This is a genomic window from Vibrio sp. D420a (assembly GCF_030248625.1).
In the GTDB taxonomy this organism is placed as follows: domain Bacteria; phylum Pseudomonadota; class Gammaproteobacteria; order Enterobacterales; family Vibrionaceae; genus Vibrio; species Vibrio fortis_A.
Genome location: NZ_JAHGAN010000014.1, coordinates 1 through 110,391, shown reverse-complemented (window position 1 = coordinate 110,391; position 110,391 = coordinate 1). Strand labels below are relative to the sequence as shown.

The following is a 110,391-nucleotide window of genomic DNA, read 5'->3' as shown; positions in this document are numbered from 1 at the left end:
TCGTATCTCGTATCTCGTACTATGATTCCCATAAAACAAAAGCCCCGCAAGCTTTCACTTGCGGGGCTTTAAAACTAATTAGATTCTAAAAACAATTACTTGTTTTCTTTCTCTTCTTTAGCTTTTGCGATTACTTCTTCAGCAACGTTTGCTGGACATGGTGCGTAGTGTGCGAATTCCATAGAGAATTGACCACGACCAGAAGTAATTGTACGTAGGTGACCGATGTAACCAAACATTTCTGATAGAGGTACGTCAGCTTTAATACGTACGCCAGTAGCACCAGCTTGTTGGTCTTTGATCATACCACGACGACGGTTAAGGTCACCGATTACGTCACCAACGTGATCTTCTGGAGTGAACACGTCAACGTTCATGATTGGCTCAAGAAGTTGCGCGCCAGCTTTTGGCATAGATTGACGGAATGCGCCTTTCGCTGCGATTTCGAATGCGATTGCAGACGAGTCAACTGCGTGGAAGCCACCGTCGAATAGTTCAACTTCAACGTCTAGAGTTGGGAAGCCAGCAAGAACACCGTTATCCATCATAGACTCGAAGCCTTTCTCTACTGCAGGCCAGAATTCTTTAGGTACGTTACCACCAACAACTGTTGAAGAGAACGTGAAGCCAGAGTTTGGCTCACCTGGTTTGATGCGGTAGTCGATCTTACCGAACTGACCTGAACCACCAGATTGCTTCTTGTGCGTGTAGCTATCTTCAATCGCTTGAGTGATAGTTTCACGGTAAGCTACTTGTGGAGCACCTACAGTTAGCTCAACGCCGTATGTACGCTTAAGGATGTCTACCTTGATGTCTAGGTGAAGTTCACCCATACCTTTCAGGATAGTTTCACCTGAATCTTCGTCAGTCTCAACTTGGAAAGATGGATCTTCTGCAACCATCTTACCGATAGCGATACCCATCTTCTCAGTAGAACCTTTATCTTTAGGCGCTACAGCGATAGAGATTACTGGTTCTGGGAAGATCATTGGCTCTAGAGTACATTCGTGCTTAGGATCACATAGAGTGTGACCAGTTTGAACGTTCTTCATACCAACAACTGCGATGATGTCACCAGCTTGAGCTTCAGTTAGCTCGTTACGGTCATCAGCTTGCATCTCAACCATACGGCCGATACGCTCAGTCTTACCAGTTGCAGCGTTAAGGATAGTATCACCCTTCTTCATGCGACCAGAGTAGATACGGATGAACGTTAGTGCACCGAAACGGTCGTCCATGATCTTAAATGCTAGAGCACGTAGTGGCTCATCTGCAGATACAGTTGCAACTTCACCAGTTGGTTCGCCAGTCTCTTTATCAGTTAGAGGCTGTGGATCAACTTCAGTTGGAGATGGTAGGTAATCTACAACAGCGTCTAGTACTAGCTGAACACCCTTGTTCTTAAATGCAGAACCACAGAATGTTGGGAAGAATGCTAGGTCACGAGTACCTTTACGGATACAACGCTTGATGTCTTCGATAGAAGGCTCTTCACCTTCCATGTAAGCTTCCATTAGATCATCGTCTTGCTCAACAGCAGTTTCGATTAGCTCTTCACGGTATTGCTCAACATCATCAACCATGTCAGCTGGGATGTCTTGGATTTCGTAGTTTTCTGGAAGACCAGAGTCGTCCCATACGTAAGCTTTACGGCTTAGTAGGTCTACAACACCAACGAAGTCGTCTTCACGACCGATTGGTAGAACCATAACTAGTGGGTTTGCACCTAGAACGTTTTTAACTTGGTCAACAACGTTGTAGAAGTCTGCGCCCATACGGTCTAGTTTGTTAACGAAGATCAGACGAGATACTTCTGATTCGTTAGCGTAACGCCAGTTAGTTTCTGATTGTGGTTCAACACCACCAGAACCACAGAATACACCAACACCGCCATCAAGAACTTTAAGAGAACGGTATACTTCAACTGTGAAGTCAACGTGTCCAGGAGTATCGATAACGTTTAGACGGTGACCGTTCCAGAAACAGCTTACAGCTGCTGATTGGATAGTAATACCGCGCTCAGCTTCCTGTTCCATGAAGTCAGTCGTTGATTCGCCGTCATGTACTTCACCAGTCTTGTGGATTTGACCAGTTAGCTTAAGGATACGCTCAGTGGTAGTTGTTTTACCCGCATCAACGTGCGCGAAAATACCAATGTTTCTGTATTTCGATAAATCTGCCATTGTCTTACTCTGTTAATAGGATATAAAATGCGCGCAGAGTATATCACAATCTGTGAAGACTGATAGCTTTGCATGCATTTGAGACTAAAAAACTTTTGCCTTTCCACAATAAGAAAGGAAAAGTGCTCTGTAGAAACAACCTAAGCGGTTGTTAATTTTAATATTGGGCTCGCAGAAAGACGATTAGCAAACCCAATTTGATTTGCTGCTGTATAGATTAGCCTAACTTAGCTTTATTACAACTCATCAAAAGCACTAATTGCTTCTGACAGCTTTTTCACTCCGTGGATTTGCATCCCTGGAATACCGCCCTTAGGCATATTGGCCGCCGGCACGATCGCTTTTTTAAAGCCATGTTTGAAGGCTTCGTTTAGACGCTCTTGTCCACTTGGAACCGGTCTAATCTCCCCAGCCAAGCCAACTTCACCAAACACGACCACATCTTTAGGCAGTGCTCTGTCTCTAAAACTAGACAGCAGTGCCATCACTAATGCTAGGTCAGCACTGGTTTCGGTTACTTTAACACCACCAACGACATTCACAAACACATCTTGGTCGGCCATTTGCAGTCCGCCATGTTTATGCAGCACGGCGAGTAACAAAGAGAGGCGGTTTTGCTCTAAGCCTACGGCTACGCGACGAGGGTTCGCCAGCTGTGAATAATCCACCAGCGCTTGAATCTCGACGAGAAGTGGACGCGTACCTTCCCAGACCACCATAACTGAACTGCCTGACGTTTCTTCTTCACCACGAGAAAGGAAAATAGCCGAAGGGTTAGAGACTTCTTTAAGCCCCTGCCCTGTCATCGCAAATACACCAAGCTCGTTCACTGCACCAAAACGGTTCTTGTGGCTACGCAGCGTTCTAAAGCGGCTATCAGTGCCACCATCAAGCAGTACCGAACAGTCAATGATGTGCTCTAAAACTTTCGGGCCCGCCAGCGTGCCATCTTTTGTTACGTGGCCAACAAGGAAAATAGCCACATTATTCTGCTTAGCAAAACGAGTCAGTGCCGTTGCTGACTCACGAACCTGAGCTACACTGCCCGGCGATGACTGAACATCGGCGACGTGCATAACCTGAATCGAGTCGATAACCATGATCTTCGGTTGCTCTTTCTCCGCAACCTGACAGATCTTATCAACATTAGTTTCCGACAACATTTTCAGATGCTCTTTCGGTAGCCCCAAACGCGAAGCGCGCATCGCCACCTGCTGCAACGATTCCTCACCTGTGACATATAAGGTCGGAAGCTGTGAAGAGAGCAGACACATCGTCTGTAATAATAGAGTCGACTTACCCGCACCTGGGTTACCACCGATAAGAATCGCCGCCCCCGGCACCACACCACCACCAAGAACTCGGTCGAGCTCTTTAAAGCCACTGCTAAATCTTGGTACTTCTTGCAGATCGATCTCTGAAAGGGTTTGAACACTCGACTCTGTTGCGCTACCTGCGTAACCGGTGAGTCTCTCATTACGTGCAACCTGAGGTGATGCAGCGAGCCTTACCTCTGTGATTGTGTTCCAAGCTCCGCATGCATTACATTGCCCCTGCCAGCGCGGGAAGTCTGCGCCACAGTCATTACATACATAAGCTCGTTTTGCCTTAGCCATAAAACCTCAATAATTTACTTCGTTACACGATGATGTTGTCAAATTGTGATGTCGTTGACCGTACGGATTAAAATAATCGTTGCAGTCGTACCAGTTATACTTAAAGATCGATTTAAACTAGTCGATAACATAAGTGCACTATCCATTCTAACAATAAAAGTATGCAGCAATCTGAAATTCTATCTGTAGCAGAGCGACTCATCCCAGCCTATCACGCTGAGGATTTCGATTTCCTTCTATCACAAATGACAGAGGGCGAATCCCCGTCTCTGAAATTGCTCGTTAAAATGGAACTGAATCGTATCATGGCGCCGTGTACCAAGAGTATCGATTTACGCGGCCGTATCGACGACGAATGTCACCAGTTTACCCTAGATGGGCGTAAACATTGGCTCGATGATATCGCACTTAATGCCTATCAGCGCGGCACAAAGAAGTTTCGCGGCTACACTGAAGGCGTTTGGGAGATGGTTATGTCTCCACGAACTCAGCCAATCAACAATCAAATCAATACCGCTCAACAAGAAGACAACGGCATCACCAGTGCCAATAGCCCTTATGAAGCGGAAGCCATTAACCTTGGTTATGATTTAAAGCGTCAAGAGAACCGCCTAAAAGTTGCGTCACAAGTCGAGATAACAACCTCAAAAGGCCAAGTGCTACATGGCGTAACTGTGGATATATCGCCATCAGGCGGGAAATTCAAGGTGCCAAGTGCATTCAAATACAACCTTGGCGAAGTGGTTGGCGTCAAATTTACTGAGTTGGTCGAAAAGTCGAAAGAACCGGGAGTCGATAAAACCACCGAGTTTCGAATTCTGGGTATCGACGATTCTTACGATAACAACGCCGTTAAGTTTCTAAGAACGGTACGCGTATGCGACAGTAATATCGTGGGTCGTTTAATCGAAGAATCACTTAATAGTAACAGCAAGAAGACTCAGCACGAGAACCAAGACCGCATCATTCGCACACGTACTCGCGGAATCGAGCATACATACCTCAAGCACACCTGTAACTTGCCTCTCTTTTTTAGCGGTAGTGAGCTCAAGCTAGCTTTACTGACCGATAACAACCACCCTCTTTGGCAGTACTGGCATGATGAGCGTAACCAACAAGCGTTAGGCACGTTGTTTAATGAGCAACGTATGAACCAATTAGCGAAGCCCGGCGTGAAAGGCACGAGTAATGTTATCTACTCGTTCACTCACGAGCATCAAAATAAGACGCTGTTCTACTCAATGATGTTGCCAGAAGCAACTCGCGAGCAACGCCAACTGTTCTGGCATATTGGTGCTAAGAGATCGAGTTGGAAAACCTTTAAGTTCTCTGTTTTTGAACTATCTGAAGAAGAGCAACAAGCATTAGCTCAGCACTCGAAAGATCTCGCCAGAAGCTCAGAGCAATTGACCCACTGTGGTATCTTGCAAGAAATCGGCGCCGACGACAGTGCGGACGACTACCTACTTACAGAGAAACCACGTATTGCCAGCAGTGAGCTGAATAAATTCCGCCACGCACGCACCGTTGTCGGCAATATTCAGAGCATTTACTTTGACTCTCAGTCTCGCCGCAAAGAACCACGCTATCAGTTTAAGTCACCACTGCAGATCACAGCAGGCGATGGTGCAGCAGCGAACGGGCACACTCAGGATCTTTCCAAGCGTGGCTTGAGCATCACATTAGAGCATCCACTAGTACTTAAGATCGACGATCCTGTAACCATCAACTTCAGTGAGCTTCAACTCTATGATAAGAAGCTACCTCTGAGTGCCGTACCTTACCGAGTGATCCGTGTTAGTCCGAACGGTAAGAATGTTCAGTTGGCGATCGATGAAACGGGCAAAACCATGCGTACCGTGGCCTTCCTTAACGGCCTTATCGATCATAACCAAAACAAACTGATCAAAAAGAAAGAGATACTACCGACTCACTCACTGTTGGAATCCCTCCACAATGTACTATTGAGTAAAATGGTTAGTAACCCAATCTTCATTGATAAGCCAAGTTCAAAGCTGCGCTGTAAGATCATTGGGGTTAACTTCCCACTCAATAACTACTTGAGCTTGTTGGCGAAGCTTGGACACAACCATAAGTTGTCACTAGAGCCGATATTTAAAGGGCACAGTAATACTCTATTAGCGGATCCGCTAAAAAAAATAGAGGGAGCTGGCCCTAAGCACCATGATGTTTACGTGGCAGCGGTTAAATTTGGTGACAAGATTCAATCAGTACATACCAAACTAAGCCGAGAGTTTAAATCGGTGAAAGAGCGGATCATGTTCATCAAAAAAGCTCAGCATATGGGGGAGCTCTACGTTTTACGAGTATCAACAGCACCAGTCTTCGACCCACTGACCAGTCTGTTCCAATCTGATTTAGAGGCGATTGCTCGGATTAGTATGTACCAAGCGAAGAAACTCGAAAATGAAGTGACGGCCTTTATTGGTTATGGCGAAATGTGTGATATCACAGATGAAGTGCTGATCAGACTCGAGCTGACCAAGTAGCCGAACTACACATCATTCAGCTATTATCAAAATCCATTAAAAAAGCAGGCTCTAAGGCCTGCTTTTTCGATCTATAGACAAGATGCTATGGCTTCACTTGCCAGCTGATTTTTTGATGCTTAGCCAATACACCAGAAAGAATACATAGTACGCCGCCCAGCCCTGAGTAACGAACTGCAGACTGTGCCTGCTGCTCTACTTTCGGTTTCGCATGATACGCAATACCCAAACCAGCCGCTTTCATCATCACCAAGTCGTTAGCACCATCACCGACAGCCACCGTATTATGCAGCTCTATCTCATGCTCGTCAGCCAGCTCAATCAGAATGTCGGCTTTGGTTTGTGCTGATACAACATCGCCCAACACTTGCCCAGTCAACTTACCATTGACGATTTCCAAGGTGTTAGATTGCGCGTAATCGAGATTAAGAGTGTCTTTAAGGTAGTCAGAGAAATAAGTAAAGCCGCCCGATGCAATGGCCGTTTTCCAACCTAGCTTATTCAGTGTGTTCACCAGCTCTACCAAATCTGGCATGAATGGGAGTGTGCTGCGCACTTGCTCTAAGATAGCTTCATCAGCCCCTTTCAGTGCACCAACACGCTGACGAAGGCTCTGTTCAAAGTCGAGTTCGCCCTGCATTGCGCGCTCGGTAATATCGGATACCAGCTCACCCACACCCGCCAGTTTTGCAATCTCATCGATGCATTCAATTTGAATCGCTGTGGAGTCCATATCCATCACAATCAAACCCGGCTTCGATAAATCTGGGACTTCGCTCAGGCAAGCGTAATCCAGCTTTAGTCCCTGTAAGATCTCTTCATGTGCAGGAGTAAGCTGTCCAGACATCAGAGCAACTTCGTATTTGCCCACTTTCCAAGTGTCTAGAATGGTGTTGTAGAAGCCTGTGAAAAAGTCGATGTCATCGAAGGCTTGAGGAGAAAGATACTCACCAAACACGATCCAATTTGCCTTTGATTTGGCCAGTTGAGAAGCGAATCGCGTCTCCGGGAGTCGAGTTAACAGTGTAGTATGCCTTTTGATAGGCAAGAGTTTCTGTGCGTCCATGTGTATGATTCCTAATTAACTTAGCTAGACGTTAACCTATTGCAATTTACATGTGCAAGTCTCAATATACCTTAATCATAACATTTGTTTATTTCAGGCGAGATGAATCATGAATGAATCGCTGTTCTCATTACGCAATGCACTGCGTATCTTAGCGCTGATTTTATTAGCCGCTATGTTGGTGGTCACCATCAAAAATACCGTAGTGATCAGTAAAGGTAATGAGAAAATTCAAGCCAAACAGCTCGAAACTCTAACCAAGGTTCTGATCTCACAAGCGTCGCTGTCTGCGAGCAAAATGATCATTCAGCAAGACCAAGAGCGCCTGTTAGAGCTTACCAATCAGCTATCTCAAGACCGACTGGTTTTTGATACCACAATCTACAACGCTGAAGGTATTCGTTTAGCATCGAGTGAAAAAGCGCTAACAGTTCGTGAAGTACTAGGGTTAGACACTCCGCTTTCTACGGCCAGTATCGGTAAACAACAGTTGGTTGAGCCTATCTACTCTCCGGAAAACACCATCATAGGTTTTATCCGAGTGACTTTTGAGACAGGCCGAGTCACGGCTATCTCAGATCACCATTACCGCAAGAGTGACCGCTATATGATTGGTATGGTAGTGATGGGATTTGTGAGTGGCGTGCTGTTTATTCTATTAATCCTCAGACGTGGCAAGTCTAAGTCAGGCGAAAACCTGCTACTCAAGAACGTTAACTCTTAGTAGGCAAGCCCAATCCAACCAAACAATAAAAAGCCCCTACAGTCGAGACTGCAGGGGCTTTTTTCATTCAGCTCAAAGCATACTGAGACTTTCGATTACTCGTCGTCACCCAGCAGAACAGAGTCTAGTGCAATTACCATCATGTCATTGAAAGTCGTTTGACGCTCATCAGATGTGGTTTGCTCGCCTGTTTTAATGTGGTCTGAAACAGTACAGATAGTCAGTGCTTTCGCGCCGTATTCAGCACATACACCGTAGATACCAGCCGCTTCCATCTCAACGCCAACGATGCCGTACTTGTCCATAACTTCGAACATTTCTGGATCTGGAGTGTAAAACAGCTCAGCTGAGAATAGGTTACCGACTTTTACGTCAACACCGCGCGCTTTTGCCGCGTCTTCAGCTGCACGAACCATTTTGTAGTCAGCAATTGCAGCAAAGTCATGACCTTTAAAGCGAATACGGTTCACTTTTGAATCTGTACAAGCACCCATGCCGATAACAACGTCGCGCACTTTAATATCTTCGCTAACCGCACCACAGCTGCCAACACGGATGATTTTCTTCACGCCAAAGTCTTTAATCAGCTCTGTCGCGTAGATAGAGCACGATGGGATACCCATACCGTGGCCCATCACAGAGATCTTACGACCTTTGTAAGTACCTGTGTAACCAAACATGTTGCGAACATCACACACCTGAACAACATCATCTAGGAATGTTTCTGCGATGTATTTAGCACGTAGCGGGTCACCCGGCATAAGAACAACGTCTGCGAATGCGCCCATTTCAGCATTAATATGTGGAGTTGCCATTGAAAATATCCTTTATCTCAAAACAAAAAAGAAGAGAGAGGCTACCCTCTCTCTTCAGTATACTTAAAAATTACAAAAAGCTTGTGCCGTAGCCCATTGGCGACGTGCCGAAGTACGCTGCTAGCGTTTGGCCGATATCAGCAAATGTGTCACGACGACCTAGTGAACCAGCAGGTACATTCTTACCGTAAACAATCACTGGGATGTGCTCACGAGTGTGGTCAGAACCAGGCCATGTTGGATCACAACCGTGGTCAGCAGTTAGAATCAAGATGTCATCTTCTTGCATCATATCCATAACTTCGTGAATACGACCATCGAAGTACTCAAGTGCCGCTGCGTAACCCGCTACGTCACGACGGTGACCGTAAGCAGAGTCGAAATCTACAAAGTTAGTGAACACAATCGTGTTGTCACCCGCTTCTTTGATCGCGTCTTTAGTTGCTTCAAATAGGTCAGGAATACCTGTCGCTTTCGTCTTCTTAGTGATACCACAGCCAGCGTAGATATCAGAGATCTTACCGATTGAGTGAACCTCACCGTTTTTCTCGTCAACCAGTTTTTGCAGGATCGTTGCTGATGGCGGCTCAACAGATAGATCGCGACGGTTACCGGTACGCTCAAACTGACCTTTACCCGCACCAACGAAAGGACGCGCGATAACACGACCGATGTTGTAATCTTCTAGCTCTTCACGAGCGATCTGACAAAGATCTAGCAGGTTTTGTAGACCAAATGTCTCTTCATGACATGCGATCTGGAATACTGAATCTGCTGATGTGTAGAAGATTGGTAGGCCCGTCTTCATGTGCTCTTCACCTAGATCATCCAGGACTTGAGTACCCGATGCGTGACAGTTACCTAGGAAACCAGATAGACCAGCACGCTCTAGAATGCGGTCAGTCAGCTCTTTAGGGAAGCTATTCTCTTTATCAGTGAAGTAGCCCCAATCAAAAAGAACAGGAACACCCGCGATTTCCCAGTGACCAGAGGGAGTATCTTTACCAGAAGACAGCTCAGCTGCGTGGCCGTAAGCACCGATGATTTCAGCGTCTGCATCCATACCAGGAGCAAAACGACCTGTTGACTCTTTATGAGCCATCGCAAGACCCAGTTTAGATAGGTTTGGCAGCGTCAATGGACCTTGACGGTCAGCGTTATCCGCTAAGCCCTTATCACACTGATCAGCGATGTGACCCATAGTATCTGAACCTACATCACCAAATTTCTCAGCATCAGCCGTTGCGCCAATACCAAATGAGTCTAAGACTAAAATAAATGCTCTTTTCATTGCTATTTCCTTTAGCCCGCTCATTATCGAATAATTTTGGTGTGAGCAGGCTTTGTGTAATTTTTTAATTAAACGTCTTCTGAACGAATTTGACGGTAAACGTCCGGCGTTGCTGTGTATTCACCACCAACAGTAATCGCACTTTGAAGGGCTGTTGCCGCTTCTTGCCATTGCTCTTCGTTGCGTGCGTGAATAACCGCAAGAGGCTTGTCTTCGCTTGCTACTTCACCTAGACGGATGAAGTTATCGAAACCGACTGCGTAATCGATGCTGTCAGTTGCAACGCGGCGACCGCCACCCATGCCTACTACAGCCATACCGATTGCGCGCGTATCCATTGCTGATACAACGCCACTTTCAAGTGCGTATACTGGCTTGATGATTTCCGCTTTCTCTAGGTAGTTGTCGTAGTTTTCTACGAAGTCAGCTGGACCACCTAGACCTGCAACCATCTTGCCGAAGCACTCTGCTGCTTTACCGTTATCCAGTACCGCCATTAGCTTCTCACGAGCCTCTTCAGAGTCTTTCGCAAGGTTGCCAAGCACGAGCATTTCAGCACATGAAGCTAGCGTGATCTCTAGAAGACGAGGGTTACGGTATTCACCCGTCAGGAATTGAACCGCTTCACGTACCTCTACTGCATTACCTGCAGAAGAAGCCAGAACTTGGTTCATGTCAGTTAGAATCGCTGTTGTCTTAGTACCTGCACCGTTTGCTACAGCAACGATAGATTTTGCCAACTCTTCAGACGCTTCGTAAGTTGGCATGAATGCCCCAGAACCTACTTTTACATCCATTACTAGAGAATCTAGGCCTGCAGCCAGTTTCTTAGAAAGGATTGAAGCTGTGATTAGCGAGATGTTATCTACAGTCGCAGTGATATCACGCGTCGCGTATACACGCTTGTCCGCTGGAGCTAGATCACCTGTTTGACCGATGATTGCAACACCTGCGTCTTTGGTTACTTCACCAAACACTTCATTTGTCGGTGTGATGTTGTAGCCAGGGATAGATTCAAGCTTATCTAGCGTACCACCTGTGTGGCCAAGACCACGACCAGAGATCATAGGAACGAAACCACCACATGCTGCCACCATTGGGCCAAGCATTAGTGAAGTTACGTCACCTACACCACCTGTAGAGTGTTTATCAACGATAGGGCCATCAAAGTTCATGTGGCTCCAATCGATAACCATACCTGAATCACGCATTGCACACGTTAGCGCAATACGCTCTGGCATTGTCATTTCGTTGAAGAAGATCGCCATTGCAAATGCAGCGATTTGGCCTTCAGAAACCGTGTTCTTAGCAACGCCCTGAATGAAGAAGTTGATCTCTTCAGCAGTCAGCACTTCGCCGTCACGTTTTCTGCGAATAATTTCTTGAGGTAGAAAAGTTGGAGTTTTGGTATTAGATACTTCAGACATTAGATTCCTCCCAACACTCATGATGAGTATGGTATGTAAGGTAAAGAGGTAATATGGAGCGGTAAAATCACCGCTCCATCAAACAGACAATTTAAGAATTAGTAAGCTGTTGGATCAGCTGTCTCGTCTGTTACTTCTAATGTGTTTAGTAGGTTAGTCAGTAGGCTTGACGCACCAAAACGGTAGTGCATGTTGTCAGCCCAATCTGCGCCTAGGATGTCATCAGCCATTGCTAGGTATTGTGCTGCATCTTCAGCAGTACGAACACCACCTGCTGGTTTGAAACCAACAGTCTTAGCTACGCCCATGTCACGGATCACTTCAAGCATCATGCGCGCGTACTCTGGAGTCGCGTTTACTGGCACTTTACCTGTTGAAGTTTTAATGAAGTCAGCACCTGCTTTGATACAAATTTCAGATGCTTTCTTGATTAGTGCTTCTTCTTTAAGCTCACCAGTTTCGATGATTACTTTCAGTGTGATTTCGCCACATGCTTCTTTACACTGTTTAACTAGCTCGAAACCTACTTCTTCGTTACCAGCGATTAGAGCGCGGTATGGGAATACTACGTCTACTTCGTCTGCACCGTAAGCTACTGCTGCTTTAGTTTCTGCAACTGCGATTTCGATGTCATCGTTACCATGAGGGAAGTTAGTTACAGTCGCAATACGTACTTCTGGAGTACCTTGCTCACGCAGTGCCTTCTTAGCTGCTGGGATAAAGCGAGGGTAAATACAGATTGCAGCTGTGTTGCCCACTGCAGTCTTCGCGTCGTGACAAAGCGCTACAACTTTTTCAGTTGTGTCGTCGTCATTTAGCGTAGTTAGGTCCATAAGTTTAAGTGCACGTAGAGCTGCTGCTTTTAAATCGCTCATTTCTATCTCCGATCAATATATTCAAATAGTTAACTACTTCGCCCTCCATCCAGTATAGATGGATATTTTAGTAATGCTCTGTAGTCACCAATGAACGGACTTGGTTCCCTGAAGACTTGTTGGCCTTACGCCATCAATTGCTATCCTTGTCACCGCACAGTACCAGTTTGGTCTATGGCACAACAAATCTACCTTGTTGTGTCTAACATCTATAGCGTATCGCTATGTTTGGCCTAATCCCAGAAGAATCACGATTGCGATTAAACAAGCGGTCATTTTCTTGCCAAAAAGAGAAATCCTATCCCTATAGCTTATACATTATAGGTATCCTTCGATAATTTGTAGTGCTCCTTAGAACGCAAACGGTTTGTATCTCAAAATAATTCAGTTTCCGAGTTATTGATGGCAGCAATCGTTGTGAATAACACATCCTATGTATCAACGTTTCCTGCACTTATTGCTCAATAATCCGGTCCCTAAAACAAAAAAGCCCCGCAGCAATCTCTTGCTACGGGGCGATATTAAAGTGGCGTCTATATAATCTAATCTACTTAATTAGAAAGATAGGAAGAAGCCAGCAATTGTCGCTGCCATCAGGTTAGATAGAGTACCAGCAACAACCGCTTTAACACCCATACGAGCGATGTCGTGACGACGGTTTGGAGCTAGACCACCTAGACCACCTAGTAGAATCGCGATAGAAGAAAGGTTTGCGAAACCACATAGAGCGAACGAGATAATTGCTTGAGTCTTAGTAGACATTACTTGACCAGTCGCTTCAACGATTTGAGCGTTTTCACCAACGAAAGGTACGAAGTTTAGGTATGCAACGAATTCGTTAACTACGATCTTCTGACCGATGAATGAACCAGCGATATCTGCTTCAGCCCATGGCACACCAATAATGAATGCTAGTGGAGAGAATACTTTACCAAGGATCCACTCAAGAGTTAGGCCTTCGAAACCAACCCAACCACCGATGCCACCTAGGATACCGTTGATTAGAGCGATTAGACCGATAAACGCTAGTAGCATTGCACCAACGTTTAGAGCAAGTTGTAGACCAACAGATGCACCACCAGCAGCTGCGTCGATAACGTTAGCTGGTTTGTCGTCGCCACCGTCCATTTCATCAGCGATGTCGTCAGCAGGAGTATCAGTCTCTGGCTTGATGATCTTAGCGAATAGTAGACCACCTGGTGCCGCCATGAATGATGCAGCAACTAGGTACTCTAGAGGTACACCCATAGAAGCGTAACCCGCTAGTACACCACCAGCAACAGAAGCTAGACCACCACACATTACAGCGAATAGTTCAGACTGAGTCATTTTTGGTACGAAAGGACGTACAACTAGAGGAGCTTCAGTTTGACCAACGAAGATGTTTGCTGCAGCAGACATAGACTCCGCACGAGATGTGCCAAGAGCTTTCTGTAGGCCACCACCAAGAATCTTGATAACCCATTGCATTACACCAATGTAGTAAAGTACAGAGATAAGTGCAGAGAAGAAGATTAGAGTTGGTAGTACTTGGAATGCAAAGATGAAACCGATACCGTCAACTGAGAAGTTAACTAGGCTGCCGAATAGGAAACCAGTACCGTCTTTACCGTAGTCGATTACGTTTGCTACACCAGCAGAGAAACCTGCAAGCAAATCACGACCCCAAGGGATGTAAAGTACGAATGCACCAAGTGCGAATTGGATAGCGAATGCGCCACCCACCGTTCTTAAGTTAATAGCTTTGCGGTTGTCAGATAGTAGTACTGCGATTGCAATCAGTACAACCATACCGACTAGGCTCATAAACAGGCTCATAGTTTATGACTTCCTTATTAGTTATTTATTGGCGTGTTACAAAATGGGGCTATAAAGCGGAGGCAATTATACTCATGCGACCACTAATAAAGTAATGCCGTCCTCACACTTTGGTATAAGATTCATGTATCATTCATTTACATCTGTGAGCCAAGTCACGATACAACTGTAAAACACGCAAACGATAAACAAAAACTTTAGATTTTATTCACATATACCGAATAGCTGATGGCTATTTTGCCACATTTGAGTTGCAATCGATTGCTTTGACTCTTTCCTGAGCGAAACAAGTTCATTTAATATCGTAACTAAATATTTGGAATGATTAATGTTTCCTTGCTTACCGCTGATCGGCATATCCGGAGCATCCGTCTCTAAAACGACCCATTCAAGGGGTAAACGAGCGACAGTGGTGCGCGTTTTCTGCGCTCGAGGGTAAGTTATCGTTCCACCGACACCGATATAGAATCCCAAGCGAATCCACTCTAAAGCTTGCTGCTCGCTTCCCGAAAAACCATGGATCACTCCACCATTGGTGAATTTTTGTTGCTTGATAAGCTGGATAAGACGGTTATGTGATTTCCGTTCATGGATAATCAGAGGCAGTTTAAAAGCAGTCGCGAGCTGTATCTGATGGATAAAAAAACGCTCTTGCTTATCGATATCCACATCCACAAAGAAGTCCAAACCGCACTCTCCTATCGCAACACACTGCTCAGAAGCGCCACTTAAATTCAGTTCAAGTTGAGCAAATTCGCTCTCACTCGCCGTCGCTAGAAAGTAAGGATGAAAACCCAGCGCATAGTAAAGGTTGGAATGTTCCGAGCTCAGTTGCTCGAGCTTTTCCCAGTTGGTTTGACCAATCGAGGGGACGACGACCTTCTCAACTCCTTGCAGCTTAGCAGTTATGAGATAGTCTTGAGCGGCCGCAGAACTGTCTTGATCACCCAACGAAAAGACGTCGAAGTCTAGATGACAGTGGGTATCGAATAGCGGTATCGACATTACGGCTTATCTTTCGGTTCAGGTTGAGGATCGCTACGATAAGGAGTGCAACTACGCTTATTTTCTGGCGTTAACCCTAACTCTTTACACCATTTATCATACTGCTTAATCCATCTTTTAATGACTTGAAACATCCACTCTCCTTAAGGCAAACATAAAAAAACGCCTATTGCAGAACAATAGACGTTTTTAATCACTTCGACTAGCACCACCTCAGTGAGTTGGCACCGTCATCAATAGATTAGTGCTCGCGAGTTGCACGGAACTCAACATCAGGGAAACGCTCTGATGCTAGGTTCAAGTTAACCATAGTTGGTGCGATGTAAGTTAGGTTATCGCCACCATCCAACGCTAGGTTAGTCTGGTTCTTACGCTTGAACTCTTCGAACTTCTTCGCATCACCACACTCAACCCAACGTGCTGTCGCAACGTTCACGCTCTCATAGATCGCTTCAACGTTATATTCCGCTTTCAGACGAGCTACAACCACATCAAACTGAAGCACACCAACCGCACCTACAATCAGATCGTTGTTCTGTAGTGGACGGAATACCTGAACCGCACCCTCTTCAGAAAGCTGAACTAGACCTTTAAGTAGCTGCTTCTGTTTTAGTGGATCGCGCAGACGAATACGACGGAACAGTTCTGGTGCAAAGTTAGGAATACCAGAGAACTTCAGTGACTCACCTTGAGTGAAGGTATCACCAATCTGAATTGTACCGTGGTTATGCAGACCAATGATGTCACCCGCGTATGCTTTCTCAGCACGTGCACGGTCGCCCGCCATAAAGGTTACCGCATCAGAGATACTTACATTCTTGCCTGTACGAACATGGTTCATCTTCATACCTTGAGAGTAAGTACCCGATACGATACGCATGAATGCGATACGGTCACGGTGTTTTGGATCCATGTTTGCTTGGATCTTAAATACGAAGCCAGAGAACTTCTCTTCTGTCGCTTCAACATCACGCTCAACTGCTTGACGAGTTTTCGGCATTGGCGCCCACTCAGTCAGGCCATCAAGCATGTGGTCAACACCAAAGTTACCCAATGCGGTACCGAAGAAAACTGGTGTTAGTTCGCCCGCTAGAAATAGGTCATGGTCGAACTCAGGGCACGCGCCCATGACAAGTTCAAGTTCTTCACGAACGCTTTCAGCTAGGTCTGCACCAACTTCTGCATCCAGTTCCGGGTTATCTAGACCTTTGATGATACGAACTTCTTGGATCTCATGGCCGTGGCCAGATTCATATAAGATCGTCTCATCGCGGTGAATGTGGTACACACCTTTAAACTCTTTACCACAACCGATTGGCCAAGAGATTGGTGCACACGCCATGCTCAGCTCGCTTTCAACTTCATCTAGAACTTCCATTGGATCACGCACATCACGGTCCAATTTGTTCATGAAGGTTACGATTGGAGTATCACGTAGACGTGTTACTTCCATTAGCTTACGTGTACGGTCTTCGACACCTTTCGCAGCATCGATAACCATTAGACATGAGTCAACAGCCGTTAGTGTACGGTAGGTATCTTCCGAGAAGTCTTCGTGTCCCGGAGTATCTAGTAGGTTTACTAGGCAATCATTGTACGGGAACTGCATCACAGACGTGGTTACCGAGATACCACGTTCTTTTTCCATCTCCATCCAGTCAGATTTAGCATGCTGGTTAGAGCCACGGCCTTTTACGGTACCCGCTTTTTGAATCGCGTTTCCGAATAAAAGAACCTTTTCAGTAATCGTGGTTTTACCCGCATCCGGGTGAGAGATAATCGCAAACGTTCTACGTTTGCTCACTTCTTGTTGGAAAGACATAGTCGCCCTTTGCTGATCTAAAGCGTAAAAAGGGCAAGTTGTTGAGACTTGCCCTTGAATTTTGTGTGCGGATTATACAGAAGTCGCCCAGCTTTCTAAAGCCTGAGCTAGAAAAAGTCAGAGAGTTAGAGTGACTGCGGCATACACTAGCCTAAAGTGCCGGACATGGGCACAACATTAGAGGCAGAGTTCAACTTAAGATTCTCTATCAATCTATCTGCGGTTTGAGGAGAAGTAAGATAGAATCCTTGGCCTATCTCACATCCCATAGACATCAAGTCTCGTTGCTGCTGCAATGTTTCCACGCCCTCTGCAATGACTGCTACTCCAAGCTCGTTGCCTATCTGGATCATGCTCTTGAGTAGAACGAGTGAGGTCGAATTGGTGACATAGTCCATCACAAAGCTACGATCGATCTTCAGAGTATCGAACTCAAAGTCTTTAAGATAAGAGAGCGATGAAAAGCCAGTACCAAAATCATCAAGTGCGATACGAACGCCGAGCTGATGCAGCTCTTTAAAGATGATTTGTGCGAATTGGTCATTCTCGATCATCACGGTCTCAGTGATCTCTACTTCTATTCTATGCGTGGCCACACCACTAGAAATAATCACGCGCTTTAAAGCATCAAAGAATTGAGGATGCTTTAAGCTTCGAGCTGAGATGTTAAGACTCATTACGCCGATATCAATACCGCGGGTAAGCCAGTTTTTGTGTTGCGCTAACGCCAGCTCTGCCACTAGAAGATCTATCTGACGGATTTGCCCCGTCGCTTCCGCGACAGGAATAAAATCATTTGGGTACATCAAGCCTTTAATAGGATGCTGCCAACGCACCAGTGCCTCAACACCCTCCACATCACCTGATTTCAACGCCCATTTGGGTAAGTAGTGAATCTCAAACTGCTGTTTGTCAATCGCCTGCCTTAAATCGCGTTCCAACTCTTTTTGCGACATCGCAATGTAGTTAAGCTCTTTGGAATAGAACTGGAAATTGTTTTTCCCTAGTGACTTGGCGTGATACATCGCATCATCAGCGTAACGGATCAGAGAGTGTTGAGAAGTGCTATCGTCTGGGTAAATCGAAATACCAATACTCGCTGTGATTTCTGCAGTTCCGTGTTTCAGTTCAAAAGGCTCTCTCAAACGCTTAATCAGTTTCGAGGCAATTTTATTGGCGACACTCACCGCCATATCGACATCGCGCAGGTGTTCCAAAACAATGACGAACTCATCACCGCTGAATCTCGCTGAGAGATCCGTCACTCGAATCGATTGTGTTATGCGCTGTGCGACCTGCTTTAACAGTTCATCACCTGCGGCATGACCATAGAGATCGTTGACCTCTTTAAAATGATCAAGATCGAGAAACAACAGCGCGAACGGACGCTGAGTCTGTTGAGCATTGAGTATCGACTGCCCGAGTCTATCGAGAAACAGAGTACGGTTGGGCAGCTCGGTTAAAGGATCGAAGTAAGCTTGATTATGAAGCTGTTTGTTCTTGAGCTCGATAGAAGACTTGGCGTCAGTGAGCGATTTCAATAGTAAGTCTCGGCTCTGTTCATGCTTAAACTGAACACGAAGCGAGTACACACCGATAAAGACAGCAGCAATGATCAGGGTAATACTGGTTTTGGTATAACTGGCAATGCCTGACTCATAGCTGGTTTTAATCACACGCTGAATCTCATCGGCTTGGCTGGCGAAATCGAGATAATACTCATCAGTCTTTAATCCCAGTGACGGCGTTTCTAAAACCGATTGTTGATAATGCGAACCTGCATATTGGCGAAACTCAGCCAGTGTTTGGCGTAGCATCATCAATCGCTCTCGAAGTTCAGGATCGCTGATCGGTTGATAGCTGCCCATGATGCTCTCTCCCCCATCGAGCAACGCCCCTACATGCCAATCTGCAATCTCTAAGTAGTACCAAACCTCTTGGATCGATTGGGTTGTATCGCCAGAAACAATTTCATCAAACCATAAATAAGCCAGAGAGCCGTTAATCTTTATCTCAGCAGCGGCTTCTGCAAGGGGGGACTTTTTGATCAAGAGATCGGTCGATTGCATGACGAGGACTGTGGTCGACGCTACCACCAGCAACGCTAATAAAGAGGTGAATAGGAACTTTCGTTTATTTAGCATTTTGGGGAATAACATAATCAGGACAAAAAGATTGGGAATAAATCGACCTTAATTCATCAATGTTTCAAATTAATGAACAACTAAACATTTCAGTCACTTATGAAGTTTTGATGAATATTGATAGGTGCGCATTGTATAACCAAGTCCAACACCGTATATTTCGGTGGCTTGATTAAATCTGACAATGCTGGCCGATAGAAGCGTAACGTACACTATGATGGAAAGGTTCTTACACAAAGCAATCACCACTGTTATCTGTTTGTCTCTATGGCCAACGATGGGCATGGCAAAAGATCTGATCAAGATCGAAGGCTCAAGTACGGTTTATCCGATCACTCGTCAATTTGCTCAACAATTTATGACGCAGCAGAAAGATGTCGCACAGATAGTGGTTGGTGTCACCGGAACTGGTGGCGGATTCCGCAAATTTTGCCGTGGTAAGACGGATATCTCTAACGCTTCCCGTCCTATTAAAACGCAAGAAAAAGCCCTGTGTCGAGAAAACGGTATTGAGTTTTTAGAACTGCCCATAGCGCTCGATGCGATCACACTCGTGGTCAGTAAAGACAACGAGTGGTTACAACACCTATCCCTTGAGGAGCTGGCAACCTTATGGCACCCCTCTTCTGAGAAAACCATTACGCATTGGCATCAGCTCAATCCAAGCTTCCCCGCAGAGCCGATCAAGCTTTATGCTCCAGGGAGCGACTCTGGAACTTACGACTACTTTACCAACGTTGTTCTTAATGGCGACGAGCTGCGCGGTGACCACATCGCCAATGAAGACGATTATCTATTGGCCTCAAAGGTCGCTACCGACCCAAATGCGTTGGCATTTTTAGGCTTTGCTTATTACCAAAACAATCAAACCCAACTCAAGGCTGTTTCAATTTCCAATGACAAGCAGCAAGCCATCGCTCCAAGTATCAATAGTGTCACCAGTGGCCAATACAGCTCGCTTTCCCGACCTTTGTTTATCTACGTTAACAAAGCAGCCGTCAATCGTTATTCCGTCAATCAGTTCGTCGAGCACTACTTGAATCAAAAGCATTTGTCGTATGTCGTGAGTACTGCTGGCTATATCCCACTGTCTCCGAAAATGCAGAGCGCTGCCCAATCAATCTTTGAAACACAGACCATGGGTTCGGTATTTAACAGTAAAGAGCTAAGCACTAACTTCGAACGCTTTATGGAACGTAACTAAACAGTAGCCTTGTTCTCAACGGGCTGAGGGCAATAAAAAAGCCCAACTTAAGTTGAGCTTTGCCAATATCGATGTGAGCGAGTGACAGGTTAAAAGAAGATGTAACTCATGATAATTGCATCTTCTTTGCCAGTGGCCGTTGGGTAGTAGTTACGGCGACGGTCCACCTCGTTGAAGCCAACCCACTCATACAGACCAAACGCGTTGACGTTACTTTCACGGACTTCAAGCCATGCACTTTCTGCTTTTGCCTGTTCGCACACAACTAGAAAATGTTCAATCAACGCCTTGCCGTATCCCTTGCCTTGATGATGAGGGGCAACAGCGATATTGAGAAGTGTTACTTCACCAACAATGTTTTGCGCATAGAAGTAACCAACCACCTCGTCATCGACTAGCATCACATGATGGCAACCACCTCGGCTGTCGAGATCGCGAATCATGTTTTGTGACCAAGGGTGAGTATGAGCTTGCTGCTCAATGTGCCAGATCGCATCAAGGTGCGCGTCTGACATGCTAATAAATTGACTATTCATAAGAACAAATTTGCTGCCACAGAGCGCGGCGTTGCTGATTGTTACCATCAATCTGAGATAATAAAGGGGATTGCAGCGTTTTCGCGGTGATATCAGTATCGGATTCACACCCTGCAAACCATACCCACTGCGGAGAACTTAAATCAAAATGGCTCAGCTCACTTGGATGAACATATTGCGCTTGTGACAGTTCCAGTTTGATGCTTTTTAGCACTCGCTCAAACATCTCCGCTAGCGCGCCTTGAGGCTTTTCTGGTGAGACTAATAGCAACTGGCATGTTTCAGGCAGTTTAACGAGCTCGGTCTGATAACCAGCCAGACGTTCAGGGTGGCTCAGTTCCCACTGAGTAATTCCCATTTCCTGTAAATACTGCGCATGAATCTGTGACATGTCTGTGCCTATATGACTGAGCTCAAGGTTGAATCGAGCTGATACTAACAAAAAATAAAGGAGCATCAAGCTCCTTTATCTCTATTGGTCACGTTTCTTCTCTCCGCATCTTATGTGCTGGCAAAGTCGATGAGGGTTACGCTCGCCTAGAGCTCATTAAACTCAGGGCTGTACTCAATAGTACCACTGTGTCCAGAGAACACGCCCTCCACCAGCTCAATCGCTTGAAAGGCGCCTTCAGGAACATCCCAACGGCACTGAAAACCAAACTCACTCGCAGCCTTAAAACCGACTTTACTGTAAAAGCTTGGGTCGCCCAGAACCACACAGGCTGGATAACCAAAGTCGCGCAGTGACGAAAAGGCCTCTTCCATCAAAGATCGAGCAATGCCTTGACCTCGAAAGTCTTCACGTACGGCTAATGGCGCTAAACCCTGCCAATTATGATCTTCGCCTTGTAGTGTCAGTGGGCTAAACATCACGTGGCCAACCACTTCACCTTCATCAGAGCACGCCACCAAAGACAGCGTCAGATGACTGTTTTCACGCAGGCTCATCACTAGGTTCGCTTCTGCGTCCGTTTCAAAAACAGATTTAAGCAAGCGGTCAATTGCAAGTATGTCTGCAGGTGCCTCAGTTCGAATAAGCATTCATTACCTCATTTTGTGTCTGAGGCGATTGTACCCCCTTCTGCACAAAATCAGCTAATTGATTCAATAACATTTTCATTGGAGCCGGAAGTAGGTCTAAATCTACACTGTCCATCAGGTTCTTCACCTCTAGACCAAGCTCGGTATCCCCTTCAATAGAAAGGCGGCGTTGAAAGAACAAAGTATCTGGGTCTTCTTTGCGTCCAGCGATCAAAACAAGGTCGTTCAGGTTGCCACTAAAGCTCACGTCTTCTGTCACTTCTTTATCTGCAACAACCAGTTGCTCATCTTGATAGCTGATACACCAACTCAAGCCCATATCTTTAATCGACACTTTTAACCACTTGTCTTCAAGAAACTCAAAGTCGCCATCTTCCAACGCTTCCTTGAAAACATTCTTAAGTGCTTCTAATAAGGCTTTTTTTTGTACTGTTTTTGGCAATAACTGGACTGGAGATCGCAAAATTGATGCGGCGTTTTGAACTAGTTGAGTGCGAATCTTGTTTATCACGTGACTTATCCGTAACTTTATCAATAATATGGCACTCATCTTAAGTGATGTTAAAGGCTCAAATCCTGTTATGTATCAAATTAATTTCGGTTTGATGCTTGTACTTTAATATCCTCAAAATCATAGTTATAGTAACTCTGGTAATAAGAACAGTCGCAGAATTGCTGCTATGCTAGGTAAATAGCTAAAATTACATCATTTAGCAATAAACATTCATCTATAATGAATACTCAAGCTTTTGGAGAATTGGTAGTACTTTGATGCCTCCCCAGCAACTACAACATTGGTTTTCACAGCTCACAGCAAATAGTCCTTTCTTTTTTGCTGTTCTTGATGCTCAGCATAACTATTTTATGGTTAATGAGCGCTACTGTGATATTGCGGGGTTAAACCAATCAGAGTTAACAGGAATGAACGACTGCCAAACCCTTGGTGAACAGTTCTACCAACACCTGAAGCCATACTACGAGCGCGCCTTCAAGGGTGAATCCATTGAGGCGGAAATTACGCTCAACGAAACCGACCTCGATACCAGCCTTCATTTTAGCCTAGCGCCACTGTCTAACGGAAAAGACACCGACTACATTGTCTTTCACGCCTTTGACACCTCTGAAAATCAAGTTCTTGTCCGCTCACTGGAGGAGTCTGAAGCCAAATTCCATAAGCTGACTCACTTACTACCAGACGGACTTCTTCTCGTTGAAGATGATTTCATTCTCTCTTCTAACCCAGCTGCAGCTCGCTTGCTCGGCTTTAACTCTCCATCAGAGTTACTTGGCGAAGAGCTAGGACGCCTATTCATTGATGAGCAAACCAAAACAGTCTTCAGCAATAAGCTCAGCTCTATTGTTTCTGAGTCTGGTTTGGTTTGCTTAACTGGCGCGCGCTGCGGTTTTGAGCGTAAGGTTCAATTGCATATTGATTCAACGGCCCTGTTGGGAAGCACTACCCAATTAGTCCTGATTCAAGACGCGCAAGAAGCACCCAAAACCCTCACCACCAACGTTAATGAAGATGCCTACATTGACGACCTGACTAAGCTGTATAACCGTGTTGGGTTCACCAAACGTTTAGAGCAGTTTATTCATAATGAGACGCCAGCGGTGATGTTGTACCTAGATATTGATAACTTCAAAAATATCAATGACTCACTGGGTCATCACATCGGTGACAAGGTGATTAAAGAGGTCGCATCTCGCCTTAAGCGTCTATTACCAAGACGCGCGGTAGTAGGTCATTTGGGTGGCGATGAATTTGGTATCATCTTGCCAGAGCCAGAACACAAAAAAACCGTTGAAGCCCTAGCTGAAAAGATCATTGCTCTGATCAATCAGCCGTTCGATCTTCACCATTTTAGCAAACGCTTGGCTTGCTCCATTGGTAGTGTCAGCTTTCCTCAAGATGGTACCGATGCACGTATCTTGCTGCAAAATGCCGATACTGCGATGTATGAAGCCAAAGACCGAGGCCGTAACCGCTTAATTAAGTTCAATGAGCAGATGAACAAAGAGGCTCGTATGCGTCTTTGGCTTGAAATCGAACTTCAGAAAGCACTGCAGCAAAATGGTCTAGAGGTTTGGTATCAACCTAAGGTCAACGCCCGTGACTTCACCATCAATGGTGCTGAAGCCTTGGTACGCTGGAAACACCCAGTCGAAGGTTACATTAGCCCTGCTGCCTTTATCCCAGTTGCCGAGCGCGCGGGTTTGATTGAACAGCTAGGCCGAGTGGTGATGCGTGAGGTGTTTGCAACAGTTAAACGTTGGAAGATTCAAGGAATCCTTCCTGGGCGCGTAGCGATCAACCTTTCCCCTGAGCAATTTGGTAACCCTAAACTGATCGACTACATGGAAAAGCTGCTACGAACTACAGAGCTAGACCCAAGCGCTATCACCTTCGAGTTAACCGAAAGTGCGGTGATGAGTGACAGCGAACACACGCTTCAGATGCTTAACGCCATCAAGAAACTTGGCTTTGCCCTTTCGATCGATGACTTCGGTACCGGTTATTCATCGCTTTCTTACTTGGCTCGTTTCCCAATCGACGAGTTGAAGATAGACCGCGCCTTCATCACCGACATTGATACCCTGCCAAAGCAAGTCACGGTGATTGAGAACATCATCAACCTCGGTAAATCTCTCAACCTGACTGTTGTTGCTGAAGGTGTTGAAACTAGCGAACAAGCGACACTGCTCTCGAATCTCAACTGTAGCTCAATTCAGGGCTTCCATTTCTATCGACCTCAACCAAAACAGGAAGTTGAGGAGCTCTTTGCCCAGAACCGTCGCCATAAAAACTAGCCCACCATTTTTTATGGTTTTGCTCTACCACAAACGGAGTAAAAGCGGATTTATCCGACTAAACCTGCCTTACATCAATTCTGACGTTCACATTTCTTCATAAAATGCTCGCTTCAAATTTATCTACTGGTAGTGAGCAAATGGAACTCTTATGCCCAGCAGGAAACTTACCTGCTTTGAAAACAGCCATTGACTGTGGTGCGGATGCTGTCTACATCGGATTCAAAGACGACACTAATGCACGCCACTTTGCTGGCTTGAACTTCTCTGGCAAGAAGCTAGATCGTGCCGTTGAATACGTCCACGACCGCAAGAAAAAAATTCATATCGCACTCAACACATTCGCTCACCCTAATGGTTTTGAACGTTGGACCAATGCTGTTGACCAAGCCGCTGCATTAGGTGTGGATGCGCTGATCGTGGCGGACATTGCTGTTCTTGAGTACGCAGCGAATAAGTACCCGCATATGGAGTTACACCTATCGGTACAAGCTTCAGCGACCAACGCTGCAGCCATTGATTTCTACCACAAAAACTTCAACGTGAAGCGTGTGGTACTGCCACGCGTACTCTCTATTCACCAAGTAAAACAGCTGTCTCGCAATATCTCTTCAGATGTAGACCTTGAGGTATTTGCCTTCGGTAGCCTGTGCATCATGGCAGAGGGTCGCTGTTACCTCTCATCTTACATGACGGGTGAATCTCCAAATACAGTAGGCGCCTGTTCTCCAGCGAAATACGTACGCTGGCAAGAGACCGAAACCGGGCTTGAGTCTCGCCTCAATGAAATCTTGATCGACAAGTACGCACAAGGTGAAAACGCTGGCTACCCTACCCTGTGTAAGGGCCGCTTCGAAGCTGAAATCGAAGGCGAACGTAAGCGTTATCACGCCCTAGAAGAACCAACCAGCCTAAACACCTTATCGATGCTGCCAGAGCTGTTCGCAGCTAACGTAGCGTCAGTAAAAATCGAAGGCCGTCAACGTAGCCCAGCTTACGTAGAACAAGTGACTCGCACTTGGCGCGCTGCCATTGATCGTTACCAAGCAAACCCAGAGGCTTACCAAGTTGAAGCTGCTTGGAATGCTGCTCTAGCGAACGTATCTGAAGGTACACAAACCACGCTTGGTGCTTACCACCGTAAATGGCAATAGGATTGATGGAGAACACAATGAAATACGCATTAGGCCCACTACTCTATTTTTGGCCAAAACAAGACGTAGAGAGCTTCTACGAGCAAGCTAAGACAAGCTCGGCTGACATCATCTACCTTGGTGAAGCGGTCTGTTCAAAACGCCGCGAGATGAAAGCAAAGCACTGGTTGGATATCGCCAAAGAACTTTCAGCTTCAGGCAAGCAAGTCGTACTATCGACTATGGCGCTTTTGGAGGCACCAAGCGAAGTAAACATCATGAAAAAGTACGTCGACAATGGCGACTTTGCAATTGAAGCCAATGATGTATCGGCCATTCAGCTTGCGAGTGAAAGTAAGGTTCCATTCGTAGTTGGCCCAGCGGTCAACACCTACAACGCGCACACGCTGAACCTGTTTCTTAAGCAGGGCATGACTCGTTGGTGTATGCCTGTTGAGTTGTCTCGTGAGTGGTTATCAAACGTGATGACTCAGTGTGAAGAGCTCAACATTCGTAATAAGTTTGAAGTGGAGGTCTTCAGCCACGGCTACCTGCCTTTGGCTTATTCTGCACGTTGCTTTACGGCTCGCGCTGAGAACAAAGCGAAGGACGATTGCGAGACCTGCTGTATCAAGTACCCAACCGGTCTTCAAGTAGAGAGCCAAGAGGGGCAATCCGTCTTCAACCTAAACGGCATTCAAACCCAGTCAGGTTACTGCTACAACCTGATCAATGATCTGCCGAATATGCATGATTTGGTTGATGTGGTTCGTTTAAGCCCATTGGGCATTGATACCTTCTCTGAGCTCAATAACTTTAGAGCCAATGAAAAAGGTGAGAACCCAATTCAGATTGCTGACCGCCAATGTAACGGTTACTGGCACCAGCTCGCTGGCTTGGAAGTAAAAAACATCTAAGCTAAGCCCCAAATACAAAAAAGGTCTAGCAGTTGCTAGACCTTTTCTTTATCAATTGACTCTTAATTCATTACGCTGTTGCTGTCTGCAGCGGCTGTGCATTGAGCTTCTTTACATCTTTCACCAACATCAGAATCACCACCACACTCAGCGCGATGTTCGACAGTGGATAAGCAATCCAGATCCCCGGCACACCGAATAGCTTCGGCATAATGTACAAGAAAGGCAGTTGAATCAGCATATTACCTACCGTTACGAACATCGCTTTGCTGCCTTTGTTTACTGCTTGATAGTAAGCACCAGCGACGACCAAGAAGCCATCAAGCGCAAGAGCGAACATATGCAGTCTAATCCCTAGTACCGTATACTCGACAAGTTGTGGGTCTTCTGAGTTAAACACCGATACAAACTCTCTCGGGAAGATGTTCAACAGAACAATAAAGAGCATACCCACAGAGACTGAACTCACCATCGCAATCTTAAGCAGCTGACGAATGTTGTCGTGACGCTTAGCACCATGGTTATAACTCACTAGAGGTTGCATGCCATTGGCGATCCCCTCTGCTGTGAGGTAGTAAACCGTCACGATGTAGCCGAGAATCGCATACGCACCAATCATCAATTGGTTACCATATTGTGCAAACAACGCGTTATGTAGCGCCACCATCATCGAGCCATAAGCGTACATAAAGAAGCTCGACGTACCGATAGCGAAGATCTGTGGAATCACATCAAGCTTAAGTCTCAGCTCACTCCAACGTAGACGCAGATTCGCTCTGCGTGAGAAGAAATAAGCTAAACCTAGACCTGTTACTACTAGTTGTGCGATTGCCGTTGCTAAAGCAGCACCTGTCAGTTCCCAGTTCAGCCATGCGATAAACAGATAGTCGAGCACAATATTAATCACCGCACCAACTACCATCAAAATAGTGGCTAAATTTGGACTATCGTCATTGCGGAGCAAGAACGGCATCGCAATAGAACCCAAGGTAAAGACACTGCCCACAATCAGAATCTGTAGGTACTGTAAGCCAAGATCAAACACTCTCCCTTCTGCCCCCTGCCAACGCAAAAAATCGTCTGCAAAGAAGAAAAGAACGCTAGCAACTAACGGCGTCAATGCCAATAATAGAGTAAGACCAGTGGCGAGGATCTGTTTAGCCCCCTGGGTATCTTTTTCCCCCTGGCGAATCGAGACTAAAGCGCCTGTACCTACACCAACAAGCATGCCTAGACCGAGGATCGAACCGATCACCGGCCAAGCCACGTTGATACCGGCAAGGCCATCGGCACCAACAAAACGACCAATGAAAATACCATCAACCACTTGGTATAAACCATTGACCAACATTGCAGCCACGGTTGGGATTGTATAGCGCCAAAATTGACGACTGATTGACTGACTCATCTTCTACTCTTACTTTCTACTGTTATCTCACTATAACCAGTGAGTGATGACGTTTCTGTTGTCCTTGAAACCTGCGCTCATCCTTTCGACCACTTAGTTAACCAGGCTAACTAAATTATCAAATTTTTACTTTAAGGCCTTATTCAACAATAAGTTCAGCTGCTCTATTTCTTGCTCGCTTAACTGGCTCTCTAATGTGTTTGCCATAACCTGATAGATCTTACTCTCTTCCTCTAAGCCCGTTTCAGCTTTTGCTGTGAGTACAACTAGCTTCGAACGTGCATCTTCAGAGCTCGGGCGTCGCTCTACTAGTCCTTTTCGCTCTAAGCGCTGTACCATAGTGGTCGCAGAAGGTTTAGTCACTTGCATTTCTTCTGCAAGGTCCGTTAATCGAATGGGCTCTTTAGCCGCCTCAATGACCTTGAGGTAATCATACTCATTAAAGCTAAGCTGACCAATTGGATCCTCTTTCGACTGCGTTCGCCATATTTTCGACGCAAATCGCTCGATCTTTTCTAGGTTCTCATTCAACACAGTTCTTCGAACAACCCATATTTAATTAGCAATACTAACTATTTTAATCTTCATTGGTTGAATTGCAACCAGAAAAGATGTGCCACACAAAAAAGCCGCTCATAAGAGCGGCTTGATTGTTATTTAGAGGGTCACTTAGTTCTCTTCAGCTTTCGCTTGGTCTAACTTAGCTTGTGCTAGACGCTCTTCCTTAAGGTCCATGAAGATTCGACCAAGCTCAAGAAAAGCGTATCGATGCTCCACATACTCATAGACATTAAACGAGACTGCTAGCTTATAGAGTGAGATCGCATTCGCGTAGTCTTCACGCCCACCACGCAAGTGATATCGCTTGCCCAAATAGAAGTAGGTTTCAGTGAGGCGTTGAGCCAGTAAAGTATTATCACGCGTACCACTTAAGATCGCTTTAAAAGCCTGCTCTTCTGAAATCTCATCGAGCATAATCGCAACCAGCACCCAGCCCCATTGCTCATCACGCCCTTGGTAGCGTGATTGCAAATCTTTTAGTGCTTGTTCTGGCGTCAGTTCACTCTGGATGATGTAAAGCCATAGCGCACGGAATGGGTCACTTGGATCATCATTATAGTGCTTAAGCATCTCTTCATTTGACAGTTCGTAGCGCTCGCCATAATAAAGAGCAATAGCACGGTTACGTTCTGCGTATGAGTTGCTTGGGTCAAGCTCTAATGTTGAATCGAAAGATTCATAAGCCGCATCAAACTCACCCACTTGGGTAAAGTAAACACCCAATAGATTAAAGATGTCAGGTTGTGCCGGATTCAAAGACAAAGACTGATTAAAATCGAGTCGAGCGAGATCACGCAATCCGACGCTGTCGTAATAGTTGCCGCGTTCAAATAGCATCTTAGCTCGAACGTCATCACCAAGGTCAGGTCTTTGTAACAATTGAGATAAACGAGCTATCTGAACTTCTTGCTGCACACTCGGCTGCAGTGGCACTGCCATAGGTGGGTAGACCCAGCGCTGAGCTGAACTGTCCATTGTCGATGCACAACCTGTTAAAACAAGCAGCAGAGACAGACTCGCGGTTTGAAACCATTTCACAAATACTTACTCCTGTTATGACCGCAATAAAAAAGGGAGCGATGTGCTCCCTTTATAACATGCTTTGTTAATGATGGGTTAGAAATCACTAAAAAGCGATAGTTCCATCATTTTACTGAGAATTACTCAGCAGCAGGAGCTTCGCCTTCAGCTGGCGTTTCAACTGCTTCTTTCATGCTTAGACGTACACGGCCTTGACGGTCGATTTCAAGAACCTTAACAGGAACTTCTTGACCTTCAGTTAGGTAGTCAGACACTTTCTCAACGCGCTTGTCAGCGATTTGAGAGATGTGTACTAGACCATCTTTACCTGGAAGGATAGTAACGAATGCACCGAAGTCTGCTAGACGCGCAACCTTACCTTGGTAGATGCGGCCAACTTCAACTTCTGCTGTGATCTCTTCGATACGACGGATTGCTTCTTTCGCAGCTGTACCTTCAGTTGCAGCAATCTTGATTGTACCGTCGTCATCGATTTCGATAGTTGTACCCGTCTCTTCAGTTAGAGCACGGATAACTGCACCACCTTTACCGATAACGTCTTTGATCTTCTCAGCGCTGATCTTCATTGTGTGAATACGCGGAGCGAACTCAGAGATATCTTCACGAGCACCAGAGATAGCTTCATCCATTACAGATAGGATGTGCTTACGTGCACCTTGAGCTTGGTTAAGCGCAATTTGCATGATCTCTTTAGTGATACCTTCGATCTTGATGTCCATTTGAAGTGCTGTGATACCAGTGTTAGTACCCGCTACTTTAAAGTCCATGTCACCTAGGTGGTCTTCGTCACCAAGGATGTCAGAAAGAACAACGAAGTCGTCGCCTTCTTTAACAAGACCCATTGCGATACCCGCAACAGAAGACTTGATTGGCACACCTGCATCCATAAGAGCAAGAGAAGTACCACATACAGAAGCCATTGAAGAAGAACCGTTAGATTCAGTGATTTCCGATACAACACGTACTGTGTATGGGAATTCATCAACAGAAGGCATTACTGCTGCGATACCGCGTTTAGCCAGTTTACCGTGACCGATTTCACGACGCTTAGGAGAACCTACAAAACCAGTTTCACCAACACAGTATGGAGGGAAGTTGTAGTGTAGTAGGAAGTGATCTTTACGCTCACCTGTTAGCTCGTCGATGATTTGAGCATCACGCTGCGTACCTAGAGTCGCAGTTACTAGAGCCTGAGTTTCGCCACGTGTAAATAGTGATGAACCGTGTGTACGAGGAAGAACACCAGTACGTACGTCTAGAGCACGAACCATGTCTTTTTCGCGACCATCGATACGTGGGTTACCCGCGATGATGCTACGACGTACAACTGTCTTCTCTAGATCGTGGAAGATAGTGTGGATTTCTTTTGTGTTCGCTTCTGGATCTTCAGCAAGTAGCACTTCGTTTACTTCACCAGCGATCTCGTGGATGCGGTCGTAACGAGCCATCTTCTCAGTGATTTGGTAAGCTTCAACAAGCTTAGTTTCAGCCAGTTCAGCGATCTTGTTTACAAGTGCTGTGTTCTCTTCTGGAGCAACCCAATCCCAAGCAGGAGTCGCAACTTCAGCAGCAAACTCGTTGATTGCGTTGATCACTGTTTGTTGTTGGTCGTGGCCGTAAACAACCGCTGATAGCATTTCTTCTTCAGTTAGGTTGTCAGCTTCTGACTCAACCATTAGTACTGCAGATTCAGTACCCGCAACAACTAGGTCTAGCTTAGAAACTTCTAGCTCTGTGTTGCTTGGGTTAAGTACTAGTTGACCGTCGATGTGACCAACACGTGCAGCACCGATAGGACCGTTGAACGGAATACCAGAGATAGCTAGCGCCGCAGAAGTACCGATCATAGTTACGATATCAGGTTGAACATCTGGGTTAACAGATACTACCGTTGCGATAACTTGTACTTCGTTTTTGAATGCATCTGGGAAAAGTGGACGGATTGGACGGTCGATTAGACGAGCCGTTAGCGTTTCACCTTCAGATGGACGACCTTCACGCTTGAAGAAGCCACCAGGGATCTTACCTGCAGCGTATGTACGCTCTTGGTAGTTAACTGTTAGTGGGAAGAAGTCTTGACCTTCAACCGCTTCTTTTTTACCAACAACAGATACGAATACAGACGTATCGTCCATTGTTACCATTACTGCAGCAGTAGCTTGACGTGCAATAACACCTGTTTCTAGAGTTACGGTGTGGTTACCGTACTGAAACGTTTTTACAACTGGTTTTTCAAACATTGTATTTCCTTCATCTAAAGATTGCTCTTTAGAATAAGTGAATGGGTACTCCGCAATGACTAATCGCGACTAGTAAAAAAAGACGAAAAAGAACGACGTATTACGCTCATCTGTTTTTAATAGTCGCGACCTATTGGCCGACATCTGTGACTGTCATTGTTGAGTAAAGTGAAGTGCCAGAGTTTCATAGAATTACTGGCGTGCAAGAGTATAAACTATTTTTCTGACAAGAGACATTTTCAGAGCCAAAAAACGAGTTTACAGCACACATAACGGGTACTTTTCTCTGAGTTGTGACGATATTTCAGACATAAAAAAAGCCTCAGCAATTGCTGAGGCTCTTTCATCAAATTCGAGATTTGATTAGCGACGTAGACCTAGACGCTTGATAAGCTCTTGGTAACGACCAAGATCTTTACCTTTTAGGTAGTCTAGAAGCTTACGACGGCTAGAAACCATACGTAGAAGACCACGACGGCTGTGGTGATCACCTTTGTGAGCTTTGAAGTGACCTTGTAGGTGGTTGATAGAAGCAGTAAGTAGAGCTACTTGTACTTCTGGTGAACCTGTGTCGCCTTCAGAGCGCGCGTATTCTGCAACGATTGCTGCTTTAGTTTCTGCATTCAGAGACATAATTCTCTCCTGATAAGAGTAGTTTGATATTTGTAGCAGCCAATCTCTGATTCAGCCGCTACGCGAGCCGTGGATTATAGGGAAGTTTGCCTAGTGGTGCAATAACAATCTATCGCGATCTCACTGAACGAAAACAAAAAAGCAGAAGGCCTAAATTGGACTTCTGCTTTTCACGACTTATAAGCAAAGATTGCGTTTAATCTTGATTACGCTTGCGGCTCTTCTTCACGGAAAACCACCAAGCGTTTTGGTGCTACGCGACCATCATTATCGATCTGAGCTACACCAACAAACAGCTTCTCTTCACCACTTGTCATACGCACTGTGCCTTCTGCTGGTGCACCGGCAACTTGTACTGGCATACCGTGCTGAACTAAATCAGTCAGCTCCGCATTCAGATTCACTTCTGGTAGATCTTCTACTGCAGTGTCCATTGGCATCAACAGTGGATCAAGCAGCTCTTTTGGTGCAATGTCTTGCTGTTGAGCTTGCTCTAGGATCTCATTCAGTTGCTCTAGCGTTACCATGCGCTCGTATGGGTATTTTGCAACACCGGTACGACGCAGCATGGTTACGTGCGCCCCACAGCCTAGCATTTCGCCCAGATCGTCAGTGATGGTACGGATGTAAGTGCCTTTTGAACAGTGCACTTCCATCTCCACTTCATCACCTTCAAAGCGAAGTAGATCGATAGAGTAAACCGTGATCTTACGAGATTCACGTGGTACCTCGATGCCTGCACGCGCGTATTCATACAAAGGCTTACCTTGATACTTTAACGCAGAGAACATTGATGGAACTTGGTCAGTTTCACCCTTGAAGCTCTCAATGCAACGCTCAAGCTGTTCGCGAGTGACATTCACTTCACGAGTTTCAACCACTTCACCATCAGAGTCAGAAGTGTTGGTACGCTCACCTAGCTTAGCGATCACAACGTAGCGCTTATCAGAATCTAATAGAAACTGAGAAAACTTGGTTGCCTCACCTAAACAGATTGGCAGCATGCCTGTCGCAAGAGGATCCAGAGCACCGGTGTGCCCTGCTTTCTCTGCAAAGTAAATACGCTTTACTTTCTGCAGTGCGTCATTCGATGAGATGCCTGTCGGCTTATCTAATAAAATAACCCCGTTAATTGGGCGACCTTTACGACGGCGAGCCATTACTCTTCACCTTCCGAAGTAGACTCATCACGGCCAGCAGCTTGCTGCTTACGCTTGTCCTCGCTTACCACTTCAGACACTAGGTTAGACATACGCATACCTTCAACCAAAGTGTTGTCGTAAGTGAAACGAATTTCTGGTGTTAGGCGTAGGCGGATACGCTTACCTAGCATCATACGCAGTTGAGGCTCGTGCTCTTTCAGTGCAGCTAGGCTCGACTCTGGTGTTTGCTCGCCCACACATAGGAAAGTAACGAATACTTTTGCGTAAGCAAGGTCACGAGAAACCTCTACATCAGAGATAGTTACCATACCGATACGTGAGTCACGAACTTCACGTTGTAGCATGATTGCTAGCTCTTTCTGTAGTTGCTGAGACACGCGCTGCGTGCGGCTAAATTCTTTTGACATTTTCTTTTCTCACTTAGAAAGATGGGGGGCTTGGTAATAACCAGCCCCCCATGGTGTATTCAACAACCGATTACCACTTACCTATACCAGTAATGTTAGTAACCTTAGTCAATATGTCGAGTCAGCGGACTGATTAGTCTAGAGTACGCTTAACTTCAACGATTTCGAATACTTCGATTTGGTCACCAACGCGAACGTCATTGTAGTTCTTAACGCCGATACCACACTCGTAGCCATTCTTAACTTCTTGTACGTCATCTTTAAAGCGACGTAGTGACTCTAGTTCACCTTCGTAGATAACAACGTTGTCGCGTAGTACGCGGATTGGGTTGTTACGCTTGATCGTACCTTCAGTAACCATACAACCTGCGATTGCACCAAGCTTAGGCGACTTAAACACGTCACGTACTTGAGCAAGACCGATGATCTCTTGTTTGAACTCAGGAGCAAGCATACCGCCCATCGCCTGTTTCACTTCGTCGATCAGTTGGTAGATGATTGAGTAGTAACGTAGGTCTAGGTTTTCGTTCTCAACAGTACGACGAGCCGTCGCGTCTGCACGAACGTTGAAGCCTAGGATGATAGCGTTAGATGCTGCTGCAAGTACTGCATCAGTTTCTGTAATACCACCAACACCAGAACCTACGATGTTCACTTTAACTTCGTCAGTAGACAGTTTCAGTAGAGAGTCTGCGATAGCCTCTACAGAACCTTGTACGTCCGCCTTAAGAACAACGTTAAGCTCAGCAACTTCACCAGCAGCCATGTTAGAGAACATGTTCTCAAGTTTCGCTTTCTGTTGACGTGCTAGTTTCACATCACGGAATTTACCTTGACGGTAGTTCGCTACTTCACGTGCTTTACGCTCATCACGTACAACTGTTGCTTCGTCACCAGATGCAGGTACACCAGAAAGACCTAGGATCTCTACTGGGATAGATGGACCTGCAGATGTTACTTCTTGACCGTTCTCATCGCGCATTGCACGAACACGGCCGTACTCTTGACCACAAAGAACGATGTCGCCCTTGTTTAGAGTACCAGACTGTACAAGTACAGTAGCAACTGGACCACGGCCTTTATCTAGACGAGATTCTACAACCACACCAGATGCCATGCCTTCTTCTACTGCTGTAAGCTCAAGAACTTCAGATTGTAGAAGGATAGTCTCTAGAAGACCTTCGATGTTAGTACCTTGTTTCGCAGAGATGTGAACGAACATGTTCTCACCGCCCCACTCTTCAGGGATAACGTCGTACTGTGCCAGCTCGTTCTTAACGTTGTCTGGGTTAGCGTCTTCTTTATCGATCTTGTTTACAGCAACGATTAGCGGTACTTCAGCTGCTTTCGCGTGCTGGATCGCTTCGATCGTTTGTGGCATTACGCCATCGTCTGCTGCTACTACTAGAACAACGATATCTGTCGCTTGAGCACCACGAGCACGCATTGCTGTAAATGCCGCGTGTCCAGGAGTATCAAGGAAAGTGATCATGCCGTTTTCAGTTTCAACGTGGTATGCACCGATGTGCTGCGTGATACCGCCCGCTTCGCCTGAAGCAACGTGAGCTTTACGGATGTAGTCAAGTGTAGACGTTTTACCGTGGTCAACGTGGCCCATGATAGTTACAACAGGAGCACGTGGAACCGCTTCAGCGTTGTTGTCACGGTCGTTTAGTACCGCTTCTTCCAGCTCGTTTTCTTTACGAAGGATAACCTTGTGACCCATCTCTTCAGCAACAAGTTGTGCTGTCTCTTGGTCGATCACTTGGTTGATAGTCGCCATAGCGCCCATCTTCATCATTACTTTGATAACTTCAGTTGCTTTAACAGCCATTTTGCTAGCTAGTTCAGAAACAACGATAGTTTCACCGATAACAACGTCAGCTTTCGCTACAGATGCTGTCTTATCGAAGCCCTGTTGCATTGAAGTTGGTTTAGCCAGTTTACCTTTACCGCCACGACCACGTTGGTTACGACCACCACGGTTGTTAGCAGCTTGCTTGTCAGCTGGCTTCTTCTTGCGACGACGAGGCGCCTTCTCTTCTTTCTGGTCAGCTGCATCTTCCGCTTCACGAGCGTACGTAGAAGTTGTCACATGGTAGTCCGCAGACTTCTCTTGCTCTTGCTTCTTCTGCTCTTCTTCAGACCAGCGCGCTTCGTTCTCTTCTGCTAGTTTACGTGCTTCTTCAACTAGCTTCGCCGCTTCAGCTTCAGCTTTACGCTGTGCTTCTTGCTCTTGACGAGCTTTTAGTTCATCCGCTTCTTTTTTCGCTTGTGCGTTAGCGTCTGCATTTTTTGCATTCATGTCTTTTTTAGCCTTATCAGCTTGTGCGCGTTTTGCTTTTTCTTCAGCTTCACGTTTTGCGTCCGCTTCACGTTTTGCCTTCTCTTCAGCTTCGCGCTGTGCTTTCTCTGCAGCTTCACGTTTCGCTTGCTCTTCAGCTTCACGACGTGCTTTCTCTTCAGCTTCACGCTTCGCTGCTTCCTCAGCTTCACGTTTCGCTTCATCTTCAATAGCGCTGCGCTTCACGTAAGTACGCTTCTTGCGTACCTCTACTTGAACATCCTTACTCTTACCGCCTCCAGCGGCAACACTTAGCGTGCTGCGGGTCTTGCGTTGAAGAGTTAAACGAGTCGGTTCTGCCTCACCAGATGTATCACCATGCTCTTTCTTAAGATGCGTTAGTAATGCTTGCTTCTCTGAATCAGTAACTTGATCCGACCCTGTTTTCTTCATGCCTGCATCAGCAAGTTGTTCAATTAAGCGGTCAACTGGCGTACCAATCTCTTCACTCAGTGCTTTAACTGTTAATTGTGTCATACCGCTTTCTCTCCTTGCTGAATTATTCTTCGTCGCCGAACCAACAGATGTTACGTGCAGCCATGATTAGCTCGCCCGCACGCTCTGCAGTTAGGTCTTCAATGCCTTCTAGTTCATCAACGCCTTGGTCAGCTAGGTCTTCTAATGTTGCTACACCTTTCGCTGCCAGTTTGTACGCCATTTCGCGTTCCAGGCCTTCAAGTGCTAGAAGGTCTTCTGCTGGCTCAACACCGTCAAATGTCTCTTCTTTCGCTAGTGCTAGCGTTGTTAGAGCATCTTTAGCGCGGCTACGTAGCTCTTCTACGATGTCTTCGTCTAGACCATCAATCTCTAGAAGCTCGTTTACTGGTACGTAAGCGACTTCTTCTAGCGTAGAGAAACCTTCTTCAACAAGCATTTGAGCGAAGTCTTCTTCGATGTCTAGGTGCTTCATGAAGTTTTCAATAGAAGCAACAGCTTCTTCTTGGTGTTTCTTCTGAAGGTCTTCAACTGTCATTACGTTCAGTTCCCAACCAGTCAGTTGAGATGCTAGACGAACGTTTTGACCGCTACGGCCGATAGCTTGCGCTAGGTTGTCTGCTTCAACAGCGATGTCCATTGAGTGTGCATCTTCATCAACGATGATAGAAGCAACATCAGCTGGAGCCATTGCGTTGATAACAAATTGTGCTGGGTTATCGTCCCAAAGCACGATATCGATACGCTCACCGCCAAGTTCGCTTGATACCGCTTGTACACGTGCACCACGCATACCAACACACGCACCTACTGGGTCAATGCGCTTGTCGTTTGTTTTCACAGCGATTTTAGCACGAGAACCTGCATCACGTGCAGCACCTTTTAGTTCAATCAGCTCTTCACCGATCTCTGGTACTTCTACTCGGAATAGCTCAGCAAGCATTTCTGGCTTAGAACGAGTGATGAACAGTTGGAAACCACGCGCTTCAGGTGCAACTTTGTAAAGAAGACCACGTACACGGTCGCCTGGACGGAAGTTTTCACGAGGAAGTTGGTCATCACGTAGGATTACGGCTTCAGCGTTGTTACCTAGGTCTAGGATGATAGTATCGCGGTTAACTTTCTTAACTACGCCTGTTACTAGCTCGCCTTCGTTGTCGATGAACTGCTCAACGATTTGTGCACGCTCAGCTTCACGTACTTTCTGTACGATAACTTGCTTAGCAGTTTGAGTCGTAATACGGTCAAATGTTACAGACTCAATCTCGTCTTCGATGAAACCACCAAGTTCGATTGTTTCGTCTTCGAACTGTGCTGCTTCTAGAGAGATCTCTTTTGTTGGATTCTCAACTTCTTCTACAGCTTCCCAACGACGGAAAGTTTGGAAATCACCGGTCTTACGGTCGATCTCTACGCGAACTTCGATTTCGAATTCGCTTTTCTTTTTCGTTGCTGTAGCAAGCGCGATTTCAAGCGCTTCAAAAATACGCTCACGAGGAACTGCTTTCTCGTTAGAAACAGCTTCTACTACCGCCAAAATTTCTTTGTTCATTAATCTAGCCTCTTAAGCTCTTCTCTCAGGGAGAACTAAAATTTAGGGATCAGGTTCGCTTTTGAAATATTGCTGAGGGCGAATTCTTCTTGTTGCCCTTCAACCAATACTGTTACGGTTTCGCCTTCAATAGATTGGATATCACCTTTCCATTTACGACGGTTGCCGACAGCCATTTTCAAAACGATGCTTACCTCGTGACCAATAAATTGTTGGTAATGCTCTGCTTTGAACAGTGGTCTTTCTAAACCTGGTGAAGACACTTCAAGGTTATAAGCCACTGAAATTGGATCTTCAACGTCCATTACGGCACTTACTTGGTGACTTACTTCTGCACAGTCATCCACATTGATACCGTTTGGTGAATCGATGTAAATACGTAGCGTTGAGTGCTCACCCGCACGAATAAATTCTAATCCAACTAACTCATAACCTGATGCTGCTACTGGAGCTTCAAGCATTTCAGTAAGTTGTCTTTCTAAACCAGTCATTTAACCACTCCAGAAACAAAAAAAGGGCTCAAAGCCCAATTTAAATTCCAAGCAAACATTATCTAATAGCATTTACAAATGCTTAGATAACAAAAAACCCCGTATAAGCCGGGGTTTTTGTTGCTGGACCCTTATATACTAAGCGCCTTCATAAAATGAGTTACTGCACTTAGTTCACAGTGAGGTTCACACTGTGCAAACTTGCTACCAATCAAGACTAAATATAGCACTTAAAATTGGTTGCGGGAGCCGGATTTGAACCGACGACCTTCGGGTTATGAGCCCGACGAGCTACCAAGCTGCTCCATCCCGCGTCCGACTTGCGAGCATTATACGCCCAACAAGATGTTTTACAAGTTTGTAAACAATGGTGCCGAGAGAGGGACTCGAACCCTCACACCAAAGGCACCAGCACCTCATGCTGGCGTGTCTACCAATTTCACCATCTCGGCATCAAATCTTTCAGATTATTGTGGAATTTCGTCGCCTTGCGCCGGAACTTCACTCACTGCATCTTCAGCTTGTTGGATAACTTGACCTTGTGTAGGGTCTACCCATTGTGACTCAGTTTTATGTGTAGACATATTACCAAGCACTAAGCTAAGGATAAAAAATGTAGTTGCAAAAATTGCAGTCATTCGGGTTAGGAAATTTCCTGAGCCACTAGCACCAAACACAGTGTTTGAAGCGCCAGCACCGAAAGAGGCTCCCATATCTGCGCCTTTACCTTGTTGAATTAACACTAGGCCAATTACACCAAGCGCTGCCAACAGGTAAATCACAAGTAGAACTGTAAACATTTTTCCACCTATGTTCCAAATTGTTGAGCCAGCGCCGTTAAGTATTGACATAAATTCATGTTATACAGAACAAGGCTAGCGACCTCCTTACTGAAGGCCGAGCAATACTAGCGAATGCGACGTACGCTGACAAGCGGAATTTACCAAAAAATAAGCCTTTGACTAACGAACGCTCAAAAAAAGGGCAAAACGTAATAAAACCTTCTCTAAAGAGAGGTAAAGCGTCGCCCTTTTTACAGTTTCCGTTATTTAGCTACTTTCGTTAATTAGATAAAGGTAACTTAGCAGCTTGCTTTCACTGCTTCGGCAATTTTAAGTGCTGAGTTTTGTACAAGTTCAGCGTCTTCGCCTTCCACCATTACACGTAATAGAGGCTCAGTACCTGATTTACGTAGTAATACTCGACCTTTCTCGCCAAGCTCAGCTTCTACTTCAGCAACAGACTGTTTTACTGCATCTGCTTCTAGTGGGTTTGAATCACCACTAAAGCGTACGTTCTCAAGTACTTGCGGGTAAAGCGTCATACCTTGAGACAACTCATTTAATGACATTTCGCTACCAACAACCGATGCCAGTACTTGCAATGCCGCAACAATAGCATCACCCGTTGTTACTTTATCTAGCAGGATCACGTGACCAGAGTTTTCAGCACCGATCTTCCAACCTTTAGCAAGAAGCTGCTCCATTACGTAACGGTCACCAACAGCCGCACGAACAAATGGAATACCTAGCTGTTTCAGGCCATTTTCCATGCCAAGGTTTGTCATTAGCGTACCAACAACACCGCCTTTTAACTCGCCACGACGCAATGCGTCACGAGCAATGATGTAAGCGATTTGGTCGCCATCAACTTTATTACCCAGTTCATCAACCATGATGATACGGTCACCGTCACCATCAAACGCTAGGCCGAGGTCTGCTTTCTCTTCAACAACACGAGCTTGCAGAGCACGAACATCTGTCGCACCAACTTCGTGGTTGATGTTAGTACCGTTAGGTTCAACACCCATGGCAATAACGTCAGCACCTAACTCGCTGAATACTGCAGGAGCAATGTGGTAAGTCGCACCGTGTGCACAATCGACAACGATTTTCTTACCTGCAAGGCTCAGCTCTGACGGGAAAGTGCTCTTACAAAACTCAATGTAACGACCCGCAGCATCGTTCAGGCGAGTTGCTTTACCAAGTTCTGCTGATTCAACACACTCGATTTCTTTGTCCAGCTCAGCTTCAATCGCCAGCTCGATATCGTCAGGCAGTTTTGTACCTTCAGAAGAGAAGAACTTGATACCGTTGTCATAGTAAGGGTTGTGAGAAGCAGAGATAACAATACCTGCTTCAGCACGGAAAGTTTGCGTTAAGTAAGCAACTGCCGGGGTTGGCATAGGACCAGTAAAAGTCGCTTTCAAACCCGCTGCAGCCAAGCCTGCTTCTAGTGCTGATTCCAGCATGTAACCTGAGATACGCGTATCTTTACCGATGATTACTTTCTTTGTGCCTTGTTTTGCAAGTACACGGCCCGCAGCCCAGCCAAGCTTTAGAACAAAATCAGGTGTGATTGGGTATTGACCAACCTTACCGCGTACACCATCTGTACCAAAGTAACGTCTTTTATTAGACATGTTGTTTTCCTTAATTATATTTCTATCTTTTTTAATGATTGTTATTCATCATTTTAATAATTTGCATTGCTTCCAATGTATCTTCTACATCGTGAACTCGAATGACCTGAGCCCCTTTCATGGCGGCAATCGTAGCACAAGTTACGCTACCAACCATACAATCGGCTGGTTTCTTGCCCAACAACTTAAAGATCATTGACTTGCGAGACATCCCTGCGAGTAACGGCAAACCGAGTGTATGGAACTTATCAAGATGTGCCAGCAGCTGATAGTTATGCTCAAGCGTCTTACCAAAACCAAAACCAGGGTCCAGAATCAGCTTGTCTTTTGATATTCCTGCGGCTTCACACGCTGCGATACGCTCCTGAAGAAAATCAGAAACATCTTGCAATAAGTCATCATAGGTTGGATTGCTTTGCATGGTGCGTGGTTGCCCCTGCATATGCATTAAACATATCGGCACACCCGCTTCGGCAGCAACTTCAAGGGCACCCGGTTCTTGCAGTGCACGAACATCATTTATCAAATCAGCGCCAGCAGCGACGGCTTGTCGCATCACCTCGGCTTTACTCGTATCAATAGAGATCCAAACATCGTGACGTGCGCGAATGGCTTTAATGGCCGGGATCACTCGCTCAAGCTCTTCTTCAAGCGTTACATCTGGCGCTCCTGGACGAGTCGACTCACCACCGATATCAATAATTGATACACCAGCATCTATCATCTTTTGTGCTTGAGCCAGTGCGTTATCAAGCGAGTTGTATTTACCACCATCCGAAAAAGAGTCAGGTGTTACATTTAGAATGCCCATCACATGTGGGCGGTCGAGAATAAGCGTCTTATTGTTTGCTGTTAAGTACATGAATTCCATTCTTCGCAGGTCATTAGCCTAAAAACAGAAAAACCCTGAGCGAGTACTCAGGGTTTTTATTTACGATTTCCAGATTAAGAATCTTTATTCGCGCTATCTTCAGAGTCCGTTTTCGCTTCTTCAGCTTTCACTTCTTCTTTAGCTTCTGGTTTTGCTTCCGCTTTTGGCTCTTCCTTTGCAGGCTCAGCTTTTACTTGGTCGCCCCAACCAGCAGGCTCACGAATTGTATCTTTACGGTCCATTAGGTCATCGATTTGACCTGCATCGATCGTTTCGTATTTCATAAGCGCATCTTTCATTGCGTGCATGATATCCATGTTCTCTTCAAGGATCTTCTGCGCACGAGCGTAGTTGCGGTCAATCAGAATACGAATCTCTTCATCGATAAGCTTAGTGGTGTCGTCAGAAACATGTTTAGTCTGACTTACACTGCGACCTAAGAATACTTCGCCTTCTTCTTCAGCATAAAGAAGAGGACCTAGCTTCTCGGAGAAGCCCCACTGAGTCACCATCTTACGCGCAATATCAGTTGCACGTTCGATATCGTTAGAAGCCCCAGTCGATACTTTGTCTTTACCGTAGATAAGTTCTTCAGCAAGACGACCACCGTACAAACTAGAAATCATAGACTCTAGATGTTGACGAGACATACTTACGCGATCTTGCTCTGGTAGGTACATAGTCACACCAAGTGCACGACCACGTGGAATGATAGACACTTTGTACACTGGATCATGTTCAGGTACCAAGCGACCAACAATCGCGTGACCAGCTTCGTGGTATGCCGTTGACTCTTTCGTCTCTTCCGACATAACCATAGAGCGACGTTCTGCACCCATCATGATTTTGTCTTTCGCTAGTTCAAACTCAACCATAGATACGTTGCGTTTGTTACCGCGAGCAGCGAATAGTGCCGCTTCGTTAACTAGGTTAGCGAGGTCAGCACCAGAGAAACCTGGAGTACCACGAGCAATCAATGATGGCTCTACGTCACCTGCTAGAGGAACTTTGCGCATGTGAACTTTAAGGATCTGTTCACGACCACGTACGTCTGGCAGACCAACCACAACTTGACGGTCGAAACGACCAGGACGAAGTAGTGCTGGGTCAAGTACATCCGGACGGTTAGTCGCAGCGATAACAATAATACCTTCGTTACCTTCGAAACCATCCATCTCTACAAGCATTTGGTTCAATGTTTGTTCACGTTCATCGTGACCGCCACCAACACCTGCACCACGCTGACGACCTACCGCATCGATCTCATCGATGAAGATGATACAAGGTGCCGCTTTCTTCGCTTGTTCAAACATGTCACGCACACGAGATGCACCAACACCAACAAACATTTCTACGAAGTCAGAACCAGAGATAGTGAAGAATGGTACTTTCGCTTCACCTGCAATCGCTTTCGCAAGTAGCGTTTTACCTGTACCTGGAGGACCAACAAGTAGGATACCAGTTGGGATCTTACCGCCCAGTTTCTGGAATCGGCTTGGATCACGTAGGTAATCAACTAGCTCTTTCACGTCTTCTTTTGCTTCATCACAACCCGCAACATCAGCAAACAACGTTTTGATCTGCTCTTCGCTCATCATACGAGCTTTGCTCTTACCGAAAGACATAGCGCCTTTACCGCCGCCACCGCCTTGCATTTGACGCATGAAGAAAATCCACACACCAATCAGTAAGATCATTGGGAACCAAGAGATGAAGATAGTGCCAAGCAGGCTCTGCTCTTCAGGTGGTGTACCTTGAACTTTTACATTTTGATTAATTAAGTCATCAAGCAGCTTCTGGTCATAAACAGGCATGTACGTAACGTACTTAGCACCACCGCCACGACGTGTGAAAGTGATTTCGCTGTTATTGAACTGCGCCTCTTGAATCTGGCCTTGGCCAACTTCCTGTACAAACGTGGTGTAATCTACTGCTCTGCCGTTACTTTCACCAGGGCCAAAGCTCTGGAATACCGACATCAACACTACAGCAATAACAAGCCACAGAATTAAATTTTTTGCCATGTCACTCAAGGTGTCAGCCTCGCGATAACTAATTGTAATTAAAGGTAGGGTACTACAGTTTGTAACCTGTAGCTATATTGTTAACGCACACTATTTAAGAGAATCGTTAACCTTTGTAACCAGTGGCTACAATAAACACTTCACGGGAACGAGCTCGCGAAGAATCGGGTTTTCTCACTTTAACCGTTTTGAACATCTCACGAACGTCCTTAACGTATTGGTCGAACCCTTCGCCTTGGAATACTTTAACAACAAAACTACCATTGGTAGCTAGAACTTGTCGACACATATCCAATGCTAATTCAACTAAATACATAGCTCTTGGTTGATCTACAGAGTTGTTGCCTGCAATATTCGGAGCCATATCAGACATTACTACGTCCACCATGTCCGGTTGGATCCTATCTAATAGTGCTTCTAGTACCGCATCCTCTCTGAAGTCCCCTTGCAAGAAGCTCACACCTGCGATTGGGTCCATAGGTAATAAGTCACATGCAATGATTTGACCACTGTCACCTACAATCTTAGCAGCATATTGAGACCACCCGCCAGGCGCAGCCCCTAAATCGACAACTGTCATGCCCGGAGACAGCAATTTGTCTTTAGTTTGAATCTCTTCCATTTTGAAGTAAGCACGTGAACGGTAGCCTTTCTTACGGGCTTCATTCGCGTACTTGTCGTCGAAGTGTTCCTTCAACCAACGGCCTGAACTGGCCGAATGTTTCTGTTTGCTCATTGGGTACCTAAATTGGAGGAAAGTACTAATTGCTGAATAAATTATAGTCTTCAGCTTTAGATGGCGTTAAAATAGGTTTTTTCAACCCTAATAGTAAAGAAAATTGGCCGCGTAATGAACCTAAGTACCAAACAAAAGCAGCATCTAAAGGGCCTAGCTCACAGTTTAAAACCTGTTGTGCTAATGGGCGCAAATGGACTTACTGAAGCTGTTCTAGCGGAAATCGAAATCGCTCTAGACCACCACGAACTGATCAAGATTAAAGTTGCATCAGAAGATCGTGAGACTAAACAACTGATTATCGATGCCATTGTACGTGAGACTAAAGCAGAAAAAGTACAAACTATCGGTAAAGTACTTGTGCTGTTCCGCCAGTCTGAAGAGCGTAAAATCGAGATTCCACGTAAGTAAGCTTAAATATCAGGGACAATCTCAAATATCAGAGATAATCTCTTTGTTTAATCACTACGTTAGAAAAGAAAAAGGTCGCAATTGCGACCTTTTTTGCTATCTAGAGACTGATAAATTAGATGTATTCTACTTTATCAATTTCAAAATCTTTCTCGCCACCCGGCGTTGAAATCATTACTTCATCGCCTTCCATCTTACCGATAAGACCACGAGCGATTGGTGACTTCACAGAGATACGGCCAGTTTTGATGTCCGCTTCATCTTCAGAAACGATCTGGTAGCGAACTTCTTCATCTGTATCTACGTCGATTAGCGTTACAGTCGTACCGAAGATGATCTTACCTGTGTTTTCCATTTGTGTAACATCGATGATTTGCGCTACAGATAGCTTGTATTCGATATCACGAATCTGTGCTTCACAGATACCTTGCTCTTCACGAGCAGCGTGGTATTCCGCGTTCTCTTTTAAGTCACCCAGTTCACGAGCTTCACCGATCGCTGCTGAAATGATTGGACGCTGTTTTAGTAAGCGCTCTAGTTCTTCACGTAGCTGCTGTGCGCCACGTACTGTCATTGGAACCTTTTCCATTTTCTACCTCTATGCTGAAAGTTTTCTTCAGCCAAAATAAAGCCACCCAACCTCGTTGGTTAGGTAGTTAGAACAAAACGATTTAGCTTAGTGTAAACAAACTTAGTGGCTAAATCACCTTTATTCAGCGTTGTATTACAAAACCGCTATCTAGGTCTAAATTACACACATCACAAAAATGAATATTAACTTCACAATCAATAAGTATCGAAATAAAAACCTAAAAAAAACAAAAACAAGCAAAAACCCAAGTTTACGATTAAAAATAAAAACCAAATAAAAACATAAACTTAAAATATAAAAATAGCAATAAAACACTGTTCATTATTTTTATTGATATCATTTTACTAACTTGCGGCGGAACTTTAAGGGTAAAAAGTACCCCACGGATTGCTCTGGCAAGTTTCTAGCTTATGTTCTAAGCCTGATTATGAAGCTTGATTAATACGAGCAATACAAAAAAGGATTCAAATCCTTGATAACAACCTTTATGGACAGTAATTAGGAATTAATAACATGAACAAGACTATGATCGCGCTTGCTGTATCGGCTGCAGCTCTTGCAACTGGTGCTAACGCTTCTGAGCTATACAACCAAGACGGCACTTCTCTAGACATGGGTGGCCGTGCAGAAGCTCGTCTATCTATGAAAGATGGTAAAGTACAAGACAACTCTCGTGTACGTCTAAACTTCCTAGGTAAAGTTGAAATCCAAGACGGCCTATACGGTGTTGGTTTCTACGAAGGTGAGTTCACTACAGCTGACAACGGTGGTGCGACCGACAGCAACAGCGACAGCCTAACTAACCGTTACACATACGCAGGTCTAGGCGGTGCATTCGGTGAAGTAACTTACGGTAAAAACGACGGCGCACTAGGCGTAATCACAGACTTCACAGATATCATGGCTTACCACGGTAACTCTGCAGCTGACAAAATCAATGCAGCAGACCGTGCAGACAACATGCTGTCTTACAAAGGCGAATTCCAAGCTCTAAGCGTAAAAGCAAGCTACCGCTTTGCTGACCGTTCAGAAAACAATAACGGCGAGTTCGTTGATAACGGTAAAGACGGCTACTCTCTATCTGGTATCTACGCAATCGGCGAGACTGGCATTAAAGTAGGTGCGGGTTTTGCAGACCAAGATAAGAGCAACGAATACATGCTTTCTGGCTCTTACACAATGGGCGACCTATACTTCGCTGGTGTATTCACTGACGGTGAAAAAGACTACACAGCAAACACTGGTGACTACAGCAACGCAGGCTTCAACGGTGTAGAAGACTACACTGGTTACGAACTAGCAGCGGCTTACACTATGGGCCAAACTGTATTCACAACTACGTACAACAACGCTGAAACTGGTGGCGACACTTCTGCAGACAACATCGCTGTAGACGCAACTTACTACTTCAAGCCTAACTTCCGTGGTTACGTATCGTACAACTTCAACCTACTGAGCGCTGGCGACAAGCAAGGTACTTCAACTATCTCTAAAGCAGATGCTGAAGACGAGCTAGCTCTAGGTCTACGTTACGACTTCTAATTCTGATTATCTAATTGATTAATTAGTTAATTTCGAATCAAAACGCCCGCTGACTAGCGGGCGTTTTTTATATCTGTATACTGAGATTATCGACCACGACTCAGCACTCTTATGCGCCTATTGTCCTCATTACTGGCTGTCAGCTTTAGTTGTTCAGTTTCAGCTTATTCCCCACTAGAAAAACTGCCTGATGGTAGCTCTAGCAGCCTAATCTTACAGTCTTTAAGCGAGAATAAAGTTCAGCTTAATACCAATACTCAAGGCTACTATCCACCAGCAAGCACACTCAAGCTAGTAACAGCACTGGCAGCTAAGCTAGAACTCAGTGACAACTTTCACTACACCACCAGCATCGCTCAGTCTGGGAAGGATGCCGTCATCCAGTTCAGTGGTGACCCGACCTTGCAACGTGACGACCTGAAAAAACTGCTAAATCAATACGCCAAAAAGCAGAGCAATACTATTCAGGGCAATCTCTATTTGGATAACTCCGCTTTCACTGGTTACCAACGTGCCGTCGGTTGGCCATGGGACATTCTTGGCGTCTGTTATAGTGCTCCATCAACAGCTATCACGCTTGACAGCAATTGCGCGCAAGCGTCTATCTACACTCAAGACAACGGTAAAACACGAGTTTACATCCCAGTTCACTACCCTGTGGTTGTCTCAACCATTGCTGATACCGTGACCAAATCCGGCCAGAAAGCGACACAGTGTGAGTTAGAGCTTCTGACCACACCAGACAATCACTACCAGTTGTCGGGGTGCTTAGTCGAACGCAAGAAGCCACTACCACTGAAGTTTGCGATTCAAAACCCGGAGCTTTACACACGAGAAGTAACGCAATCACTGCTCAAAGAATCAGGGCTAGCCGTTAAAGGTAACATTATCGTTGGAGCTAAGCCTTCATCTAAGCAAATCAAAGTGGTCGCAAGCCATCAATCGCAGAAGCTACCTGTTCTGCTCGATACCATGCTTAAGAAATCAGATAACCTGATTGCTGATAACCTGACTAAGACTCTTGGTTCTAAGTTTTACGTACAACCAGGCAGCTTTAATAACGGTACTGAGGCGATAAAACAGATTTTACTCACTAAAGCAGGTATCGACTTATCCCAAGCGCACCTTGCAGACGGCTCAGGGCTCTCTCGTAACAATCGAATGACATCGCAAAGTATGGCCGAGGTATTGCGTTACATATGGCAGAACGATGCTGATCTTCAGCTTATCAAGGCGATGCCAACGTCAGGGGTCGATGGCACACTGCGTTACCGTCAGAGCATGCGCAAAGCACCTATCAAAGAAAATATCATAGCCAAGAGTGGTTCGGTGTATGGGAGCTACAACATGGCAGGCTATGGCCTTGATAAATCAGGTAAACCAAACTCACTGTTTGTTCAGTTTGTGCGCGATTACTTCCCAAACAAGCAAGACCAAGATAAGCCCGTGGAAGCGCCAATAGTGACCTTCGAGAAGGCGTTTTATCGTGATGTGATTGAATTTAGTCAGAATAAATAAACATAAAAAACGGCGCAGTAAGTGTTTACTTACTGCGCCGTTTTTTTATTTATAGTTAATCAAAGTGAGAATCAAGCGATACCAAGAAAGGCATTCACCACCGTAAAGTAGATCCACATACCTGAAATATCGACGATAGAGGCGAGCACGGGACTCACCAGTACCGCAGGATCAAGCTTGAACAGACGAGCCACAATAGGCAAACCGCCACCAAGTACCGTCGAGATGGTCACCTGAATAAACAGAGCAACCGCAATCGCAAACGCGATCATATTAATGTCATAGCCGCCCGTTGACTGGTTTTCGCTAAACAGCAAAATACGGCCAACCATCACTACAGCAATCGCTCCAGCTAAGCAGATAGCCACTCGCAACTCTTTCCAAATTACACTTAGCCATTGACGCTTTTTGAGCTCGCCCGTTGCCAAGGCTCGAATCACCAGAGTCGCAGCTTGTGTGCCCGTATTTCCGCCAGCAGCCGCAATTACGGGCATATAAATCGCAAGCAGAACCAACTGACTGAGAATATCCTCATACTGAGCGATAATCAGGCCAGAAACGATCCCTAGCAGTGCTAGCGCAATAATCCAACCGATACGTTGCCTTACGTGGCTCATCACCCCAGTCGTGAGATAACCCTGCTGAGGTTCAACTTCAGAGTAGATAAGTCCTAATTGGTGAGCTAAATGGCGAGAGCGTTTTTCATAGCCCTGCTCTTCTAACTCACTAAGTAGAGCTTGAATAACACTGAGAGAACACTGACCAAGTACCAAGACTGCGTCTTCCAGTGGCATGCGATTAAGCAGATCAACTTGCTGCTCACGCGAGTACTGCTGAAAGGCACTCGATACGGCCTGAATGTCTCGTTCAGAGTATAAAGCTTCAATAGATAAAAAAGTGTTGTTCATTACCGTCATGGCGAATCTCCCGATTGGCAAAGGTAACGACCATCAAAACAAGTAGCCTACAGCGAGCACTTCAAGAACATAAAGCTGGGCACACCAAAAGCTTATAATTCTATAACTCAAGCATATATAGCTAAGCGCACCAAGAGCTTAAAGCACTGATGTGTCTACTTGTTAGAATCTAGAGTGTGGAAAAGAATGAGAGGAAACAAAAGCACCCTACCTGAACGGCAGGACATTAGATCAATACCGAGACAGGTTATTCTTCTCCCTTCAAACTAGGAGGATGGTCGGTATTGTTCATAAAAATCTCCAAAATTACTGTCAGTTCGACAGCGCGCATAGTGTAGCAAGGCCGTATAAAATACTTGGTCAAATTCCTGTCAATAAAAAAGGCATCCGTAGATGCCTTATTACTAACTCATTGAGATTTAATATTACTTGATAGTAATACGAGCAAACTTACGCTTACCTACTTGGTAAACCGCTGTACCCGCTGCAGGTACTAGCTTGCTATCTTCAATCTTCTCGCCTTCGATCTTAGCAGCACCCTGCTTGATCATACGCATTGCGTCAGAAGTCGAGTTTACTAGACCAGCTTCTTTAAGCACGTTAGCGATAGGTAGGCCCGCTTCGAATTCAAACTCAGGCATTTCATCTGGCACTTGGTTCTTAGCAAAGCGGTTTACGAACTCTTGCTCTGCTGCGTCAGCATCTGCTTCAGAGTGGAAACGAGCAATGATCTCTTTCGCAAGAAGAACTTTAACGTCACGTGGGTTCTTACCCGCTTCAACGCCAGCTTTCAGCTCAGCCACTTCCTCAAGAGGACGGAAAGACAATAGTTCGTAGTAGCTCCACATTAGATCGTCAGAGATAGACATGATCTTACCAAACATCTCGCTTGGCGCTTCGCTGATACCGATGTAGTTGTGTGCAGACTTAGACATTTTCTTAACGCCGTCTAGACCAACAAGTAGTGGCATCATTAGTACTGCTTGTGGCTTCTGACCTGCCGCTTTTTGAAGTTCACGCCCCATTAGTAAGTTAAACTTCTGGTCTGTACCGCCAAGCTCAACATCGCTCTCTAGTGCAACAGAGTCGTGACCTTGTAGAAGTGGGTACATGAATTCGTGGATAGCGATCGGTTGGCCGCCTGCGTAACGCTTTTTAAAGTCATCACGCTCAAGCATACGAGCAACAGTTTGGTTAGAAGCAAGACGGATCATGCCTTCAGCACCAAGGTCTGATAGCCACTCAGAGTTGAAACGAATTTGTGTTTTCTCTGGGTCTAGAATCTTGAATACTTGCTCTTTGTAAGTTTCAGCATTCTTTAGAACATCTTCACGGCTTAGTGGTGGACGTGTTGAGTTCTTACCAGACGGGTCACCAACCATTGCAGTGAAATCACCGATCAGGAATGTCACTTCATGACCAAGCTCTTGGAAAGCACGAAGCTTGTTAAAGATAACAGTATGGCCTAGGTGGATATCTGGTGCTGTTGGATCGGCACCCAGCTTAATACGTAGAGGACGACCCTCTTTCAGTTTTGCAATCAGTTCGTCTTCTGGAATCAGTTCTTCAACGCCACGTTTGATCTCGGCTAGTGCAGCTTCAATACTCGCCATTCTTGTTCACTCCCACAGATTTGGCAAAAATATAATAGTTAGACATCTTACTTGAATAGCGATGTATTTTGAAACCAGTTACACTATTCAGTCGTCTATTTTCTTAATATTTACTATACGAACCGGAACATGTTGTCTATTTTTGCACGCCTTCCTATATTGCACCGGGTCTTTATTGCATTTTTTAGTGCTGTAATCTTCGTTGCCCTTTTTCTTCTACCTGATGTCAGTTCTTTGCGTGATAAAAGTGACTCTCTAGTTATTGGCAAACATTACCCTCTCACTATCAACGCTGCCGCTCTGGTCAGCAATGAAGAACATGTACCTACAGCGGTACTCAATTGGGAAAAGTACACGGTTCGTTCTGGTGAAAGTACCTCAGTGCTGTTCGAGCGTATCGGTCTCTCCTATCGACTCTTAATCACACTGTTGAACACCAATAAAGACATCAACAAACAGCTGTCGAACCTTAAGCCTGGTGATGTTTTACAGTTTGGTTTTGATGAAAACAACGACCTGATTCAGCTAAAAAGGCAACTCAGTGCCTTCGAGAGCTTTAAGATCACCAAGTCAGGTGACAGCTACACCTCAAGCTTTGATAAAAAAGAGGTCGCTTACCAATACAACTACGCGGAAGCAGACATCACTTCTAACTTCTGGAACGCGGGCATGAGTGCAGGCTTAACCGCAAACCAAATCATGGAGCTGGCAGGCATCTTTGGTTGGGATATCGACTTCGCGTTAGACATTCGCAAAAACGACAGCTTTAAGATCTTGTACCAGGAAAAAGTGGTTGAGGGTGAAGTGATTGGTCGCGGCAAGATCACCGCTGCGGTTTTCAAGAACCAAGGCGATACATTCACCGCGATCCTTGATGACAAAACAGGGAACTACTACGACGATCAAGGGCGAGCGATGAAAAAAGCCTTTCTACGCTCCCCAGTCGACTTTAGACGCGTAACATCGAACTTTAACCCTCGTCGTAAACACCCAGTTACCGGTAAAGTACGCCCACACAGAGGCACCGACTATGCCGCGCCTGTGGGTACACCAATTTGGGCTGCCGGCGACGGTATTGTTCAGAAGTCGGGCTACAACCAATTCAACGGTAACTATGTCTTCATTCGACACAGTAATACGTACCTAACCAAGTACCTGCACCTTAAGAAGCGCTTGGTAAAAACAGGGCAGCGAGTGAAACAAGGCCAGACTATCGGTACCTTAGGCGGTACAGGTCGTGTTACCGGTCCACACCTGCACTACGAATTCTTAGTGAATGGCGTGCACAAGAACGCTCGTACTGTGAAGCTACCACAGTCTAAGTCGCTGACCGGTAAGGCGAAAGCAACCTTCATTGCTAACTCCAAGCTACGCCTAGAAAAACTAGACCGTTATAGCCAACTACTGGCCACTAACTAACGTTTTCATCTACAGCGTTTAACTTTGTGTAAACCAATACGCAAAACAACATAAAAGACAAAGGGCACTCTGAGGTGCCCTTTGTTTTATCTATCGTACCTAACTTTTACTGTTGAGCTTGCTCAGCCGCGCTTGTGCCCTGTTTGTTTTTATCTCTACCTAACATCAACAAACAAGGCGTGAGTACCAAGGTTAAAACCGTCGCAAACGCCAAACCACCAGCAATGGCAGTTGCCAATTGCGACCACCACTGGGTACTCGGTGCGCCGAATTCGATCTTCTGATTGATTAAGTCGATGTTCATCTCAAGCACCATCGGCATCAAGCCCAAAATGGTTGTCACGGTTGTTAGCATTACCGGCCTTAGACGTTGGACACCAGTTCTTAAAATTGCATCTTGCTTGTCTAGCCCCCGCTTGACCAGCTGATTGTAGGTATCAATCAGTACAATATTGTTATTCACCACAATACCTGCCAATGCAATTACCCCGATGCCGGACATCACCACTCCAAAAGGACGCTGGAATATCAGTAATCCCATAAACACACCAACTGTCGAGAACAGCACCGCACTGAGGATAAGAAAGGCTTGATAAAAGCTATTGAACTGAGTGATGAGAATCAAGGCCATTGCCGCCAACGCGACCATGAACGCACTTTGCAAAAATGCTGACGAGTTCTCTTGCTCTTCATTCTGGCCACGAATACGAAACTCAACGCCATTGGGTAAGCCCAACTCGCTTAGCGCTTGTTCAATCTTAGGTAGCTCTAGCGCAAGATTGAACCCTTCTTTCATATCGGCCAACACGTTGACCACGCGTTTACCATCTAGGCGCTTAATGGTGTCTTGCTTATGGTCCGGCACAATCTGAGCGAAATTGGTGATAGGGACCAGACCTGCAGGCGTTTTAACTCTTAGCTGGTCAAAACGGCCAATATCTCTCTTATCGTTTGGATAACGAACTAAGATATCGACCTCTTCAGAAGAGTCATCGGGTAAGTAGTCCCCGATCTTTAGCCCGTTGGTCACAAATTGAACTGTATTTCCGACAAGAGTGGCATCTGCAGAAAAGCGTGCCGCATCATCACGCCTGATATCCACTTTCCAATCAATACCATCTTTACTGCTAGTATCGCTGATGTTAGTCAAAGCTGGGCTGGCATCTGCCCACGACCGAACCATTTTAGCAGCTTGATTTAACTGCTCTGGCGTTTTGGCCGAGAGCTCAATCACCAAGTCATTCTCTACCGGAGGACCGGCATCCGGAAACTTAAACTCGATTTCGACACCTGGGTATTGGTCAGTTTGAACTTTTAGCTCTTCAATGATTGCTTTAACACTGCGACGATACTGCCAATCGACAGGCGTAATAGAAATAAGACCAATCTGATCATCTCCCCCTGTGCGCGTATAAACACTGTCGAACTCTTCATGGCCAAGCATCATCTGCTCAATATCTCTCATGATGACGTCTTTTTCTTGAATCGAGAGATCACCATGCGATCGCACTTTAACGTTGAAAAACGGCGGATCAACCTCAGGGAAAAACTCCGCCCCAAGCCCTGCTTTGGCATAAGAGAAACCAACCGCGATCGAGAGCAATATCGCACTCAACAAAATTTTGAGTGGATGTTGAATAGCTATAGAGAGTGTGTGGTAATAGAGTTTGGTAATACCCGTCGCTTGTGAGAAGTCTCCATTATGTAGAGCCACCATTCGAGATTGATTAGAAGCAGAAACATACTGCGGTTTACCAATCAGCCCTCCCAACACAGGAACAAACAACAGTGCCATCAACAGAGAAGCAAATAAGGTCGCTATCAAGGTTAGGGGCAAGTACTTCATGAACTCACCAGTGACGTCTGGCCAGAACAGCAATGGGGCAAATGCCGCTAAAGTTGTAGCTGTGGAAGCTGTGATTGGCCACGCCATGCGCTTCGCTGCCGCTTGATAAGCGGTTTTCCTAGCTTCGCCCTCTTGCATCCTTCTGTCAGCAAACTCGGTGACAACAATCGCACCATCCACCAGCAAACCGACGGCCATGATCAACGAGAACAACACTACGATGTTGACCGTTAAACCAAACACCGATAACACCAGTAACCCAGTTAAGAACGATCCGGGGATAGATATACCGACCAATAACGCAGTGCGAACACCCAAGATCGCGATGATCACGATCACCACTAAGATAATGGCGGAGAGAATGTTGTTTTGCAGATCATTAAGCATGATCTTAACGTCTTTTGACTCATCCCAAGTGAACTTAACCAATAAATTATTTGGCCACTCTGCTCTTTGCTGAGCAACACCAACGACAGCTTTAACCAGTTCTACCGTCTCAATGATATTCTCGCCAGCACGCTTTTTAATATCTAATACTACGGCAGATTTACCATCTAAGCGGGCAAAGCTTTCAGGATCGCGAAAGGCACGCCTTACCGTGGCAACATCGCCAAAGGTCACCACCTGTTTACCATCAACTTTGATTGGCAGCTCAAGCACATCTTTCAAAGAGTTAAAAACGGAAGGGACTTTGATCGAGAATCGACCATAACCGGTATCCACAAATCCAGCCGCTACAACGCGGTTATTCAGTGCGATCAGATTATAGATATCGGCTTGATCTAAGCTGTAGCTTTCCATTAGTAAGGGATCGACAATGATTTCGACGATGTCTTCTCTGTCGCCAGCGATATCCACTTCGAGTATCTGGCGATAGCTTTCTAGTTTGTCTCCTAGTTCACGAGCAATTTGAACGATAGTGCGCTCGGGAACCGTGCCATATAAAACCACGGAAAGCACTGGTTGCTCTGAGGCTAAAGTCACCTCATTAACGGTTGGTTCATCACTGTCTTCTGGCAACTTAGGCTTGGCAAGATCGACCGCATCTCGCACGTCTGCCATTGCCTTGGTGAGATCAACCCCGACGTTGAATTCCAACACCACCGAAGCATGGCCTTCAGAGGCCGTTGCTGTCATCTCTTTTACACCCTCAATCGAGCGCAGCTCTTGCTCTATAGGTCGAACTAATAAGCGCTCGGCATCTGTTGGGGAAATACCTTGGTGGCCAACAGACACATAGATGATTGGAATGGTAATGTCCGGGCTCGACTCCTTCGGAATCGTAATATAGGTGCCGATGCCCGCGACCAAAATAAACAGCAGCAATGACAACATGGTTCGCGAGCGAGACATCGCAGCATCAATCAATGAATACATGATGTTCTCTCCTAGTTCGCTACTGTTGGTTGCTCTGTGGCAATCACGCTATCACCATCGCGTACAAAACCTTGTCCAACGGTGATGATATCCACTGTCTCACCAAGTCCAGCAAGCCAAACTCCATCTTGTTCTGCTTTCACTAACTGAATCGGAACAAACTTTACGACCTTGTCATCACCAGATGGCACTAAGGTTTTCACGCCAAGGTTGCCAGCCTCATCTAAAGCCAACATCGCAGGCGTCACTTTGATCGCTTGCTGGCTTTCTAGATTCAGAGAAACCTCAGCACTGACGCCAGCTGGCAAACTGCGCTGCGGGTTTGGGATTTCAATCTCAATTGGGAATGTATTGGTCGACGCTGTCGATATACGCGAGATGTAACGAAGCTTGCCTTCAACACTTTGATGGCCTAACAAACGAACCTTAGCCGCTTGGCCTAACTGCAGTTGTTGAATGTGACGTTCACTCACATCCGCTTCAATCACCAGTGGATCGAGGTCAATGACTCCAGCAACTGGATCGCCGACCCCAACGAAGTCTCCGACTTCAACGTGTAACTCCTGCACAATGCCAGAGAAAGGAGAACGAATCACCGTATTACGCAGCGCTAGCTCCGCATTACTCTTCATAGCTTTTGCTTCGGTCAGTGCGGCTTCTGCGGTGGTATAAGCAATCTCACCTTGCAGACCACGCTTTTTCAGAGATTGCGCAGCCTTAAACTCTTTCTGCTTCAAGCGATACAGTGCTGAAGCTCGCTCTAATTGAATACCTAAATCGGCTTTGTCAATCTGCGCGATCGCTTGACCTGCTTCGACCGCATCACCTTTCGCAATATTGAGTGTTACGATTTTTCCAGCAATCTCTGCACCTAAGCGCGCATGCCGATCAGGTGCTGTTCTGCCATATAAATCAATAACCTTGTATGTAGGTGAAGCGTCAAAGGTTTGAAAGGAGACTTTTGCGAGAGGGACTTCTGTACTCGCTGAGGAAGTTGGCTCTTCGGCCTGCCCAACGCCTAATCCCAACCATACAGATAACAATACCACCAAGAAGAGGGATACCAACCAAGGTTGCTTTGACCAAGAGGAAAACCCAATACGGGCGAAGCGGCTAGGCATAACACGTCCTTTTACTATTCATAACCTGATGATTGAGAGAGAAACCGAACTCACGTCAGCATGTGCAACTTCCTGATACACATCTCCAACCATAACAGACCCACAAAAGGTAAAATTCGATGAGCACGACACTTTATTCAACATGTCGTTCAATAGAAAACAAAGCTAATTCTTTTAAAGACAAAAACTTAGCCTAAAACCCGAGAATCCCTCTCCTCTAAATATTGGGTCAATGTGCCAAGCACTAAGATAAAAATACAAAAAAAAACGCCGAACCTAAGTTCAGCGCTTCTATATAACAATACGTTTTTGTCAGCTTTTACACGCTGAATGATGCACCACAACCACAAGTTGTTGTTGCATTTGGGTTGTTTACAAAGAAGCGTGCGCCCTCCAGGCCTTCTGTGTAATCCACAACACCGCCAATCAGGTACTGAAGGCTCATTGGGTCAACCACTAGCGTTACACCACTATTTTCAATAGTCATGTCACCATCATTTACTTTTTCATCGAATGTGAAGCCGTATTGGAAACCGCTACAACCACCACCTGTAATGTATACACGCAGTTTTAGATCTGGGTTTTCTTCTTCAGCAATCAGCGTTTGTACGCGGGTAGCTGCTGCATCAGAAAAAGACAATGGGATATTTGCTTCGCTCACGACAACCTCTCTTACCTGTGTCAAAAACAACATGATACAAATCGAGTTCGAGATCATAGTTGTTGAATATATTTTTCTATTCCGGTGATTATCCAATACCTGACTGAAACGTTCAAGTATTCACCATCTGATCGCCGTTTTTCCTGCTAAAAACTCATCAAATAAAAATAAATTAGCCGCTTAACCCCTCAAAACCACCAGATTCGGGCGATTATCTCAGCGAAACCATTCCTAGTTGGTTTATGGATAGGTACAATGCGAGCCAATTGGTCCCGACAGTCAAAAGAGGATATATCAATGACCAAATCAGCAGAGCTGTACGAAAAAGCACAGCAAACTATTCCGGGTGGCGTTAACTCTCCTGTACGTGCATTCAACGGTGTAGGTGGTTCTCCAATCTTCATCGAGCGCGCTGATGGCCCGCTAATTTTTGATGCTGATGGTAAAGCATATATCGACTACGTTGGTTCTTGGGGCCCAATGATCTTAGGTCACAACCATGCTGTTATCCGTGATGCAGTTATCGAAGCGGCTCAACGTGGTCTTAGTTTCGGTGCTCCAACGGAAACTGAAATCAAAATGGCTGAGCTTGTATCTGAGATGGTTCCTTCAATGGAACAACTACGTATGGTTAGCTCAGGTACTGAAGCAACGATGAGTGCGATTCGTCTTGCTCGTGGTTTCACAGGTCGTGACAAAATTCTTAAGTTTGAAGGCTGCTACCACGGCCACGCAGACAGCCTACTTGTAAAAGCTGGTTCTGGTGCTCTGACTCTAGGCCAACCAAGCTCTCCAGGCGTGCCAGCAGATTTTGCTAAGCACACGCTAACAGCGACATTCAACAACCTAGACTCTGTTCGTGAGCTGTTTGAAGCAAACAAAGGTGAGATCGCTTGTATCATCGTTGAACCTGTAGCGGGCAACATGAACTGTATCCCACCAGTTGAAGGCTTCCACGAAGGTCTACGTGAAATCTGTGACCAAGAAGGCGCACTACTGATCTTTGATGAAGTAATGACAGGTTTCCGTGTTGCTGAAGGCTGTGCGCAAGCTTACTACAACATCAAGCCAGACCTAACGTGTCTTGGTAAAGTGATTGGTGGCGGTATGCCAGTGGGTGCTTTTGGTGGTCGTAAAGAAGTGATGCAATACATCGCACCAACAGGTCCAGTATACCAAGCAGGTACTCTATCAGGTAACCCAGTGGCAATGGCGGCAGGTTACGCATGTTTGAACCTTCTACGTGAAGAAGGTAACGAGAAGCGACTAGCGGCAAAAACTAAGCAACTGGCTGATGGCTTCAAGCACCTTGCTGACAAGCACGGCATTCCACTACTGGTTCACCAAGTTGGCGGTATGTTTGGTTTCTTCTTCACTGAACAAGAAACGGTGACTTGCTACGAAGATGTAACTAAGTGTGATGTAGAACGCTTCAAGCGCTTCTTCCACCTAATGCTGGATCACGGTGTTTACCTAGCTCCTTCAGCGTTCGAAGCAAGCTTCACATCACTAGCTCACGGTTCAAAAGAGATTGACGCAACACTAGAAGCTGCTGACCGCTGTTTTGCAATCATTGCTGCAGAATAAGGCTATTTAGCTTTAACACATTGTTTATAAAGGCTGCTTTGTGCAGCCTTTTCTTTTTCAAGCAAACCGAGAGTCACAAAATAGTTCTCACCTCTTTGCGACTTCCAATTAACGCTCCCAGAATAAAAACACCAGTAGCATTAAAGTGCCCAGCAACATTCGAAACCACGGGATCTCTTTTTTAGCTTGCTGCTCATTCTCTTGGCATTTTTTGTCGTTATTACAACACCCCATAATGAAAACTCCTCATTGCTAACTCTCTGTTTTGCAGCCATTATAAACTGAGTTCGCAAACATAGAGACCACTACCGTGTCAGAAAAGATCAAAATTAACTCAAGTCATTGGGTGATTATTGTTGCCCTACTTGCGGCGGCGTATGCCTGTTATTTATTGATTGAACCTTACGTCAACTCGATCGTGATGGCGTTCATCATCTCGCTATTGATGTTTCCAATCCATGAATGGCTTGAGAAAAAACTTCCTAATAAAGCCAATCTGGTCTCTCTGCTCTCGTGCATTATTCTCACATTCATCATTGTGATCCCTTTGCTCGCCGTCTTTGCTGCAATTGTTCAGCAAGGCTCACTGTTCTCGCAAAACACTTATAAATGGGTCACGCACGGTGGTATCCAAACCCTGTTTGAACATCCTTTGGTGGTTAAAGCGCTCGCCTTCATTAATGACTACCTGCCGTTTGATAACATTGAACCACAAGCAATTGCGCAGAAAGTCGGTGAATTCGCTACTAGCTTTGGCTCCAAATTGGTTGGGATCAGTGCCAAGATCTTAGGTGATGCGACCAACTTCCTAATGGACTTCTTCTTGATGCTGTTCGTGCTGTTCTTCCTGCTGCGCGACCATGACAAAATCATCAGTGTTGTTCGCCACATATTGCCTCTGTCTCGCAGCCAAGAAGACAAGCTACTGGCAGAGATCGAACAGGTTTCTAAATCCGCTGTTATGGGCTCATTCTTAACCGCAATTGCACAAGGTTTTGCTGGTGGTTTAGGTATGTGGATTGCAGGCTTCCCGGGGCTTTTCTGGGGCACCATGATGGGCTTTGCTTCATTCATTCCGGTCGTTGGTACAGCACTGATTTGGGTTCCTGCAGCAATCTACTTATTCCTAACCGGTGATACTACATGGGCTATCTTCCTCACAGTTTACTGTGTTGCGGTGGTTGGCTCGATTGATAACCTGCTCCGCCCACTCCTGATGCAAGGTAGCGCAGGTATGAATACCTTGATGATCTTCTTCTCGCTATTAGGTGGTATCCAACTGTTCGGTCTCATCGGTCTGATCTACGGCCCACTGATCTTTGCGATTACTATCGTACTGTTCAATATCTACGATGAAGAGTTTAAAGATTTCCTTAATCGACAAGACAACACATAATCGACTTAACGACGATTAAAACTTCAAGCTTGGGGCGGATTATGCGAAAATCCGCCCCTATTTTTAGCTAACGATTCAACAGAGAGTCCCTATGTCTGCCTATATCGCCCCAAGCCAAATTGCTCAACGCCAACTCGCCTACTTTGAAGGTAAACATGTTCTGGTTGCAGGTGAGGCTGAAGACCTATTTCCTGTTGAATTAGCTAAACACTGTGAGTCTGTATCAGTATTTACCTCTAACTACAGCTATTACCGTCAGCTAGAAAACTGCAATACCATTCAACGTTTCTATGGCGCTGAGTTCACCGAAGAGACTCAAGCAGATCTCGTTCTACTTTATTGGCCAAAAGCCAAAGCTGAAGCGGAATTCTTGCTCGCAATGTTGATGGCAAAACTGGGTAAAGATACTGAAATTGTAGTTGTTGGTGAAAACCGCTCCGGTGTGAAGAGCATCGAGAAGATGTTTAAGCCTTACGGTAATGTTGTTAAATATGACTCAGCGCGTCGCTGTTCTTTCTATTGGGGTCAATGCCTAGAGCAGGCTCCAGCGTTCAATCTTCAAGAGTGGTTTAAAACCTATTCGGTGAACATTGGTGAGCAATCACTTACAGTTAAGAGCCTGCCTGGTGTATTCAGCCACGGTGAGTTTGATATCGGCAGTAAATTACTGCTCGATACGCTACCAAGCCTAAACGGTAAGGTGCTCGATTTTGGTTGTGGTGCTGGTGTGCTTGGTGCTGTGATGGCTTCACGTAACCCTGAGATCGAGCTAGAGATGTGCGACATTAGCGCCTTTGCCGTGGAATCAACTAAAGCGACACTGGCAGCTAATGGACTGACGGGTAAAGTATTCGCTTCCGATGTCTACTCAGATACATCAAAAGATTACCGTTTCATCATCAGCAACCCTCCTTTCCACTCAGGTCTAGACACTAGCTACAGTGCGACAGAGACCCTATTGGCCGATGCACCGAGCTACCTGAACGCTCAAGGTGAAATGATTATTGTGGCTAACAGCTTCCTCAAATACCCACCAATTATTGAGCAAGCTTTTGGTAAATGCGCGACTCTAAATAAGACCACAAAATTCGCTATCTATCACGCAGCGAAATAACCTACCTCTACAAAGTGCAGGACAATCCCTGCACTTTTTGCTCATATTGCTAGCAAAATTTAATAAATTTGCGCGACTGCACACGCTTTAAATAGCACTTACTTGTCAAAGTAAAAAAACTCGTTAATTTCGTTAAATTAGAAACCACTCAATCTATTCTTTGTACTCAAATTTCAAACATTTTCAGAAGTACATTCAAGGAAAGTAGTACCTAATTTATGTTTAGATTCTATCGAAAGCAGAAGTTTAAGCGCCTTCAAAGTACGCTCATGCTAGCGTTTCTCGTGTTAAGTCTGACCCCTGTTACTCTTATTGCTGTCTTTTTCCTTCAATCTCATAGCCAAGATCTGCAAGAGCAGAGTACTTCTCACTTGGTGTCTGTGCGTGATACCAAACAGCAACAGATCATTGATTACCTGCAAGCTCAAGAGTCGCAAGTGATTGGCTTTGTTCGTTCAGAATTGGCTATCGCCAGTGGCGGGCGTTTTTACGGTCTTATCAATGCCTTTCAACGCCTCGGCTTGGACATTGAAGAAGCACGTAGCAATGCGCAACAACGTTATATTCAAGGTTCTGGCAACGAGGTAAAAACGTCAATTTTGCCTGAATCGAGCAGCTACGTTGGCAGTGAGCGTTATCGCCTACTTCACAAGCGCTACCACAACGCCTATCTAGAACTGATTAAACGTGCCGATTTTGACGATATCCTCCTGGTTGATATCAACGGTAACGTCGCTTACTCAGTGTTTAAACAAGACAACTACGGCACTAACCTGCTCACTGGTAAATACAAAGACTCAAACCTTGGCCTGACGTTCCAGAAGCTAGCAAAAGACGTAACAGAAAAGCGCAAAACCAATGAAGACTACACCCCAGTAATCGTCTCTGACTTCCTTGATGAAAACGGCAAACAGAGCGCATGGCTAGGCGCACCGATTGTTCAACAGGGCTACCTACATAGCTACGCGATGTTCAGACTACCAATCAATGGCATCACCAAGCTGATTGCGGATCTCAATAAGAGCTCGAACATGCAGACCCTACTCGTTGGTAGCGATCACCTTCCAAGAAGCTTGGCGCACAGTCAGCGAGCCATCGACCTCAGTCTCGAAGTCATTGATAAAGCATTAGCTGGTGAAACTGCGGTTGGCACCTTTAACAACAGTTCAGATCAAGCGATCATTGCCGCATACGCACCTATCGAGTTGGATTACGCAAACTGGGCGCTGGTGGTTGAACTACCAGAAAAAGAAGCCTTTGCTCGAATCCACCAACTGGAAAAAATCTTCGTGATCGTAATGCTGACGGCAATAGTGCTGGTATTTGTCGCATCTCATTACCTATCCAACTTCATTACTTCACCGCTGCTTAAGCTCACTTGGGCTGCTGAGAAGGTATCGGCAGGCGATCTCGATGAAGCGATGATCAATACCGAGCGAAAAGATGAAATAGGACGCCTGGCAGTCAGCTTTGAGCGTATGCAGCGCTCCATTCGTGAAAAGATGGGGCTTATCAAGTCGCAAAATGAAGAGCTTGAAGATAACCTCAAGACCATCCAAAAACAGAATGAAGAGTTGCAACTCGCCAACAAGCTCAAAGATGAATTCCTAGCCACAACCTCACATGAGCTGCGTACTCCTTTGCACGGCATGGTAGGTATTGCTGAGGCATTGATCTCTGGCGCGAATGGTCCTATTCCAGCAAATCAAAAATACCAACTGGATATCATCATAAACAGTGGCCAGCGCCTCGCAACTCTGGTTGATGACCTGCTGGATTATCACAAAATGCGTTATGGCAGCTTAGACATCAAAAAGTCAGCGGTTGACCTATCTGCAGCGACCAGTTTGGTGCTTGAGCTATCGCACCACCTGCTTGGCAGTAAACCGATTCGTATCATCAACCAAGTTCCAGCGGATTTAGGTCTTGTATCCTCCGACCCGCAACGCCTAGAGCAGGTAATGTATAACTTGGTAGGCAATGCCATTAAGTACACCTCTGAGGGTAAGATCGTCATCTCTGCGAGCGTAATTGACGACAATATCCGAGTACAAGTGGTCGATACTGGCCAAGGCATCCCAGCAGAGCATTTAGAACATATCTTTGAACCACTTATTCAAGCAGGGCAAGACGCAAGTTCATATCGACAAGGTGCAGGGCTTGGATTATCGATCAGCCGTCAATTGATTGAATTAATGGGTGGCTCACTCTACGTCAGCAGTCAAACAATGGTGGGAACGACATTCAGTTTCACGCTACCACTAGCAACACCGGAAGAGCTTGAGCATTACAACGAGTCTAGCAATTACTCGCACTTCCAAGCGCCAGAGGTACTAGAGAGCGGCCAGCAAGATAATAGTGAGATTCACGAAGACCCAGATGGCCCGCTACTTGTGATTGCCGATGACGAACCGGTTAACCTACGTGTACTTGATAGCTTCTTGAAGCTAGAGGGTTATCGCGTCCGTACGGCTTGCGATGGTCCTGAGACCATTGAATTAATTGAAAAAGAGAAACCAGAGCTGCTACTGCTCGACATCATGATGCCCGGTATGAGCGGCTACCAAGTGTGCGAAACACTAAGAAAGCAGTATGACCACGCACAATTACCAATCATTATGCTGACCGCGCTAAACCAACCTGAAGACCGCGTTCGAGGCTTTGAGGTTGGAGCCAACGATTACCTGTCTAAGCCGTTCAATAAGCAAGAGCTAGCAGCCCGAATCACAGCGCATCTATCAGCAAGTAAGGCAGAGCAGCGACGCATAGAGAACGACCAGCTGCAGCAAGAGTTGAAGCATAGAGCAATGGTAGAAGCCAACCTGCTTGAAACCCAAGGCCGTCTGCTTGAGCAATTAGAATCAGCGCCTGAAGCAATTATCTGCATTCGCGATGATCAACGCATTCGCTTTGCCAACGAGGCAGCCGCTAAGCTATTTAGACGCAGCCAAGAACAACTCAAGCGTTCTATGGCTGATGAAATCATTGCACCGAAGTATTTACGCGTAGACCAAGCGCACTACTGTGGCGAGATTGATGTCTACATCAGTGATACTCGCCAACGAGTTTCAAGTGATATTCTCAAACTACCTGAAGGCTCTGGATTAGACACTATGTATATTTTCAACGTTGGCGGCGCAGTAAACTCAAATCGTATCAACAACCTAGAAACGGCCGTAGAAGCGCTGTCGAGTTATGCCTTTGAAGGGGACAAAGACAAGCTACAACAACTGAAAGAGCTAGGCGGCGAATTCACTCGCCTTGCTGACAAGGCCGCTGGTGAAGGTAAGAATAAACAAGAGTTAATGCGAGAGGTGCTTGTTGAAGCTATGACTAACGCCCTTGTTTATTGGGAGTCGGTCACAGGAGAGACTAAGTTTGCCTTCGCTGAAAAGAGTGGCTTATGGCGTGTCTATCTCGATAGAAGTACCTTGCAAACTCGAACACTAGATAAGTACTTACGTGTAGAAACTCTGCCTAAGACGCCTCGCTGGCGCACAGTACTGAGCTCTCTTGAATTTATTCTGGAGCACTGTAAAGAGCAAACACCGGAAAGGACTCACATTGAAATGCTCAGAGATAAACTACAAAAGCTCCTCACTAGTTAGGCTAGTGCTTACTATTTGCTTTACTACCCTAGCCCGCTGACACCAGCGGGCTTTTTAATGCCTCAGCATCTACGCCTTCTCATCAACCTGAATTCATTTATCCAAGTCTGAATTCCCTAATTCCCTTAGGAATCGTTCTATCGTCATATTGTGCGCTCAAGGCCATTCACAGTAGCCGATTTAAGAGGCTTTAATACACTAGGCACCTATCACTTCTATAGCGCTTAAATGACTTCACAAAGCACTTATTTAAAGATATAAAACAAGCTCAAAAGAACGTTATACAAACGAAATAAACAGGCTAATTATCGGGCTCTTTTCTTCGTTACTGACACATTACTAGGCGTTGGTTTGACTATTTGTTGGACTTTGAGAAGCGAGTCACAACAGAACGGCAGATTTAATTTTTTGTGGAAATTTAACGTCATTTGGCGAAGTGATGGAGATCTACAAATATGAGAAAAGGCAACAAATAACCAAATTTAATAGCCTGAAAAGTAAGTGGCCACTTACAATAATTATCTATGCGCTATTAACTGCGACTCATATCACCCAAGTATCGATTGTACATTTATCAATCAAAAGTACATTTTTTGACGTTAATGACGTGTCGTTTTGTAGTTTTAACGTTTTTAACGGGAAACGAGTTTGATTAATTCATGAATAAGGTGTTTTCTTACTCGTGCCAAAGGTCTACAGGCCACTCTTAACACTTCATAGAAACAGCGATGATTCTTGGAACAATGACAAAGAGGTAGACCTTGAACAGAGTGTGTATCTACGAATAGCAAAAGATGACATTCAATCCATTAGTGAAATGAAAGCAAATAGTAAGGAACAGCTATGCTTGCCAATATAAAAAAAACAGCACTAGCAACAGCAATTATTGCGACTGCTACGACAGGTTTTGCATCGGTAGCAACAGCTGCAGAACGCAGCGAACTGACTATCCACCCGAAAGAGTACACAACGTTTGTACGTAACTTTAACCCGTACCTAGGTGCGACTAACTTACATACAACGACTGACTTCTTATACGAGCCACTTGTTGTTTTCAACGAAATGCACGGTAACACACCTGTATTCCGTCTAGCTGAAAACTTCAAAATGGCTGACGACCTAATGAGCGTAACGTTCGACATCCGTAAGGGTGTTAAATGGTCTGATGGTGAAACCTTCTCAGCAGATGATGTTGTTTTTTCTTTCAACCTTGTAAAAGAGAAGCCAGAGCTTGACCAATCTGGTATCAACTCTTGGGTAACTTCAGTAGAGAAACTTAACGATTACCAAGTTAAGTTCCGCCTAACAGAAGCAAACTCAAACGTACCTTATGAGATTGCTAAAGTACCTGTAGTACCTAAGCACATCTGGAAAGACATCAAAGATCCAGCAACTTTCACCAATGAGAACCCTGTAGGTTCTGGTCCATTTACTGAGATCGATACTTTCACAGCTCAACTTTACATTCAGTGTGAAAACCCGAACTACTGGGATGCTGACAACCTAGACGTAGACTGTCTGCGTGTTCCACAAATCGCAAACAACGACCAATTCCTAGGTAAAGTGGTTAACGGTGAAATGGACTGGACATCTTCTTTCGTACCAGACATCGACCGTACTTACGCAGCAGCAAGTCCTAAGCACCACTACTGGTACCCGCCAGCGGGCACGCAAGCATTTGTTGTGAACTTCAAGCACCCAGATGCTGCGAAGAACGAAGCGCTAAACAACGTTGAATTCCGTCGTGCATTCTCTATGGCTCTTGACCGTCAAACTATCATCGATATCGCGTTCTACGGTGGCGGTACAGTGAATGACTTCGCATCTGGCCTTGGCTATGCATTCGAAGCTTGGTCTGATGAAAAGACTCACAACAAGTACAAAGGCTTCAACACTTACAACGCTGAAGGCGCGAAGAAGCTTCTTGCTGACGCTGGCTTCAAAGACGTAAACAAAGACGGCTTTGTTGATACGCCATCAGGCAAATCTTTCGAGCTATTGATTCAATCACCAAACGGTTGGACTGACTTCAACAACACAGTACAACTTGCAGTTGAACAACTAAACGAAGTTGGCATCAAAGCAAAAGCTCGTACACCAGATTTCTCTGTGTACAACCAAGCAATGCTTGAAGGTACGTACGACGTAGCTTACACAAACTACTTCCACGGTGCGGATCCATACACTTACTGGAACAGCGCGTACAACTCTTCACTGCAATCTGGTGACGGTATGCCTCGCTTCGCGATGCACTTCTACAAGAACGACAAGCTAGACGGTCTTCTAAACAGCTTCTACAAAACAGCTGATAAGAACGAACAGCTAGACATCGCTCACGGTATCCAGAAGATCATCGCAGCTGACCAAGTAACGATTCCTGTAATGTCTGGTGCTTACATGTACCAATACAACACCACTCGCTTCACTGGTTGGTGGAACGAAGAGAATCCAAAAGGTCGTCCAAACATCTGGGCTGGTATTCCAGAGCGTCTACTTCACGTACTGGACTTAAAACCAGTTCAATAAGCAGTCGTTCAATCCTTGCGGCGTAATCCCTTACGCCGCTTATAAAAATCCCCACACTCTCAATTGAAAGTATGGCGCTCGTCGTCAGGGGATTTCTCGTTCCAAATTTTCGCTAGGAGCGACCTGAATCCAGAAACAGGGAAACAATCTGGGTGAGTAAGGTGTGAGTTATGGGTTATTTTTTAAGACGTTTGTCATTTTATTTTGTCGCGCTATTAGTTGCTGCGACGTTAAACTTTGCAATTCCGCGAGCAATGCCGGGCGACCCGGTGACCATGATGTTCGCTAACGCTTCTGTTCAGGTAACCCCTGAGCGTATCGCAGCAATGAAAGAGCTACTCGGCTTTGTCGATGGCGGTCTATTAGTACAATACATTGCTTACATGAAGAACATCCTCAGTTGGGAGCTAGGTACTTCAATTCAATTCTACCCACTGTCTGTAAACTCGCTACTTGGCGGTGCATTCGGTTGGTCTCTATTCCTAGCAGGCACTGCGGTTGTTCTATCGTTCTCGCTAGGTTCTATCCTAGGCATCTTCGCCGCTTGGAAACGTGGCAGTAAATACGATGCATTCGTGACCCCAGGTATGCTGATTCTACAAGCGGTACCTCAAGTGGTTATCGCAATGATTGCACTATTCACCTTCGCAATAGGCCTTAAGTGGTTCCCGACTGGCTACGCATATACCGCGGGTACAGTGCCAGATTGGACAAGCTGGGAATTCATTAAAGACGCAGCTTATCACGCTGTTCTCCCTCTATTTTGTGCTTCTGTGGTTCAAATTGGTGGCTTCCTAGTCAACATGCGTAACAACATGATCAACCTTCTTGCAGAAGATTACATCACTATGGCTAAAGGTAAGGGCCTAAGTGAAAACCGAGTGGTATTCAACTACGCGGCACGTAACGCACTACTACCAAGTGTAACCGCACTTTCAATGTCACTAGGTATGGCAATCGGTGGTCAGCTCATCATCGAAATCATTTTCAACTACCCGGGTCTTGGTACGGTTCTATTCAATGCGATTAACGCGCGTGACTACCAAGTTCTTCAAGGTCAGCTGCTTATCATGACGCTGTTCATGCTGTTCTTTAACCTTGTCGCTGACATGCTTTACGTTGTTCTTGACCCTCGTCTACGTAAGGGTGGTAAATAATCATGAAAGACTTTCTAAAACTCATTTGGCGCAACCCGATGGCACTGACTGGTGTAATCATTCTTGGCGTCTTCATCTTCGCGGCGCTGTTTGCACCATTAATTGCAAAGCACGCTCCAGACAAACGTACGGGTAACCCGCACGAGTACCCAAGCTTCGTAGTGAAATCGGCTCAATCTAACCCTGATGGCTGGGTAGCAACAAACCTAGCAGATGACCGTCGTACGCTGATCATGTCTAAAAAAGCAGACCACGTACTGGGCACAACTCGTATGGGTCGTGATGTTTGGTCTCAAGTAGTACACGGTGCTCGCGTATCACTAGCAGTAGGCTTCGGTGCAGGTATCACGGTATGTCTACTTGCTACTGTAATCGGTGTATCGGCAGGTTACTTCGGCGGTCGTGTTGACGACATTCTTACCGCAGCGATGAACATCATGCTGGTTATTCCACAATACCCATTGCTCTTTGTAGTCGCAGCATTTATTGGTGAGGCGGGCCCATTAACCATCACCTTAGTTATCGGCTTTATGTCCTGGGCTTGGGGCGCGAGGGTTATCCGCTCACAAACACTGGCTCTGCGTGAAAAAGAGTTTGTGAAAGCTGCTGAGGTATTGGGTGAGTCTTCTTTCCGCATCATCTTCGTTGAGATTCTACCTAACCTGATCTCTATCGTTGGCGCGAGCTTCATCGGCTCTGTGATGTACGCAATCATGATGGAAGCAACGCTCTCTTTCCTTGGTCTTGGGGACCCGAACACCGTGAGCTGGGGCATCATGCTTTACAACGTACAAGCCTCTTCTTCGATGCTGATTGGCGCTTGGTGGGAACTGCTAGCTCCATGTATCGCACTGACGCTACTTGTAACTGGCCTAGCACTGCTGAACTTTGCTGTTGATGAGATTGCAAACCCACAACTGCGTTCGCACAAAGGTATGAAGCGCTGGAAGAAACTTGCTGCACAAGACAAGCAAGAGCGTGAGCCTGAACTACCACCACAAAATGCACTTTGGAGCGGAGATAAATAATCATGACAGCACCACTCATTTCTATCCGCAACCTTTGCGTAGATTACATCACAGACGCGGGCGATGTCCGCGCCTGTAACAACGTGAGCTTTGACATTGCACCCGGAGAAGTCTTCGGTCTAGCTGGAGAATCAGGTTGTGGTAAATCAACCGTTGCGTTTTCACTGATGCGCCTTCATAAGCCGCCAGCGTTTATCACCGGTGGTGAGGTTATCTTCAACGGTGAAAACATCTTAGATTACAGTGATGATCGTATGCAGGCATTCCGCTGGAGCGAGATGTCGATGGTATTCCAGAGTGCGATGAACGCGTTGAACCCTGTCTTACCAATGGAAGAGCAGTTCTGTGACGTGATTATGCGTCACACCAACATGACTCGTGAACAAGCAAAACAACGAGCTGAAGGCCTGCTGGAGATCGTGGATATCCACCCTAGCCGTCTTAGCGATTACCCGCACCAATTCTCTGGCGGTATGCGTCAGCGCTTGGTGATTGCTATCGCATTAGCTCTGAATCCGAAGCTGATCATCATGGATGAACCAACCACGGCTCTCGATGTGGTAGTACAACGCGAGATCTTGCAGAAGATCCACGCGCTAAAAGAAGAGTTCGGTTTCTCTATCTTGTTCATTACCCATGACTTGTCGCTGATGGTCGAATTCTCTGACCGTATCGGCATCATGTACTCAGGTGAACTGATCGAGGTGGCGAACTCACAAGATATTCTAGAAAACCCTTATCACCCGTACACCAAAGGACTGGGCAGTTCCTTCCCTCCTTTGACGGGTCCAAAAACGAAATTGGCAGGAATACCTGGTAACCCTTTGAACTTATTGGAAATACCAGAAGGTTGTCGCTTCCAAGCTCGTTGTGACCGTGTACATGAAACTTGTACGAAAGTGCCAACCAAACTGCGCTCAATTGAGCCAGGGCATCTTTCAAACTGCCACCTTTATGGTGAGCCAATAGTACATACCAAGCTCTAGCTTGCCTGCTCTTAGAGCATCAATACAACAAGGCGGACAAACCGCCATGCAAGCAAAAAGCGATAAAGGATTCTGGAGACAATTATGAGCAAAAACTACGGTCAACTATTGGTAGAAGGTAAGAACGTCGTCAAAGACTTCCCAATAAGCAGTACCACAATTCAAACCCCAATGATGCGTGCGATCAACGACGTGTCATTCAAGATGTATAAAAGCCGTGGCCTCGCCGTTGTAGGTGAATCTGGCTCAGGTAAATCAACCACAGCGAAGATGATCGCTAAGATGTACGCGCCAACTGACGGCGTTATCGAATACAAAGGTCGCGATATCCAAACTATCGCGTCTAAGCGTGATTTGATGACCTATCGTGAAGGCGTACAAATGGTATGGCAAGACCCGTTTGGTTCACTCAACCCAACTCACAACATCTTCCACCATATTTTACGTCCACTGCTGATTCACAAGAAAGTGGACCCTCGCAATAAGCGTGAGCAAGAAGAACGCGTATACGATCTTCTTGAGCAAGTTGGTTTGATCCCACCAAAAGAGACGGCTCAGAAGTACCCACACCAACTGTCTGGCGGCCAGCGTCAGCGTGTCAATCTGGCGCGTAATATCGCAGTAGGTGCTGAGGTAGTTCTTGCTGATGAGCCAACCTCAATGCTCGACGTATCAATCCGAGCAGGTGTTCTCAACCTGATGGAAGAGATGAAGTTCGAGAAAGAGATGTCGCTGCTTTACATCACTCACGATATTGCGACAGCTCGCTACATCGCGGAAGACCTTTCAGTGATGTATGTCGGACACATGGTGGAATGGGGAGATACCGATGAGGTCATCGCCAACCCACAACACCCATATACCCAGCTTTTGGTATCAGCAGTTCCGGATCCAAAGAAATCAATCCATGAAAAATTGGCTGGCAACAAAGGGGAAATTCCACTGTGGACTCCTGAGTCTGCAGGCTGTCCTTTTGCTGGTCGCTGCACGCACGCAACCGACAAGTGTAAAGAGCAACTGCCGGGTGTGACTCAGTTAGGTGAAAACCACTTCGTACGTTGTTACCTACACGAGAGCTAAAAAATTGGTTGGGGGCACTGCCCCTAACCTTTCACTCTGATCATTTAACGTCGACCATTTTTAACCAAAGATTTAGTACCTAGCCAATAGAAATTAGGACTGTCGGAGACATTTGATGCTGTTACTCACCAATCACATCGGCTATGAAGCCAACGCGCCAAAGCAAGCGATACTGCAAACTCACAAGGCTCGTCTTTCCTCTACCTCCGTACTGTTGGTGTGTGCAGATAATCATGTCACCGTTGATAGTTTTGATGTGGTTAAGCACGGCCAAGTTGCAAACTGGCACACAGGAAACTACTTCACGATTGATTTCAGTGAAGTGACCAAACCGGGGCGTTACTATCTGCGCTTTGAAAACCTGCGTTCGGAAATTTTCGAGATTGGTGAAAACCTACTGATGCAGAGAACCTTCTCTGACGTTCTGCACTACTTCAAATCACAGCGCTGTAGTGGCATTTTCGACAAGAAAGATAAACAAGCTCAATTGCTGGGCACGGAGCGTTATGTTGATGTGCACGGTGGTTGGTACGACGCATCGGGTGACGTGAGTAAGTACTTTAGCCATCTCTCTTATGGAAACTACCTAAATCCACAACAGATACCGATGGTGGTTTGGAACATGCTCAAAGGGCTGCGTTTAGCTCAGGATCATGAAGCATTCCAAAAGTTCACTCAAATTCGCCTTACTGAAGAGGCATTGTTTGGCGCCGACTTCTTAGTGCGTATGCAAGATGCAGCAGGATACTTCTACATGACTGTATTTGACAAGTGGAGCAAAGATATCAACCAACGTGATATCTGTGCCTACGCGACGCAGGAAGGTATCAAATCTGACGATTTTCAAGCTGGCTTCCGTCAAGGCGCAGGAGTTGCTATCGCTGCACTAGCCAGTGCTTCTGCTCTAGAAGTTTCTGGAGAGTACTCTAATCAAACCTATTTAGAGACAGCTGAAAAAGGCTACTGGCACCTAAAAGAGTACAACCTCCTCTACCTCAACGATGGTGAAGAGAACATCATCGATGAGTATTGTGCACTGTTGGCAACCAGCGAACTGTATCGCGTGACTAAGGATTATAAATACCTCGATGAAGCCAGGACCTGGGCTAAACGCCTTTCTCTACGCCAACAATCAGATCATGAATTTGACCACTTCTGGTCAGCCAATACAGATGGTACTCGCCCATACTTCCACGCAGCTGAAGCGGGACTACCTGTCATCGCTCTATGTGAATACTTGGCTCAAGAACCCGATGCTCAACATCATCAAGCAGCGAGCCTTATCATTGAACAAGCATGCCGATTTGAAGTCGCGATCACCGATAAAGTAACTAACCCATTTGGCTATCCTCGACAATATGTAAAACCAGTCGACGGTGATAAACGAGACGCCTTCTTCGTTGCTCACAACAACGAGACGGGCTATTGGTGGCAGGGTGAAAATGCACGCCTAGGCTCTTTAGTAACTATGGCGTTGCTCGCTCAACCTTATATTCAAGACGAAGAGCTCAAAGCTCGCCTGATTACCCTGTCTCAAAACTGTTTAGACTGGATTCTAGGTCTCAACCCTTACCACATGTGCATGCTAGATGGTCACGGCCACAACAACCCAGACTACCTACCACAACTTGGGTTTTTCAATGCCAAGGGCGGTATTTGTAATGGCATTACTGCAGGTTTTGAAGACGAAGAAGATATCGCCTTTAATCCACCAGCACAAAAAGACGACATGCTTCAAAACTGGCGCTGGGGAGAGCAATGGATCCCTCATGGCGCGTGGTACCTGTTAGCAACAGCGGCCCAGTTTAACTTCACCGTTAATCAGGGGGAGCAATAACATGTACTACGTAGGTATTGATGGCGGCGGCACCTCTTGCCGAGCTCGAATCCGTGACACTGAAGGCCAATTTATTGGAGAAGCCAAAAGCGGCAGCGCCAATATTCTTCTTGGTACTGATATTGCGATGGCGTCCATCGTTGCTGCAATTCGCGATGCGGCTCTACAAGGCGGTTTAACAGAATCTGATTTTTCGAAGATGCATGTTGGGTTAGCACTTGCTGGTGCTGAACAAAAATCGGCTTGGTTGAACTTCATGACAATCGACCACCCTTTTGCATCAATCACCCTGAATACCGATGCCTACGGTGCTTGTATTGGAGCGCACAACGGGCAAGACGGCGCAATCATGATTGGTGGTACTGGTTCGTGTGGCATTTTGCTCAAAGATGGGGAGCAACACGTCGTTGGTGGTCGTGAGTTCCCCATTTCAGACCAAGGCGGTGGTGCCGTTATGGGGCTCAGACTTATCCAGCAAGTACTGCTTGCAGAAGACGGTATTCGCCCAAAAACATCACTGTGCCAACACGTCATGAACCACTTCGATAATGACGTAGACAATATTGTTGAATGGTCAAAGACCGCCATTCCAAAGGACTACGGTCAGTTTTCCCCGGTTATTTTTCAACTCGCCAACGAAGGTGATGAGCTCGCTATTGAGATGCTCAAACAAACGGCAGCTGACATCGAAATGTTTATCAATGCCCTCCACCGAAAAGGAGCCAATCAAGTGTGCCTAATGGGTAGTATCGCTGAACGTATTCTGCCTTGGCTCTCTCCCGTTGTTCAGCAATGGGTTGTACAGCCTCAATTCGACGCCATCGAAGGTGCGCTGATGTTTGCTGGCAAGCCCGAACATAACTTGTACTAATAGACTTAACAGGGAAGTGATATGAATTACCGCATTGACTTAGCTGTTCTCTCAGAACAAAAGCAAAACTGCCGCTTTGGTCTTACCGTACATAATTTAAGTGATGCCGACATCAAAACATGGTCGCTGCATTTTGCCTTTGATCGCTTTATTCTCCCAGAAAGCTTATCGCAAGGCACTCTAACTCAGGTAGGTAGCTACTGTACGTATACACCTAATGACGGCGAGCTTAAGGCCAATAATCACTACTATTTTGAATTCAGTATTCAAAGTGCCCCATTCCGTTTCCTTTCAGACGGTTTAAACGATGCGTTTATCCAAACTCTCACTGATGATGAAACGCAAATCTTACCGGTAGATATTTCCCCAATTGTTCTGGCCTCTCCCTACCGCGAACGCACTGAAGTTCCTCAGGTTGATGCCGCATCATTGGCGCTGATCCCACAACCAAACTCAGTCACAACACAAAGCGGAGCCTTCCCCCTAACTCCAAGTACGACGCTCGCTATCACCTCTGCACTGGCAAGCGATGGTGGAGAGTGGCTGAAAGAAGAATTGCGCACCCATTTCGAGCTATCACTGCCTGAGCAAGAGGTGGGTGCCATTACCTTTAGAACCAACCCAACACTCGATGATGCTGAATATAAACTCACGGTGACAGAGGAAGCTATAACAGCAGAAGCCGGTAGCCAAAGTGGTTTTATCTATGCAGCCGCAACCCTGCTTCAGCTGATTGAGCAGCAAGGCGTAGAGTCCTTCTCGGTTCCATGCTGCAAAATCGTCGACAAACCAAGATTTAAATACCGCGGGATGATGCTTGACTGTGCACGCCACTTTCACTCGCTAGAGGATGTGAAGCGTTTAATCAACCAACTCGCCCTATACAAGTTTAATGTTTTCCACTGGCACCTCACGGATGATGAAGGTTGGCGCATAGAGATAAAACAGCTGCCTCAACTGACCGACATTGGCGCATGGCGTGGTCTTAATGAAGCACTGGAGCCTCAATACACTCATCTGGCCCAGCGCTATGGTGGCTATTACACCCAACAAGAGATCCGCGAAGTGATCGCCTACGCCGAAAAGCGCGGCATTACAGTGATTCCAGAAATTGATATTCCAGGCCACTGCCGAGCAGCAATCAAATCTCTACCAGAGATGTTGGTTGAGCAGGAAGATACAACCGCATACAAGAGTATTCAGCACTATACCGATAACGTACTCAACCCAGGGCTTAAAGGCACCTATCAGTTCCTAGATATCGTTATCGAAGAAGTCGCTGCTCTCTTTCCAAGCAAGCTTATCCACATGGGCGCCGATGAAGTGCCACATGGCGTTTGGACAAACAGTCCTGCAGCTCAAGCAGTAATGAAAGAACACGGTTATCAAGACAGTAAAGAGCTGCAAGGTCACCTATTCCGCTATGCTGAAAACAAGCTCAAACAGCTTGGTAAAAAAATGGTCGGCTGGGAAGAAGCACAACACGGCGACAAGGTCAGCAAAGAGACCATCATCTACTCGTGGCTAAGTGAAGAAGCCGCCGTCAATTGTGCTCGACAAGGCTTTGACGTGGTGCTGCAACCGGCTCAATTCACTTACCTCGACATGACACAAGATTTTGCACCAGAAGAGCCTGGTGTCGACTGGGCTTCAGTGATTCCACTGGAACAAGCCTACAACTATGAGCCACTCGCGGAGATCTCTGACACTGACCCGATTCGAAAACGAATTCGCGGCATTCAGTGTGCGCTTTGGTGTGAAATTGTTACCCACCAACAGCGTATGGATTACATGGTATTCCCTCGGATCAGCGCACTAGCGGAAGGATGCTGGACCCACAAGAACAATCGTAACTGGCTGGATTACCTATCCCGCCTAAAAGGTCACTTACCACTGCTTGAACGGTTAGATATTCAGTACCGCTCACCTTGGTAAGAACACTAGAAGACCCATTAATTTCGGATACATAGCCACGAGGCTCTGAATCAATATTTGTAAGATTAACTGCCGGAGTGCAGTTTGTTAAAAAGGAAATAACAATGAAATACGGCTATTTCGACAACGAGAATCGCGAATACGTCATCACTCGCCCTGATGTACCAGCACCTTGGACTAACTACTTAGGTACCGAGAAGTTCTGTACGGTCATATCACACAACGCTGGCGGTTACTCGTTCTACAACTCACCAGAATATAACCGTGTTACTAAATTCCGTCCTAACGGCACTTTTGATCGTCCGGGACACTATGTTTATCTGCGTGATGATGAAACTGGTGATTACTGGTCTATCTCTTGGCAGCCAGTGGCTAAAAGCCTCGACGAAGCCAACTACGAGGTTCGTCACGGCCTGTCATACTCAAAGTTCAAATGTGAATATAGCGGCATTACCGCAACCAAAACGCTATTCGTCCCTAAGGGCGAAGATGCAGAGATTTGGGACGTTGTACTAAAGAACAACACTGATAAGCCACGTACTATCAGCACATTCTCATTTGTAGAGTTCTCGTTCAGCCACATCCAATCAGACAACCAAAACCACCAGATGTCTCTGTACTCAGCAGGTACTGAATACAAAGAAGGTGTATTGGAATACGATCTGTACTACAACACTAACGACTTCGAAGGCTTCTACTATTTAGCATCAACTTTCTCACCAGACAGCTATGACGGTCAACGCGACACTTTCCTTGGCATGTACCGCGATGAAGCGAACCCAATTGCGGTTGAAAATGGTAAATGTTCGAACAGCGCGCAAACCTGTTACAACCATTGTGGTTCTCTGCATAAGCAATTCACAATTCAACCGGGTGAAGAAGTTCGCTTTGCTTACGTACTAGGTATCGGCAAAGGTAACGGTGAGCGCCTACGTGAGAAGTACCAAGACACTGCAAACGTAGATGCTGCGTTCCAAGGAATCAAAGCTCACTGGGACGAGCGTTGCAACAAATTCCAGGTTAAGTCTCCAAACGAAGGCTTGGACACTATGATCAACACCTGGACACTATACCAAGCAGAGACTTGTGTGGTGTGGTCGCGCTTTGCATCATTCATTGAAGTTGGCGGCCGTACTGGTCTTGGCTACCGTGATACCGCGCAGGACGCTATCTCAGTACCTCACGCTAACCCAGCAATGACTCGTAAACGTATCGTCGACCTACTACGCGGCCAAGTTAAAGCGGGCTACGGTCTACACCTATTCGATCCTGACTGGTTTGATCCAGAAAAAGCAGATGTTAAGCCTTCGAAATCACCAACAGTAGTTCCGACGCCATCAGACGACGACAAGATCCACGGTATCGAAGACACCTGTTCTGATGATCATCTATGGATCGTTCCGACCATCATCAAATACGTGATGGAAACCGGTGAGCATGAGTTCTTTGATGAGGTGATTCCTTACGCAGACGGCGGTGAAGCGACTGTTTACGAACACATGAAAGCAGCACTGAACTTCTCTGCAGAATACGTTGGTCAAACAGGTATCTGTAAAGGTCTACGTGCTGACTGGAATGACTGTTTGAACCTAGGTGGCGGTGAATCTTCAATGGTTTCATTCCTACACTTCTGGGCACTACAAGAATTCCTAGACCTTGCTAAATTCCGAAACAATGACGCTGACGTTGAAAAATACACTGAAATGGCAGCGAACGTTCGTGAAGCGTGTGAAACACACCTGTGGGATGACGAAGGTGGTTGGTACATCCGTGGTCTAACAAAAGATGGCGACAAAATCGGTACTGCTCAACAAGCTGAAGGTCGTGTACACCTAGAGTCAAACACACTGGCGGTACTATCTGGTGCGGTGTCTCAAGAGCGCGGTGAGAAAGCGATGGATGCTGTTGATGAGAATCTATTCTCTGAATACGGCCTGCACCTAAACTCTCCATCATTCGCGACACCAAACGATGATATCGGCTTCGTCACTCGCGTTTACCAGGGCGTAAAAGAAAATGGCGCGATCTTCTCTCACCCGAACCCATGGGCTTGGGTAGCAGAAGCGAAGCTTGGTCGCGGCGACCGTGCAATGAAATTCTACGATGCTCTTAACCCGTACAACCAAAACGACATGATTGAAACACGCTATGCAGAACCGTACTCATACGTGCAGTTCATCATGGGTAAGGACCACCAAGACCACGGCCGTGCTAACCACCCTTGGTTAACCGGTACTTCAGGTTGGGCATACTTTGCGGTTACCAACTTCATTCTTGGTGTTCGTACTGGTTTCGAGGGCCTAACCGTTGATCCTTGTATCCCAATGGATTGGCCAGAGTTCGAAGTGACTCGTCAATGGCGCGGAGCAACTTACAACATCACAGTGAAGAACCCGAATGCAGTAAGTAAGGGCGTGGCGTCTATCACCATCAATGGCGAAGCAGTCAAAGGTGCTATCCCAGTTCAAGCAGAAGGCAGTGTGAACGATGTTATCGTCGTTCTTGGCTAATTGCGTAATTTAACGAACCGCTCTTGCCTCAGGTCATAACTGATTTGAGGCAATGAGACTAAAAGGATTTTCACATGATTAAATTTGGTACGGGTGGCTGGCGCGCTTTCATAGGTGAAGAGTTCACTCGCGATAACGTCCGCTTGGTCGCTCAAGCACTGGCTAACATCATCAATGATGAAGATGCGGCACAAAATGGCTTTGTAATTGGCTATGATCGTCGCTTCTTATCCGATAAAGCAGCCTGCTGGTTTGCTGAAGTACTTGCTGCCAACAACATCAAAGTCAGCTTCATCGACAAGTTTGTTCCGACACCGATCGTGATGTTCCAAGCGAAAGAAATGGGCTGTACCTATTCGGCATGTATCACTGCCTCTCACAACCCGGCAGATTACAACGGCATTAAAGTATTCATCGAGGGTGGCCGCGATGCTGATGAGATCATCACCGAAAAGATCGAACAGCAGATTGCTACGCTAACTAGCGAAGACGTTGTGCGCGTCGATTTCGAACAGGCGTTAAATGACAAAGAGATCGAAATCATCAACCCGATGAACGACTTTGTTGATTCGATCATCAACTTCATCGATATCGATGCGATCAAGAAAGCCAACCTTCGTGTTCTGATTGATCCTATGTTTGGTGTAGCTAAAAATGCGCTTCAAACCGTTCTTATCAACGGCCGTTGTGATGTGGACGTGATCAACGACGGTAAAAACCCAGACTTTGGCGGTTTGATGCCTTCACCGAGCGCAGCAACATTGTATCGCTTGAAGCACTTGGTTGCGGCTGAAGGCTATGACATCGGTATTGGCACCGATGGCGATGCTGACCGCCTAGGTATTATCGATGAGAAGGGTAACTTCATTCACCCTAACGAAGTGCTACTGCTGCTTTACTACTACTTACTGGAATACAAGGGCTGGAAAGGCTCGGTAGTACGTAACATCGCAACCACTCACCTACTCGATAAAGTCGCCGCTGACCACGGTGAAAAGAGCTTTGAGGTTCCAGTAGGCTTTAAGCACATTAGTTCTCAAATGGAAGCGGATGACTCTCTGATTGGTGGCGAAAGCTCAGGCGGCTTGACCATTCGTGGGCACATCAAGGGTAAAGATGGCGTGTTCGCATCTAGCCTACTGGTTGAGATGATCAGTGTAACGGGTAAGAAGTTGTCTGAATTGCTTGATGAGATCTATTCAAAGTACGGCTATGCATACACAGCCGAGGGGGATTGCACGTTCAAACCTTCTCAAAAAGAGGCGCTATACACCAAGATTTATGTAGAGAAACAGCTACCAGAGTTTGAACATGAGATTGAAAAAGTCAGCTATGAAGATGGAGCGAAAGTCTACTTCAAAAATGGTGGCTGGGTGATTGCTCGCTTCTCAGGAACCGAACCGTTGCTGCGTATATTTGCAGAAATGGAAGATAAAGACACTGCTGAATGTGTTCTTCAAAACATGAAAGCCTTCCTATCTTTGTAACTCCTTAAGGAAGGGTTTTATACCTAGATTTAACCCTATAGGTGAAGAACGCTTGCCCAGTATCCTACTTAGTCAGTTTGATACTGGGCTTTTTTATTCACATGAGATTGTTTGTTAAATGAACAGCCTAGAAAGCAAGAACGCCCTTAGTATCGACTTTCACTGTCACTGGCATGCCGACTTCCAATGCTTCAGAAGAGGTCGCCAGCAGTTTCTGACCATGCGCTTCAATCACATAACGGCAATGGTCTCCCATAAACTGCTGCTCCAATACAGAGATAGCGCTGTCTTGCTCATAGCTAGCCAAGATATGCTGAGGTCTCAACAACAACTCACAGTCATTGCCCAACTCGATGTCCGTTTGAGATTTTGCCTCAACCACGCCTAAGCTGGTTTCAAATTCATGTTCAGATATACGCTGAGCATTCAAGTAGCTACCGCCACCTAAGAAGTCAGCAACAAACTTACTCGAAGGGTGGAAATACAACTCCGAAGCAGAACCGTACTGTTCGATCACACCGTTGTTCATCACAGCCATTTTGTCAGCAAAAGCAAAAGCTTCTTCACGACTGTGCGTTACAAAGATCGCGGTAACACCCTGCTTCTTGAAGATCTTTCTGATCTGAGAAATCAACTCATGTCGAACCTGAGTATCAATATTTGAAAATGGTTCATCAAGTAGCAGCAAATCTGGCTTATAAGCTAATGAGCGTGCGATTGCGACGCGTTGCTGTTGGCCACCGGAAAGTTGGTGTGGGTAGCGCTCGCCGTACTCATCAAGGTGTACCAGCTCAAGCATCTCACGAACCTTAGCTTGCTTCTCCTTCTCAGAAAGATCTCGCAAGCCAAAAGCAACGTTTTGATTTACCGTTAGGTGCGGGAAAAGCGCATAATCTTGAAAGATCATGCCAATGTTGCGTTGCTCTGGTGGTAGCCAATTCTTACCATCATCAATGGTTTGGCAATTAAGGTTCATGACACCACTGCTCAGCGGAAGCAGACCAGCAATCGCCTTTAGCAACGTTGTTTTGCCACAGCCACTGGCACCAAGCAGACATACAATCTCACCGTGCTCAACCTCTAAAGAGAGAGACTCTAAAACCGTCTGAGACTCATACTTACAAGTCAGGTCTTTAATTGATAATGCACAACTCATTAGTTTTTTTGCTCCAAAGAACGGTTAACGATGATAAGCGGAATCAATCCCACAAGAACCAGTAATACCGCAGGCATTGCGGCCAGTTCAAGGTGCTCATCCGAGGCGTAGTTATAAACATAGGTCGCAAGCGTTTCAAAGTTGAATGGACGCAGTAACAGTGCTGCATTCAGTTCTTTCATTGATTCAATAAACACCAGCAAACCAGCGATTAAGGCCCCACGCTTAATCAAAGGAAGGTGTACTCGGCGTAACATCTGGTTGGTGTTACAGCCCATAGTTTTCGACGCCATATCCAATGATGGAGAAACCTTGCTCAGGCTACTTTCAATACTGCCGATTGCGACGGCCGAAAAACGCACCACCATGGCAAAAATAAGTGCGAACATTGAGCCAGAGAAGATAAGGCCTGGACGGCCCCATTCCATCGCTTTGGCAATATCATTCACCAAGTGATCCATAAACAGAACTGGAACCATAACACCGATAGCCAGCACCGTTCCTGGTACCGCGTAGCCCATAGAAGAGAGACGCATATAAGCAAGGTTACGCTTGCCCGGATTCACTCGCTGGTTGAAGTTAACAGTCAATGCCACCAGCACACCAATCACAGCGGCGAGAACGGAGACATTTAAACTGTTCATCGCATACTCTCTAAACTCGGCAGTCCAACTTTGAGCGAAGTATTTGTACGCGTAGATAAGTAGTTGACCTAACGGGAATAAGAAAGCGACACAAACCAATCCCCAACACCAGAACAGTGCTAACCACTTTTTCCAACCGTTCAGCTGATAACGGAAATCTTCTCGGCTATTAAATTGGTTTTGAAATAGCTTCTGCTTGCGGCGGCTGTAGCGCTCTGAACTCAATAACAAGATCACGATAACCAGCATGATAGCCGAGATCTTGGCAGCAGCAGTGAGGCTAGAGTAACCAAGCCAAGTATCGTAAACCGCAGTGGTTAGCGTATTAACCGCAAAGTAGCTTACTGTACCGAAATCACCTACGGTTTCCATTGCAACAAGGGATAGGCCAACCGCCATCGACGGGCGAACCAAAGGCAGAGAAATACGACGGAAACTTTCCCATGGAGAACACTTTAGGAGTCGAGCAGATTGCAACAAAGAAACATTCTGCTCCATAAATGCAGCACGGCATAGCAGGTAGACATAAGGATATAGAACCAGAGAAAGTACAATAATTGCACCGCTTAGGGTTCGGATATCTGGGAACCAATACTCACCCGGCCCCCATCCTGTTATATCACGCAGCAGAATCTGCACTGGTCCAGCGAAATCAAACCAATCGGTAAAGATATAACCTACGATGTAACCTGGCATCGCTAGAGGAAGTACTAGCGCCCATTGTAGGACCCGCTCGCCAGGGATACGGCACATTGCCATGATCCACGCTGAGGGAATACCAAAAATCAACGACAAACACATGGTGCCGAACACTAAAACCACTGTGTTGTAGGCGTAGGTAGGCATCACTGTAGACATAAGATGAGAGAAGAGCTCATCCGTTTCACCAACAGCGGTTGTGAATATCGCTAAGATCGGAAAAACCAGCAGCAAAGCAATCACTCCACTACTGGTGTTCCATATATAATTCTTTTGTTTCATCGCTTAATTACAACGGAGAGGGATAACTCGAAAATGCGTTTGAAAATACATCTCATATCCTTTTAAAAACTAAGGGTAGTTATACCGATATCGCACTGTGACTGCAAGGCGCGAAGCTCAGAACTCACCAGTTCTAGGCGTTGCTTTGTATCAAAAAGTGACTTGCTTAAAAACAAAACAACCCCAAGTCCATAAAGTAGGAACTTGAGGTTGTTAATCAATCTAGGCCGCAGCCTACATCAATGAAATTAAAGGTCGAATTTAACTTCATCTAGAAGTTTGATTGCCGCTTCGTGGTGGTTAGCAATCTCGTCTAGAGAAATTGTATCTGCTTTGAACTCACCCCAAGAAGCTACAAGCTCAGATGGTTTAACATCAGCTTTTACTGGGTATTCGTAGTTCACTTCAGCGTACATACCTTGTGCAGTGTTACCTGCTAGGAATTCCATTAGCTTAACAGCGTTCTCTTTGTTTGGAGAGTATTTCGCCATTGCCATACCAGAGATGTTTACGTGAGTACCAGTCGTCTCTTGGTTAGGGAAGTTGATGTAAACAGCATCAGCCCAAGCTTTTTGCTCTTTATCGTTAACCATCTTACCTAGGTAGTAGCTGTTACCAAGAGAAACGTCACATAGACCTTCTTTGATAGCTTTAACTTGTGCACGGTCGTTACCTTGAGGCTTACGAGCTAGGTTTGCTTTAACGCCTTCTAGCCACTCTTTAGTTTCAGCTTCGCCTTTATGAGCGATCATAGAAGAAACTAGAGATACGTTGTAAGGGTGCTTACCGCTACGAGTACAGATTTTGCCTTTAAATTCTGGCTTAGCTAAGTCTGCGTAAGTGAAATCTTCACCTAGACGGCCAACACGGTCACGTGAAGAGTAAACGCTACGCGTACGAGTTGTTAGAGCAAACCATTCGTTATCAGTATCTTGGTACTGAGCTGGGATGTTCTTCTCTAGTACGTCGCTCTCAACAGATTGAACTAGACCTTGCTTAGTTAGCTCAGATAGACGGCTGATATCCACAGTTAGGATAACGTCAGCTGGGCTGTACTCGCCTTCTTGAGCTAGCTTCTCTGCTAGACCTTTCTTCGCGAACTTAACGTTTACTTTAATACCAGTTTCTTTCGTGAACTCGTTGAACATTGGCTCAACAAGGAAAGGTTGACGGTAAGAGTATACGTTCACTTCTTCTGCCGCGATTGCAGCTGTAGGTGCGATAGTTGCACAAGCTAGAGCAGAAAGAGTTAGCAGTTTTTTCATTGGTTCAGTCCTTTAACTTCGTAATGATAACGTTTATCAGTTGCGTTATTATATTCATCATAATTTAGAAAACAATGATGAAGAACAAAAAAACCTGCTCATCCGAGCAGGTTTCAAGTAGGTTAAATGTAAATATTTGTAAATGTTACTTCACAGATACGAACTCTGGGTAAGCACCAACACCACAGTCGTGCATATCCATACCTTCTAGCTCTTCGTCTTCGCTTACACGGATACCGATTGTTGCTTTTAGGATTGCCCATACCGCTAGACTTGCACCAAATACCCAAGCAAAGATTACTGCAGCACCGAATAGTTGAGCACCAAATGTTGCGTCGGCGTTGCTTAGTGGCACAGCCATCAGACCGAAGAAACCACACACACCGTGCACTGAGATAGCACCTACTGGATCATCAATCTTAGCTTTGTCCAGAGCGATGATGCTGAATACTACTAGTGCACCAGAAACTGAACCGATAGCGACTGCAAATAGAGGTGATGGAGACAGTGGATCCGCTGTGATAGCCACTAGGCCAGCCAACGCACCGTTCAATACCATTGTTAGGTCTGCTTTACCCCAAGTTGTCTTACACACTAGTAGTGCTGCGATTGCACCTGCTGCTGCTGCTGCGTTTGTGTTTAGGAAGATTTGACCTACTGCTGTCGCGTTTTCAAAGTCCGATACCATTAGCTGAGAACCGCCGTTGAAGCCGAACCAACCGAACCATAGGATGAATGTACCTAATGTTGCTAGTGGCATGTTTGAACCAGGAATTGGGTAAATTTCACCGTTTTTACCGTATTTACCTTTACGAGCACCCAGTAGAAGTACGCCAGCTAGAGCTGCTGCTGCACCTGCCATGTGTACGATACCTGAACCTGCAAAGTCACTAAAGCCAGCTTCAGATAGGAAACCGCCGCCCCATGTCCAATAACCTTCCATTGGGTAGATGAACGCTGTCAGAACTACAGAGAAGATTAGGAATGACCATAGCTTCATACGCTCAGCAACCGCACCAGATACGACTGACATTGCTGTTGCAACGAATACTACTTGGAAGAAGAAGTCAGATTCTAGAGAGTGATCCGCACCTTCACCTTGCGTACCAATTAGTGCACCAAAAGATGGCAACCAACCGCCTTCGCCGTTATCGACATACATGATGTTGTAACCAACAACTAGGTACGTCGTACATGCAATCGCATACAAACAAACGTTTTTAGTTAGGATTTCAGTGGTGTTCTTTGAACGTACAAGACCAGCCTCAAGCATTGCAAAGCCTGCCGCCATCCACATTACCAACGCACCTGAAATGAGGAAGAAAAAAGTGTCTAGTGCGTAACGTAATTCCGTTACTGTTGTTAAAAGTTCCATATTAAATTCTCCAGTCCTTGAATTCTTAAAGTGCTTCTGCGTCCATTTCGCCTGTACGGATACGTACTGCTTGGCTCAGGTCGTACACAAAAATCTTACCGTCACCGATTTTTCCGGTGTGAGCCGCTTGGCTAATCGCTTCAACAACACGGTCCACGTTTTCTGCTTGAGTCGCGATTTCTAGTTTTACTTTTGGAAGGAAATCAACTTGATATTCCGCACCGCGGTACAGTTCCGTGTGGCCTTTTTGACGACCAAAACCTTTAACTTCTGATACAGTCATACCTTCGATACCGACATCAGATAGCGCTTCTCTCACATCGTCTAATTTGAATGGTTTCACTATGGCATTGATGAGTTTCATAATCGTTCCTTAGATTTTTCACTTAGTCCGTTAATACTCTTTCTATAATCCAAGTAGCGTGCCAAAAAGTTAAATTATTGATATTAAATAAATTTTACTTTATACACCTCCAATAAAGGAAAAGGTCGCACCATAATGGTGCGACCTTTTCACTATCTTAATGCGCTGGTATCAAATTGCTCTATATTTGGGCAATGCGCTCAATTGGGTATTCTACAATCCTAAAAAATCTACCCAGCGCTCCATCAGCAACTCAAAATCATCAATTCCACAAACCGATAAGCTTTCACTGTTGTAAAAGTCGAATTCGCTGCCCTCTTCCATTTCATACTCATGGCCGAGGACATTCTCTTGAACCGTTACTTCATCTTCATTGATCGATAACGTGATCTCTTTACCTACCATTGAAAGCTCATTGCTAAAGTTAGTACGTGACTCTTCAACAAGTGCTAACACCTGATCGATTTTACTTTTGTCTTTGCCAATCTCTTCTTGAAGCCAACGTCCAACGATTTCGTGCCCCATGCTGCATTTCACGTAGTACTCACCCATCAAAGTGTTTCTTGTAAATTCGAATTCCATAGTGGCTCCACGCAATAACTGCAGACAGGGTTAAAAATGAGGCGAGAGTATATAGCGAAGTAATCAATAGATCGAGGGGCTCGTCACCCAGCATTCAGACATAAAAAAACGCCTACCGAAGTAGACGCTCTATCATTTGGGTTCCTCTAAATAGTTGGAGTGGCAGCTAGGCGACAAGTACGTTCATCCCTATGAGCATAGAAGCTCTATGCGATTAGGGCGGCCGGCGATCCGGTGAACGTACGCAGTCAACAACGCTGCCGCTACAAATATGACGAGGAACTAGGCTGGTTCTTGGAAAATAACCGTGTCCGCTTTTTCCGTGTACTGACCCATTTTATGGAAGTTCAGGTAACGGTATGTGTCAGCTGCCGTTGCATTAATCTTCTCAGCGTACTCTAGGTACTCTTCTTTCGTTGGGATACGACCTAGAATCGCACCTACAGCAGAAAGCTCAGCAGACGCTAGGTAAACGTTCGCACCTGTACCCAAACGGTTCGGGAAGTTACGAGTAGACGTAGACATTACTGTCGACTTGTCTGCAACACGTGCTTGGTTACCCATACATAGAGAACAACCCGGAGTTTCGATACGAACCCCTGCACGACCGAAGATGCCGTAGTAGCCTTCTTCTGTTAGCTGGTCTTTATCCATCTTAGTTGGCGGAGCCACCCATAGACGAGTGCTTAGCGAGCCGTTGAACTCTTCAAGCATCTTACCTGCAGCACGGAAGTGACCGATGTTGGTCATACAAGAACCGATGAACACTTCTTGGATCTCTGTGCCTTGAACGTCAGAAAGAAGACGAGCATCATCTGGATCGTTTGGTGCACATAGGATTGGTTGATCGATATCAGCAAGGTCGATTTCGATAACGTGAGCGTATTCAGCATCTGAATCAGCAGACAGCAACTCAGGATTCGCTAGCCACTCTTCCATTGCCGTAATACGACGCTCGATAGTACGAACATCGCCGTAGCCTTCAGCGATCATCCACTTCAGCATAACGATGTTTGATTTCAGGTACTCTTCGATAGACTCTTGAGACAGCTTAACAGTACAACCCGCTGCAGAACGCTCAGCAGACGCATCAGACAGCTCAAACGCTTGCTCAACAGATAGGTGTTCAACACCTTCGATTTCTAGTACGCGACCAGAGAATTCGTTGATCTTACCTGCTTTCTCTACTGTAAGTAGGCCTTGCTTGATGCCGTATAGAGGAATTGCATGTACTAGGTCACGTAGCGTGATACCTGGCTGCATTTCACCTTTAAAACGAACCAAGATAGATTCTGGCATATCAAGAGGCATAACACCTGTTGCTGCCGCGAATGCAACTAGACCAGAACCTGCAGGGAATGAGATACCTAGAGGGAAACGAGTATGCGAGTCACCACCTGTACCTACAGTATCAGGAAGAAGCATACGGTTTAGCCATGAGTGGATAACACCATCACCTGGGCGTAGTGAAACACCAGCACGGTTCATGATGAAATCAGGTAGTGTGTGGTGCGTGTTTACGTCAACTGGTTTCGGGTATGCCGATGTGTGACAGAAAGACTGCATCACTAGGTCAGCTGAGAAGCCAAGACATGCAAGGTCTTTAAGCTCATCACGCGTCATAGGACCTGTTGTATCTTGAGAACCTACTGTTGTCATCTTAGGCTCACAGTATTGACCTGCGCGAACACCTTCAACACCACATGCTTTACCAACCATCTTCTGAGCTAGCGTGTAGCCCTTGTCAGATGCCGATGGATCAACTGGCTTAGCAAACAGATCTGTCTCTTCTAGGCCAAGAGAAGTACGAGCACGGCTAGTTAGGCCACGACCGATGATTAGTGGAATACGACCACCAGCACGAACTTCATCAAGCAGTACTTTGCTCAGCTCAAAGCTAGAGATCTCTTCACCATTTTTACGTACAACGCCTTCGTATGGGAAAATGTCGATAACATCGCCCATATTCATGTTCTGTACGTCTAGTTCGATAGGTAGTGCACCAGAGTCTTCCATTGTGTTGTAGAAGATTGGCGCGATCTTACCACCCAGACAAACACCGCCAGTACGCTTGTTTGGTACATATGGGATATCTTCACCCATGAACCATAGTACTGAGTTCGTCGCAGACTTACGTGAAGAACCTGTACCTACAACATCACCTACGTAAGCGAGTGGGATACCATCTTTTTGCAGTTCTTCAATCTGAGCGATTGGGCCAACAGTGCCGGGTTGATCAGGGTTGATGCCGTCACGTTCCATCTTCAGCATCGCTTTGGCGTGTACTGGAATGTCTGGACGAGACCATGCATCAGGAGCTGGAGATAGGTCATCGGTGTTCGTTTCACCAGTGACTTTAAATACTTTTACTGTGATTTTTTCAGCAACTTTCTCTTTCGAAGTAAACCAATCAGCGTCTGCCCAAGATTGAAGTACTTGTTGTGCTGAAGCATTACCTTCCTTGGCCTTCTCTTCTACATCATAGAAAGCATCAAACATCAGTAACGTGTGAGATAGTGCTTTAACAGCAATAGGAGCAAGTTCAGCATCATCAAGAAGTGAAATCAACGACTCGATGTTGTAACCACCTTGCATAGTACCTAGCAGCTCTGCCGCTTTCTCTTTGCTAACAAGTGGTGATTCTACTTCACCTTTGGTGATAGCAGTTAAGAAGCCCGCTTTTACGTAAGCAGCTTCATCTACACCTGGTGGAATGCGATTTTCTAGTAGGTCAAGAATGAACTCTTCTTCACCTTGAGGTGGGTTCTTTAGAAGTTCAACTAGGCCAGCAACCTGCTCGGCATCTAGTGGTTTTGGAACAACTCCTTCGGCAGCACGTTCTTCGACGTGTTTACGGTAGGCTTCAAGCACGACTTTTTTCCTCTCATTGCGGTCCACCACCTTCCTTCATAATTGTTAGTAAAATAAAGCGGTGAACATCCTTGGAAACTTGGCTCTCCATTGCCATTTTCGTCATTCAATTTGTATTGATGATCGGCATCAGAGAGGCCAAACTGTGGGCGGTATAGTAGCAAATTTAACGATTAATTAAAATCTTATCATTTTGACCAACATAGCAAGTTAAGACGAAAGTCCCACTATTTTTGCCTAATTAGTCGCCAGTATCGCTATTTTTCGCATGGTTATTTATATGACGTTCCGATAATAAGGTAAACAGAATCGTAGTTATCTTCTGTCATACCATACGCCAAAATAATTGGCCCAATCGGAGAGTCGACCCCTGCAAACAGCGAGCCTGCGGTGTACAGCGGCGCTTCATGAATTTTCAAGTCATTGTTCGACCAAACACCACCGTGTTCAATGGATGCGCCCAGATAGAACGGGGATTCAAACAAGCCGAAATCATTCTCAAACCATTTATAGCGATACACTAAACTGGTGAACGCCAGGTTTTGACCAAGTAAGCTATTACGTGGAATACCAGAAAGGTTTAAGAAACCTCCCAGTTGTTTCGGGTCGATTGGAAAAATGGAATTTTTACTTTCAACAATACCGTAATCGAGCTTTGCGACTAAAGTATGGCGTTTGTAGCTCTGTGCGGCCATTAGATTAGCTGAGAACTCATAAACGGTATCGCTGCTCTGAACAAGATTGGGATCAGAGATAACGGTATCAGAATCAAATTCATCATGAGAGACAAGGTATTCTAAATCAACGAAATAACCTTCTGTAGGAAGACTGAAGTTATCTAAGGTATCAAGACGATAACTCATAAAGCCACCGATTCGCTCGTAAGAGCCACCGCCAAGCGAAGGCAGTGAAGATACTTCGACTTCACCGTCGGTATAACGCCCACCAAATTTAAACTCCTGCCACAAAGTTGGCTGATAACCGAATGCAAGCTCACCAATGGTTTCCTTATATGTCATCGAAACAAAGTCTTGGGTTACATCTAAGGTCGGTTCCTCAATTTCATCGATGTTAGCGGGTAGGTTCCGCTTCTGGTTGGCATAGACAAATGATGCTGAGGTAAAAAGATTCTGATGTGAGAAAAACGGAGAAAACAGCTCAGCTTCAATGCGCTTATCGGTGCCCATCTCTAAGTTGGTTCTAAGCTCTGCACCATGTTGATTGATATCCGTAAAGTTTGCAGAAACACCAATGGAGTATTGGCTATCGGTAGCAAAGTCATCTTCTAAGAAAAAGCGGAAGTTAAGGTAGTTTGGCCCCCACTCTTTCTCGTTCACATCGACGACCAATTGATCGACACCATCAACATCATCGAATTGGTAGGTAATCAGTTCAAAGCGATCGAGCGCGTAGAGGTTTTGTACGCTGGTTTCAATTTGGCTGGTTTTCAAGACTTTCCCAGCTTCAAGGTTTAGGCGGTTCTCAATCAGCTTGTCGGAATAGTGGCTGTTATTGTTAATCACAACCTCATCAACCACAGTTTTATCACCGTGCTTAAGTTTACGGCGAGCTTGCTGCTTGCCTTCAACATAATCTTGATACTTGGCAGTACTCATTGAAAGGCCGCGAAGCTTGTCTTCAAACTGGTAGGCAACCTGATAACCCGCTTCATAAGCGCCGGGCATCTTATCAAACTCAGTGGTCTCCATCTGGCCAACATCAGGCTTAAGAAAGACGTCCTCTTCCGTTAAGGTTTCCGCCTGTTGTTGAGTGCTGCGACGTACCAAGTAGTTCGAAAGTTGATCAGCGACCGTGAAAAGGTTGGTGAACTCTTCTTCGCCTTTGTAGTTGGTGCTGATGTCTACTGCGATAACAATGTCCGCGCCCATCGCACGGGCAACATCAACTGGCATGTTGTTGATGACACCACCGTCGACCAGCATGCGGCCATCAACCTCATAAGGAGGTAAAGCGCCCGGTACGGACATACTCGACATCATTGCATCGACGAGCTGCCCTTTATCAATCACCACCTCTTCAAGTTCGATGATGTCTGTTGCGACAGAGCGATATGGGATAGCAAGATCATCAAAAGATTCAAATGGGGCTAGATTACCCGTTGTCTCACGCAGGATACGAAGCATATTCTGACCTTGTACGACACCCGTTGGTGCACGTACTTCTCCCCAACCTAAACCTAAATCCGTGGTCAGTTGGTAACGGTCTTCATACTCTTTGTCACGCACGCGTCGGTCGCTACGGTTTACACGGTCGCGATAGCCTTTGTTCCAATCAACAGAGTAGATAAAGCTTTCAATCTCGTCGGCACTCATGCCCGTTGCGTACAAGCCGCCTACATAGGCACCCATGCTGGTACCTGTGACGTAATCGACTGGAATGTGCATCTCTTCAAGTGCTTTCAGAACACCAATATGAGCTGCCCCCTTGGCTCCGCCACCAGCAAGAACCACGGCGATACTTGGGCGAGTTTTCTGCTCAACTTGCGTTTTGTCGGCTGGCTCAACCACATTTTCAGCCAAAACCTGCGAACACAACACAATTCCAACGACACCTAAACCACGACTCAGCCAACGAGAAATCATCATTTAAACTCTATCCTTGTCATCCATTTCTTATGCAACTTTACCACTCAAAAAGCTTCTTTAGCCACTGTTTTGGTTGGCTTTCACACCCCTTTTTAATGTCACCACGTTCATCCCAAACGGGTAACTGCACCGGCCCATCACAATTAAACTCTAGTGCACCAGAGTTCGTATTCACAAAATTAGCGGTAGCTATACCATTTGGCCAAGGCAAACGCAGCACTTCTGGGCCACGTTGTTTCAGGTAATCTGCGTAAACACGAAGAGCACCACTCGAACCGGTTAGTTTCGTTGGTTTATTATCATCACGACCTAACCAAATGGTGGTTACCTCACGGCCATCAACACCTACAAACCAACTATCACGGCTATCGTTACTGGTACCCGTTTTTCCTGCGAGGCCAGCCCAAGAGAACTGGCTCTGTAAGAATCGACCTGTCCCTTCTGATACACCTCGTTTCATCGCATAGGTGGTAAGCCATGCTGCTTGCTGCTCAACACTTTGTGACACACGAGGTATTGATTGATAAAGAACCTCACCATCGTTGTCTACCACTGAGCGTAATGCTGAGAGTGGCGCTTTTCTGCCTGAGTTAGTGACTGTTTGGTACATCTGCGCCACTTGAAAAGGTGTTAAAGAAAATGAGCCTAAGAACATCGATGGTACAGGGCGGATCTCACTTTTATCCACCCCAAGCTTTTCGATGGTATTCGACACAGAGTCAATGCCAAGCTGCATTCCTAGACGAACCGTCGGCACATTGTAAGACTTAGATAACGCCACATATAAAGGCACCTCGCCGCGGAATTTACGGTCAAAGTTTCGTGGGCTCCATACGCTTCCCTTACTGCCTTTCAAGCTCAGCGGCGTATCCATCAAGGTCGTCGCCAGTGTGTATTTATCCGGTTGCTGTAGTGCTGTTAGGTATACCGCAGGCTTGACTAATGAGCCGATCGGGCGGCTTGCATTCAATGCTCGGTTAAAACCGTCGTAGCCAGTGCGTTTACCACCGACCATGGCTCTTATCTCACCAGTATTACGGTCAACCGCAATCGCAGCAGCTTCTAGTTTATTGCCTGCAGTTTTAGCTAATTGAGGCACCTTGCGCGCGATGGAGCGTTCAAGCTCTTGCTGTGAGACAGGGTCTAGCGAAGTAAAGACTCGCAAGCCTTTTTGTGCTTCAAATCGGTCACCAACAAACTTCTTCAGTTCGATATTCACTTGCTGGAAGTAAGCAGGCTGACGGCTCGCGATACGTGGGTTGTCTTGAATATCAAGATCGCGACTGGCTGCCGCTTCATATTGGCTAGCACTCAAGATATCTTGTTGCATCATCAAACGCAGCACTAAATCACGTCGTGTTTTAGCACGCTCTGGGTAGCGAACTGGGTTGTAATACGATGGCCCTTTCACCATCCCCACCAGCAGTGCCAGTTGGTCGATTCTCAGCTCTTGAATTGGTTGCCCGAAATAGAGACGCGATGCCAAACCGAAACCGTGAATCGCCTCACCACCGTTCTGACCTAGATATACCTCATTAAGGTAAGCCTCAAGAATTTCATCTTTGCTGTATCGGTAGTCCAAAATCAGCGCGATATAGGCTTCACGAATCTTACGCCAAAGGGTGCGCTCACTCGATAAAAACAGGTTTTTCGCGAGCTGCTGTGTCAGTGTACTACCACCTTGTACAGTACGTCCGGCCTTGACGTTAACCACCATCGCACGAGCTATCGCTAATGGCGATACACCATCATGCTGATAGAAATCTCTATCTTCGGTCACGAGTAGAGCATCGACCATCACCTCAGGGAACTGGTTTCGCTTTAAGAAAAGACGTTGTTCATCGTTACTTTTCTCAAGCATGCCTAGCATCTTAGGTTCAATGCGCAAATAGCCCATGTCGCCTTTTTTCTCAAGCGACTGAATACGGGTTAACTCATTGCCATTAAAGTGCAACATCACATGACGGTCAGCTTCTGGGCCATCAACAAATTCAAATGGGCGACGTATCAGCTCAATCTTAGTTGAAGACGAAGAGTACTCCCCCGGGTGACGAGGAGCACTGACCTTACGGTAGTTGAGTACATCTAGCTCATTACGTACTTGCTGAATGCTGATTGGGGTACCCGGCGATAAATCTAATACTCGGGCATAAACCACTGTTGGTAGGTCAAAGAGTTGCCCTTCAAAACGCTGTTTCACCACAGTATCGAGATAAATGCCAACAAAGAGCAAGATCGCAGCGACAGCAAGGCCAGCTTTCCAAGCAAAGCCCCACAGCATTTTCAACCAACCACGATTGGCTTTGCTTCGCTTACTCGGCGTTCGCTTTTTTGCAGCTGCTCTCGGCTTTCTTGTTTTGGTTGACTTGTTTTGAGGCGACTTAGCTGTCGGTGACTTTTTCGCAGGTGCCTTTTTCGCTGGCCCCTTTTTTGGTGTAAACATTTTTATCATCATCGATTCAACTGTCGTTTGGTTTTGGTCGTCGCTACATGGTTAGCCGGGTCATCTGGCCAAGGGTGTTTAGGGTATCGACCTTTCATCTCTTTCTGAACTTCTTTATAAGCCCCAGCCCAAAAACCGGCTAAGTCTTGAGTGATTTGCAATGGCCTTTGTGCCGGTGAGAGTAACTCAAGTACGACTTTTTTACGCCCTTGAGCAATCAAAGGAGAATCTTGCTCACCAAACACTTCTTGCATTCGAACCGATATCACAGGTTCTGCATTTTCTTGATAACGAATAGATTTCTTACTCCCCGTAGGCATCACGTAGTGTGTAGGCAACCATTGGTCGATCTCTTGGTTTAATGGCCATCCCAGATACGCCATCAAAGCTTGCTCGACATTGACATTTTGCAGCCCTTTTACTGACTTCACGCCATTCAGGTACGGCATTAACCAGTCATCTAAGTTCGTCAACAAACTTTGCTCATCAGCCGCGGGCCATGCTTGTTCAGGCAGCCACTGCCCCGCACACAAAATACGCGCTTGGAGTTGCTTTGCTGCAGATGTCCAATTCAATATTTCCAGGCCTTTACGTCCTACATAGTTGAGCAGAGCTTCACTGATTTGCTCGCTACCCGGCTCAGGTAAGGCTTTGGTATTAACGACGAGCTGACCCAGACAAACTCGCTGTTCTGCCACTAAACGCCCTCGTTTATCATCCCAGTCAACATAATCGCGAGCCGTAAACATATCTGGAAAATGCTCTTCTAGACTCACGATATCGACTGCGGTGGCTAAGAATACTTGACTGGAGCGACCTGCACTTCTCATCAAATCAATAACCACTAAGTACTCACTATCCGCGAGTGGATCGTCATCGCGCACCTCTGCACCATGGCCATTGGCGAGCAAGAACTGATGATTCTGCTTACCGCGCGATTGAGCGATGCGATCAGGAAATGCGATACACAATGCCAAAGGCAGCAGCAATTCATCAACACTCTGTAGGTCAAATTTATGTTCTAATTTAGCCGCGAGCGCCTTCACACGCTGAGTCATGAAATGATTGCGTGCATGTTTCCCTTGTTTCAAGCGGAATAACGAATGCTGGACATCAGAAACACTACGTTCAGGCTCTTCAATCAACGCAGCGACAGCAATAGCAGCATTCAACAACTGACTACTGTGTTGCTTGGCTTTAATCAGCATGCTGGCAATCCGAGGGTCTAGCCCAAGTTGCTGCGCTTGCTTACCTTGCGCAGTAAATTGCCTACTATGATCCAAAAGCCCCAATTGCTGTAACAAGCTGCTCGCCTGCGCCAATGCCGCTTGAGGTGGAGTATCGAGCCATTGAAGCTCGTCAGCGCTTGCCGCTCCCCATTGAATCAACTCAGCCAGCAAGGAGGATAGATCGGAATGAAGAATTTCAGGAACAGGAACCAAGGGCTGTTGTTGCAATTGAGTTTCGCTGTACAAACGAACGCACAATCCTTCTTCAATACGCCCTGCACGGCCAGCTCTCTGCTCAGCCGAAGATTGAGATATTTTGACCTGTTCTAGCTTAGTAACACCGGTTTTCAAATCAAACTTCGCCACTCGTTCCAGCCCAGAATCAACCACCAAGCGGATCCCCTCAATCGTCAGCGAGGTCTCGGCGATATTGGTCGCCAACACCACTTTACGCTTACCTTTTTCAGCTGGCGAAATTGCTTTCTGTTGCTCTGCAAAACTCAACTGACCATACAGAGCAAATACATCCACATCACTACTCAAGTGTTGCAGTCGCTCTTGCACCTGCTTAATCGCCGAGACACCGGGCAGAAACGCCAGCAGTGAGCCTTGCTCTTTCTCCATCAGAGATTCGATTACTGTGGCCATTTTAGCAGGTAAGTAATCATTGGCTGCTAACGGTTGGTAACGGTACTCGACAGGAAACGAGCGTCCCTGTGATTCAATATATTCGGCCTCAGGTAACAGAGCTTTGAGAGTCGCTTGGTCGAGCGTCGCCGACATCACCACGATTTTGAGATCGTCTCTGAGCGCTTCTTGGATCTCCAAACTAAAGGCCAAAGAGGTGTCTGCATGAATAGTGCGCTCGTGAAACTCATCGAAGATCACCATATCGATTCCCGTGAGCTCTGGGTCGCTCTGAATCATACGGGTCATGATCCCCTCGGTAACAATCTCCAGACGAGTATTACTACTGGTTTTGTTCTCACCACGAACCCTAAAGCCAATCGTCTCACCTACCTTTTCACCCAACTGCTCAGCGAGATAACTGGCGATATTACGTGCAGCAAGGCATCTTGGTTCAAGCATCACTATCTTGCCACTTACCGCCTGAGACTTAACCAGTTGCAAAGGGAGGAACGTCGATTTACCAGCACCGGGGGCCGCTTTGAGAATAACTTGGGAGTGAGAACGAACGCCGGAGAGCAACTCGGGCATCACAGCTTCAATGGGCAGTTGTGACAATGGAAAGACCTTGTGGTGTAATGTTGCCAATATTGTACATAAAAACAGTTCTCTCTAAATAAGTAAAATGCACTTCGATTCTCCTTTAGAGTCTGCGACTCTTATAAAACGCTACAAACGTTTCCTGACGGATATCAAACTTCCTGATGGCAGTGAACGTACTATCCACTGTGCCAACACTGGCGCGATGACAGGTTGTGCTGAACCGGGAAACATCGTGTGGTACTCAACCTCTGACAACCCTAAGCGAAAATACCCAAACAGCTGGGAGATCTCAGAAACAGCACAAGGCGATCGAATTTGTGTGAACACTGCCCGTGCTAACCAATTGGCAGTGGAAGCGATTGAAAATGGCGCTATAGTTGAACTTTCAGGTTATCAAACGCTGCGCACCGAGGTGAAATACGGCAGTGAGAATAGCCGGATAGACATTTTGCTCGAGGATGAAGCCAAAGCGGATTGCTATATAGAGGTGAAAAGCGTCACTCTATTGGCAGATGACCCAAGTGTTGGAAAGGGACAAGGCTACTTTCCAGATGCCGTTACCACGCGTGGTCAAAAGCATCTGCGTGAACTCACAGAAATGGCAGAATCTGGTCAAAGAGCAGTACTTTTATTCACTGTTTTACATTCAGGTATTGAAAAAGTCTCAGCGGCACACCATATAGACGCCAAATATTCATTATTACTAAAACAAGCACAAGACGCTGGTGTTGAAGTTCTCTGTTACAAAGCTGAACTCAACAATACTCAAATGGAATTGAATCAAGCGGTTGAATTCATCGCTTGATTCGCAAAGTGCGGAACTCTGCACATTGATAACAAGTTTACATTTGAGTGTTTGCCACCATTCGTTCTTTCTGCTATAGATACCCGCCTTAAAATTAGCTGCTTTGCAGTTGACTAGGTGTAAATAGGAGATGCTGTATGCCAGAATCTAAGAAAAAAGCGCTAGGCATCCTAGCAATCGCAGGTGTTGAACCATATCAAGAAAAGCCAGGTGAAGAGTACATGTCACCTGAGCAAATGGCTCATTTTACAAAGATTTTGGAAGCTTGGCGCAACCAGCTCAGGGAAGAAGTTGATCGTACTGTTCACCACATGCAGGACGAGGCAGCAAATTTCCCAGACCCAGTTGACCGCGCTTCTCAAGAAGAAGAGTTCAGCCTAGAGCTACGTAACCGTGACCGTGAACGTCGTCTAATCAAGAAGATTGAGAAGACTCTAGACAAGATCGAAGAAGACGATTTCGGCTTCTGTGATTCTTGTGGTATCGAAATCGGTATTCGTCGTCTTGAAGCTCGTCCGACTGCTGATCTTTGTATTGACTGTAAAACACTTGCAGAAATCAAAGAGAAACAGATGCAAGGCTAATCCTTGTTGATGTGAAGAAAGGGAGCACTCGCTCCCTTTTTTATTTGGTCTTTTATTCCCCATACAACCATTACTTAGGCTTTTACTATGAGTTATATCGGGCGCTTTGCACCTTCTCCTTCAGGCCCTCTTCATTTTGGCTCACTTGTGGCTGCACTCGGTAGCTACTTCCAAGCAAAATCACAAAAGGGACAATGGCTAGTTCGCATGGAAGATCTCGATCCACCGCGCGAAATGCCAGGAGCCGCCAATCTTATATTAAAAACCTTAGAGACCTATCAGTTGCATTGGGATGGCGAGGTCATATATCAGAGTCATCGACACCCGGCTTACCAAGCACAGATTGAACAGTGGCTTACCGAGCAGCAAGCTTACTACTGCGAATGTACCCGCAAGCAGATAAAAGCCCTAGGTGGCTTCTACAACGGTCACTGTCGTCACGCAGCACTAGACGATAATGGTGAACGCGCGGTACGCCTAGTGATGAATCACCCAGTTGAGTCATTCGAGGATATTCGCCACGGCACCATGAGCATTCCAGCCAAACTCGCCAAAGAAGACTTTATTATTAAACGTCGTGATGGCTTATTCGCCTACAATCTAGCGGTGGTGCTGGATGATATCGCTCAAGGGGTTACAGAAGTGGTGCGAGGAGCTGACTTAATCGAGCCCACAGGCCGTCAAATCAGCCTCTATAAAGCCCTAAATCAGCCACAGGTGAGTTACCTCCATCTGCCTCTAGCGACCGACGCTACGGGTAACAAGCTCTCAAAGCAGAATCATGCAAAGGGTATCGACTTAGACAACCCAAAACCGGCACTGTTGAGTGCAATGCGCTTTCTCGGTTTCACTTTACCTCTCGACATTGAGCAAGGTTCTTTGAGCGAGATTTTGGCTTGGGGTTGCCAGCGTTGGCATATCAATCAGCTACCCGATACACTGCATAAAGAGCACCGTGATTGACACGTTCGCGGCATGAAATCGTATAAACGACACATAAAAATGCCACAACCCTTGGGTGTGTATAAGCGGACAATGTTCTCAAATGGCTTCCGCTAGGCTATTATTAGCCGCAATTAAACTCTGCACTACCACTTTGGACTAAGAGAAAAGCAAAGTTGGCGATACCTACTTTGTTGTAAACTAATGAATACAAACGACAATACCCCTAGCGAACAACGTGGATTCCACGATTTAGCTCTGAATATTTACACTCGACAAGAGCACAATATTTCACGCAAGCAGATCAGTGATAACGCACTAAAAGTGTTATATCGCCTGAATGGTGCGGGTTTTGACGCATTCCTAGTCGGTGGTGGTGTGCGAGATTTACTGCTCGGCTCACAACCGAAAGATTTCGATATCGCGACTAACGCGACACCAGAGCAGATCAAAAACCTATTTAGAAACTGCCGTCTTATCGGTCGTCGTTTCCGTCTTGCGCACATCATGTTTGGTCGCGACATCATCGAAGTAGCAACTTTCCGTGGTCACCACCAAGAGCCATCGAAAAACGTATCAGCTCAGTCTAAAGAAGGTATGTTGCTGCGTGATAACGTCTACGGCAGCGTCGATGAAGATGCAGAGCGTCGTGACTTCACCATCAATGCGATGTACTACAACATTGCAGACTACAGCATCCACGATTACGCAGGTGGTGTGGAAGACTTAGAAGATCGCTTGATCCGTCTGATTGGTGATCCAGAAACTCGCTACCGTGAAGACCCGGTACGTATGCTTCGTGCCATGCGTTTCTCTGCTAAGCTAGACTTCGACATCGAAGAAGACACGGCCGACCCAATTGAAGGGTTAGCTCACCTGCTAAAAGACATCCCAGCAGCTCGTCTTTATGAAGAGTCACTGAAGCTTCTTCAATCAGGCTACGGTCTTGAAACTTACCACCTAATGCGCGAATACAATCTGTTCCAACAGATGTTCCCAGCGGTGGCTGAATTCTTTACTGAGGACTACTCATCTCAGACAGAACAGATGCTGGACTTGGTGCTCGATTCTACTGACCTGCGCATCGAAGATGGCAAACGCGTTAACCCAGCCTTTATGTTCGCAGCTATCTTGTGGTACCCGATGAACAAACTGGCCGAGAAACTAGCCGATGAGCTTGGTCTTTCTCAATATGACGCCATCATGGAAGCAAGCAACGTGATTCTTGATCAACAGGTTAAGAGCATTGCTATTCCACGCCGCCACACAGCGACTATTCGTGAAGTATGGCAACTGCAGCTTCGTCTACCTCGTCGCAACGGCAAGCGTGCTCAACGCCTAATGGAGCTCAACAAGTTCCGTGCTGGCTTTGACTTCCTTGAGATGCGTGGCGAGATCGAAGGTGGTGAAACCCAAGAACTTGCTAAATGGTGGGAGCGCTACCAGAGTGCAGGACGCAACATGCGCCAAGCGATGGCAAACGATGTGGCTCCACCATCTAAATCTGGTCATCGACGCCGTAAGACTTACCGCAACAAGAAAAGTAAGCAGTCATCATGATCACAGCGTACATCGCGGTCGGCAGCAATCTTGCCGACCCTGTGAGCCAAGCAAATTTGGCTATCGAAACACTAAAAAGCCTACCGCAATCAAAGTTTATTGCGACCTCTAAGCTATATAGTAGCACTCCAATGGGGCCGCAAAACCAACCAGATTACATCAATGCGGTGGTTGCTATTGAAACCGAATTAACGCCGATTGAACTGCTCAACTGCACCCAAGCAATTGAGCAAGAGCAAGGGCGTGTCCGTAAAGATGAGCGTTGGGGACCAAGAACCTTGGACCTAGACATCATTTTATACGGCAATGAGGTGATCGATTCAGAGCGCTTAACCGTTCCTCACTACGGAATGAAAGAGCGAGAATTCGTTCTTTACCCGCTAGCTGAAATCGCACCAAGTTTACAACTCCCTGATGGGACTGAGCTCAGTGAACTGCTTAAAGTAGTCGACAAAAACGGGCTCAATGTTTGGCAAAAATAAGCCAAACGCATTAAGGAAAACCAATGAAAAAAGTAACCATTAACGACCTGATCAAGTGCAAACGTGAAGGCCGTAAATTTGCAACGTCAACGGCTTACGACGCAAGCTTCAGTCAACTATTCGAAAGCCAAGAAATCCCTGTCCTTTTAGTCGGTGATTCGCTTGGTATGGTGCTGCAAGGCCAAACTGACACACTGCCAGTTACCGTAGACGACATTGCTTACCACACTCGCTCAGTACGTGCAGGTAGCCCAAACTGTCTGTTGATGGCTGACATGCCATTCATGAGCTACGCAACACCTGAGCAAGCATGTGAAAACGCGGCGACGATCATTCGCGCTGGTGCCAACATGGTTAAGATTGAAGGTGGCAGCTGGCTGGTAGATACAGTGAAAATGCTAACAGAGCGCGCAGTACCGGTTTGTGCACACCTAGGTTTAACACCTCAGTCTGTGAACATCTTTGGTGGTTACAAGGTACAAGGTCGCGACGACGAGCAAGCCGACAAAATGGTTGCAGACGCATTGGCTCTACAAGAAGCTGGCGCGCAAATCGTCCTGCTTGAGTGTGTACCGGCTTCATTGGCAAAACGTATTACTGAAGCCTGTGATGTACCAGTAATTGGTATTGGCGCGGGTAATGTGACCGACGGTCAAATCCTAGTTATGCACGACATGTTCGGTATTTCTGCGAACTATATGCCTAAATTCTCTAAGAATTTCTTAGCGGAAACGGGCGATATGCGTAAAGCCGTGGCAAAATATAAAGAAGATGTTGAGAGCGCACGTTTCCCTGATGACGCTCACACAATCGCTTAGGAGTTAGTATGCAATCTTTCGCTGAAGTAGCGGCTCTTCGTGAGCAGATTAAGCAGTATAAACGTGATGGACGCACTGTTGCTTTCGTTCCTACTATGGGCAACCTTCATGAGGGTCACCTTACTCTAGTAAGAAAAGCGCGCGAACTGGCTGACATCGTTGTGGTTAGTATCTTCGTTAACCCAATGCAATTTGACCGTGCAGATGATCTAAACAACTACCCTCGCACTCTAGAAGCTGACTTGAGCAAGCTAACTGGCGAAGGTGTTGAGTTGGTCTTTACACCAACACCAGAGATCATGTACCCAGCAGGTCTTGATAAGCAGACTTTTGTCGAGGTACCGGGCCTTTCTCACATGCTAGAAGGCGCTTCTCGTCCTGGTCACTTCCGTGGTGTAGCAACGATCGTAACCAAGCTGTTCAACATCGTTCAGCCTGATTTTGCCTGCTTCGGTGAAAAAGATTTCCAACAGCTCGCCGTTATTCGTCAAATGACGACCGATCTTGCACTCGACATCGAAATCGTGGGCGTACCTACGGTTCGTGAAATGGACGGCTTAGCAATGAGCTCTCGTAACGGCAACCTCACGATTGATGAGCGCCAACGTGCACCTGTACTGGCTCGTACTATGCGTTGGATCAGCAGTGCTATCCGTGGTGGACGTGATGATTACGCGTCAGTTGTGGAAGATGCGACCGACCAACTTCGCGCTGCAGATCTACAACCGGATGAGATCTTCATCTGCGATGCCAAGACTCTGCAAGCCATCACTTCTGAATCCACTCAAGCTGTGATTCTTATGTCTGCTTTCCTAGGTAAGACTCGTCTTATCGACAACCAAGTTCTTGACTTAGTTACGGAAACCAAAGAAGAAGTGAAAGAAGAAACCGCTGAGTAATTAACGGTTTCTTAAAAGCAAAATACAAAAAAGGTCGATGTTATATCGACCTTTTTCTTTATCTGTAAGCTCAGTGGTGTAAAGACTAGCTACGTAAGCCAATGCCCTTTGTTACTAAGTAATGTGCAACGCCATACAACACCACAATAAACACACCCAGTACACCAAACGACGTCACAATACCCACGTCAGACACGCCCAAGAAGCCGTATCTGAATGCGTTAACCATATACACAATCGGGTTCAGCTTAGATACACCTTGCCAAAACTCAGGTAGTAGACTGATTGAGTAGAACACCCCGCCAAGATAAGTTAGAGGCGTTAGGATGAAGGTTGGAATGATTGATATATCATCAAAGGTGCGCGCAAAAACCGCATTGATAAGACCACCCAACGCAAATACCACTGACGTTAAGAACACAGTCGCAATGATTACACCCCAATGGTCAACTTGCAGGTCAACGAAGAACAGAGACACAAAGGTAACAATAGCGCCAACTAGCAAGCCACGCACAACCCCGCCCATCACGAAGCCCGCGATAATCACATAGTTTGGTACCGGAGCGACCAAAAGCTCTTCAATGTTCTTTTGGAACTTGGCACTAAAGAACGAAGAGGCAACGTTCGAGTAAGAGTTGGTAATCACCGACATCATGATAAGGCCCGGCACAATGTACTCCATATAGCTAAAGCCGTTCATCTGGCCAATGCGAGAGCCAATCAGGCTACCGAAGATGATGAAGTACAAGGTCATGGTGATCGCAGGTGGAACCAGAGTCTGAACCCAGATTCGGGTAAAACGGTTCACCTCTTTGGTGAGCAGGCTACAAAAAGCCGTCCAATACAGTTGATACATCTTATTTGCTCCCCTCACGAACGATACTCACAAACAGCTCTTCCAGACGGTTCGCCTTGTTACGCATCGACAATACTTTGATACCCTGCTCTGTTAGCTGGCTAAAGATGGTATTCAATCCTAACGTCTTATCAATCTCGATCTCTAGAGAACCATTCACCATCACTTGGCTGTTTACACCTTGCAGCGTCGGCTCAGATGCACCCTCTTCCAAATCAAGGATGAAGGTTTCAACGCTGAGCTTATTCAGCAGCGACTTCATCGTCGTATTCTCAATTAACTCACCACGATTGATGATGCCGATATTACGACATAGCATCTCAGCCTCTTCTAGGTAGTGAGTAGTCAAGATGATAGTGATGCCTTGTTTCTCGTTGATTTCTTGTAGGAACTCCCACATTGAACGGCGCAGTTCAATATCAACGCCGGCTGTTGGTTCATCCAAGATCAGTAGTTGAGGCTCATGCATCAATGCACGGGCAATCATCAAGCGACGCTTCATACCACCAGACAGGTTTCGCGCTCGTTCGCTACGCTTTTCCCAAAGATCGAGTTTAGATAGATACTTTTTTGCGCGCTCTTTAGCTAGTGACTTAGACACACCGTAGTAGCCAGCTTGTTGAAGTACAATCTGCTCAACGGTCTCAAACTGGTTAAAGTTGAATTCTTGAGGAACTAAGCCAAGGTTTTGCTTCGCCAACTCTAGGTCTTTATCGATATCAAAACCAAAGACATTCACCTTGCCTGACGTTTTGTTTACCAGTGAGGAGATAACGCCTATCGTGGTCGATTTGCCCGCGCCGTTCGGCCCAAGTAATGCGTAAAAGTCGCCTTTTTTCACCTGCAGACTGATGCCTTTCAAGGCCTCAAATCCACCAGCGTAGGTCTTTCTAAGTTGTTCGATTTCTAATGCGTACATGAAGATAACTTGCCATTTGCGATTAGTGAGTGGGCATGAGAGAAAAGATGACTTTATTCTCAGACACGTCCAATATACCAACAAGTCTATCGTCAAATGACGATTAAGACAAACTAACATTTCCAAATCTATAGAAACATTTATGGATACGGCTAAAACGAGATAAAAAAATACCGCTAAGTCATTAACTTAACGGTATTTTACAGCTAGAGATTAATTTGCTTTTTACTAAGCGGAACCGAGCTCATGCTCATCGCGTACCACGTAGTTAGTTGCCGCTCTTAGGGCTTCATAACGGAAGCGATAGGTATTCGATTCTGGCACCAGATCAATGACATGGAATTTCTCAAGCTGTTGGCGAGTATTGTCGTTTGGACACAGTAGGTACACCTCACAGTTGGCGTCTAGTGCATCCTTAATCGCATTCTCCAAAGCTAGACCAACCGTGACATCAATCATAGGTACATCGGTGAGATCGAGAATCATCGCTTCGTAATCAGAGATACTGGTGTGCTGACGTGAAATCGCCTTAGAGACACTGAAGATCATTGGTCCAGACAGATAGAAGAACAGCACTTTACCATTGGCCATATCAAGCAAGCCACGTTCGCTATCCGATAGAGGCACATCATCCTCATCCGCATCACTGATCGCCTTCACTTGGCGCGCCTGCTCACGGCTCAATCGCTCAATGATGATGATGTTAGAGATAAAGACACCAAGACCTACCGCAACAATCAAGTCGACGAATACTGTTAATAGCATCACGCCATACATGATCGCCATACCCGCGAAGCTCACGCGGTGTGCACGCTGAATGAAGCTCCAATCAAGGATATTGAAACCCACATATACCGCAATGCCCGCCAGTACCGCCATTGGAATTGGTTCAGTCAAACCACCAGCAACCAGTACAACTAGCGCAAGTACTAACGCACGAATCACACCTGATAATGGAGATCGCGCACCAACCTGAATGTTGGTTACGGTACCCATGGTTGCACCCGCGCCTGGAAGCGCACCGAACAAGCCAGAAATCATATTTGCTAGACCTTGACCACGCAGCTCTTTATCCGAATCGTGCTCTTTACGAGTCAAAGAGTCACCAATAACTGCAGTCAAAAGCGTATCAATACAACCCAGAGTACCCAGCACCAATGCATCGATGACCATCTCGGTAAACATAGAAGCGTCAATGTGCGGCACAACCAATGATGGTAAACCTGCAGGGATTTCACCGATACGGCGAATCGCTTCTGTATCAAACAGAATGACAGAAAGCAGTGTTACTGCGACCAAGGCAACCAATTGTGCGGGAACATACTTTCGGTACTGCTTAGGGAAGAAAAACAGAATACCGAGCGTTAGTAAGCCAAGGAACAACTCACTGAACTTCATATTTGCAACGGTATCAGGCAGAGCAGACAAGGTGCCCATCACGCCACCTGCGGGTGCTGCATGACCAAGAAGTGGAGAAAGTTGTAGGATAATCAGAATAACGCCGATGCCGGACATAAATCCGGAGATCACGCTATATGGCATCAAAGTTATGTATTTTCCTAACTTTAACGTCCCGAGCAATACCTGAAATGCACCAGCCATCATCACAACAGTAAAGGTCATTGCTAAGCCTGTTTCCGGGTACTTCGCCATCATGCTGGTTAGTACTGCCGTCATGATCACAGTCATTGGGCCCGTTGGCTCAGAGATCAGCGTATTGGAACCACCAAACAATGCGGCAAACAGGCCGACCATGATCGCGCCCCACAAGCCCGCTTCGGCGCCTGCACCAGAAGCAACACCAAATGCCAACGCCAATGGCAGTGAGATAATGGCTGTGGTGACACCGCCAAACATATCCCCTTTGAGGTTGATATCTGCAAAACGACTTCCAAACAAAATACATCTCCCTGTGATGAGCTGACAAACCGTATCACTTTAACAAATGTATCAACTACTCAGAAAGTGTTAATTCAATCACAATATTTATGTCTTATAACCGGATGATAGCTTTATGCCTAAGTTTATGATTTTACGTACTAGAACACGTCAGATGAGTACTTTTTGACGCACTTTTTACAAGATTGAATTTGTAACATTGTGTATAGTTAAGCATCTTAATTGAGGGATGTATGAAGCAAGATGCCAGAAATAAAACAGCTTTTTGAAAACAATTCCAAATGGTCTGATGAAATTCGCTCAGAACGACCTGAATATTTTACGACGCTTGAAGAGGGTCAAAACCCGGGGTTCCTTTGGATCGGTTGTTCAGATAGTCGTGTACCAGCTGAACGCTTAACAGGGCTCTATTCTGGTGAACTGTTTGTACACCGTAATGTGGCAAACCAAGTCATTCATACCGACCTTAACTGCCTATCTGTTGTTCAATACGCGGTTGATGTATTGAAGGTAAAACACATCATTATTTGTGGTCACTATGGTTGTGGCGGTGTTAATGCGGCTATTGATAACCCGAAACTGGGCCTTATCAATAACTGGCTACTGCACATCCGTGATAACTACTTAAAGTACCGCAAAGAGATCGAAGCACTGCCACGTGAACAGTGGGGTGATAAGCTTTGTGAAATCAACGTTGCTGAGCAAGTTTACAACTTGGGTAACTCAACCATTATGCAGAGTGCTTGGGAGCGCGGCCAAGAGGTTGAAATCCACGGCGTTGTGTATGGTATCGGTGATGGCAAACTGAAAGATCTTGGTGTGCGTTGTTCAAGCAACGATACCCTAGAGAACAGTCATTTAGAGGCATTGAACAAGATTCTAACCACGCCTCTTCTAGGCCAACAAGGTTAAGTACTTTCCTAACAAATACAAAAAGCCCGCATCACGCGGGCTTTTTAATCATTCGATCTCATCCAATCGACAATTACTCTTGAGGTACAACCTTACCAATGTATGGTAGGTGACGGTATTTCTGAGCGTAGTCGATACCTACACCCACAACAAACTCGTCAGGGATCTCAAAACCGATCCAGTTCACTTCTACGTCAACTTCACGGCGAGAAGGCTTGTCCAGCAGCGTACAGATACGTACTGACTTAGGATCACGTAGGCTCAGGATCTCTTTCACCTTGTTTAGTGTGTTACCAGTATCGATGATATCTTCAACTAGCAGTACATCTTTACCTTTGATGTCATCATCTAGGTCTTTAAGGATGCGCACGTCACGTGAGCTTTCCATTGTATTGCCGTAGCTAGAAGCTGTCATGAAATCTACTTGGTGCGTAAGGTTAATCGCACGCGCAAGATCGGCCATAAATACGAATGAACCACGTAATAGACCTACCAATACGAGATCTTCACTACCTTGGTAATGCTCAGTGATCTGTTTGCCTAGTTCTTGCACTCGATCTTGAACTTCTTGCTCAGAGATCATGACTTCAACTGTATGTTTCATACTGCTCTCATTTTATTTAGTGACTGCGACAAGTGTAGATCGTTTCATCAATAGTGCCGCTGATTTTCGAGCGTAAGTCTAGCACTGCTCAAATACCCACACCACCTCGTCTATCAATTTAAATCACAGTTCTCGTATCAAGAGTCGTATTCTCGGGTTTCGAGTTAGATCGCATTACAACGCCCTATGCGGATCACGATTTATGTATCAAGTTTGATGCAATTGTCCATAAAACAAGCACAAATGATTGACCATTTGCATATGCACCATTACACTCATCTTGGCTTAAATAATAATAAAATCATTAATATAATATTTCGTTGGCAAGGAAAACATTATGGACTCAATATCTAAGAGACCTAGAACTAGGCTTTCACCCCTAAAAAGAAAACTTCAATTGATGGAGATTGCTCTTGAAGTATTCTCTCGTCGCGGCATTGGCCGAGGCGGACACGCAGATATCGCTGACATTGCTCAAGTGTCTGTCGCTACTGTATTTAACTACTTCCCAACACGTGAAGATCTGGTTGATGAGGTTCTAAACCACGTTGTTCGTCAGTTCTCGAACTTCCTTTCAGACAATATCGATCTTGATCTGCATGCGAAACAGAACCTGACCAACATCACCAATGAGATGGTTGCACTTGTTGAACAAGATTGTCACTGGCTTAATGTTTGGTTCGAATGGAGTGCATCAACTCGTGATGAAGTATGGCCACTATTCGTAACAACTAACCGCACTAACCAAATGCTGGTTCAGAACATGTTCGTTAAAGCGATCGAGCGCGGTGAAGTATGCGACCAACATGAACCGAAACACTTGGCGAACCTATTCCACGGTATCTGCTACTCGTTGTTCATCCAAGCGAAGCGTGCAAACTCAACTGAAGAATTGCACTCACTGACTGACAGCTACTTAAATATGTTGTGTATTTATAAGTAGATTCGAGATTCGAGATT

Annotated in this window: 82 protein-coding genes, 2 tRNA genes and 2 pseudogenes; 33 read left to right on the top strand and 53 right to left on the bottom strand. The window is 45.9% G+C overall.

All coding sequences use genetic code 11. The features are described 5' to 3' along the window. Window positions 1-95 precede the first annotated feature (95 nt). Window positions 96-2,183, bottom strand: coding sequence for an elongation factor G (gene fusA / locus KI743_RS11575; protein WP_150869204.1), 2,088 nt, complete (start codon window positions 2,181-2,183; stop codon window positions 96-98). Window positions 2,184-2,419: 236 nt separating this feature from the next. Next, complete coding sequence (radA, locus tag KI743_RS11570) at window positions 2,420-3,799, bottom strand: DNA repair protein RadA (RefSeq protein WP_105025478.1); 1,380 nt, start codon at window positions 3,797-3,799, stop codon at window positions 2,420-2,422. 161 nt (window positions 3,800-3,960) lie between these two features. Here radA and KI743_RS11565 point away from each other — a divergent pair, with 161 nt between their 5' ends. After that, window positions 3,961-6,309 carry a PilZ domain-containing protein gene (locus tag KI743_RS11565; RefSeq protein WP_285466501.1) on the top strand — a complete coding sequence of 783 codons (2,349 nt, stop codon included), beginning with the start codon at window positions 3,961-3,963 and terminating at the stop codon, window positions 6,307-6,309. A gap of 85 nt (window positions 6,310-6,394) precedes the next feature. Here KI743_RS11565 and serB read toward each other — a convergent pair whose 3' ends face one another. After that, window positions 6,395-7,375, bottom strand: a complete 981-nt coding sequence (serB, locus tag KI743_RS11560) for a phosphoserine phosphatase (protein ID WP_150869206.1) — start codon at window positions 7,373-7,375, stop codon at window positions 6,395-6,397. 109 nt (window positions 7,376-7,484) lie between these two features. Here serB and KI743_RS11555 point away from each other — a divergent pair, with 109 nt between their 5' ends. Then, the gene (locus KI743_RS11555; protein WP_032551571.1) at window positions 7,485-8,099 is read left to right on the top strand and encodes a YtjB family periplasmic protein; all 615 of its coding nucleotides are present in this window, start codon (window positions 7,485-7,487) and stop codon (window positions 8,097-8,099) included. Between the two features lie 95 nt (window positions 8,100-8,194). Here KI743_RS11555 and deoD read toward each other — a convergent pair whose 3' ends face one another. From deoD to KI743_RS11510, 9 genes and pseudogenes are all read right to left on the bottom strand, one after another. Beyond that, a complete protein-coding gene (gene deoD, locus KI743_RS11550; RefSeq protein WP_032551570.1) occupies window positions 8,195-8,914 on the bottom strand; it encodes a purine-nucleoside phosphorylase in 720 nt (239 codons plus the stop codon). A 70-nt stretch (window positions 8,915-8,984) separates the two neighbouring features. After that, on the bottom strand, window positions 8,985-10,205 hold the full coding sequence (locus KI743_RS11545; protein ID WP_285404908.1) for a phosphopentomutase: 1,221 nt from the start codon (window positions 10,203-10,205) through the stop codon (window positions 8,985-8,987). Window positions 10,206-10,273: 68 nt separating this feature from the next. Next, window positions 10,274-11,632, bottom strand: a complete 1,359-nt coding sequence (gene deoA / locus KI743_RS11540) for a thymidine phosphorylase (RefSeq protein WP_152469231.1) — start codon at window positions 11,630-11,632, stop codon at window positions 10,274-10,276. Between the two features lie 98 nt (window positions 11,633-11,730). Then, window positions 11,731-12,507, bottom strand: coding sequence for a deoxyribose-phosphate aldolase (deoC, locus tag KI743_RS11535; RefSeq protein ID WP_152469232.1), 777 nt, complete (start codon window positions 12,505-12,507; stop codon window positions 11,731-11,733). A gap of 555 nt (window positions 12,508-13,062) precedes the next feature. Next, on the bottom strand, window positions 13,063-14,325 hold the full coding sequence (locus tag KI743_RS11530) for a NupC/NupG family nucleoside CNT transporter (protein WP_152469233.1): 1,263 nt from the start codon (window positions 14,323-14,325) through the stop codon (window positions 13,063-13,065). A gap of 204 nt (window positions 14,326-14,529) precedes the next feature. Continuing rightward, window positions 14,530-15,330 carry a TatD family hydrolase gene (locus KI743_RS11525; RefSeq protein ID WP_285466499.1) on the bottom strand — a complete coding sequence of 267 codons (801 nt, stop codon included), beginning with the start codon at window positions 15,328-15,330 and terminating at the stop codon, window positions 14,530-14,532. After that, window positions 15,269-15,464 (bottom strand): annotated as a pseudogene (locus KI743_RS11520) (hypothetical protein). Before KI743_RS11520 ends, KI743_RS11525 begins: the two are co-directional and overlap by 62 nt. A gap of 107 nt (window positions 15,465-15,571) precedes the next feature. Continuing rightward, a complete protein-coding gene (gene prfC, locus KI743_RS11515) occupies window positions 15,572-17,152 on the bottom strand; it encodes a peptide chain release factor 3 (RefSeq protein WP_032551563.1) in 1,581 nt (526 codons plus the stop codon). Between the two features lie 146 nt (window positions 17,153-17,298). Next, on the bottom strand, window positions 17,299-19,296 hold the full coding sequence (locus KI743_RS11510; protein WP_285466497.1) for a bifunctional diguanylate cyclase/phosphodiesterase: 1,998 nt from the start codon (window positions 19,294-19,296) through the stop codon (window positions 17,299-17,301). Between the two features lie 217 nt (window positions 19,297-19,513). On the opposite strand from KI743_RS11510, the gene KI743_RS11505 reads away from it, so the two are divergent. Further along, a complete protein-coding gene (locus KI743_RS11505; RefSeq protein ID WP_285466495.1) occupies window positions 19,514-20,500 on the top strand; it encodes a PstS family phosphate ABC transporter substrate-binding protein in 987 nt (328 codons plus the stop codon). 89 nt (window positions 20,501-20,589) lie between these two features. On the opposite strand, the gene rimI is transcribed toward KI743_RS11505, so the two are convergent. The 4 genes from rimI to KI743_RS11485 form a co-directional block, all read right to left on the bottom strand. Beyond that, on the bottom strand, window positions 20,590-21,036 hold the full coding sequence (gene rimI, locus KI743_RS11500; protein WP_285466493.1) for a ribosomal protein S18-alanine N-acetyltransferase: 447 nt from the start codon (window positions 21,034-21,036) through the stop codon (window positions 20,590-20,592). Further along, entirely contained in the window at window positions 21,029-21,427 is a 399-nt protein-coding gene (locus KI743_RS11495) for a DNA polymerase III subunit psi (protein ID WP_285466492.1), read from the bottom strand. The genes rimI and KI743_RS11495 overlap by 8 nt, the downstream gene beginning before the upstream one ends. A gap of 146 nt (window positions 21,428-21,573) precedes the next feature. Beyond that, the gene (locus KI743_RS11490) at window positions 21,574-22,077 is read right to left on the bottom strand and encodes a GNAT family N-acetyltransferase (protein ID WP_285466491.1); all 504 of its coding nucleotides are present in this window, start codon (window positions 22,075-22,077) and stop codon (window positions 21,574-21,576) included. Beyond that, window positions 22,061-22,588: an SCP2 domain-containing protein gene (locus KI743_RS11485; protein WP_191907558.1), complete on the bottom strand. Its 528-nt coding sequence runs from the start codon at window positions 22,586-22,588 to the stop codon at window positions 22,061-22,063. The genes KI743_RS11490 and KI743_RS11485 overlap by 17 nt, the downstream gene beginning before the upstream one ends. Window positions 22,589-22,848: 260 nt before the next feature. On the opposite strand from KI743_RS11485, the gene KI743_RS11480 reads away from it, so the two are divergent. The 3 genes from KI743_RS11480 to KI743_RS11470 all read left to right on the top strand — a co-directional run bounded on the left by KI743_RS11480 (window position 22,849) and on the right by KI743_RS11470 (window position 26,938). Continuing rightward, window positions 22,849-24,888, top strand: a complete 2,040-nt coding sequence (locus KI743_RS11480) for a bifunctional diguanylate cyclase/phosphodiesterase (RefSeq protein ID WP_285466490.1) — start codon at window positions 22,849-22,851, stop codon at window positions 24,886-24,888. Window positions 24,889-25,028: 140 nt separating this feature from the next. Beyond that, window positions 25,029-26,042, top strand: coding sequence for a peptidase U32 family protein (locus KI743_RS11475; RefSeq protein WP_152469240.1), 1,014 nt, complete (start codon window positions 25,029-25,031; stop codon window positions 26,040-26,042). Between the two features lie 17 nt (window positions 26,043-26,059). Further along, on the top strand, window positions 26,060-26,938 hold the full coding sequence (locus KI743_RS11470) for a U32 family peptidase (protein WP_285466489.1): 879 nt from the start codon (window positions 26,060-26,062) through the stop codon (window positions 26,936-26,938). Between the two features lie 70 nt (window positions 26,939-27,008). Here KI743_RS11470 and KI743_RS11465 read toward each other — a convergent pair whose 3' ends face one another. The 17 genes from KI743_RS11465 to rlmE all read right to left on the bottom strand — a co-directional run bounded on the left by KI743_RS11465 (window position 27,009) and on the right by rlmE (window position 45,266). Continuing rightward, a complete protein-coding gene (locus KI743_RS11465; RefSeq protein WP_285466488.1) occupies window positions 27,009-28,346 on the bottom strand; it encodes an MATE family efflux transporter in 1,338 nt (445 codons plus the stop codon). 126 nt (window positions 28,347-28,472) lie between these two features. Further along, window positions 28,473-28,880 (bottom strand): MarR family transcriptional regulator, encoded by a 408-nt coding sequence (locus KI743_RS11460; RefSeq protein ID WP_285466487.1) that lies wholly within the window; start codon window positions 28,878-28,880, stop codon window positions 28,473-28,475. Between the two features lie 135 nt (window positions 28,881-29,015). Then, window positions 29,016-29,945: a lipoprotein NlpI gene (gene nlpI / locus KI743_RS11455; RefSeq protein WP_285466486.1), complete on the bottom strand. Its 930-nt coding sequence runs from the start codon at window positions 29,943-29,945 to the stop codon at window positions 29,016-29,018. A 122-nt stretch (window positions 29,946-30,067) separates the two neighbouring features. Beyond that, on the bottom strand, window positions 30,068-32,188 hold the full coding sequence (gene pnp / locus KI743_RS11450) for a polyribonucleotide nucleotidyltransferase (RefSeq protein ID WP_285466484.1): 2,121 nt from the start codon (window positions 32,186-32,188) through the stop codon (window positions 30,068-30,070). 363 nt (window positions 32,189-32,551) lie between these two features. Continuing rightward, window positions 32,552-32,821, bottom strand: coding sequence for a 30S ribosomal protein S15 (rpsO, locus tag KI743_RS11445; protein WP_032551549.1), 270 nt, complete (start codon window positions 32,819-32,821; stop codon window positions 32,552-32,554). Between the two features lie 206 nt (window positions 32,822-33,027). After that, window positions 33,028-33,981, bottom strand: coding sequence for a tRNA pseudouridine(55) synthase TruB (gene truB / locus KI743_RS11440; protein WP_150869219.1), 954 nt, complete (start codon window positions 33,979-33,981; stop codon window positions 33,028-33,030). Beyond that, window positions 33,981-34,391 (bottom strand): 30S ribosome-binding factor RbfA, encoded by a 411-nt coding sequence (rbfA, locus tag KI743_RS11435; protein ID WP_032551547.1) that lies wholly within the window; start codon window positions 34,389-34,391, stop codon window positions 33,981-33,983. Before rbfA ends, truB begins: the two co-directional genes overlap by 1 nt. A 133-nt stretch (window positions 34,392-34,524) precedes the next feature. Next, window positions 34,525-37,212, bottom strand: a complete 2,688-nt coding sequence (infB, locus tag KI743_RS11430) for a translation initiation factor IF-2 (protein WP_285466483.1) — start codon at window positions 37,210-37,212, stop codon at window positions 34,525-34,527. A 22-nt stretch (window positions 37,213-37,234) separates the two neighbouring features. Then, a complete protein-coding gene (gene nusA / locus KI743_RS11425) occupies window positions 37,235-38,722 on the bottom strand; it encodes a transcription termination factor NusA (RefSeq protein WP_285466481.1) in 1,488 nt (495 codons plus the stop codon). Window positions 38,723-38,757: 35 nt separating this feature from the next. Then, on the bottom strand, window positions 38,758-39,213 hold the full coding sequence (rimP, locus tag KI743_RS11420) for a ribosome maturation factor RimP (protein ID WP_032551544.1): 456 nt from the start codon (window positions 39,211-39,213) through the stop codon (window positions 38,758-38,760). Window positions 39,214-39,450: 237 nt separating this feature from the next. After that, a tRNA-Met gene (locus KI743_RS11415) sits at window positions 39,451-39,527 on the bottom strand. 54 nt (window positions 39,528-39,581) lie between these two features. Next, window positions 39,582-39,665, bottom strand: a tRNA-Leu gene (locus tag KI743_RS11410). A gap of 15 nt (window positions 39,666-39,680) precedes the next feature. Continuing rightward, window positions 39,681-40,013, bottom strand: a complete 333-nt coding sequence (gene secG, locus KI743_RS11405) for a preprotein translocase subunit SecG (protein ID WP_032551755.1) — start codon at window positions 40,011-40,013, stop codon at window positions 39,681-39,683. 281 nt (window positions 40,014-40,294) lie between these two features. After that, complete coding sequence (gene glmM, locus KI743_RS11400) at window positions 40,295-41,635, bottom strand: phosphoglucosamine mutase (protein WP_150893557.1); 1,341 nt, start codon at window positions 41,633-41,635, stop codon at window positions 40,295-40,297. 31 nt (window positions 41,636-41,666) lie between these two features. After that, entirely contained in the window at window positions 41,667-42,497 is an 831-nt protein-coding gene (gene folP / locus KI743_RS11395; RefSeq protein ID WP_285466479.1) for a dihydropteroate synthase, read from the bottom strand. An 83-nt stretch (window positions 42,498-42,580) separates the two neighbouring features. After that, window positions 42,581-44,530, bottom strand: coding sequence for an ATP-dependent zinc metalloprotease FtsH (ftsH, locus tag KI743_RS11390; protein ID WP_032551540.1), 1,950 nt, complete (start codon window positions 44,528-44,530; stop codon window positions 42,581-42,583). A gap of 106 nt (window positions 44,531-44,636) precedes the next feature. Next, window positions 44,637-45,266: a 23S rRNA (uridine(2552)-2'-O)-methyltransferase RlmE gene (rlmE, locus tag KI743_RS11385; protein ID WP_032551539.1), complete on the bottom strand. Its 630-nt coding sequence runs from the start codon at window positions 45,264-45,266 to the stop codon at window positions 44,637-44,639. A 114-nt stretch (window positions 45,267-45,380) separates the two neighbouring features. On the opposite strand from rlmE, the gene yhbY reads away from it, so the two are divergent. Then, a complete protein-coding gene (yhbY, locus tag KI743_RS11380) occupies window positions 45,381-45,677 on the top strand; it encodes a ribosome assembly RNA-binding protein YhbY (RefSeq protein ID WP_032551538.1) in 297 nt (98 codons plus the stop codon). 115 nt (window positions 45,678-45,792) lie between these two features. Here yhbY and greA read toward each other — a convergent pair whose 3' ends face one another. Then, window positions 45,793-46,266, bottom strand: a complete 474-nt coding sequence (gene greA, locus KI743_RS11375; protein ID WP_032551537.1) for a transcription elongation factor GreA — start codon at window positions 46,264-46,266, stop codon at window positions 45,793-45,795. A 516-nt stretch (window positions 46,267-46,782) separates the two neighbouring features. On the opposite strand from greA, the gene KI743_RS11370 reads away from it, so the two are divergent. After that, window positions 46,783-47,811 carry a porin gene (locus tag KI743_RS11370; RefSeq protein ID WP_285466477.1) on the top strand — a complete coding sequence of 343 codons (1,029 nt, stop codon included), beginning with the start codon at window positions 46,783-46,785 and terminating at the stop codon, window positions 47,809-47,811. 111 nt (window positions 47,812-47,922) lie between these two features. Beyond that, a complete protein-coding gene (gene dacB, locus KI743_RS11365; RefSeq protein WP_285466475.1) occupies window positions 47,923-49,329 on the top strand; it encodes a serine-type D-Ala-D-Ala carboxypeptidase in 1,407 nt (468 codons plus the stop codon). Window positions 49,330-49,400: 71 nt separating this feature from the next. Here the strand turns inward: dacB and KI743_RS11360 are convergent, their stop codons facing one another. Beyond that, window positions 49,401-50,246 (bottom strand): magnesium transporter, encoded by an 846-nt coding sequence (locus KI743_RS11360; protein WP_285466472.1) that lies wholly within the window; start codon window positions 50,244-50,246, stop codon window positions 49,401-49,403. A gap of 425 nt (window positions 50,247-50,671) precedes the next feature. Then, on the bottom strand, window positions 50,672-51,859 hold the full coding sequence (gene tyrS / locus KI743_RS11355) for a tyrosine--tRNA ligase (protein ID WP_032551533.1): 1,188 nt from the start codon (window positions 51,857-51,859) through the stop codon (window positions 50,672-50,674). Window positions 51,860-51,988: 129 nt separating this feature from the next. Here tyrS and KI743_RS11350 point away from each other — a divergent pair, with 129 nt between their 5' ends. Then, window positions 51,989-53,278 carry a peptidoglycan DD-metalloendopeptidase family protein gene (locus KI743_RS11350; protein ID WP_150893541.1) on the top strand — a complete coding sequence of 430 codons (1,290 nt, stop codon included), beginning with the start codon at window positions 51,989-51,991 and terminating at the stop codon, window positions 53,276-53,278. 106 nt (window positions 53,279-53,384) lie between these two features. On the opposite strand, the gene KI743_RS11345 is transcribed toward KI743_RS11350, so the two are convergent. From KI743_RS11345 to erpA, 3 genes are all read right to left on the bottom strand, one after another. After that, window positions 53,385-56,501 (bottom strand): efflux RND transporter permease subunit, encoded by a 3,117-nt coding sequence (locus tag KI743_RS11345; RefSeq protein ID WP_285466471.1) that lies wholly within the window; start codon window positions 56,499-56,501, stop codon window positions 53,385-53,387. A gap of 11 nt (window positions 56,502-56,512) precedes the next feature. After that, a complete protein-coding gene (locus KI743_RS11340; protein ID WP_285466470.1) occupies window positions 56,513-57,622 on the bottom strand; it encodes an efflux RND transporter periplasmic adaptor subunit in 1,110 nt (369 codons plus the stop codon). A gap of 319 nt (window positions 57,623-57,941) precedes the next feature. Further along, entirely contained in the window at window positions 57,942-58,283 is a 342-nt protein-coding gene (erpA, locus tag KI743_RS11335; protein ID WP_032551754.1) for an iron-sulfur cluster insertion protein ErpA, read from the bottom strand. A gap of 297 nt (window positions 58,284-58,580) precedes the next feature. On the opposite strand from erpA, the gene hemL reads away from it, so the two are divergent. The 14 genes from hemL (at window position 58,581) to KI743_RS11265 (ending at window position 81,405) form a co-directional block, all read left to right on the top strand. Continuing rightward, window positions 58,581-59,870 (top strand): glutamate-1-semialdehyde 2,1-aminomutase, encoded by a 1,290-nt coding sequence (hemL, locus tag KI743_RS11330; protein ID WP_150893535.1) that lies wholly within the window; start codon window positions 58,581-58,583, stop codon window positions 59,868-59,870. A 310-nt stretch (window positions 59,871-60,180) separates the two neighbouring features. Further along, window positions 60,181-61,266, top strand: a complete 1,086-nt coding sequence (locus KI743_RS11325; protein ID WP_150893533.1) for an AI-2E family transporter — start codon at window positions 60,181-60,183, stop codon at window positions 61,264-61,266. Window positions 61,267-61,357: 91 nt separating this feature from the next. Beyond that, entirely contained in the window at window positions 61,358-62,380 is a 1,023-nt protein-coding gene (gene rsmC, locus KI743_RS11320; protein ID WP_150893531.1) for a 16S rRNA (guanine(1207)-N(2))-methyltransferase RsmC, read from the top strand. Window positions 62,381-62,598: 218 nt separating this feature from the next. Next, window positions 62,599-65,988, top strand: a complete 3,390-nt coding sequence (locus tag KI743_RS11315) for a response regulator (RefSeq protein WP_285466468.1) — start codon at window positions 62,599-62,601, stop codon at window positions 65,986-65,988. An 843-nt stretch (window positions 65,989-66,831) separates the two neighbouring features. Then, a complete protein-coding gene (locus KI743_RS11310; protein ID WP_150869235.1) occupies window positions 66,832-68,514 on the top strand; it encodes an ABC transporter substrate-binding protein in 1,683 nt (560 codons plus the stop codon). Window positions 68,515-68,684: 170 nt separating this feature from the next. Further along, a complete protein-coding gene (locus KI743_RS11305; protein ID WP_032551522.1) occupies window positions 68,685-69,671 on the top strand; it encodes an ABC transporter permease in 987 nt (328 codons plus the stop codon). 2 nt (window positions 69,672-69,673) lie between these two features. Then, a complete protein-coding gene (locus KI743_RS11300; RefSeq protein ID WP_150869236.1) occupies window positions 69,674-70,699 on the top strand; it encodes an ABC transporter permease in 1,026 nt (341 codons plus the stop codon). Between the two features lie 2 nt (window positions 70,700-70,701). After that, window positions 70,702-71,685: an ABC transporter ATP-binding protein gene (locus KI743_RS11295; RefSeq protein WP_150869237.1), complete on the top strand. Its 984-nt coding sequence runs from the start codon at window positions 70,702-70,704 to the stop codon at window positions 71,683-71,685. 84 nt (window positions 71,686-71,769) lie between these two features. After that, complete coding sequence (locus tag KI743_RS11290) at window positions 71,770-72,765, top strand: ABC transporter ATP-binding protein (RefSeq protein ID WP_150869238.1); 996 nt, start codon at window positions 71,770-71,772, stop codon at window positions 72,763-72,765. Between the two features lie 115 nt (window positions 72,766-72,880). Beyond that, window positions 72,881-74,602 carry a glycoside hydrolase family 9 protein gene (locus KI743_RS11285; RefSeq protein WP_285466465.1) on the top strand — a complete coding sequence of 574 codons (1,722 nt, stop codon included), beginning with the start codon at window positions 72,881-72,883 and terminating at the stop codon, window positions 74,600-74,602. A gap of 1 nt (window position 74,603) precedes the next feature. Then, window positions 74,604-75,473 carry an N-acetylglucosamine kinase gene (locus tag KI743_RS11280; protein ID WP_285466464.1) on the top strand — a complete coding sequence of 290 codons (870 nt, stop codon included), beginning with the start codon at window positions 74,604-74,606 and terminating at the stop codon, window positions 75,471-75,473. Window positions 75,474-75,494: 21 nt separating this feature from the next. After that, window positions 75,495-77,408 (top strand): beta-N-acetylhexosaminidase, encoded by a 1,914-nt coding sequence (locus KI743_RS11275; RefSeq protein WP_285466463.1) that lies wholly within the window; start codon window positions 75,495-75,497, stop codon window positions 77,406-77,408. Window positions 77,409-77,512: 104 nt separating this feature from the next. Then, window positions 77,513-79,918, top strand: coding sequence for a GH36-type glycosyl hydrolase domain-containing protein (locus tag KI743_RS11270; RefSeq protein ID WP_285466461.1), 2,406 nt, complete (start codon window positions 77,513-77,515; stop codon window positions 79,916-79,918). A gap of 74 nt (window positions 79,919-79,992) precedes the next feature. Next, window positions 79,993-81,405: a phosphoglucomutase/phosphomannomutase family protein gene (locus KI743_RS11265; RefSeq protein ID WP_285466460.1), complete on the top strand. Its 1,413-nt coding sequence runs from the start codon at window positions 79,993-79,995 to the stop codon at window positions 81,403-81,405. Between the two features lie 127 nt (window positions 81,406-81,532). On the opposite strand, the gene KI743_RS11260 is transcribed toward KI743_RS11265, so the two are convergent. The 10 genes and pseudogenes from KI743_RS11260 to hrpB all read right to left on the bottom strand — a co-directional run bounded on the left by KI743_RS11260 (window position 81,533) and on the right by hrpB (window position 98,139). Continuing rightward, complete coding sequence (locus tag KI743_RS11260) at window positions 81,533-82,561, bottom strand: ABC transporter ATP-binding protein (RefSeq protein ID WP_261882062.1); 1,029 nt, start codon at window positions 82,559-82,561, stop codon at window positions 81,533-81,535. Continuing rightward, the gene (locus tag KI743_RS11255) at window positions 82,561-84,186 is read right to left on the bottom strand and encodes an iron ABC transporter permease (RefSeq protein WP_261882063.1); all 1,626 of its coding nucleotides are present in this window, start codon (window positions 84,184-84,186) and stop codon (window positions 82,561-82,563) included. Before KI743_RS11255 ends, KI743_RS11260 begins: the two co-directional genes overlap by 1 nt. A 248-nt stretch (window positions 84,187-84,434) precedes the next feature. Then, window positions 84,435-85,451: a Fe(3+) ABC transporter substrate-binding protein gene (locus KI743_RS11250; protein ID WP_032551510.1), complete on the bottom strand. Its 1,017-nt coding sequence runs from the start codon at window positions 85,449-85,451 to the stop codon at window positions 84,435-84,437. Window positions 85,452-85,596: 145 nt separating this feature from the next. Continuing rightward, window positions 85,597-86,826 (bottom strand): ammonium transporter, encoded by a 1,230-nt coding sequence (locus KI743_RS11245; protein WP_032551509.1) that lies wholly within the window; start codon window positions 86,824-86,826, stop codon window positions 85,597-85,599. A gap of 25 nt (window positions 86,827-86,851) precedes the next feature. Beyond that, window positions 86,852-87,190: a P-II family nitrogen regulator gene (glnK, locus tag KI743_RS11240; protein ID WP_004738200.1), complete on the bottom strand. Its 339-nt coding sequence runs from the start codon at window positions 87,188-87,190 to the stop codon at window positions 86,852-86,854. Between the two features lie 213 nt (window positions 87,191-87,403). Further along, window positions 87,404-87,772 (bottom strand): YacL family protein, encoded by a 369-nt coding sequence (locus KI743_RS11235; protein WP_032551508.1) that lies wholly within the window; start codon window positions 87,770-87,772, stop codon window positions 87,404-87,406. 282 nt (window positions 87,773-88,054) lie between these two features. Further along, window positions 88,055-90,643 carry a bifunctional aconitate hydratase 2/2-methylisocitrate dehydratase gene (gene acnB, locus KI743_RS11230; RefSeq protein WP_285466454.1) on the bottom strand — a complete coding sequence of 863 codons (2,589 nt, stop codon included), beginning with the start codon at window positions 90,641-90,643 and terminating at the stop codon, window positions 88,055-88,057. 272 nt (window positions 90,644-90,915) lie between these two features. Continuing rightward, a pseudogene (locus KI743_RS11225) lies at window positions 90,916-93,129 on the bottom strand (patatin-like phospholipase family protein); the annotation flags it as partial. A 157-nt stretch (window positions 93,130-93,286) separates the two neighbouring features. Beyond that, complete coding sequence (gene mrcB, locus KI743_RS11220) at window positions 93,287-95,704, bottom strand: penicillin-binding protein 1B (RefSeq protein WP_285466453.1); 2,418 nt, start codon at window positions 95,702-95,704, stop codon at window positions 93,287-93,289. After that, on the bottom strand, window positions 95,701-98,139 hold the full coding sequence (gene hrpB, locus KI743_RS11215; RefSeq protein ID WP_373417829.1) for an ATP-dependent helicase HrpB: 2,439 nt from the start codon (window positions 98,137-98,139) through the stop codon (window positions 95,701-95,703). Before hrpB ends, mrcB begins: the two co-directional genes overlap by 4 nt. Before the next feature lie 94 nt (window positions 98,140-98,233). Here hrpB and sfsA point away from each other — a divergent pair, with 94 nt between their 5' ends. From sfsA to panC, 7 genes are all read left to right on the top strand, one after another. Next, window positions 98,234-98,956: a DNA/RNA nuclease SfsA gene (gene sfsA, locus KI743_RS11210; RefSeq protein ID WP_285466452.1), complete on the top strand. Its 723-nt coding sequence runs from the start codon at window positions 98,234-98,236 to the stop codon at window positions 98,954-98,956. Window positions 98,957-99,093: 137 nt separating this feature from the next. After that, window positions 99,094-99,540 (top strand): RNA polymerase-binding protein DksA, encoded by a 447-nt coding sequence (dksA, locus tag KI743_RS11205; RefSeq protein WP_032551504.1) that lies wholly within the window; start codon window positions 99,094-99,096, stop codon window positions 99,538-99,540. Window positions 99,541-99,627: 87 nt separating this feature from the next. Then, complete coding sequence (gluQRS, locus tag KI743_RS11200; protein WP_285466451.1) at window positions 99,628-100,503, top strand: tRNA glutamyl-Q(34) synthetase GluQRS; 876 nt, start codon at window positions 99,628-99,630, stop codon at window positions 100,501-100,503. Window positions 100,504-100,686: 183 nt separating this feature from the next. Beyond that, a complete protein-coding gene (pcnB, locus tag KI743_RS11195) occupies window positions 100,687-102,042 on the top strand; it encodes a polynucleotide adenylyltransferase PcnB (RefSeq protein WP_285466450.1) in 1,356 nt (451 codons plus the stop codon). After that, a complete protein-coding gene (gene folK / locus KI743_RS11190) occupies window positions 102,039-102,524 on the top strand; it encodes a 2-amino-4-hydroxy-6-hydroxymethyldihydropteridine diphosphokinase (protein WP_032551501.1) in 486 nt (161 codons plus the stop codon). Before pcnB ends, folK begins: the two co-directional genes overlap by 4 nt. Before the next feature lie 23 nt (window positions 102,525-102,547). Then, a complete protein-coding gene (panB, locus tag KI743_RS11185) occupies window positions 102,548-103,342 on the top strand; it encodes a 3-methyl-2-oxobutanoate hydroxymethyltransferase (protein WP_285466448.1) in 795 nt (264 codons plus the stop codon). An 8-nt stretch (window positions 103,343-103,350) separates the two neighbouring features. Beyond that, window positions 103,351-104,241 (top strand): pantoate--beta-alanine ligase, encoded by an 891-nt coding sequence (panC, locus tag KI743_RS11180; protein ID WP_032551499.1) that lies wholly within the window; start codon window positions 103,351-103,353, stop codon window positions 104,239-104,241. Between the two features lie 85 nt (window positions 104,242-104,326). On the opposite strand, the gene KI743_RS11175 is transcribed toward panC, so the two are convergent. The 3 genes from KI743_RS11175 to KI743_RS11165 form a co-directional block, all read right to left on the bottom strand. After that, window positions 104,327-105,097 (bottom strand): ABC transporter permease, encoded by a 771-nt coding sequence (locus tag KI743_RS11175; protein ID WP_150869252.1) that lies wholly within the window; start codon window positions 105,095-105,097, stop codon window positions 104,327-104,329. A 1-nt stretch (window position 105,098) separates the two neighbouring features. Beyond that, complete coding sequence (locus KI743_RS11170; protein ID WP_152469272.1) at window positions 105,099-106,016, bottom strand: ABC transporter ATP-binding protein; 918 nt, start codon at window positions 106,014-106,016, stop codon at window positions 105,099-105,101. Window positions 106,017-106,244: 228 nt separating this feature from the next. Next, entirely contained in the window at window positions 106,245-107,915 is a 1,671-nt protein-coding gene (locus tag KI743_RS11165; RefSeq protein WP_032551496.1) for a SulP family inorganic anion transporter, read from the bottom strand. A 243-nt stretch (window positions 107,916-108,158) separates the two neighbouring features. Between KI743_RS11165 and can the strand changes: the two genes are divergently transcribed. Further along, a complete protein-coding gene (gene can, locus KI743_RS11160; protein WP_150893490.1) occupies window positions 108,159-108,827 on the top strand; it encodes a carbonate dehydratase in 669 nt (222 codons plus the stop codon). 73 nt (window positions 108,828-108,900) lie between these two features. Here can and hpt read toward each other — a convergent pair whose 3' ends face one another. Further along, window positions 108,901-109,431, bottom strand: coding sequence for a hypoxanthine phosphoribosyltransferase (gene hpt, locus KI743_RS11155; RefSeq protein ID WP_150869255.1), 531 nt, complete (start codon window positions 109,429-109,431; stop codon window positions 108,901-108,903). A 337-nt stretch (window positions 109,432-109,768) separates the two neighbouring features. Between hpt and KI743_RS11150 the strand changes: the two genes are divergently transcribed. Next, the gene (locus tag KI743_RS11150) at window positions 109,769-110,374 is read left to right on the top strand and encodes a LuxR/HapR/OpaR family quorum-sensing transcriptional regulator (RefSeq protein ID WP_032551493.1); all 606 of its coding nucleotides are present in this window, start codon (window positions 109,769-109,771) and stop codon (window positions 110,372-110,374) included. Window positions 110,375-110,391 lie beyond the last annotated feature (17 nt).

What these genes read in the sequence shown, in the direction of transcription:
- fusA (WP_150869204.1), bottom strand. Translation starts at nt 2,183, where the DNA reads ATGGCAGATTTATCGAAATACAGAAACATTGGTATTTTCGCGCACGTT.
- radA (WP_105025478.1), bottom strand. Translation starts at nt 3,799, where the DNA reads ATGGCTAAGGCAAAACGAGCTTATGTATGTAATGACTGTGGCGCAGAC.
- KI743_RS11565 (WP_285466501.1), top strand. Translation starts at nt 3,961, where the DNA reads ATGCAGCAATCTGAAATTCTATCTGTAGCAGAGCGACTCATCCCAGCC.
- serB (WP_150869206.1), bottom strand. Translation starts at nt 7,375, where the DNA reads ATGGACGCACAGAAACTCTTGCCTATCAAAAGGCATACTACACTGTTA.
- KI743_RS11555 (WP_032551571.1), top strand. Translation starts at nt 7,485, where the DNA reads ATGAATGAATCGCTGTTCTCATTACGCAATGCACTGCGTATCTTAGCG.
- deoD (WP_032551570.1), bottom strand. Translation starts at nt 8,914, where the DNA reads ATGGCAACTCCACATATTAATGCTGAAATGGGCGCATTCGCAGACGTT.
- KI743_RS11545 (WP_285404908.1), bottom strand. Translation starts at nt 10,205, where the DNA reads ATGAAAAGAGCATTTATTTTAGTCTTAGACTCATTTGGTATTGGCGCA.
- deoA (WP_152469231.1), bottom strand. Translation starts at nt 11,632, where the DNA reads ATGTCTGAAGTATCTAATACCAAAACTCCAACTTTTCTACCTCAAGAA.
- deoC (WP_152469232.1), bottom strand. Translation starts at nt 12,507, where the DNA reads ATGAGCGATTTAAAAGCAGCAGCTCTACGTGCACTTAAACTTATGGAC.
- KI743_RS11530 (WP_152469233.1), bottom strand. Translation starts at nt 14,325, where the DNA reads ATGAGCCTGTTTATGAGCCTAGTCGGTATGGTTGTACTGATTGCAATC.
- KI743_RS11525 (WP_285466499.1), bottom strand. Translation starts at nt 15,330, where the DNA reads ATGTCGATACCGCTATTCGATACCCACTGTCATCTAGACTTCGACGTC.
- prfC (WP_032551563.1), bottom strand. Translation starts at nt 17,152, where the DNA reads ATGTCTTTCCAACAAGAAGTGAGCAAACGTAGAACGTTTGCGATTATC.
- KI743_RS11510 (WP_285466497.1), bottom strand. Translation starts at nt 19,296, where the DNA reads ATGCTAAATAAACGAAAGTTCCTATTCACCTCTTTATTAGCGTTGCTG.
- KI743_RS11505 (WP_285466495.1), top strand. Translation starts at nt 19,514, where the DNA reads ATGGAAAGGTTCTTACACAAAGCAATCACCACTGTTATCTGTTTGTCT.
- rimI (WP_285466493.1), bottom strand. Translation starts at nt 21,036, where the DNA reads ATGAATAGTCAATTTATTAGCATGTCAGACGCGCACCTTGATGCGATC.
- KI743_RS11495 (WP_285466492.1), bottom strand. Translation starts at nt 21,427, where the DNA reads ATGTCACAGATTCATGCGCAGTATTTACAGGAAATGGGAATTACTCAG.
- KI743_RS11490 (WP_285466491.1), bottom strand. Translation starts at nt 22,077, where the DNA reads ATGCTTATTCGAACTGAGGCACCTGCAGACATACTTGCAATTGACCGC.
- KI743_RS11480 (WP_285466490.1), top strand. Translation starts at nt 22,849, where the DNA reads ATGCCTCCCCAGCAACTACAACATTGGTTTTCACAGCTCACAGCAAAT.
- KI743_RS11475 (WP_152469240.1), top strand. Translation starts at nt 25,029, where the DNA reads ATGGAACTCTTATGCCCAGCAGGAAACTTACCTGCTTTGAAAACAGCC.
- KI743_RS11470 (WP_285466489.1), top strand. Translation starts at nt 26,060, where the DNA reads ATGAAATACGCATTAGGCCCACTACTCTATTTTTGGCCAAAACAAGAC.
- KI743_RS11465 (WP_285466488.1), bottom strand. Translation starts at nt 28,346, where the DNA reads ATGAGTCAGTCAATCAGTCGTCAATTTTGGCGCTATACAATCCCAACC.
- pnp (WP_285466484.1), bottom strand. Translation starts at nt 32,188, where the DNA reads ATGTTTGAAAAACCAGTTGTAAAAACGTTTCAGTACGGTAACCACACC.
- rpsO (WP_032551549.1), bottom strand. Translation starts at nt 32,821, where the DNA reads ATGTCTCTGAATGCAGAAACTAAAGCAGCAATCGTTGCAGAATACGCG.
- truB (WP_150869219.1), bottom strand. Translation starts at nt 33,981, where the DNA reads ATGGCTCGCCGTCGTAAAGGTCGCCCAATTAACGGGGTTATTTTATTA.
- rbfA (WP_032551547.1), bottom strand. Translation starts at nt 34,391, where the DNA reads ATGTCAAAAGAATTTAGCCGCACGCAGCGCGTGTCTCAGCAACTACAG.
- infB (WP_285466483.1), bottom strand. Translation starts at nt 37,212, where the DNA reads ATGACACAATTAACAGTTAAAGCACTGAGTGAAGAGATTGGTACGCCA.
- nusA (WP_285466481.1), bottom strand. Translation starts at nt 38,722, where the DNA reads ATGAACAAAGAAATTTTGGCGGTAGTAGAAGCTGTTTCTAACGAGAAA.
- rimP (WP_032551544.1), bottom strand. Translation starts at nt 39,213, where the DNA reads ATGACTGGTTTAGAAAGACAACTTACTGAAATGCTTGAAGCTCCAGTA.
- secG (WP_032551755.1), bottom strand. Translation starts at nt 40,013, where the DNA reads ATGTTTACAGTTCTACTTGTGATTTACCTGTTGGCAGCGCTTGGTGTA.
- glmM (WP_150893557.1), bottom strand. Translation starts at nt 41,635, where the DNA reads ATGTCTAATAAAAGACGTTACTTTGGTACAGATGGTGTACGCGGTAAG.
- folP (WP_285466479.1), bottom strand. Translation starts at nt 42,497, where the DNA reads ATGTACTTAACAGCAAACAATAAGACGCTTATTCTCGACCGCCCACAT.
- ftsH (WP_032551540.1), bottom strand. Translation starts at nt 44,530, where the DNA reads ATGGCAAAAAATTTAATTCTGTGGCTTGTTATTGCTGTAGTGTTGATG.
- rlmE (WP_032551539.1), bottom strand. Translation starts at nt 45,266, where the DNA reads ATGAGCAAACAGAAACATTCGGCCAGTTCAGGCCGTTGGTTGAAGGAA.
- yhbY (WP_032551538.1), top strand. Translation starts at nt 45,381, where the DNA reads ATGAACCTAAGTACCAAACAAAAGCAGCATCTAAAGGGCCTAGCTCAC.
- greA (WP_032551537.1), bottom strand. Translation starts at nt 46,266, where the DNA reads ATGGAAAAGGTTCCAATGACAGTACGTGGCGCACAGCAGCTACGTGAA.
- KI743_RS11370 (WP_285466477.1), top strand. Translation starts at nt 46,783, where the DNA reads ATGAACAAGACTATGATCGCGCTTGCTGTATCGGCTGCAGCTCTTGCA.
- dacB (WP_285466475.1), top strand. Translation starts at nt 47,923, where the DNA reads ATGCGCCTATTGTCCTCATTACTGGCTGTCAGCTTTAGTTGTTCAGTT.
- KI743_RS11360 (WP_285466472.1), bottom strand. Translation starts at nt 50,246, where the DNA reads ATGACGGTAATGAACAACACTTTTTTATCTATTGAAGCTTTATACTCT.
- tyrS (WP_032551533.1), bottom strand. Translation starts at nt 51,859, where the DNA reads ATGGCGAGTATTGAAGCTGCACTAGCCGAGATCAAACGTGGCGTTGAA.
- KI743_RS11350 (WP_150893541.1), top strand. Translation starts at nt 51,989, where the DNA reads ATGTTGTCTATTTTTGCACGCCTTCCTATATTGCACCGGGTCTTTATT.
- KI743_RS11345 (WP_285466471.1), bottom strand. Translation starts at nt 56,501, where the DNA reads ATGTATTCATTGATTGATGCTGCGATGTCTCGCTCGCGAACCATGTTG.
- KI743_RS11340 (WP_285466470.1), bottom strand. Translation starts at nt 57,622, where the DNA reads ATGCCTAGCCGCTTCGCCCGTATTGGGTTTTCCTCTTGGTCAAAGCAA.
- hemL (WP_150893535.1), top strand. Translation starts at nt 58,581, where the DNA reads ATGACCAAATCAGCAGAGCTGTACGAAAAAGCACAGCAAACTATTCCG.
- rsmC (WP_150893531.1), top strand. Translation starts at nt 61,358, where the DNA reads ATGTCTGCCTATATCGCCCCAAGCCAAATTGCTCAACGCCAACTCGCC.
- KI743_RS11315 (WP_285466468.1), top strand. Translation starts at nt 62,599, where the DNA reads ATGTTTAGATTCTATCGAAAGCAGAAGTTTAAGCGCCTTCAAAGTACG.
- KI743_RS11310 (WP_150869235.1), top strand. Translation starts at nt 66,832, where the DNA reads ATGCTTGCCAATATAAAAAAAACAGCACTAGCAACAGCAATTATTGCG.
- KI743_RS11305 (WP_032551522.1), top strand. Translation starts at nt 68,685, where the DNA reads ATGGGTTATTTTTTAAGACGTTTGTCATTTTATTTTGTCGCGCTATTA.
- KI743_RS11300 (WP_150869236.1), top strand. Translation starts at nt 69,674, where the DNA reads ATGAAAGACTTTCTAAAACTCATTTGGCGCAACCCGATGGCACTGACT.
- KI743_RS11295 (WP_150869237.1), top strand. Translation starts at nt 70,702, where the DNA reads ATGACAGCACCACTCATTTCTATCCGCAACCTTTGCGTAGATTACATC.
- KI743_RS11290 (WP_150869238.1), top strand. Translation starts at nt 71,770, where the DNA reads ATGAGCAAAAACTACGGTCAACTATTGGTAGAAGGTAAGAACGTCGTC.
- KI743_RS11285 (WP_285466465.1), top strand. Translation starts at nt 72,881, where the DNA reads ATGCTGTTACTCACCAATCACATCGGCTATGAAGCCAACGCGCCAAAG.
- KI743_RS11280 (WP_285466464.1), top strand. Translation starts at nt 74,604, where the DNA reads ATGTACTACGTAGGTATTGATGGCGGCGGCACCTCTTGCCGAGCTCGA.
- KI743_RS11275 (WP_285466463.1), top strand. Translation starts at nt 75,495, where the DNA reads ATGAATTACCGCATTGACTTAGCTGTTCTCTCAGAACAAAAGCAAAAC.
- KI743_RS11270 (WP_285466461.1), top strand. Translation starts at nt 77,513, where the DNA reads ATGAAATACGGCTATTTCGACAACGAGAATCGCGAATACGTCATCACT.
- KI743_RS11265 (WP_285466460.1), top strand. Translation starts at nt 79,993, where the DNA reads ATGATTAAATTTGGTACGGGTGGCTGGCGCGCTTTCATAGGTGAAGAG.
- KI743_RS11260 (WP_261882062.1), bottom strand. Translation starts at nt 82,561, where the DNA reads ATGAGTTGTGCATTATCAATTAAAGACCTGACTTGTAAGTATGAGTCT.
- KI743_RS11255 (WP_261882063.1), bottom strand. Translation starts at nt 84,186, where the DNA reads ATGAAACAAAAGAATTATATATGGAACACCAGTAGTGGAGTGATTGCT.
- KI743_RS11250 (WP_032551510.1), bottom strand. Translation starts at nt 85,451, where the DNA reads ATGAAAAAACTGCTAACTCTTTCTGCTCTAGCTTGTGCAACTATCGCA.
- KI743_RS11245 (WP_032551509.1), bottom strand. Translation starts at nt 86,826, where the DNA reads ATGGAACTTTTAACAACAGTAACGGAATTACGTTACGCACTAGACACT.
- glnK (WP_004738200.1), bottom strand. Translation starts at nt 87,190, where the DNA reads ATGAAACTCATCAATGCCATAGTGAAACCATTCAAATTAGACGATGTG.
- KI743_RS11235 (WP_032551508.1), bottom strand. Translation starts at nt 87,772, where the DNA reads ATGGAATTCGAATTTACAAGAAACACTTTGATGGGTGAGTACTACGTG.
- mrcB (WP_285466453.1), bottom strand. Translation starts at nt 95,704, where the DNA reads ATGATGATAAAAATGTTTACACCAAAAAAGGGGCCAGCGAAAAAGGCA.
- hrpB (WP_373417829.1), bottom strand. Translation starts at nt 98,139, where the DNA reads ATGCCCGAGTTGCTCTCCGGCGTTCGTTCTCACTCCCAAGTTATTCTC.
- sfsA (WP_285466452.1), top strand. Translation starts at nt 98,234, where the DNA reads ATGCACTTCGATTCTCCTTTAGAGTCTGCGACTCTTATAAAACGCTAC.
- dksA (WP_032551504.1), top strand. Translation starts at nt 99,094, where the DNA reads ATGCCAGAATCTAAGAAAAAAGCGCTAGGCATCCTAGCAATCGCAGGT.
- gluQRS (WP_285466451.1), top strand. Translation starts at nt 99,628, where the DNA reads ATGAGTTATATCGGGCGCTTTGCACCTTCTCCTTCAGGCCCTCTTCAT.
- pcnB (WP_285466450.1), top strand. Translation starts at nt 100,687, where the DNA reads ATGAATACAAACGACAATACCCCTAGCGAACAACGTGGATTCCACGAT.
- folK (WP_032551501.1), top strand. Translation starts at nt 102,039, where the DNA reads ATGATCACAGCGTACATCGCGGTCGGCAGCAATCTTGCCGACCCTGTG.
- panB (WP_285466448.1), top strand. Translation starts at nt 102,548, where the DNA reads ATGAAAAAAGTAACCATTAACGACCTGATCAAGTGCAAACGTGAAGGC.
- panC (WP_032551499.1), top strand. Translation starts at nt 103,351, where the DNA reads ATGCAATCTTTCGCTGAAGTAGCGGCTCTTCGTGAGCAGATTAAGCAG.
- KI743_RS11175 (WP_150869252.1), bottom strand. Translation starts at nt 105,097, where the DNA reads ATGTATCAACTGTATTGGACGGCTTTTTGTAGCCTGCTCACCAAAGAG.
- KI743_RS11170 (WP_152469272.1), bottom strand. Translation starts at nt 106,016, where the DNA reads ATGTACGCATTAGAAATCGAACAACTTAGAAAGACCTACGCTGGTGGA.
- can (WP_150893490.1), top strand. Translation starts at nt 108,159, where the DNA reads ATGCCAGAAATAAAACAGCTTTTTGAAAACAATTCCAAATGGTCTGAT.
- hpt (WP_150869255.1), bottom strand. Translation starts at nt 109,431, where the DNA reads ATGAAACATACAGTTGAAGTCATGATCTCTGAGCAAGAAGTTCAAGAT.
- KI743_RS11150 (WP_032551493.1), top strand. Translation starts at nt 109,769, where the DNA reads ATGGACTCAATATCTAAGAGACCTAGAACTAGGCTTTCACCCCTAAAA.